Source organism: Rhizobium fabae, from assembly GCF_003985135.1.
GTDB classification, from domain to species: domain Bacteria; phylum Pseudomonadota; class Alphaproteobacteria; order Rhizobiales; family Rhizobiaceae; genus Rhizobium; species Rhizobium pisi.
The window spans coordinates 1-89,458 of sequence record NZ_ML133664.1; the positions used below are offsets into that span (position 1 = coordinate 1).

At 60.5% G+C, this 89,458-nt stretch carries 88 protein-coding genes, 3 tRNA genes and 1 pseudogene; 44 read left to right on the forward strand and 48 right to left on the reverse strand.

Annotated features, from left to right (window positions below; translation table 11 throughout):
- The 7 genes and pseudogenes from EFB14_RS30055 to EFB14_RS30085 form a co-directional block, all read left to right on the forward strand.
- Positions 1-225 (forward strand): annotated as a pseudogene (locus tag EFB14_RS30055) (sugar ABC transporter permease); the annotation flags it as partial.
- Positions 222-1,193 (forward strand): carbohydrate ABC transporter permease, encoded by a 972-nt coding sequence (locus EFB14_RS30060; protein WP_126830281.1) that lies wholly within the window; start codon positions 222-224, stop codon positions 1,191-1,193. The pseudogene EFB14_RS30055 and the gene EFB14_RS30060, both read left to right, overlap by 4 nt.
- A gap of 3 nt (positions 1,194-1,196) precedes the next feature.
- Positions 1,197-2,312, forward strand: coding sequence for an ABC transporter ATP-binding protein (locus EFB14_RS30065; RefSeq protein ID WP_126830283.1), 1,116 nt, complete (start codon positions 1,197-1,199; stop codon positions 2,310-2,312).
- 15 nt (positions 2,313-2,327) lie between these two features.
- Positions 2,328-3,878 carry a GMC oxidoreductase gene (locus EFB14_RS30070; protein WP_126830285.1) on the forward strand — a complete coding sequence of 517 codons (1,551 nt, stop codon included), beginning with the start codon at positions 2,328-2,330 and terminating at the stop codon, positions 3,876-3,878.
- Between the two features lies 1 nt (position 3,879).
- Positions 3,880-5,535 carry a GMC family oxidoreductase gene (locus EFB14_RS30075; RefSeq protein WP_125845088.1) on the forward strand — a complete coding sequence of 552 codons (1,656 nt, stop codon included), beginning with the start codon at positions 3,880-3,882 and terminating at the stop codon, positions 5,533-5,535.
- Between the two features lie 24 nt (positions 5,536-5,559).
- Complete coding sequence (locus EFB14_RS30080) at positions 5,560-6,729, forward strand: Gfo/Idh/MocA family protein (protein WP_126830287.1); 1,170 nt, start codon at positions 5,560-5,562, stop codon at positions 6,727-6,729.
- A gap of 13 nt (positions 6,730-6,742) precedes the next feature.
- Positions 6,743-8,827, forward strand: coding sequence for an FAD-dependent oxidoreductase (locus tag EFB14_RS30085; protein ID WP_126830289.1), 2,085 nt, complete (start codon positions 6,743-6,745; stop codon positions 8,825-8,827).
- Between the two features lie 38 nt (positions 8,828-8,865).
- Here EFB14_RS30085 and xth read toward each other — a convergent pair whose 3' ends face one another.
- Together xth and EFB14_RS30095 are read right to left on the reverse strand one after the other, a co-directional pair.
- Entirely contained in the window at positions 8,866-9,693 is an 828-nt protein-coding gene (gene xth / locus EFB14_RS30090) for an exodeoxyribonuclease III (RefSeq protein ID WP_126830291.1), read from the reverse strand.
- An 86-nt stretch (positions 9,694-9,779) separates the two neighbouring features.
- Entirely contained in the window at positions 9,780-10,277 is a 498-nt protein-coding gene (locus EFB14_RS30095; protein WP_126830293.1) for a hypothetical protein, read from the reverse strand.
- 314 nt (positions 10,278-10,591) lie between these two features.
- Between EFB14_RS30095 and EFB14_RS30100 the strand changes: the two genes are divergently transcribed.
- Positions 10,592-11,155: a hypothetical protein gene (locus tag EFB14_RS30100; protein ID WP_126830295.1), complete on the forward strand. Its 564-nt coding sequence runs from the start codon at positions 10,592-10,594 to the stop codon at positions 11,153-11,155.
- A 39-nt stretch (positions 11,156-11,194) separates the two neighbouring features.
- On the opposite strand, the gene EFB14_RS30105 is transcribed toward EFB14_RS30100, so the two are convergent.
- The 3 genes from EFB14_RS30105 to EFB14_RS33120 form a co-directional block, all read right to left on the reverse strand.
- Positions 11,195-11,818, reverse strand: a complete 624-nt coding sequence (locus EFB14_RS30105; RefSeq protein WP_125845083.1) for a LuxR C-terminal-related transcriptional regulator — start codon at positions 11,816-11,818, stop codon at positions 11,195-11,197.
- Positions 11,815-13,209 carry a sensor histidine kinase gene (locus EFB14_RS30110; protein ID WP_126830297.1) on the reverse strand — a complete coding sequence of 465 codons (1,395 nt, stop codon included), beginning with the start codon at positions 13,207-13,209 and terminating at the stop codon, positions 11,815-11,817. The genes EFB14_RS30105 and EFB14_RS30110 overlap by 4 nt, the downstream gene beginning before the upstream one ends.
- Positions 13,210-13,272: 63 nt before the next feature.
- Entirely contained in the window at positions 13,273-13,449 is a 177-nt protein-coding gene (locus EFB14_RS33120; RefSeq protein ID WP_164737613.1) for a hypothetical protein, read from the reverse strand.
- A 163-nt stretch (positions 13,450-13,612) separates the two neighbouring features.
- On the opposite strand from EFB14_RS33120, the gene EFB14_RS33840 reads away from it, so the two are divergent.
- From EFB14_RS33840 to EFB14_RS30120, 3 genes are read left to right on the forward strand one after another with little or no spacing between them, the layout of a single operon-like run.
- Positions 13,613-13,789, forward strand: a complete 177-nt coding sequence (locus tag EFB14_RS33840; protein WP_164737614.1) for a hypothetical protein — start codon at positions 13,613-13,615, stop codon at positions 13,787-13,789.
- Between the two features lie 45 nt (positions 13,790-13,834).
- Positions 13,835-14,875 (forward strand): FecR family protein, encoded by a 1,041-nt coding sequence (locus tag EFB14_RS30115; RefSeq protein ID WP_126830299.1) that lies wholly within the window; start codon positions 13,835-13,837, stop codon positions 14,873-14,875.
- Positions 14,872-17,646, forward strand: coding sequence for an EAL domain-containing protein (locus tag EFB14_RS30120; protein ID WP_126830301.1), 2,775 nt, complete (start codon positions 14,872-14,874; stop codon positions 17,644-17,646). Before EFB14_RS30115 ends, EFB14_RS30120 begins: the two co-directional genes overlap by 4 nt.
- Before the next feature lie 33 nt (positions 17,647-17,679).
- On the opposite strand, the gene EFB14_RS30125 is transcribed toward EFB14_RS30120, so the two are convergent.
- On the reverse strand, positions 17,680-17,946 hold the full coding sequence (locus tag EFB14_RS30125; RefSeq protein ID WP_126830303.1) for a hypothetical protein: 267 nt from the start codon (positions 17,944-17,946) through the stop codon (positions 17,680-17,682).
- A 322-nt stretch (positions 17,947-18,268) separates the two neighbouring features.
- On the opposite strand from EFB14_RS30125, the gene EFB14_RS30130 reads away from it, so the two are divergent.
- Positions 18,269-18,580, forward strand: a complete 312-nt coding sequence (locus EFB14_RS30130) for a hypothetical protein (RefSeq protein WP_125845075.1) — start codon at positions 18,269-18,271, stop codon at positions 18,578-18,580.
- Positions 18,581-18,652: 72 nt separating this feature from the next.
- On the opposite strand, the gene EFB14_RS30135 is transcribed toward EFB14_RS30130, so the two are convergent.
- Positions 18,653-19,444, reverse strand: a complete 792-nt coding sequence (locus EFB14_RS30135; protein WP_126830305.1) for a phenylalanine 4-monooxygenase — start codon at positions 19,442-19,444, stop codon at positions 18,653-18,655.
- 120 nt (positions 19,445-19,564) lie between these two features.
- On the opposite strand from EFB14_RS30135, the gene EFB14_RS30140 reads away from it, so the two are divergent.
- Positions 19,565-20,026 (forward strand): Lrp/AsnC family transcriptional regulator, encoded by a 462-nt coding sequence (locus tag EFB14_RS30140; RefSeq protein WP_125845073.1) that lies wholly within the window; start codon positions 19,565-19,567, stop codon positions 20,024-20,026.
- Between the two features lie 16 nt (positions 20,027-20,042).
- On the opposite strand, the gene EFB14_RS30145 is transcribed toward EFB14_RS30140, so the two are convergent.
- The gene (locus EFB14_RS30145) at positions 20,043-20,543 is read right to left on the reverse strand and encodes an Lrp/AsnC family transcriptional regulator (RefSeq protein ID WP_125845072.1); all 501 of its coding nucleotides are present in this window, start codon (positions 20,541-20,543) and stop codon (positions 20,043-20,045) included.
- A gap of 128 nt (positions 20,544-20,671) precedes the next feature.
- Between EFB14_RS30145 and hppD the strand changes: the two genes are divergently transcribed.
- From hppD to maiA, 4 genes are all read left to right on the forward strand, one after another.
- On the forward strand, positions 20,672-21,781 hold the full coding sequence (hppD, locus tag EFB14_RS30150) for a 4-hydroxyphenylpyruvate dioxygenase (RefSeq protein ID WP_126830307.1): 1,110 nt from the start codon (positions 20,672-20,674) through the stop codon (positions 21,779-21,781).
- A 69-nt stretch (positions 21,782-21,850) separates the two neighbouring features.
- Positions 21,851-23,212: a homogentisate 1,2-dioxygenase gene (gene hmgA, locus EFB14_RS30155; RefSeq protein WP_126830309.1), complete on the forward strand. Its 1,362-nt coding sequence runs from the start codon at positions 21,851-21,853 to the stop codon at positions 23,210-23,212.
- 43 nt (positions 23,213-23,255) lie between these two features.
- Positions 23,256-24,281 (forward strand): fumarylacetoacetate hydrolase family protein, encoded by a 1,026-nt coding sequence (locus EFB14_RS30160; protein ID WP_126830312.1) that lies wholly within the window; start codon positions 23,256-23,258, stop codon positions 24,279-24,281.
- Positions 24,278-24,934: a maleylacetoacetate isomerase gene (maiA, locus tag EFB14_RS30165; protein ID WP_126830314.1), complete on the forward strand. Its 657-nt coding sequence runs from the start codon at positions 24,278-24,280 to the stop codon at positions 24,932-24,934. Before EFB14_RS30160 ends, maiA begins: the two co-directional genes overlap by 4 nt.
- 28 nt (positions 24,935-24,962) lie before the next feature.
- On the opposite strand, the gene EFB14_RS30170 is transcribed toward maiA, so the two are convergent.
- From EFB14_RS30170 to EFB14_RS30195, 6 genes are all read right to left on the reverse strand, one after another.
- Complete coding sequence (locus EFB14_RS30170) at positions 24,963-25,433, reverse strand: MEKHLA domain-containing protein (RefSeq protein ID WP_126830317.1); 471 nt, start codon at positions 25,431-25,433, stop codon at positions 24,963-24,965.
- 248 nt (positions 25,434-25,681) lie between these two features.
- A complete protein-coding gene (locus tag EFB14_RS30175; protein WP_126830319.1) occupies positions 25,682-26,233 on the reverse strand; it encodes a Mov34/MPN/PAD-1 family protein in 552 nt (183 codons plus the stop codon).
- A complete protein-coding gene (locus EFB14_RS30180; protein WP_126830321.1) occupies positions 26,226-28,001 on the reverse strand; it encodes a HesA/MoeB/ThiF family protein in 1,776 nt (591 codons plus the stop codon). The genes EFB14_RS30175 and EFB14_RS30180 overlap by 8 nt, the downstream gene beginning before the upstream one ends.
- 11 nt (positions 28,002-28,012) lie before the next feature.
- Positions 28,013-29,152 carry an SMODS domain-containing nucleotidyltransferase gene (locus EFB14_RS30185; RefSeq protein ID WP_126830323.1) on the reverse strand — a complete coding sequence of 380 codons (1,140 nt, stop codon included), beginning with the start codon at positions 29,150-29,152 and terminating at the stop codon, positions 28,013-28,015.
- A 2-nt stretch (positions 29,153-29,154) separates the two neighbouring features.
- Positions 29,155-30,657, reverse strand: a complete 1,503-nt coding sequence (locus tag EFB14_RS30190) for an SAVED domain-containing protein (protein WP_126830325.1) — start codon at positions 30,655-30,657, stop codon at positions 29,155-29,157.
- Between the two features lie 173 nt (positions 30,658-30,830).
- Positions 30,831-34,646, reverse strand: coding sequence for a vitamin B12-dependent ribonucleotide reductase (locus tag EFB14_RS30195; RefSeq protein WP_126830326.1), 3,816 nt, complete (start codon positions 34,644-34,646; stop codon positions 30,831-30,833).
- A gap of 121 nt (positions 34,647-34,767) precedes the next feature.
- Between EFB14_RS30195 and EFB14_RS33130 the strand changes: the two genes are divergently transcribed.
- The gene (locus EFB14_RS33130; protein WP_164737615.1) at positions 34,768-35,049 is read left to right on the forward strand and encodes a hypothetical protein; all 282 of its coding nucleotides are present in this window, start codon (positions 34,768-34,770) and stop codon (positions 35,047-35,049) included.
- Positions 35,050-35,233: 184 nt separating this feature from the next.
- On the opposite strand, the gene EFB14_RS30200 is transcribed toward EFB14_RS33130, so the two are convergent.
- From EFB14_RS30200 to EFB14_RS30215, 4 genes are all read right to left on the reverse strand, one after another.
- The gene (locus EFB14_RS30200; protein WP_126830328.1) at positions 35,234-35,824 is read right to left on the reverse strand and encodes a hypothetical protein; all 591 of its coding nucleotides are present in this window, start codon (positions 35,822-35,824) and stop codon (positions 35,234-35,236) included.
- Positions 35,825-36,013: 189 nt separating this feature from the next.
- Complete coding sequence (gpt, locus tag EFB14_RS30205) at positions 36,014-36,508, reverse strand: xanthine phosphoribosyltransferase (protein WP_125845061.1); 495 nt, start codon at positions 36,506-36,508, stop codon at positions 36,014-36,016.
- Between the two features lie 206 nt (positions 36,509-36,714).
- The gene (locus tag EFB14_RS30210) at positions 36,715-37,557 is read right to left on the reverse strand and encodes a universal stress protein (protein WP_126830330.1); all 843 of its coding nucleotides are present in this window, start codon (positions 37,555-37,557) and stop codon (positions 36,715-36,717) included.
- Positions 37,558-37,663: 106 nt separating this feature from the next.
- Positions 37,664-38,440 (reverse strand): competence/damage-inducible protein A, encoded by a 777-nt coding sequence (locus EFB14_RS30215; RefSeq protein WP_126830332.1) that lies wholly within the window; start codon positions 38,438-38,440, stop codon positions 37,664-37,666.
- 290 nt (positions 38,441-38,730) lie between these two features.
- Here EFB14_RS30215 and wrbA point away from each other — a divergent pair, with 290 nt between their 5' ends.
- Entirely contained in the window at positions 38,731-39,327 is a 597-nt protein-coding gene (wrbA, locus tag EFB14_RS30220) for an NAD(P)H:quinone oxidoreductase type IV (RefSeq protein WP_125845058.1), read from the forward strand.
- Between the two features lie 172 nt (positions 39,328-39,499).
- Positions 39,500-39,584 (forward strand) — tRNA-Leu (locus EFB14_RS30225).
- Between the two features lie 372 nt (positions 39,585-39,956).
- On the opposite strand, the gene EFB14_RS30230 is transcribed toward EFB14_RS30225, so the two are convergent.
- Complete coding sequence (locus EFB14_RS30230) at positions 39,957-40,331, reverse strand: VanZ family protein (RefSeq protein ID WP_125845046.1); 375 nt, start codon at positions 40,329-40,331, stop codon at positions 39,957-39,959.
- A 213-nt stretch (positions 40,332-40,544) separates the two neighbouring features.
- Here EFB14_RS30230 and ilvA point away from each other — a divergent pair, with 213 nt between their 5' ends.
- The 4 genes from ilvA to EFB14_RS30250 all read left to right on the forward strand — a co-directional run bounded on the left by ilvA (position 40,545) and on the right by EFB14_RS30250 (position 45,131).
- Positions 40,545-41,795 (forward strand): threonine ammonia-lyase, encoded by a 1,251-nt coding sequence (ilvA, locus tag EFB14_RS30235; RefSeq protein WP_126830333.1) that lies wholly within the window; start codon positions 40,545-40,547, stop codon positions 41,793-41,795.
- A 37-nt stretch (positions 41,796-41,832) separates the two neighbouring features.
- Positions 41,833-42,159, forward strand: coding sequence for an HlyU family transcriptional regulator (locus EFB14_RS30240; RefSeq protein WP_126830335.1), 327 nt, complete (start codon positions 41,833-41,835; stop codon positions 42,157-42,159).
- Positions 42,160-42,414: 255 nt separating this feature from the next.
- Positions 42,415-43,683, forward strand: coding sequence for a GGDEF domain-containing protein (locus EFB14_RS30245; RefSeq protein WP_126830337.1), 1,269 nt, complete (start codon positions 42,415-42,417; stop codon positions 43,681-43,683).
- Between the two features lie 254 nt (positions 43,684-43,937).
- Entirely contained in the window at positions 43,938-45,131 is a 1,194-nt protein-coding gene (locus EFB14_RS30250) for an MFS transporter (RefSeq protein ID WP_126830339.1), read from the forward strand.
- 49 nt (positions 45,132-45,180) lie between these two features.
- Here the strand turns inward: EFB14_RS30250 and EFB14_RS30255 are convergent, their stop codons facing one another.
- Positions 45,181-45,957 (reverse strand): glucose 1-dehydrogenase, encoded by a 777-nt coding sequence (locus tag EFB14_RS30255; RefSeq protein WP_126830341.1) that lies wholly within the window; start codon positions 45,955-45,957, stop codon positions 45,181-45,183.
- Positions 45,958-46,064: 107 nt separating this feature from the next.
- Here EFB14_RS30255 and EFB14_RS30260 point away from each other — a divergent pair, with 107 nt between their 5' ends.
- The gene (locus EFB14_RS30260; RefSeq protein WP_126830343.1) at positions 46,065-46,640 is read left to right on the forward strand and encodes a TetR/AcrR family transcriptional regulator; all 576 of its coding nucleotides are present in this window, start codon (positions 46,065-46,067) and stop codon (positions 46,638-46,640) included.
- A 48-nt stretch (positions 46,641-46,688) separates the two neighbouring features.
- Here EFB14_RS30260 and EFB14_RS30265 read toward each other — a convergent pair whose 3' ends face one another.
- Positions 46,689-47,303 (reverse strand): FMN-dependent NADH-azoreductase, encoded by a 615-nt coding sequence (locus EFB14_RS30265; protein ID WP_125845040.1) that lies wholly within the window; start codon positions 47,301-47,303, stop codon positions 46,689-46,691.
- A gap of 139 nt (positions 47,304-47,442) precedes the next feature.
- Between EFB14_RS30265 and EFB14_RS30270 the strand changes: the two genes are divergently transcribed.
- Entirely contained in the window at positions 47,443-48,411 is a 969-nt protein-coding gene (locus tag EFB14_RS30270) for a LysR family transcriptional regulator (protein ID WP_126830345.1), read from the forward strand.
- A 39-nt stretch (positions 48,412-48,450) separates the two neighbouring features.
- Here the strand turns inward: EFB14_RS30270 and EFB14_RS30275 are convergent, their stop codons facing one another.
- Positions 48,451-50,439 carry a bifunctional 2',3'-cyclic-nucleotide 2'-phosphodiesterase/3'-nucleotidase gene (locus EFB14_RS30275; RefSeq protein WP_126830347.1) on the reverse strand — a complete coding sequence of 663 codons (1,989 nt, stop codon included), beginning with the start codon at positions 50,437-50,439 and terminating at the stop codon, positions 48,451-48,453.
- Between the two features lie 174 nt (positions 50,440-50,613).
- On the opposite strand from EFB14_RS30275, the gene EFB14_RS30280 reads away from it, so the two are divergent.
- Positions 50,614-51,336 carry a hypothetical protein gene (locus tag EFB14_RS30280; protein ID WP_126830349.1) on the forward strand — a complete coding sequence of 241 codons (723 nt, stop codon included), beginning with the start codon at positions 50,614-50,616 and terminating at the stop codon, positions 51,334-51,336.
- Here EFB14_RS30280 and EFB14_RS30285 read toward each other — a convergent pair.
- The 3 genes from EFB14_RS30285 to EFB14_RS30295 all read right to left on the reverse strand — a co-directional run bounded on the left by EFB14_RS30285 (position 51,306) and on the right by EFB14_RS30295 (position 53,215).
- Positions 51,306-51,710 (reverse strand): PilZ domain-containing protein, encoded by a 405-nt coding sequence (locus EFB14_RS30285; protein ID WP_126830351.1) that lies wholly within the window; start codon positions 51,708-51,710, stop codon positions 51,306-51,308. The two genes, EFB14_RS30280 and EFB14_RS30285, sit on opposite strands and share 31 nt — an antisense overlap.
- An 86-nt stretch (positions 51,711-51,796) precedes the next feature.
- Positions 51,797-52,681 carry a DMT family transporter gene (locus EFB14_RS30290; protein WP_126830353.1) on the reverse strand — a complete coding sequence of 295 codons (885 nt, stop codon included), beginning with the start codon at positions 52,679-52,681 and terminating at the stop codon, positions 51,797-51,799.
- 72 nt (positions 52,682-52,753) lie between these two features.
- On the reverse strand, positions 52,754-53,215 hold the full coding sequence (locus EFB14_RS30295; protein ID WP_003587050.1) for an Lrp/AsnC family transcriptional regulator: 462 nt from the start codon (positions 53,213-53,215) through the stop codon (positions 52,754-52,756).
- Between the two features lie 156 nt (positions 53,216-53,371).
- Here EFB14_RS30295 and ald point away from each other — a divergent pair, with 156 nt between their 5' ends.
- Positions 53,372-54,490 carry an alanine dehydrogenase gene (gene ald, locus EFB14_RS30300; RefSeq protein ID WP_126830409.1) on the forward strand — a complete coding sequence of 373 codons (1,119 nt, stop codon included), beginning with the start codon at positions 53,372-53,374 and terminating at the stop codon, positions 54,488-54,490.
- A 16-nt stretch (positions 54,491-54,506) separates the two neighbouring features.
- On the opposite strand, the gene EFB14_RS30305 is transcribed toward ald, so the two are convergent.
- Positions 54,507-55,010, reverse strand: coding sequence for a DUF1203 domain-containing protein (locus tag EFB14_RS30305; protein WP_126830355.1), 504 nt, complete (start codon positions 55,008-55,010; stop codon positions 54,507-54,509).
- A 93-nt stretch (positions 55,011-55,103) separates the two neighbouring features.
- Here EFB14_RS30305 and EFB14_RS33135 point away from each other — a divergent pair, with 93 nt between their 5' ends.
- Positions 55,104-55,271 (forward strand): hypothetical protein, encoded by a 168-nt coding sequence (locus EFB14_RS33135; protein ID WP_164735956.1) that lies wholly within the window; start codon positions 55,104-55,106, stop codon positions 55,269-55,271.
- Positions 55,272-55,300: 29 nt separating this feature from the next.
- Here EFB14_RS33135 and EFB14_RS30310 read toward each other — a convergent pair whose 3' ends face one another.
- From EFB14_RS30310 to EFB14_RS30325, 4 genes are read right to left on the reverse strand one after another with little or no spacing between them, the layout of a single operon-like run.
- On the reverse strand, positions 55,301-55,861 hold the full coding sequence (locus EFB14_RS30310; protein WP_125845032.1) for a GNAT family N-acetyltransferase: 561 nt from the start codon (positions 55,859-55,861) through the stop codon (positions 55,301-55,303).
- A 5-nt stretch (positions 55,862-55,866) separates the two neighbouring features.
- The gene (gene sseA / locus EFB14_RS30315) at positions 55,867-56,736 is read right to left on the reverse strand and encodes a 3-mercaptopyruvate sulfurtransferase (protein WP_126830357.1); all 870 of its coding nucleotides are present in this window, start codon (positions 56,734-56,736) and stop codon (positions 55,867-55,869) included.
- Between the two features lie 18 nt (positions 56,737-56,754).
- Complete coding sequence (locus tag EFB14_RS30320; protein WP_126830359.1) at positions 56,755-57,492, reverse strand: alanyl-tRNA editing protein; 738 nt, start codon at positions 57,490-57,492, stop codon at positions 56,755-56,757.
- A 6-nt stretch (positions 57,493-57,498) separates the two neighbouring features.
- Positions 57,499-58,536: a cysteine synthase A gene (locus tag EFB14_RS30325; protein ID WP_126830361.1), complete on the reverse strand. Its 1,038-nt coding sequence runs from the start codon at positions 58,534-58,536 to the stop codon at positions 57,499-57,501.
- A gap of 215 nt (positions 58,537-58,751) precedes the next feature.
- On the opposite strand from EFB14_RS30325, the gene EFB14_RS30330 reads away from it, so the two are divergent.
- Both EFB14_RS30330 and EFB14_RS30335 read left to right on the forward strand, forming a co-directional pair.
- The gene (locus EFB14_RS30330) at positions 58,752-59,408 is read left to right on the forward strand and encodes a ChrR family anti-sigma-E factor (protein ID WP_183605227.1); all 657 of its coding nucleotides are present in this window, start codon (positions 58,752-58,754) and stop codon (positions 59,406-59,408) included.
- A gap of 98 nt (positions 59,409-59,506) precedes the next feature.
- Entirely contained in the window at positions 59,507-60,340 is an 834-nt protein-coding gene (locus EFB14_RS30335; RefSeq protein WP_126830363.1) for an SDR family NAD(P)-dependent oxidoreductase, read from the forward strand.
- Here the strand turns inward: EFB14_RS30335 and EFB14_RS30340 are convergent, their stop codons facing one another.
- From EFB14_RS30340 to EFB14_RS30355, 4 genes are all read right to left on the reverse strand, one after another.
- The gene (locus EFB14_RS30340) at positions 60,341-61,600 is read right to left on the reverse strand and encodes an SAM-dependent methyltransferase (RefSeq protein ID WP_126830365.1); all 1,260 of its coding nucleotides are present in this window, start codon (positions 61,598-61,600) and stop codon (positions 60,341-60,343) included.
- A 96-nt stretch (positions 61,601-61,696) separates the two neighbouring features.
- Positions 61,697-62,548 carry a DUF1365 domain-containing protein gene (locus EFB14_RS30345; protein WP_126830367.1) on the reverse strand — a complete coding sequence of 284 codons (852 nt, stop codon included), beginning with the start codon at positions 62,546-62,548 and terminating at the stop codon, positions 61,697-61,699.
- Positions 62,545-63,879, reverse strand: coding sequence for an NAD(P)/FAD-dependent oxidoreductase (locus EFB14_RS30350; RefSeq protein WP_126830369.1), 1,335 nt, complete (start codon positions 63,877-63,879; stop codon positions 62,545-62,547). Before EFB14_RS30350 ends, EFB14_RS30345 begins: the two co-directional genes overlap by 4 nt.
- On the reverse strand, positions 63,876-65,327 hold the full coding sequence (locus tag EFB14_RS30355) for a cryptochrome/photolyase family protein (RefSeq protein WP_126830371.1): 1,452 nt from the start codon (positions 65,325-65,327) through the stop codon (positions 63,876-63,878). The genes EFB14_RS30350 and EFB14_RS30355 overlap by 4 nt, the downstream gene beginning before the upstream one ends.
- 259 nt (positions 65,328-65,586) lie before the next feature.
- On the opposite strand from EFB14_RS30355, the gene EFB14_RS30360 reads away from it, so the two are divergent.
- Both EFB14_RS30360 and EFB14_RS30365 read left to right on the forward strand, forming a co-directional pair.
- Positions 65,587-65,898, forward strand: coding sequence for a hypothetical protein (locus tag EFB14_RS30360; protein ID WP_126830373.1), 312 nt, complete (start codon positions 65,587-65,589; stop codon positions 65,896-65,898).
- A gap of 192 nt (positions 65,899-66,090) precedes the next feature.
- Positions 66,091-66,768, forward strand: coding sequence for an HAD family hydrolase (locus EFB14_RS30365; RefSeq protein WP_126830376.1), 678 nt, complete (start codon positions 66,091-66,093; stop codon positions 66,766-66,768).
- Positions 66,769-66,795: 27 nt separating this feature from the next.
- On the opposite strand, the gene EFB14_RS30370 is transcribed toward EFB14_RS30365, so the two are convergent.
- The 8 genes from EFB14_RS30370 to EFB14_RS30405 form a co-directional block, all read right to left on the reverse strand.
- A complete protein-coding gene (locus EFB14_RS30370) occupies positions 66,796-69,453 on the reverse strand; it encodes a nitrate reductase (protein WP_126830378.1) in 2,658 nt (885 codons plus the stop codon).
- Positions 69,454-69,789: a nitrite reductase small subunit NirD gene (nirD, locus tag EFB14_RS30375; RefSeq protein WP_126830380.1), complete on the reverse strand. Its 336-nt coding sequence runs from the start codon at positions 69,787-69,789 to the stop codon at positions 69,454-69,456.
- Positions 69,790-69,792: 3 nt separating this feature from the next.
- On the reverse strand, positions 69,793-72,243 hold the full coding sequence (nirB, locus tag EFB14_RS30380; protein WP_126830382.1) for a nitrite reductase large subunit NirB: 2,451 nt from the start codon (positions 72,241-72,243) through the stop codon (positions 69,793-69,795).
- A gap of 3 nt (positions 72,244-72,246) precedes the next feature.
- A complete protein-coding gene (locus tag EFB14_RS30385) occupies positions 72,247-73,032 on the reverse strand; it encodes an ABC transporter ATP-binding protein (protein ID WP_126830384.1) in 786 nt (261 codons plus the stop codon).
- Positions 73,033-73,043: 11 nt separating this feature from the next.
- On the reverse strand, positions 73,044-73,925 hold the full coding sequence (gene ntrB / locus EFB14_RS30390; RefSeq protein ID WP_312894138.1) for a nitrate ABC transporter permease: 882 nt from the start codon (positions 73,923-73,925) through the stop codon (positions 73,044-73,046).
- Positions 73,926-74,026: 101 nt separating this feature from the next.
- Positions 74,027-75,325, reverse strand: a complete 1,299-nt coding sequence (locus EFB14_RS30395) for a CmpA/NrtA family ABC transporter substrate-binding protein (protein WP_126830387.1) — start codon at positions 75,323-75,325, stop codon at positions 74,027-74,029.
- A 362-nt stretch (positions 75,326-75,687) separates the two neighbouring features.
- The gene (locus tag EFB14_RS30400) at positions 75,688-76,971 is read right to left on the reverse strand and encodes a CmpA/NrtA family ABC transporter substrate-binding protein (RefSeq protein WP_183605228.1); all 1,284 of its coding nucleotides are present in this window, start codon (positions 76,969-76,971) and stop codon (positions 75,688-75,690) included.
- 34 nt (positions 76,972-77,005) lie between these two features.
- Positions 77,006-77,593 (reverse strand): ANTAR domain-containing response regulator, encoded by a 588-nt coding sequence (locus tag EFB14_RS30405; protein ID WP_125845016.1) that lies wholly within the window; start codon positions 77,591-77,593, stop codon positions 77,006-77,008.
- 429 nt (positions 77,594-78,022) lie between these two features.
- On the opposite strand from EFB14_RS30405, the gene EFB14_RS30410 reads away from it, so the two are divergent.
- From EFB14_RS30410 to EFB14_RS30420, 3 genes are all read left to right on the forward strand, one after another.
- The gene (locus EFB14_RS30410) at positions 78,023-78,682 is read left to right on the forward strand and encodes a peroxiredoxin (protein WP_125845015.1); all 660 of its coding nucleotides are present in this window, start codon (positions 78,023-78,025) and stop codon (positions 78,680-78,682) included.
- Between the two features lie 173 nt (positions 78,683-78,855).
- The gene (locus tag EFB14_RS30415) at positions 78,856-79,812 is read left to right on the forward strand and encodes a lytic transglycosylase domain-containing protein (protein ID WP_126830389.1); all 957 of its coding nucleotides are present in this window, start codon (positions 78,856-78,858) and stop codon (positions 79,810-79,812) included.
- Positions 79,813-79,888: 76 nt separating this feature from the next.
- Complete coding sequence (locus EFB14_RS30420; RefSeq protein WP_126830391.1) at positions 79,889-80,842, forward strand: NAD-dependent epimerase/dehydratase family protein; 954 nt, start codon at positions 79,889-79,891, stop codon at positions 80,840-80,842.
- An 11-nt stretch (positions 80,843-80,853) separates the two neighbouring features.
- On the opposite strand, the gene EFB14_RS30425 is transcribed toward EFB14_RS30420, so the two are convergent.
- Positions 80,854-82,119 (reverse strand): glycerate kinase type-2 family protein, encoded by a 1,266-nt coding sequence (locus tag EFB14_RS30425; protein ID WP_126830393.1) that lies wholly within the window; start codon positions 82,117-82,119, stop codon positions 80,854-80,856.
- 186 nt (positions 82,120-82,305) lie between these two features.
- Here EFB14_RS30425 and EFB14_RS30430 point away from each other — a divergent pair, with 186 nt between their 5' ends.
- A complete protein-coding gene (locus EFB14_RS30430; RefSeq protein ID WP_126830395.1) occupies positions 82,306-82,602 on the forward strand; it encodes a DUF6074 family protein in 297 nt (98 codons plus the stop codon).
- A 92-nt stretch (positions 82,603-82,694) separates the two neighbouring features.
- Here EFB14_RS30430 and EFB14_RS30435 read toward each other — a convergent pair whose 3' ends face one another.
- Positions 82,695-83,786, reverse strand: coding sequence for an extracellular catalytic domain type 1 short-chain-length polyhydroxyalkanoate depolymerase (locus tag EFB14_RS30435; protein ID WP_126830396.1), 1,092 nt, complete (start codon positions 83,784-83,786; stop codon positions 82,695-82,697).
- 254 nt (positions 83,787-84,040) lie between these two features.
- On the opposite strand from EFB14_RS30435, the gene EFB14_RS33650 reads away from it, so the two are divergent.
- Positions 84,041-84,220 carry a hypothetical protein gene (locus tag EFB14_RS33650; RefSeq protein WP_126830398.1) on the forward strand — a complete coding sequence of 60 codons (180 nt, stop codon included), beginning with the start codon at positions 84,041-84,043 and terminating at the stop codon, positions 84,218-84,220.
- Between the two features lie 670 nt (positions 84,221-84,890).
- Here the strand turns inward: EFB14_RS33650 and EFB14_RS30450 are convergent.
- Positions 84,891-85,142, reverse strand: a complete 252-nt coding sequence (locus tag EFB14_RS30450) for a hypothetical protein (protein ID WP_125845100.1) — start codon at positions 85,140-85,142, stop codon at positions 84,891-84,893.
- 164 nt (positions 85,143-85,306) lie between these two features.
- Between EFB14_RS30450 and EFB14_RS30455 the strand changes: the two genes are divergently transcribed.
- A complete protein-coding gene (locus EFB14_RS30455) occupies positions 85,307-85,621 on the forward strand; it encodes a hypothetical protein (protein ID WP_126830402.1) in 315 nt (104 codons plus the stop codon).
- A gap of 312 nt (positions 85,622-85,933) precedes the next feature.
- Here the strand turns inward: EFB14_RS30455 and EFB14_RS30460 are convergent.
- Positions 85,934-86,008: transfer RNA gene (locus EFB14_RS30460), tRNA-Asn, on the reverse strand.
- A 117-nt stretch (positions 86,009-86,125) separates the two neighbouring features.
- Between EFB14_RS30460 and EFB14_RS30465 the strand changes: the two genes are divergently transcribed.
- Both EFB14_RS30465 and EFB14_RS30470 read left to right on the forward strand, forming a co-directional pair.
- Entirely contained in the window at positions 86,126-86,443 is a 318-nt protein-coding gene (locus EFB14_RS30465) for a hypothetical protein (protein WP_125844999.1), read from the forward strand.
- Between the two features lie 94 nt (positions 86,444-86,537).
- A complete protein-coding gene (locus tag EFB14_RS30470) occupies positions 86,538-86,876 on the forward strand; it encodes a hypothetical protein (protein WP_126830404.1) in 339 nt (112 codons plus the stop codon).
- Positions 86,877-86,976: 100 nt separating this feature from the next.
- Here EFB14_RS30470 and EFB14_RS30475 read toward each other — a convergent pair whose 3' ends face one another.
- Positions 86,977-87,315, reverse strand: a complete 339-nt coding sequence (locus EFB14_RS30475; protein ID WP_126830406.1) for a KTSC domain-containing protein — start codon at positions 87,313-87,315, stop codon at positions 86,977-86,979.
- 271 nt (positions 87,316-87,586) lie between these two features.
- On the opposite strand from EFB14_RS30475, the gene EFB14_RS30480 reads away from it, so the two are divergent.
- A tRNA-Cys gene (locus tag EFB14_RS30480) sits at positions 87,587-87,660 on the forward strand.
- A gap of 75 nt (positions 87,661-87,735) precedes the next feature.
- Here the strand turns inward: EFB14_RS30480 and EFB14_RS30485 are convergent.
- The gene (locus EFB14_RS30485; protein ID WP_126830407.1) at positions 87,736-88,026 is read right to left on the reverse strand and encodes a hypothetical protein; all 291 of its coding nucleotides are present in this window, start codon (positions 88,024-88,026) and stop codon (positions 87,736-87,738) included.
- A gap of 489 nt (positions 88,027-88,515) precedes the next feature.
- Here EFB14_RS30485 and EFB14_RS30490 point away from each other — a divergent pair, with 489 nt between their 5' ends.
- Positions 88,516-89,181, forward strand: a complete 666-nt coding sequence (locus EFB14_RS30490; RefSeq protein WP_183605230.1) for a protein-L-isoaspartate O-methyltransferase family protein — start codon at positions 88,516-88,518, stop codon at positions 89,179-89,181.
- 99 nt (positions 89,182-89,280) lie between these two features.
- Positions 89,281-89,458, forward strand: a 178-nt coding sequence (locus EFB14_RS30495; protein WP_483475590.1) for a transposase, incomplete at its 3' end; no start/stop codon positions are given.

Genomic DNA, 89,458 nt, shown 5'->3' on the forward strand with positions numbered 1-89,458 from the left:
ATCGTGCTCGCCCATATGGCGATCAAGTCCTACGACCTCGTGGTGGCGCTGACCTCGGGCGGGCCGGGCGGCTCGGCCTGGCTGCCCTCCAACTTCATGTACGAATACACCTTCAAGCGCAACGAGATGGCCGTCGGCTCGGCCAGCGCCATCATCATGCTGATGACCATCTCGGCGATCATCGTGCCCTATCTCTATTCCGAACTGAAGGAGAAGGCCCGATGAGCAGCGTGACCTCTTCAACAGGAACCTCGGCAGCAACGCTTTCGCAGGCCAGCGACAGCAGGAACAACAATGCCCGCTGGATCGGCCGCATCGTCATCTACGGCCTGCTGGTGATCTTCGCGGTCCTCTACCTGATGCCGCTCTTCGTCATGCTGACCACTTCGTTCAAGACGATGGACGAGATCCAGAACGGCAACATGCTGGCGCTGCCGCAGTCGCCGACCTTCGATCCCTGGGTGAAGGCCTGGGGCGAGGCCTGCGTCGGGCTGACCTGCGCCGGCATCAAGGGCTACTTCTGGAACTCGATCAAGATGGTGGTGCCGGCGGTGGCGATCTCCACCATCATGGGGGCGCTCAACGGCTATATCCTGACCAAATGGCGCTTCCCCGGCCATACGCTGGTGTTCGGGCTGATGCTGTTTGCCTGCTTCATCCCGTTCCAGTCGGTGCTGTTGCCGATGGCGACGATCCTCGGCTCGCTCGGCCGCTTCGGGGTGACGCTGCAGAACGCCACGGGCCTCAGCTTCGGCTTCGGCAATTCGACGGTCAATCTGGTCTTCGTCCATGTCGTCTACGGCCTCGGCTTCACCACGCTGTTCTTCCGCAATTTCTACGAGGCCTTTCCGACCGAGCTGGTCCGGGCCGCCCAGGTCGATGGCGCGAGCTTCTTCCAGATCTTCCGCCGCATCATGCTGCCGAACTCGCTGCCGATCATCGTCGTCACCGTCATCTATCAGTTCACCAATATCTGGAACGACTTCCTGTTTGCCTCGGCCTATGCCGGCACCGGTGACTCCATGCCGATGACGGTGGCGCTCAACAACGTCGTCAACACCTCGACCGGGGTGGTCGAATACAATGTCAACATGGCGGCGGCGATGATCGCCGCCGTGCCGACGCTCATCGTCTATATCCTCGCCGGCCGCTACTTCGTGCGTGGCCTGATGGCGGGCGCTGTCAAAGGGTAACCCATGGCCTTCCTGGAAATCTCCGGTCTCAGAAAGCGCTTCGGCGCCGTCGACATCCTCAAGGGGATCGATCTCGAACTCGAAAAGGGCGGCTTCCTGGTGCTGGTCGGCCCGTCCGGCTGCGGCAAGTCGACCCTGCTCAACACCATTGCCGGGCTGGAGACGATCACCTCGGGCGATATCAGGATCGACGGGCGCTCGATCGCCGGCCTGCATCCCTCCAAGCGCGACATCGCCATGGTGTTCCAGTCCTATGCGCTCTATCCGAACATGACGGTGGCGGGCAACATCGCCTTCGGCATGGAGATCCGCGGTGTTGCCAGGGACGAGCGCGAAAAGGCGATCAGGCAGGTCTCCGACATGCTGCAGATCGGCCATCTGCTCGACCGCAAGCCTTCCCAGCTGTCGGGCGGCCAGCGCCAGCGCGTCGCCATGGGCCGGGCGCTTGTGCGCAATCCGCAGGTCTTCCTGTTCGACGAACCGCTCTCCAATCTCGATGCCAAGCTGCGCGTCGACATGCGCACCGAGATCAAGCGGCTGCACCAGCGCATGGGCACGACGATCGTCTACGTCACCCACGACCAGATCGAGGCGATGACGCTGGCGACCAAGATCGCGGTGCTGAAGGATGGCGTGCTGCAGCAGTTCGGCACGCCGGCCGAGATCTACAACAATCCCGCCAATATCTTCGTCGCCGACTTCATGGGATCGCCGGCGATGAACCTGCTCAACGCCACCGTCGAGAATGGCGGGGGTGGGCTGGAGGTCTCGCTCGAACGCCCGCACGGCGGACCGCTGAGACTGCCCGTCATATCAGCCGGCAACGGCCTGTCCTCCTATGCCGGCAAACAGGTGATCTTCGGCATCCGCCCCGAAGCGCTGACCGATCCCGATGGCGCCGACCGCAAGGCGCGCTCGCTGACCGAAGGCGACTGCCTGATCGAGGTCGTCGAACCGGCCGGCTCCGACACCTTCGCCGTCACCAAACTCGGCGGCAAGTCCGTCATCGCCCGCCTGCGCGCCGATGCCGGCATCGCGCCAGGACAAAACACACGCCTCGCCTTCAATCTCGACAAGGCCGTCTTCTTCGATCCCCAAACCCAGGCACGAATAACGTGAGGGCAAGGTGCTGATATGAGCGGTTCACCGGATATCATCATCATCGGTTCAGGCGTCGGCGGCTCCACGGTCGCCGCCGGCCTCGCCGCGACCGGCGCACGGATATTGATCCTCGAGGCCGGCGATCATATCGCCGATCTTCCAGTCAATCGCGACCAGCGCGCCATCTTCCAGCGTGGCCACTTCCGGCCGAAAGAGACGTGGTACGAAGCGAACGGCAACGGGTTCAATCCCGGCAACTACTACAATGTCGGCGGAAATTCGAAGTTCTACGGCGCCGTCTTGTCGCGCTACCGCAGGCAAGACTTCGACATCATCGAGCATCGGGAAGGCGTATCGCCGCCTTGGCCGTTTCCGTATGAAGAGCTGGAGCCGTGGTACTCAAAAGCGGAACATCTGTACCAGGTTCGCGGCAGTCTGGGTGATGATCCGACGGAGCCATACCATTCGGCTGCCTACGATTATCCGCCCGTTCCGGATGAGGCGCCGATCGCCGATGTCAGGGCGCGCCTCAAGGAGAAAGGCCTGCATCCGTTTTCCCTGCCGCTTGGCTTGGATCTCGACGCCTGGCTCACCAAGGCACACACACCATGGGATGCGCATCCGAACGCGCGGGACGGCAAGATGGATGCGGAGACCGCAGCGCTGGCAGTGGCGCTGAAGCACGAGAACGTGCGGCTCGAAACCAATGCGCGCGTGACCAGGCTCGACACGGGAGCCGGCAGCCGGATCGACCGGGTGACTTATGTCAAGAACGGTCAGACGGTGACCATTTCGCCAAAGATCGTGATCCTCTGCGCCGGCGCAGTCCAGTCATCAGTGCTTTTGCTGCGCTCGAAAAACGACCGCTTCCCAAGGGGGTTGGCGAACTCTTCCGACCAAGTGGGGCGTAACTTCATGAACCACAATGCGTCCGCCGTCATCGGCGTCTCGCCGAAGTTCAGGAACACTTCCGTCTACCAGAAGACGTTTGCCTTCAACGACTTCTATCTCTCGGACGGGGAGGGAGGACCGCCTCTCGGCAACGTCCAGCTTCTGGGTCGAATCTCCGAAAAGGTGCTCAAGGGCTCGCTGCCGCAGGCGCCGGAATGGCTGCTGCGCTTCATCACCGGCCATGCCATCGACTTCTATGCAATGAGCGAGGACGTGCCCAATCCCGAAAGCCGGGTCATGGTGGATGGAGATCGGATCATTCTCCAGTGGCAGCGAACCAACTGGGATGCGCATCTGGCCCTTGTCGCCAAGCTGAAGGTGATCCTGAAGTCGATCGGATTTCCGATCGTGCTGTCGAGGCCCTTCGACAAGCGCACGCCTTCCCATCAATGCGGAACGATCCGCATCGGAAACGACCCGGCAACGGCGCCGCTGAACACCTACTGCCGTTCCTACGATCACGAAAACCTCTTCGTCGTCGACGCCGGTTTCCTGCCCACGTCGGCTGCGGTCAATCCTGCGCTCACCATCGCCGCCCAGGCACTGAGAGTGGCAGATCACATTGCGTCGAAGGATTTTGCAGGCATGACACAGGCGCTGGCGGTCGCCAGGCCGGATGCAACAGGACAGTAAAATGGGATTCGATTACATCATCACGGGCGCCGGTCCTGCAGGATGCGTGCTTGCAAGCCGGCTGAGCGAAGATCCCGATGTCAAGGTACTCCTTCTCGAAGCGGGCGGAGGCGACTGGAATCCTCTTTTCCACATGCCGGCCGGCTTTGCCAAGATGACCAAAGGTGTGGCGAGCTGGGGGTGGGAAACCGTTCCCCAGAAGCACATGAAGGGCAGGGTGCTTCGCTATACGCAGGCAAAGGTGATCGGTGGCGGTTCGTCGATCAACGCTCAGCTCTATACACGCGGAAACGCGGCGGATTATGATCTCTGGGCCCGTGAAGACGGCTGCGAGGGCTGGGACTACCGTTCGATCCTTCCCTATTTCAAACGTGCGGAGGACAATCAGCGCTTCGCCGACGACTACCACGCCTATGGCGGTCCGGTGGGTGTCTCGATGCCGGCTGCGCCGCTGCCGATCTGCGACGCCTACATCCGCGCCGGGCAGGAACTCGGCATTCCCTACAATCACGATTTCAACGGTCGCCAGCAGGCGGGAGTCGGGTTTTACCAGCTGACCCAGCGCAATCGCCGCCGGTCGTCGGCTTCGCTTGCCTATCTCTCGCCGATCAAGGACCGGAAGAACCTGACAGTGCGCACCGGCGCCCGCGTCACGCGCATCCTCGTGGAAGGAACGCGCGCCGTCGGCGTCGAGATCGCGACGTCAACCGGCCTGGAGATCGTACGCGCCGAACGCGAAGTACTGGTTTCCTCCGGCGCGATCGGATCGCCGAAGCTCCTTCTGCAATCCGGCATAGGGCCGGCCGATCATCTGAAGTCGGTGGGCGTCAAGGTGCTCCACGACCTGCCTGGTGTCGGCGGCAACCTTCAGGATCACCTGGATCTTTTCGTCATCGCCGAATGCACGGGCGATCACACCTATGATGGCATCGCAAAACTTCACCGCACGCTTTGGGCCGGGATCCAATATGTCCTGTTCCGCACTGGCCCGGTCGCATCGTCGCTCTTCGAGACCGGCGGCTTCTGGTACGCCGATCCGGATGCGCGCTCTCCAGATATCCAGTTCCACCTCGGCCTCGGGTCCGGCATCGAAGCGGGCGTCGAGCGGCTCAAGAACGCTGGCGTGACCCTGAACTCTGCCTATCTGCATCCGCGCTCGCGGGGGACGGTCCGCCTGTCATCGTCCGACCCGGCTGCCGCTCCATTGATCGACCCCAACTACTGGTCCGACCCCCATGACAGGAAGATGTCCCTGGAGGGGCTCAAGATCGCGCGCGAGATCATGCAGCAGGCGGCGCTGAAGCCCTTCGTCCTGGCCGAAAGGCTTCCCGGCCCGAAGGTCATGACCGATGAGCAGCTTTTCGACTACGGCTGCGCCAACGCAAAGACCGACCATCATCCCGTCGGCACCTGCAAGATGGGAACGGGTCCGGGCGCGGTTGTCGGGCTCGATCTCAGGGTTCACGGCCTGGACGGCCTCAGGGTCTGCGATTCCTCGGTCATGCCGCGTGTGCCGTCATGCAATACCAACGCTCCGACGATCATGGTCGGCGAAAAGGGATCGGATCTCATTCGGGGCCTGCCTCCGCTTGCTCCCACCATCTTCGCCTACGAACGCAACGATAAGAGGCCTCGGGCCCGTGCCGAAATCCGGTAAGCCCTGTGGAGAGGAGTGACGACGATGTCTGAAGTCAGAGTTGCGGTGCTTGGCGCCTCGGGCTGGATGGGAAAGGTCCACACGATGGCCTACCAGACCTTTCCGCATTTCTTCGGCGTATCGGACGGAACAGCCCGGATCGTCGCTCTCGTCGAAGGCCACTCGAAGGCAGCCGAGGATATTTCCCACAGGGCGCCGGGCGCAAGGATTCTTCAGGATTGGAAACTGGCGGTCGCTGATCCCGATGTCGATCTGATCGATATCTGCCTGCCGGATCATCTTCATTACGAGGTGGCAAAGGCGGCCTTGCTGGCGGGCAAGCATGTCTATTGCGAGAAGCCGTTGGCAAACACCGCCGCTGAAGCGCGGGAACTGGCCGACATTGCTAGGGAGAAGGGCGTCATAACCCGCGTCGGACATGCTTTTCCCCGAAATCCCGTTCATGATCTGGCGAAGGACATCATTCAATCCGGCGAAATCGGCGAGATCAAACTGTTCCGCGGCTGTCAGCACGTTGACATGTATGGCGATCCGAACGCGCCCTTCATGTGGCGCGCCGATGGAAAGCTTGCGCCGACGGGGATCGTCGGTGATACCGGTTCGCACATCTTCAGCTTCATGGATTTCCTGGTTGGCCGCGTCAGTTCCCTGATCGCCGACAATCTGATCGTGACGTCGCGCAGGCCCGTCGTCGAGGGCCTTGCCTATGGTGAGCAGGTGAAACTGTCCGGCAACGAGTCCTGGGCCGAAATCACCAACCCTGATGCAACCAACCTGCTGTGCCGGTTTGCGAACGGCGCCGGCGGGATCGTCGATTTCAGCCGCGTCGCAACCGGCCGCAAATTCATGCAGACCTACGAGGTCTACGGAACGAAGGGTAGCATTGCCTATAGCTATGACGAGATAAACCGGCTGCGCTTCTACTCCAACGACGACCGGACGGGGCGACGAGGTTTCCGGGAAATCGACGTGGGTCCTGAGAATCCGACGTTTCGAGCTTTCCTGCCTCTGCCGAATTTCGGCATAGGTTACAACGAAAGCAAGATCATCGAGGTGGCCGAGGTCATCCGCTCGATCGTTGCGAACAAACCGATGTGGCCGACATTCGATACGGGACACCACATCTGCCAGATCGTCGATGCTTGCATGGAATCCTCCCGGCAGAAACGCTGGGTCGACATCCCGCTCAATTGATTGTGACGAGGCGATGACCATAGACGTTCCGCAGGAAATTCTTGATGCGCTGACCGATATCGACATGCCCAGGCTTCCGCCGGAGGCCGCGCCGTCGGGAACGGTCCGGCTTGCCGGCATCGAGGTGCCGGTTTATCGGGCCGGTTGCGTCGTCGTCGGATCCGGTGCGGCGGGCCTGCGTGCGGCGGTGGAAATGAAGCGGCGCGGCGATGACGTCGTCATCGTCAGCCAGAGCGCATGGGGCGGAACCTCGGCTTGTTCGGGATCGGACAAACAGACCCTTCACACGGCAAACACGGCCGATCAGGGCGACAATTACAAGGCAATGGCCCGCGCTATCCGCAGTGGCGGTGCCATGGACGAGGACACGGCTTACGTCGAGGCGGTGGGCTCGTCCCGCATGATGGCGTCGCTCCAGTTCTTAGGCCTGCCGCTGCCTCAGAATCCCTTTGGCGGAACGCTGCGATATCAGACCGACCATGACGAGGTCGGTCGCGCCACCAGCTGTGGCCCGCGCACCTCGCGCTTGATGGTCAAAGTGTTGGCCGAGGAGGCGATCCGGCTCAAGGTGCCGTTCTACAATCAGACCACAGCGGTCAAGATACTTACCGAGGGCGACGGAGCGGACCGCCACGTCGTTGGACTACTGGTCATGCGCGCCGGCGATCGCACGGAGGAAAACCCGCTGGGCATCGCGCTGTTTGTCAGTGCAGTGATCATGCTCGCGGCCGGTGGACCGGGCGAGCTTTATCGCGACAGCGTCTATCCCAACGGCTGCTTCGGTTCCCTCGGATTGGCGCTCGAGGCTGGTGTCGAGCTCGTGAATCTGACCGAAAGCCAGTTCGGCATCGGAACGCGCCGGGAAGGATTCCCCTGGAATCTGTCGGGCACCTATGTTCAGGCGATCCCGCATATCTATTCGCTCGACGCCGAAGGCGCGGAATATCACTTCCTGGCGGAATATTACCGCACCACGCAGGAACTGGCGTCGAATGTCTTCCGCAAGGGCTATCAGTGGCCGTTTCACGCTACGCGCATGCTCGATTTCGGCTCAAGCCTGGTGGATCTCGCCATCTATCGCGAAACCGCCGCAGGACGGCGTGTCTTCATGGACTTCAATCGCAATCCGCTGCGTGTTCCCGGTGACCTGCCGTTCAGCTTGGAGAGACTGGACGATGACGTCCGCCTTTATCTCGGTAATGCCGACGCCGGCCAGCAGATGCCGATCGATCGGTTGAAGCACATGAACCCGCTCGCGATCGAACTCTACCGCCGCTACAAGATCGATATTGCCGAGCAGCCGCTGGAATTCGCAGTCAACAACCAGCACATGAACGGCGGCATCATGGTCGACACCTGGGGCCGCAGCAATCTCAGGGGCTGTTACGCGGTCGGCGAGGCGGCAGGTACACACGGCGTGACCAGACCGGGCGGAGCGGCACTGAACGCCGGCCAGGTCTTCGGCACACGGGCGGCCGAACATATCAGCGCGAGCGGCAAGGCGAAGCAGGCCGCTGGAGAGGATATAACCGCGACCGCCAGCGCAGGAATCATCGCCCTTCTCGGCGCTCTCCACACCGAAAGCCCTCTCGCCGTCAAATCGATCCGCTCGGAAATACAGGCGCGTATGAGCGATAGGGCCGGGATCATTTGCGATGAGGAGGGTGTCAGTAGGGCTTTGATCGAAGCGCGCAAGCTGACTGCTGAAATTCGCAACAAGGGCGTCGCCTACGGTCGCGCAGCGGAGGCAGTTCGCGGCGTGCAATGGCGGCACATGGCGCTTGCGTCGGAAGCCGTGCTCGCCGCGCTCGACTTCTTCATCCGCAATGGGGGCGGCAGCCGCGGAGCGCGGGCGATATGCGATACGCAAGGCGAATCCCTTCCGCTGGCGCATTCAGGTCCGTTGCAGGAATATCGCTTCCGAAAGGAACGCCAGGCGCATCGGGAGGAGCAGATCGTCGTTCGGCTCGATGGGGATGAGATCAGGCTTTCCACGCGTCGGAACCGCATGTTCGATGAAGGCGCCAAGTCCTTCTTCGAGCGGGACTGGCCGGCGTGGCTGACAGGCGGCATCTACGATCTGGAGGCCGATGAATGAGGCGAGGCCGGTGATCGCAATGGCTTCGAGAAGTATTGTCATCGCCCCGCCTGGGCGGATCCCGTCTTTCCACCGGCGTCGTCGATAGCTGGCCGCATATCGAGTTCGATCATTACGGGCGCATGGTCGCTCGTATGCTCCCAGCCGCGCGGTTTTCTTCGGACGCTCGCCGATCGAAGCCACGGTGCAACGGCCGGGCTGAGCAGGAGGTGGTCTATCCGAAGCCCGGCGTCACGTTCGAAACTGTTCCGCCAGTACTTCCAGAAGGTGTAAATGCGCTCTCCCGGATGCAGATGCCTGATGGCGTCTGTCCAGCCTTGGGCGACGAGATCGGCATAGGCTTTGCGGACTTCCGGCCTGAAGAGTGCGTCGTCCAGCCAGCGCTCCGGCTTGTACACGTCGATCTCGGTCGGCATGACGTTGAAATCGCCGGCCAGGATCGACGGCACGTCTAGCTCGAGCAGGTCGGCGGCATAGTCGTGCAGACGACGAAACCAGCGAAGCTTGTACTCGAACTTGCCGCTCGGGAAGGGATTGCCGTTCGGAAGATAGAGGCATCCGATCAGGATGCCGTCGACGACGGCTTCGATATATCGGCTGTGGCTGTCGTCGGGATCGCCTGGAAGACCGCGCCGCGTCAGGATCGGCGTTTTGCCCTTCGCGAGGATGGCAACCCCGTTCCAGGATCTCTGTCCATGCCAGACGGCGCCGTAGCCGGCTCGTTCGATCTCCTTTCGCGGAAACCTGGCGTCGTCGGCCTTGAGTTCCTGGAGGCAGGCCACATCAGGTGCATCGTCCCTCAACCAGCGCAGCAGGATATCCAGCCGTCCGTTGATCCCGTTGACGTTGTAGGTCGCGATTTTCATGAGCCCCCCGAAATCGAGGCAATGCCGAATATGCTCCAGAAACGTTCCCGGGTTTCCTCATATATCGCGTTGCCGTGGCTGGCTCCTCAACGCGTTGCGCCGAAGACGAAGGCGATGCCCGCGACGATCGCTGCGGCTGTCAGCGGCTGCCGGCGGATTCGATCCTCAAGATCGCGGACGAAGCTGCGTGCTTCTGCTTTTGCCAGGCGGGCCGTTCCGGAAGCCAGCTCCGAAGCGGATTCGGCTATCTGACTGGCTTCTTTCTGAAGCGCCCGCATTTCTTCGCGATCGACATTGAACCCCTTGGAGGAGCGGGCGGTTTGGCCGGTCGAGCGCAGGGCTTGATCCACCAGAGGAGGCTCTTCGTCGAGCTTGGTGGGGTCGGGTTCCCGTTTTACACGCGCTGCCGCCTCGGTATCGGTGCGGCCGGCAGGAATCGAGGTGTGCGTGGCCGACACCGGGTCGGATGCCGGGAAGGTGTCCTCGATGCCTTTGTCGAGGTCGCCTTTTCGGGCTTGCTTCTGCTGCTCTGCCTGCTCCTTGCGCATGGATTGGACTGCGGGGGATTCGTTAGGGTTTGCCATCGGGGTTTCCTCCATTGCATTTCGACAATCAACAAAGCGACGACGGGGGAAGAAGTTCCGAAAGAATGCGTTCCCGTCTTTTTGCGGCACAATGGTCGATGGGGAGAGCAAACGGCTCCCTGCGCAACGCCGGCAAATCACAACGCACAGACTTTTCCCGGTTTTAGGCCTGGAAATCATTCAGGCCGGACCAAAGTCCTGCTTGTTTTGGTACCTAGTCCCGTTGCATTCGTTCTTCCGAACAGCGACAAATACTCAAGTATTATTCTGTAAATGCGCGGGGGCGCCGAAGAATGGACGAACAAGGCTAGGCGATGAGCATCTCGAAACGCGATTTTCTGAGATTGGGTGGCGGCGCAGCCTTTGCCCTCATAACTGTCGCCTCTCCAGTGACCTTGAATCTCGGCGGCTCCCTTCCTCTTCCGGCGATGAAACGCGCCTGGGCAAAAGACGGCAATAATGGAAATGGCAATGGCGGCGGGAACGGCAACGGGAATAGTGGCAACGGTGGCGGGAACGGCAATAGCGGCGGGAACGGTAGCGGCAGCGGAGGAGGAAACGGCAACGGGGGAGGAAATGGCAATAGCGGCGGCAATGGGGGAGGGAGCGGAAACGGCGGCGGGAATTCCGGAAATAGCGCCGGCGGGAACTCCACCAACGGTTCGGGATCCTCTTCCTCGGCGACAGGCTCGTCACAAGGCTCGGGAACCAAAGCGACCGAAGCTTCCGACGGCTCGATCGATATCCGTCACGCGAACGGCATCACTGAAACCCTGCGAGGCGGCCGCTATATCATGAAGGACGGGAAAGGCCGGACGATTATAAGCCGGCAAGGGACCGCCAGCGATGCCCGCCGGCTGAGCCGCTTCTTTCGTTAGAACAACTCCAGCAAATGCGCGGCGTGCTTGCCTCCGATGCTAGCGCCGTTCGCGCCATTGCAGAGCCGCCTCGGTTCTGTTCGAGGCGCCGAGCTTGCTCAGAATCTGTGTCATGTGGTGCTTGACGGTCTTTTCCTGCAGGCCGAGACGCAAGCCGATATGCTTGTTCGACAAGCCTTGGGCGACAAGATCCATCACCTCGCGTTCCCGCGGCGTCAGGCCGTTTTTCTCGGAGGTTCCGCCCTGCAGCGAATTCTCCATGACCTTTGCCGACATCGTCGGCGAGATATATCGCGATCCGTTCAGAATGGTCCGGATCGCTTCGGCAAGGCCGCGCGAACCCACACCTTTGAGAACATAGCCCATCGCTCCCCGCTGCAAGGCCCCAAGCAACGTGTCCACCTCCTCCGATACGGTCAACATGAGGACCTTTGTCGACGGGCTGACGGTCAGGACCTGACCGATTGCGATTAGTCCGCCGCCGGGCATGGAGACATCAAGGAGCATGACATCAGGGCGGCTGTTGGAAGCGATCATGGCTGCGTCATCGCTGCTGGCACCTTCGCCGACGACGACGAAGTTGCTGATCTCCGACAAGCTGCGTGTTACGCCTTCCCGAAAAAGCGGGTGGTCGTCCACGACGCCGATGGTGATTGCTGTCATCTCTCGTCTCCCACTTCCATAGGCTCGAAGATCATGGTCACGGTCGTTCCTCCTTCGCCTGTCTTGATCTCAAAGGATCCTCCAAGGCTGTCGATGCGTTCCCGAAGTCCGACCAGGCCAAGGCTCGACGGTCTCACTTCCCTCGGATCGAAGCCGTCGCCGCGGTCGCTGACCTCGACGCGGACATGACCGTTGTGCGAGACGGCCCTGACGGCTTGCTGGACGCCGCCGCCGTGGCGATAGGCGTTGTTCAAGGCCTCCTGAACGAAGCGATAAATGCAGATCTTCACGGCAGGAGCAAGCTCTGGTCCGTCCTCGTCGACAACAGTTTCGACGCGTGTTTCGGTCTTGTGCTGATGTGCTTCGACGACACGCGTCACGATCTCGGTGATTGAGGACTTCTCGATCTGCGGCAGCACCAGCCCGCCGCAGATGTTGCGGATCTCCGTCATGGCCTCGGCAAGGCTGGAGCGTATCCAGGAAAGCTCCTTTTCGCGCGCTTCGGGCTCTGTGGCAGCGTTGACCAGCAGGTCGCTGTCCAGCCGCAACGATGCATATGCGATGTGTTGGGCCGGGCCGTCGTGCAGATCGGCGCCGATGCCGCGCAGATATGTCTCGTTCAGCGCTGCCGCCCGCTGGGAGGCAAGCTGCAGCCGCCGCTGGAGCCTGCGGTTTTCTGCCAGCAGCGTGGATAGTTCGTTGACCCGTTCCCTGAGGTCTTTGCGCTGCGCCTCGATCGTGCGGCTGCCCCGGAACACCAGGGCGGAGAGAACAAGGAAAAAGATTGCGGTGAGAGCGGCGACGGCGCCCCAGCTCCGGAGCCTGGCATGCGCCAGGCTGTCGCTGAGCCCTTGTGCCGTCTCGTAGAATTCGAGTACGGCGACCGCCTGTCCTGACCACGGCTGGAGGACGGGGTTGTAGATTTCCATGAGCGGCTTGCCGAGCGCACGCTCCTGACTGCTTTCCGGATCGCTGGCGACCTCGTAACGCGCGACGAGCGACCCGGCGAATGCCTTTTGGAGCTTGTCGGTCACCGGAAACTTCTTGCCCACCAGCGCCTTCTCGTTCGAATAGAGGATGGTGCCATCGTTCCGCCAAAGCTTGAACGAAACAAGGCGCTGGCCGAGCGCGCCCTGACCGAGCGTCTCGTCAAGAGCTTGGGCGCTGCCCTCGTCCAGCAGGGATTCCGTTTGCATATCAGGAAGTAGCGGCGCAACCACGCTGTCCACGTACAGCGCCGTCGCCGCGCCGGAATTGTGGATGACGGCGTCCTGTATGAGGTGGGTTACGAGAAGCCCCACCAGGAACATTGCGGCGATCGATATGAGCCCACCTGCGATGAAGAACTGGGAGGCGAGCGAGCGGGCATTCCAGCGGCGAAGCCAAATCATTTTGATACCGGCAAGAAATTTCCCGATTAACCTATCGCGTCTTCTGAGTTTTTCCAAACCGCGTCAAGGCAGATCCCTGGTATCGAAGATTTCGGCGCCCTTTATGCTCTCGGTCAACGGGAGGCCATCGCCGGACATGGCTGCGCCGAACATGTAGAGAAGGCCGGCGAGAACGATCACGAGGGCGACGACGGACGCGTTCCAGGCGTCATCGGCTTTGGATCTATTGCTCTGGGTCATCTTCGGATCTCCTTGGGTCGCTTTCGAAACGGAGCCGATCGATGACCTGTTCCACTTCATGGACTTCGGTCGGAAGCCGCCGGGACCAAGGTCCGATCCCCGTGGACATCGGCAGATTCAGTCATGCTTCAGGATCGACGGACCAGGGTTTGGAGAATTGCGAGTGACGGTTTCTGCGGATATCGAAAACGGCGCCGGCGCCGCATCGGATGATTCTCCGGCGCCGTTCGAGGAGGATATTGCCGATTTTTACGAGACCCTTCTCGTGCCCGCCACCGTGCGCTCGCCTGCCAATCGCACGATTCCGACAATCGTCATACTTTTTTATAATCATTCTTAATTCGAACGTGGTTGACTTGCCTGAAAGTTCGAGGGCCAGCATTCCATGCCGACAATATTCCGCATTCTGACAGCAGTATTGATCCTGCTGTCGTCCGCCACGCTTGCGGCTGCCGACGACTGGCGCGTCGTCAAAGCGACAGATCAAACGAAATATACCGTCGACAGAACAAACTGGCTGGATCTGCACGCAGGAGACGTGGTCCCTAATCGGGCATGGGTTTCGACTGGTCCGCGTGGGCGAGCTCAGCTTGCCAGAGGCGGCGAGAGCATCACCTTTCAGCCGAACACGCTCGCCTCCATCACCGGCTACGGAGGATTCCTCGCGCCGCAGACGCAGATCGTTGAACAGGTCGGCTCGTTGGATCTTGAAATCGAGAAGCGAAGCCGGCCTCATACGACAGTGCAGACCCCCTATCTCGCGGCCGTCGTGAAAGGAACGATCTTCCACGTGACGGTCGGGAAGGCAAAGGCATCCGTTTCCGTCGATCGCGGTCTGGTGCAGGTCACTTCTTTCGCAAGCGGCCAGCTGTCTAACGTTGGGCCGAGCCAGAGCGCGACGGTCGACAGCAAGGCCGGCATGACCGTGAAAGGCGAAATATCCAAGCCCGAGATCACGTCGGTAGCACCGTCGGTCGCCAGGGTTCCGGCCGTCGGCACCACGAAACTCGCGGGCGCAGTCGAAGCGTCAGAGGCTAAGAACCAGTCTTCGGCTGCGGGCAAGGACACCAGCTCCAGCGCGAGCGACGACGGCAATAGCGGGAACGGCAAGGGCAGCGGAAGCAGCAGCCACAGCAGTGACAGCAACAGCGGAAACGGCAATGGCAACGGCAATTCCGGCGGCAACAGCGGGAATGACGGCAATCATAGCGGCGGCAACGGTAACGGCAACTCCGGCGGCAACGGCAACGGCAACAGCGGGAATGACAACAATCATAGCGGCGGCAATGGTAACGGCAACTCCGGTGGAAACGGCAACGGCAATTCCGGAGGAAATGGCAACGGCGACCACGGGAATGACCACGATCATAGCGGCGGCAACGGTAACGGCAATTCCGGCGGAAACGGCAAAGGCAAGGACAAGTGAAAGGCATGGCTAAGGCGGCCGGAGACTATCTCTCCGGTGGCATCAGCACCATCACGGTTCGTATTTTGCTTATTGCCGCGATGCTGGCGCTGCCCTTGGCCTGCGCCGGCTTCATCCAGGGATTGAACAACAGCCTTTTCGCCAAGCGGTTCGAATGGGCGCCTTGCAAGGCCACCGGCAACATCGTCTTCGTCGCAATCGACAAGCGTTCCCTTGATTCCGTCGGAACATGGCCCTGGCCGCGGAGCATTTATGCGGCCTTGCTGGACAAGTTGATCGCGTCGGGCGCCAGGGACATCTTCCTCGACGTCGATTTCAGCGCATCCTCCAGCAAGCAGGAGGACGATCGTCTTGCCGCGGCGTTGGAGAGAGCCGGGGGAGGCGTTCTTCTGCCGGTATTTCGGCAGCAGCAGAGGGCGTCATCGTCTGAGACGGCCGTGACAAGACCGATCCCGCAGTTCCTTCAGAATGCCTGGCCGGCCTTTGCCAACGTCGCGATGGATGCGGACGGGATCGTCCGTCGTTTCGATCTGGGAAGCCAGTTTGACGGAAACCCGACCCAATCCGCGGCAGCCGCCCTCGGCAGGACCGGTCGCACTACGGGTTCCTTGCTGGTCGATTACTCGATAAGGCCGGACACGGTGCCGACGCTCTCTCTATCCGACGTGCTTGATGGCACCGTGCCGGCCGATGCAATCAGAGACCGCTCGGTGGTGGTCGGAGCATCGGCGGCCGAGCTCAAGGACATTTTCGCCGTTCCTGTATACGGAGCGATTGCAGGTCCGCTCATCCACGTCCTCGCCGCGGAGACGCTGCTCCAGAACCGCTTCCTCGGAACGTTCGATCAGGCGCCGCTCGAACTCTTGTTTGCAGTGATACTGATCATCGGAGTGGTCCGCGGCCGTTCGGCCGGACTGGTCACGATATTGGCGATCGGACTGACCATCGTCCTCGTCGGTGAGATTGGCGCATTTCTGCTGCAGTGGCAGTACGGCCTGCTTGTCGGGACCGCAGTACCATGGTCGATGCTGATGCTCGCCTGGATGCTGGCCCTCAACGAGCGCATCGACCTCGGTCGGATGCTTGTGGCTGTAGCCAATACGGAGGCTCGAAACACCAGGCGTCTCATGCGGCGGATCATTGCCGACAGCTCGGACGGTGTCGTCGCATTCGACAGCGATCTCAAGATCGTCGAGGCGAGCGAATCCGCGAGGTCCGTATTGCGAGCCGGCATCGGCGCTTCCCTGCTCGGTGGCGCCCACACCGCCGTCATCGATATCGTGCGCAGGCTGGTTTCAGAACACGATGCCGAACCGGGCAAGATACATACGGGCCTCGTCGATTTCCCCGATAATAGCGGTTCGCAGGCCGCACATTACGAGGCGTCCGTTACGATTTCTCCAGTCGAGCAGACCAGTGCACACCCGGCTGCGGCACGCTCGCGGTTTGCCGGCTGCCTGATCATACGCGATGTCACCGCGCGACATGAGTATGAAGAGCGGTTGAAGAGACTGTCCGAGCTGGACGAACTCACCGGATTGCTCAACCGTCGGGAGTTTGCATCTCGGCTGGCCGCCCTCCACGGCGAGGTCCTCGTTTGCGTGCTGGATGTCGAACGCTTTTCATCGCTTTGCGCCACTCTCGGGCGCGACGTGGGGGACGAGCTTCTAAAGGCCGTGGCGGCCAGGCTGCGCAACGCATTCGCCGGCGATCTCCTGGCGAGGCTGGACGGCGGCCATTTCGGTGTCGCGACCTCCGCGATCGATGAACGCCCGATCGAGGATTTTGCAGATAGTCTCCTGGGGCTGTTCAAGGAACCCGTGCCGATCCGCGGCGCGGCTGTTCCGATCTCGGTCCGCCTCGGGATAGCCCGCTCGGGCGAAGCGGATCTCGGCGCTCTCGCGAACGCTGCGGAATCGGCGCTGGATGCTGCGAGGGCCACGCCGGGCCTGAGGTGGTCCTCTTTCGATCCTTCTACGGCCGTTCGCCAGGCTCGGTCGCGCCGGCTGGAGCAGGACATGCACGACGCCCTCCAGAACCGGCAGTTCTTCCTGTTGTACCAGCCGCAGATCGAACTTGCGGATGGACGGCTTGTCGGCGCGGAGGCTTTGATCCGATGGAACCATCCCGAGTTCGGATTGATATCTCCGGCCGAGTTTATCCCGATCGCCGAATCTTCCGGCCTGATTTGCGATATCGGCCGCTGGACGCTGTTTGAAGCTTGCACCGAGGCGGCCGCCTGGCCTGCGGAACTCAGCGTCGCCGTCAACGTCTCGGCGCTTCAGTTCGAGCGGTCCGACATTGAAGCGGACGTCAGGGAGGCGTTATCCTCGAGTGGGCTTCCTTCCTCGCGATTATGCCTTGAGCTGACGGAATCAACGTTCCTCGATCAAGGCGGACCGTCTATCGCAAAGATAGGCGCGCTTCGCGAAACAGGAGTGATCATCGCCTTGGACGACTTCGGCACCGGCTACTCATCGATGAGCTATCTCGCCGATCTTCCTCTCGACAAGCTCAAGATCGACCAGTCCTTCGTCAGGCGAATGAATGGCAATGCCAACGCATTCGAGATCGTGCGGGCGATTATTTCCCTGGCGCATGGCTTGAATCTGCAGGTTGTCGCCGAAGGTATCGAAAACGAACCGGAAGCCGAAGCGCTGCATCGGCTCGGATGCGAGATGGGGCAGGGCTATCTCTTTGGGAGACCGGATGATCCTGTTCGCATGCTTTCCAAGTGGAGCGCCCAAAAGCCTTTATCCGCCGAGGCATGAATGCAGATCGCCAGGTGCATGCCAAGCAGGCTGTCACTTTGAAATTTGCACATAGGAAGGTTGGTCCATCGCGCGAATGACGTGCTGTTCGATCTCGAAACAGGTCTCGTCATATTCCCGCACCAGCTTCGCATTGACGGGTTGGCCTCGAACAAGGTCGCGGGCCTCGACAGCCATCTGGTAGGCCTCGAAGAGCTCGAGCAGCCAAGGGTCACGGGATTCCATGATCAACGTTCGCATCTGCGGCAGACGCATCGCAAGGCGCCTGCGTCCGGCCTCCCGGCGGTTGGATCGTACCATTTCCATCAGTCTCCTGCCTTGCCCGTGACGAGAGGGCTTCTCGCCTTCAATTAGCGCCGGCAATCGACATTGAAATGGGATTTAGGACCAAGGGCCGGGCCTCATCGGACTGAGGTCCGGGTCGGGGAACGACCTAGCATTCAGGTCGTTGGGTTTGCGGCGGTCACGAAGGCCGCGTCAAACCTCGTAACGAGGAACTGATCATCGCCGGTGATCGCGAGATGCGGAGAAAAACGCACACTTTCGACGGTCAGACCAAAGTCCATGTTGCAAACGCTGCGGTTGTGATACTCGGTTGTATTAGAAGGTTGGAGATAAGGAGATGGCGACGCTGCTAAGGGAAATCCAGCAGGCGCAGACAAGGCTTCGGCTCTTGAGCAGAGCGGAGCGGGGAGCCCTTATCATTCGCATCCTTCATGAGCTGAAGACGCATCGGCAGGAAGTTCTCGGAAATGTACCGGCCGACCGCTGCGTCTGGATCGACAGGCTGATCGCCGCCGTTTCCTCGACCATATCCGAAATCGCCGATATGCAGGACGCCGAGTTCAATCGTGTCCTGAACGAATTCGAGAAGCTCATGGCGACGCTCAACGGCATCTCGCCCACGCAAAAATCTCCGAAGACAATTCATTGACGCGGCATCGCCCGGAGTCTCCCGGAAAGCCGGGCAAAATTCGTTTTCTGCAGCCACGCTGTTATCAGCGGTTCACGAGGCTTTGGCTTCAAAAGTCGGCGCGAAATCGCCAAGTGACTTCGCCTTGAGGATTGTGCCCTCGATATCCTGTTCCACGATCGCTTCGAGATCCGCGAAACTGTCGATGACGTAGTAGATCGGCTGGAGGATATCGATCCTGTAGGGCGTTCTCAGAACGTTCAGCAGATCGAACGGCCGAAATTCGCATGCCTTGCCTTCGGTTGCCGCCGTCGCTTCGCTTGGTGACGAGACGATGCCCGCGCCGAAGCAGCGGCGGCCTTGCGGCGTATTGATCAGGCCGAATTCGACGGTGAACCAGAAAATGCGGAACAGATGCCAGGAATAGCCCTTGCCGAGACGCACGGCGGTTTCCCCGAAATGCCGGACGAAATTGGCATAGCTCTGATTGGTGAGCATCGGGCAGTGGCCGAAAACCTCGTGGAACAGGTCCGGTTCCTCGATGTAGTCGATATGCTCGCGGCGGCGCAGGAAGGTTGCGAGCGGGAATTTGCCCTGCGACAGAAGTTCATAGAAGCGCGAGGGCGGGATGAGCGCCGGCACGCCTTCCACACCGAAGCCGGTGGTCTCGTTCAGGCGCCTGTTCACATCGAGTAGCTGAGGCACCTTGTCCGGCGTGAGCCCCAGCATTTTGACGCCATCCAGATACTCACGGCAGGCCTTGTCAGCCAGTTGCATCATCTGACGCCGATAGAGTTCGCCCCATATGGCATCTTCCTCGGGAGTGTAGTCGTATAGACCGTCCGGGCCGGGCAGTTTGGCGGTATAGCTGCTTTCTTTGGTCATATCCGATCCTCCAAGACGGCGATATTCCTGCCATTATGATCCGGGTTTGGAGGATTTTCTTTTCTTTCATGTTGGTTTTTGCGATGCTGGTGGCAGATATTCCCGAAGGTGGCGCTGAAAATGAAAGAATCTGGGAATTTTCACCGTAAGCTTTTGCAGCTCGTCCAGGCCGACGGCACCCTGTCGCTGGCAGACCTCGCGGAAAAGGCCGGCATGTCGCAGAGCTCGGCCTGGCGGAAGATCCAGGAGCTTGAAGCCGACGGCGTCATCCGCAAGCGGGTGACGTTGCTCGATCCCGGGAAACTCGATCTCAAGCTCTGCGTGATCGCGCATGTGACGCTGGAAGATCACCACGAAGAGGCGGTCGCCTCTTTCGCTTCCGTTGTGCTGGAGCGGCCGGAGATCATGGAATGCTACGCCCTGTCAGGCGCCTTCGACTACATGCTGAAGATCCGCGCGAGGGACGTGGAAAGCTACGAAGCTTTCATGACCCGCTACCTCATGCGCAACCCGCATGTGCGCACCGTCGTCTCGAGCTTTGTGCTGCGCGAGCTGAAATTCTCGACTGAACTGCCGATCTGACGCTTGAGGTGCCGGATCACCGCGCGCTCTCGCCATGCCAGCTGCCCGGCATGTGCACTGGAAAGCCTTCGAACGTCTTGAGCGTGTCGAGCACGATCGAGGTCTTCACATGCTGCACCGACTCATGGGGCAACAGAACGTCGTTGACGAATTTCGAGAGGTCGGCGAGCCCACGGGTCGCCACCTTCAGGTGATAGTCCATTTCACCGGTCAGTGCATAGGCTTCGAGAACTTCCGGCAGTCCGTTGATCAACTGTGAAAACCGGCGGGCATTGTCCCTGTTGTGGGTCGCAAGTGTCACGGAGATGACCACCAGCATATCCAGGCCCAGTTTCTGCTGATCGAGGTAAGCCCGATAGCTGCGGATATATCCCTCTGCCTCCAACCTCGTGCGCCGGCGCGAACATTGCGACGGCGAAAGCGCGATCCGCTCGCCCAGCTCGTTGTTCGTCAACCTTCCGTCCTTTTGAAGTTCCTGGAGCAGGCGCAAATCCAATTTGTCGAGCTGTTCATCCATTGCATGAAATCTCCAAAACGCTCACGAACCGTGCATAATATCTTCCCCGAGGATAAAGAACGCAAGAACTTTGCACGCGTTTTGGGCCACACTTTGCACAGAAATGTAATCTTTCTGGAGGAAAGAAAATGGGCCCTTTTCCGCATGATGCGCCGCCTTCGGAAATCACCGCCGACAATCCGGCGGGCACCGACGGCTTCGAATTCGTTGAATTCGCTCATCCCGAACCCGAGAAGCTGCGCGAGCTATTCACGCGCATGGGTTACGCCCCCGTCGCCAGGCACAAGACGAAAGACATCACCGTCTGGCGCCAGGGTGACATCAACTATGTCCTGAATGCCGAACCCGGCAGCCATGCCGCGCGGTTCGTCGCAAATCATGGTCCCTGCGCCCCGTCCATGGCATGGCGCGTTGTCGACGCCAGACACGCCTTCGACCATGCCGTGTCGAACGGTGCTGTTCCCTATGAAGGGGACGACAAGGTGCTCGACGTCCCGGCCATCACAGGCATTGGCGGCTCGCTGCTCTATTTCGTCGAGACCTATGGTGCAAAGGGATCGGCCTATGATGCCGAGTTCGATTGGCTCGGCGAGCCCAACCCGCATCCCCAGGGGATTGGTTTCTATTATCTCGATCACCTGACGCACAACGTCTTCCGCGGCAACATGGACAAGTGGTGGGATTTTTACCGCAACCTGTTCAATTTCAAGCAGATCCACTTCTTCGATATCGATGGGCGCATCACCGGCCTGGTGAGCCGCGCCATCACGTCGCCCTGCGGCAAGATCCGCATTCCGCTGAATGAATCGAAGGACGACACGAGCCAGATCGAGGAATATCTGAAGAAATACCGGGGCGAGGGCATCCAGCACATCGCCGTTGGGACGGAGGATATCTACAATGCCACAGATAGGCTCGCCGATAACGGCCTGCGCTTCATGCCGGGTCCGCCCGAGACCTATTACGACATGTCCTATGAACGTGTGAACGGCCATAGCGAACCTGTCGATCGTATGAAGAAGCATGGCATCCTCATCGACGGCGAAGGCGTGGTGAACGGCGGCATGACGAAAATCCTGCTCCAGATCTTCTCCAAAACCGTCATCGGTCCGATCTTCTTCGAATTCATCCAGCGCAAGGGCGACGAGGGCTTCGGCGAGGGCAACTTCCGTGCTCTTTTCGAGTCGATCGAAGCCGATCAGATCAAACGTGGTGTCATCGGTACTGCAGCGGAGTAAACTCTACGGCGCGGCCCGCGCGTCTGAAAAGACGCGCGTGGCTGCAAGGTTTTCGGGGAGGAGTTGAGCATGGACCAGACATCGATCCAGACGTCGGACGGTGAAGCCGCGACGGCAAACAAGCTGAAATATATGCCGGGTTTCGGCAATGACTTCGAGACCGAGTCGCTGCCCGGCGCCTTGCCGCAGGGCCAGAACAGCCCCCAGAAATGCAATTACGGTCTCTATGCCGAGCAGCTTTCCGGCTCGCCGTTCACCGCCCCGCGCGGGACGAATGAAAGGTCCTGGCTTTATCGCATTCGCCCGAGCGTGCGTCACACGAGCCGCTTTTCGAACGCGTCCTATCCGCTCTGGAAAACCGCGCCCTGTCTGGACGAGCATTCGCTTCCCCTGGGCCAGCTTCGCTGGAATCCCGTCCCCACGCCTATGGAGAAGCTGACCTTTCTTCAGGGCGTGCGGACAATGACGACGGCAGGTGACGTCACGACCCAGGTGGGCATGTCAGCCCATGCTTACGTCTTCAACGAAGACATGGTCGACGATTACTTCTTCAACGCCGACGGCGAATTGCTGATCGTGCCGCAGCTCGGCGCTATCAGAGTGTTCACCGAAATGGGCATCATGGACGTCGAGCCCTTGGAAATATGCCTCATCCCCCGCGGCATGATGTTCAAGGTCCTGCGCAACGGCGAACAAACGGTTTGGCGCGGCTATATATGCGAGAATTACGGCGCGAAATTCACGCTGCCGGATCGCGGCCCCATCGGCGCGAACTGCCTCGCGAACCCGCGCGACTTCAAGACGCCGGTTGCCGCTTTCGAGGACAAGGAAAAGCCCTGCCGGATGCATGTGAAATGGTGCGGAAAGTTCTATGTCACCAATATCGGCCACTCGCCCCTCGATGTCGTGGCATGGCACGGCAACTATGCGCCTTACAAATACGACCTGCGGACGTTTTCTCCGGTCGGCGCGATCCGCTTCGATCATCCCGATCCGTCGATTTTTTCGGTACTGACCGCGCCTACCGAAGATGCAGGCACCGCGAATGTCGATTTCGTGATCTTTCCGCCGCGCTGGCTGGTTGCCGAGCACACCTTCCGTCCGCCCTGGTACCACCGCAACATCATGAGCGAATTCATGGGCCTGATCCACGGCCAGTACGATGCCAAGGAGGAAGGCTTCGTACCGGGCGGCATGAGCCTGCACAACATGATGCTCGCCCACGGGCCGGACGCGCTTGCCTTCGAAAAGGCATCCAATGCCGAGCTCAAACCTGTGAAGCTGGATGACACCATGGCCTTCATGTTCGAGACGCGATATCCGCAGCAGCTGACGAAGTACGCCGCCGAGCTCGAAACGCTGCAGGATAATTACCTGGAATGCTGGGAAGGCCTGGAACGCAGGTTCGACGGAACCCCCGGTATCAAGTGACGATGACGATCGGCCAAGCATTTTCCGGCATTGGGGTTGGGACATGAAACTTGCGACATTGAAGGACTCCACGAGGGACGGCCGGCTCGTCGTCGTTTCCCGCGACCTGACCCGCTGCTCCGAGGTCGGTCACATCGCCCGCACCCTGCAGGCGGCGCTCGATGACTGGGAGCATGTGGCCCCGAGACTTGCTTTGGTTGCCGAAGGCATCGAGACGGGCGCCCAGCCGACGATCCGGTTTCACGAGCATGACGCCGCATCGCCTTTGCCACGGGCCTACCAATGGGCCGACGGCTCGGCCTACGTCAACCATGTCGAACTGGTGCGCAAGGCACGCGGCGCCGAGATGCCGGCGAGCTTCTGGACTGATCCGCTGATGTATCAAGGCGGTTCGGATGGCTTCCTCGCGCCGCGCGACCCGATCGTGGCGGCTGACGAGGCTTACGGGATTGATATGGAGGGCGAGGTTGCCGTTATTACCGACGATCTTGCCATGGGGGCCGGTCCGGAGGCCGCCCGCGAGGCCATCCGCCTGGTGATGCTCGTCAACGACGTATCGCTGCGCGGTCTCATCCCGGACGAACTGGCGAAGGGGTTCGGTTTCTTCCAGTCGAAGCCCGCATCGGCATTTTCTCCGGTCGCAGTGACGCTGGACGAGCTCGGGGCGGCATGGGATGGCGGCAAGCTGCATCTCCCGCTGCTCGTAAGCTTGAACGGCAAGGCATTCGGCAAGGCGAACGCCGGCATCGACATGACCTTCGATTTTGGCCAGCTAATCGCCCATGCCGCCAAAACGCGCAAGCTTGTGGCCGGAACGATCATCGGCTCGGGAACGGTGTCCAACAAGCTCGACGGCGGCCCGGGTAAGCCGGTGGAAGAGGGCGGCAACGGCTATTCCTGCATTGCCGAACTCAGGATGATCGAGGCGATCGAGACCGGTTCGCCGAAGACGCCGTTTCTGCGGTTCGGGGATATGGTCCGCATCGAGATGAAGGATCAGGCGGGCCATTCGATCTTCGGGGCGATCGAGCAGACGGTCGAAAAATACGCGGGAGCCGGGCCGCAATGAAGGAAGTCGTTCTCTACGACTACTGGAGATCATCGGCGAGCTATCGCGTCCGCATCGCGCTCAATCTCCTGGGCATCGACTATAAGACGGTGCCCATCAACTTGCTCGACGGCGCACACAGGAAGCCGGACTATCTCGCGCTCAACCCGCAGGGCTTCGTCCCGACATTGGTGATCGACGGGAAAACACTGACGCAGTCGCTGGCAATCATCGAATATCTCACCGAGATTCGACCGGAATGCGGATTGCTGCCACCCGATATCACCGATCGCCAGAAAGTCCGCGCCCTCGCATATGCCGTCGCCATGGACATCCATCCGATCTGCAACACGCATGTCGTTGCGCATGTCACGGCCATAACTGGGAAGGCTGACGCCCGAGAGGAATGGATGAAGCATTTCATCGCGGACGGACTGCGCAAATTGGAAGCCATGATCGGCGAACTCGATGGCGCGTTCAGTTTTGGCGACACGCCGACCATGGCCGACCTCTGCCTTGTTCCCCAAGTCTACAACGCCCGCCGCTGGGGAGTCGATATGACCGCTTTCAAGCGCATCGTCGATATCGACGGCAGATGCGCCGAACTGCCCGCCTTCCAAGCGGCGCATCCGGATCGCGTAGCCGAAACGTCATTGCCGGCAGCAACTCGTTAGGCCGAGATCCGGCGGCTGGACGGCGCTTCTACGCGTCCCGCCACGAAGGAAATATCGCAGCCTGGCCCAACCGCTTTCCGCTTTCATCGATGAGCTGCCAAACGGTCACGTTCTCAATCCAGAAACGCCGCCCCGATTTTGCGATCCTGACGCCGCGTCCATTGTCGACAAAACCATCACGCGTGACGCTGTCCAGCAGCCGGTGACGCTCGGCCCGATCGGGCTGCTCCGCCGAAAGCCGCGAAGGCAGCGCGATGAATTCATCCCAGCTATATTCGAAGCAGTTCTGCGCGGTCCGGTTTGCGTAGATGAAGCGCGGATCGGGCTCGGTATTGTGAGCGAGGACCACGAAAGGAGCGTCATTGTAAAGCCAGTCCGGCCCTTGCCCGTCCTGGACAAGACGACGGCCGACGATGCGCGCGTAGCTTCCGGTGAGGAGCGAGAAGAAATCAGGGTCGGTCGTCAGATCGAGAGCGTGATTACTGTAGTTGAAACTCACGAAGTACCTCTTTGATCAAATGTCTGATGCGGGCGACATAGTCGGCGTTCATCGCCAGCGCCAGTTCGACGTTGATGAGCAGCGCATCCTCAGCGGCGAGGGCGGTTAGCCTCAGCCAGTTGGAGAGAATGTTAGTGATGCATACTCGGTCAGGGTTACACCGCTGTCCGCCATTTGCCTTCTCGAGCGCATCCGCGCTGGCGAATTTCTCGGTTATCGCAGGGGCGAGTCCTTGGCGAACGACGAAATCAAAGATCGCCCTCTAGCTTGGTGCCGGTGACGATCGGACTTTCGGTTCCGCTGCTTCTAGGCGATTCGACTGGCTTAAGTCTGATCAGACGACCGTTCTCCAAAACGCTTACCAATATGCGAATGGACTCTCTGGACGTCCCTGCGATGACCATGATCGGCTTCGGACACCTGTAGCTGGTGTCGATCGAGATCGAACGCATTTCCCGTATGTCGTTGTTGCTTGGATCCGGGGCGCCGCCAGGGTGTGAGTGCCACTCGCCGAGATAGTATTCGCCATGGACCCATCGGGCGCGAAGTTTGGCCGTCAGTCCGCTGATGCCCCTTTGAAACCATGCCCTTCCGGAACTAGAGTCAGTGGGGCGTTCCGACGCTGCGGTGACGACCGCCACGTTCCCATCATTCTCATACCGACCAATGAGGATGCCACCCGTCTCCCTATTGGCCGACGCGAGTGCCTCCTTCTCGATCAATCGCAGGGCGGCGTCCGTCAGACGAACTTCGACAGTCGCGCTCACAGCTTGAAATGCCACCACAATCTTCTCATCCATTGAGCTTCTCCACCGTGCCGTCAAACCCCTGCCGGAAATATTGGCAGCGGCGTTTCGGCAATCTGATTGCCTCCAGGATGGTTGTCGTTGCCACAGCGCTCCACATGCGGACATCTGCGGCCGTTGCCGGAAACACTGGATGCCAGCAGCCAATCCCTTCCATGCGGGCGTCGCCGAAATCGGTCGGCGGCACATTCATCTCGTGGAAGCTCTCCTTCGCATCGTTTGCCGGGAAGGTGGCCTCTGACGCAGTGAACACGAGAAGCCCCTCGGCCCGCCAGGTAATCGCCAGGCTGACGAAGATTTTCTCGCCGCCCCAGTCGAACTCGGCCATGGCATCAAGAACCGCATCCGATCCGGTGCAGTCGATGATGACATCGAACGAACGCAGTTCCTCCGCGAGTTCATCGCCACCCGGCGGGAAGCTGTCGACGATACCTCTGACATCGGCGTCCGGCATGATCAACGACAGAGCATGCGCAAGTGCGGCAGCCTTGTCGTGGCCGACTGCATCGATGCCAAGCACATGCCGCGTAAGGTTGCCGACATCCAAAACATCAGGGTCGAGTATACCCATCCTTGTCACACCCATTCGGACAAGGTTCTCGGCAATGGCGCCGCCGAGTGAACCCGCGCCGATGATCAATACCCGCTCGGAAACCATCCCGGTACCGGAGCCGGAACGCGTCCGAATCTGGTCGGGTTCCCAATTGACCGTCCGCAGCCACGTCAATGAAGAATTTGCCGTCGGTCGGTTGCGATCGATGAGCCGATGCGTCCGCTCGTTCGCCCGGAAGCCATTCTTCTTCGTCGTCCGACCCGACAGTTCGATCGAACCGACAGCGATCCAATGGTATTTCGATGGAATCCCCCCGACCAACTCCGCGATCGGGAATCCGATTAACAGCGTCACCGTTCCACGATCGTCTTTCCGACGCCGGCGATCGGCGCCAGCTAGCTCGAACACGTCAGCGAGCTGAACGCCCTGAGTGTCGAGCTGAGCGGAAAGATCCGCCCACGTTCGCGGCAGTTCCCAAGGTGCCCGCACTGGCAGGTTGTCGACCGCAATCCAGAGGCCCGTTTTTGCCGGGGCTGCTTCAGCTATTGCCCGCCCCCATACCGACTTTCTTATCGGCGCCAATTGGCGGTCACGAAAGGTCGTCATTGCATAGCTAGTCTTCGCTCCCGGCAGCTTGGCGAGGTCGACCCATCCCCAGTCATTGGTCCGACCCTGCCAGAATACCAGATCGTCGCCAGCACCAACGAAGCCGACCACCGGGAAGTTTGTCTGCCCGGGCCCGGGCGGTAGCTCCAGCGGCTCGCCTTCGATCGCGAGTTCGCCTATGGCGGCTGCGTCGATCCAGATTAGAAGGCGTTCCAGATGCCAGACTATCTTCTCGTCGATCGCATCAGGCTGGCCATTCCAGGAGGCGCGCCCGAATGCTGCGGCGGGACGATCAAGGCACGGATTTCCCAGCCTCCACGGCAGCGATCCACCTCCTTCGCGGTTGAAGGACTGGTGCTGGAAGGTTGCCGAAATTCCACCGATCATCGCTGGATAAACAGTGACCGATTTCGTCCGTGGGACGAGCACGACATACCAAGCCGTCTCGGTCGAAATGAACTCCGTCGAGGCGCCGCTCAGGAGGGCGACGAAGGGTAGGGACCAGTGGCCTTCCGAATCCGATGACCACGTAGCGGTGCATCGGATTCGAGGATGATCCGCAAAACGGTCGGAAACGCTCTGAAGGACTTCAGGAATGAACAACTAGAAGCACCTCACGCGAACCGATCGGTCCTCCGCGGCTCGGCTGGCTGTGACGGAGGAGCGAAGAAACCGGGCTTGCGGTCTCCGCCATTCGGCCCGGGAAGCGGAAACTTGCTTCCGAATAGCTTCTGCCACAGCTCGCCGCTCTTCTGCGCATCATCTGAATCCAGCGCCTCGCGTGCCTGTCCGGCAGCCGTCGAAATCGCCGCGTGGAAAGACTTGAAATCCTCTGCAGAGAGCCGCTTCAGCACGTTGTGCTCCGGTACGCCGTGATCCGGGAGGTCCGGAACCTGATCGAACGTCGCCGGGATGCGCCAGATGTCCCGCATTGTTTCCAGCACTTGGACGAAGCCGGAGGCCATAGACGTGGTGCCATTGCTCAGAACATGCCCGATCATGTGTTCAAGCGGATAGCCCTTCGGGTATTTCGGCAAGATCAGTGCATTTTGTTGCCGCCACCACTTGGTCGCTCGCACGAGATTGACATAATGACCATTGCAGGCGCGGTTCTTGGCTGCAGTCCATTGGATCTGAGCGAGCGGATGTGTGCGCCCCCAATTTCCGACATCGCGATCTGGTAGGAGCAAAGGGTTCGGACGCCAGTTGCCTGTCGGCGCGTCGTCCATCGCCAGAGGCTGGCTACCAAAAGGCGTCGGTTGCCAGCGCTCGTTAAGACGCCAGCTCGTGTCCTCTTCCAGGGAGTCGTTCGTCAAGACCGACTTGGACCGATACAAACGTTCCATAGTCTGCCTTGAGGCAGGATCGGTGGGCAGGGCGGTGATGACCAGATCGATATCGACATAGGACAGCTCGATACCGAAGGACCGCCCTTGCGGACGCCATTTCCCCGGATAGTGGCGCTCGAGGAACGGAACGAATTTGTCCATCGCCTGCTGCGGGGTCGTCTGGTGATAGTCGATGTCGGTCACCACAACGATATCGACGTCGGGCCGCTTGTCTCCGGTCGGGCGGATGGCAGTCGAACGCCGAATGCTTCCCTGCAGGAAGGTGGCGACCACGATTGCATTCAAGTCTTTGTCGGCAGAAAGTCGTGACCGGAGCGTGTTCGCCCCTGCCTTCCAATCTTCCTTCTGCCGTTCCGTAGGCCGGATCTCGCGGAGAAATTCACCGAATTGCGCTTTAAGTTCCATGCTCAACCAATCCTGAAGGAGGGGTGGTAGCTACCGTCTACGGCACCCTTGAAATCGAACTCGTACAAAGTGACTGGCCCCATCGCATCGCGATGCTGACCCATGGAGAAGGCGAATGCGTTCGGCCCGGATATGAAGAAATGCCGCTGTGCTCCGAAAGCGGGGCGCAGGGACTTGAGCGCATCCGCGATCTGGTCTGCGATGTCGGCGGCGTGCTCGCCGCCAGCCAGCGATTTCTGACCCGGGCCGCCTACCGGAGTGACATGAAGAATCCGACCGATGCTGGGAACCTTCGTCTTCACGTATTCTTGGACATCGGCCAGGGCATTGCGGGAGAAGCTCACGACGACCGCTACGTCCAATCCATTGCCGATATCGATCACCGATGTTGAGGCGGGAGGCCCGGCTTTCCCGTCATCAGAGCGCCAGACAGTGGTCGGCCCCCGGCCTTTCTGATTGATTTCGACATGCGTGTTTGTCTTGAAGCCGAGCATGGCTCCGGCGAGGAAGGCGACCGAAGAGTGGCTGTCGAGGAAGAGCCGGATACTCTTGTCGGTCTCGCGAACGCGGGTGAGGAAATCTTCGACCGCGGGCCGGACATCCGTATTCCAGTCGGCACCCGCCTGCAGATGCCGGACGTCGAACATATGGAGGAGGGACAACGTGTTCTCGGGCGTGGCATCGAGATAGTCCGTCGGACCGTCGCTGAACGACTTGATGGAAATGTTCTTCCGATCCTCCGGCTGTGTGGATTTGATCCAACCTTGTTCGATGCAAAGCTCTTCGAACGCTTCCCTGGTCAGCTTATTGCGTTGGGTGACTTTCAGGGCACGGGCGGCACCGTCAAACTTGAACTCGAGACTGTTTCCTCCACTGGACAGGCCGACGACCTGAAAGTGAAGATCCACGTGCTCCCTCATGTCCTGCAGGGAGTGGTAGCCCTCCATGATGTGGAAGGTGTCAAGGATGGCGTAGAGTTCCTCGTCGGTATCGAGCTTGAGATGCTCGCGCCAGAGAGCGCGGACTTTCCCCATCTCGCTTTGCTCTGTCTTGCCAACAGCGAGCTTGCCCACGTCCAGGGACTTGTCGGCTGTCTTGAGCAGCTTGGACAAGGGATCATCGTCGCGTACCCGGTCGGTAGTAACCAGTGTGAACGTCGAGTTGGGCGGTGACTTCTCCACAGCCTCCTTCAGGCGTTCCAAGATCGAAACTGCTGTCGCACCGATGAATTCGGGCTCGATCAGATCTTTGAAGCCGAAGCGGCCAGCCTGGTTGACGTGAAACTTCACTTGGTGATGAGCAGTCTCGACTCTAAACGAACGACGTCCGACGTGGCCGGGGCTGTAGCGCACGACGACATCATCGAAGCCTTTGGGGCCGTCAGTCTCGTACGAGACCTCGACGACATGCGGGGTCTCCGGATTGCGAAGGCCTGAAGCATGTATCCAGAAGAATCGGGCCTGGTAGTCGTGCCCGTCCCAGTTTGCAATCACTGCGTCTGCCATACTCGAATACCGTGCCTGTATAGTTGATTCCTGTTTTGTTCCTTGAGGCATTTTCCGGGCACCGAAGTGCCCGGAATGTTGTTTCGCTAGTCCGCCAAAAGGTCACTTTAGTGACATCAGGATGGCGCAATGACAAACTCAGTGGCGCCCTATATGAAGAGTAGGAAGAATAATCAGCTGCACCCGCTCGTCGCACCGCACGTGTCGCACTTCTCGCAGGTGCCATTTCGCACCATCGTGAAGTTCTGGCACTCCGAGCACATGTTGCCGGTATAGCCTTGCATGATCGAGCGCTGGCGGCGTTCGGCTTCCATCTTCTTGGCTTCCGTCTTGGCCGTTGCCGCGTCCGCGGCGGCCTTGTCGGAGAAGAGGGCGGTCGCGTCGCTGGTGATTTCCTCGATCACCTCTTCGGCGATCTCTTCCGCCAATTCCTTGGCGCGTTCCTCGTAATCGCGCTTGAAGGCGACGATTTCGGAGGTGGAGATGGCGGTGGTCGGCTCCAGCTTGCGGGCCGCACTGCCGGCAAAGGCAGTCACGGTGCTGGTGGAAGCGGCGCGGGCAGGGGCAGCGGTGGCCGCACCCTTGGGTTCACCAGCCTGGCGTTCGCCGCCGGTGCCGGGCACCAGCGTCGGCTTGTAGCCGCGGGTCCAGCCGGTGGAGAGCAAGTTGGTCTTGCCTTCCTGGATGCCCTTGCCGAGTGCGGTGTTGGAGAAATCCGACGTGTCGACATGCGCGAGATCATGGCGGCCGAGATAGGAAACGGCAAGCTCGCGGAAGACATAGTCGAGGATCGACGTGGCGTTCTTGATTGCGTCATTGCCGATGACCATGCCGGCCGGCTCGAACTTGGTGAAGGTGAAGGCCTCGACATATTCCTCGAGCGGCACGCCATATTGCAGGCCGAGCGAGATGGCGATAGCGAAATTGTTCATCATCGCGCGGAAGGCGGCGCCTTCCTTGTGCATGTCGATGAAGATCTCGCCGAGGCGGCCGTCGCCGAATTCGCCGGTTCTGAGATAGACCTTGTGTCCGCCGACGGCGGCCTTCTGGGTATAGCCCTGGCGGCGGTTCGGCAGCTTCTCGCGTTCGCGGGAAACGCGCTCGATTACCCGCTCGATGATCTTCTCGGTGATGGTGACGGCCTGGGCTGCGACAGGCGCCTGCAGCAGTTCCTCCAGCGCATCCTCGTCGTCCTCGTCTTCGATCAGCGAGGCGTTGAGCGGCTGCGACAGCTTCGAACCGTCGCGATAGAGCGCATTGGCCTTGAGGCCAAGCTTCCAGGACAGCATGTAGGCGTTTTTGCAATCCTCGACGGTCGCCTCGTTCGGCATGTTGATCGTCTTGGAAATCGCGCCCGAGATGAACGGCTGGGCGGCCGCCATCATGCGGATATGGCTTTCGACCGAGAGGTAGCGCTTGCCGATCTTGCCACAGGGATTGGCGCAATCGAAGACCGGCAGGTGTTCCTTCTTGAGGAAGGGTGCGCCTTCCAGCGTCATCGCGCCGCAGACATGGATGTTGGCGGCTTCGATGTCCTTCTTCGAGAAGCCCATATGGTCGAGCAGGCTGAAGCTCATGTCGGCGAGCTGTTCGTCGGAAACCTTCAGCGTGTCCTTCAGGAAGTCGGCGCCGAGCGTCCACTGGTTGAAGACGAACTTGATGTCGAAGGCGCTCTTCAGCGCAGCGTTGACGGCTTCGACCTTCTCGTCGGTGAAGCCCTTGGTCTTCAGCGTCGAAGGATTGATCGCCGGCGCTTGGTTCAGGTTGCCGTGGCCGACGGCATAGGCCTCGATCTCGGCGATCTGGCTTTCGGAATAGCCGAGCGTGCGCAGCGCTTCAGGCACCGCGCGGTTGATAATCTTGAAGTAGCCGCCGCCGGCGAGCTTCTTGAACTTGACCAGCGCGAAGTCGGGCTCGATGCCGGTTGTGTCGCAATCCATAACGAGGCCGATCGTGCCTGTCGGCGCAATGACCGAGACCTGCGCGTTGCGGTAGCCATGCTGTTCGCCAAGCTCGAGCGCCTTGTCCCAGGCCGACTTGGCGTGGGCGACGAGATCCTGGTCCGGGTTTTCCGAATGGATCAGCGCGACCGGATCGATCGAGAGCGCCTCATAGCCGGAGGTTTCGCCATAAGCGGCGCGGCGATGGTTGCGGATGACCCGCAGCATGCTCTCGCGGTTCGGCGCGAAGTTCGGGAAGGGCCCGAGCTCGGCGGCCATTTCGGCCGAGGTCGCATAGCAGATGCCGGTCATGATCGCGGTCAGCGAGCCTGCAATGGCGCGGGCCTCGGTAGAGTCATAGGGAATGCCCGAGGACATCAGCAGGCCGCCGATATTGGCGTAGCCGAGACCGAGCGTGCGGTATTCGTAGGAAAGTTCGGCAATCCGCTTCGACGGGAACTGCGCCATCATCACCGAGACTTCGAGCACGACGGTCCACAGGCGAACCGCATGTTCGTAGTCGGCAATATTGATGCGCTTGGTGGCCTTGTCCTTGAACTGCAGCAGGTTCAGCGAGGCAAGGTTGCAGGCCGTGTCGTCGAGGAACATGTATTCCGAGCACGGGTTCGAGCCGCGGATCGGGCCGCCGGCCGGCGACGTGTGCCAGTCGTTCATCGTCGTGTTGAAGTGGATGCCGGGATCTGCCGAGGCCCAGGCGGCATAAGAAATCGTTTCCCAGAGGTCGCGCGCCTTCAGCGTCTTCATCACCCTGCCGTCCTTGCGGGCGGTCAGCTTCCATTCGCCGTCATTCTCGACCGCGCGCAGGAAGTCGTCCTTGATCGAGACGGAGTTGTTGGAATTCTGGCCCGATACCGTGAGATAGGCTTCCGAATCCCAATCGGTGTCGTAGGTCTTGAATTCGAGATCCTTGTAGCCCTGGCGCGCGAACTGGATGACGCGCTGGACGTAGTTTTCCGGAACCTGGTCCTTCTTGGCGGCACGGATCTCGCGCTTCAGGGCAGGGTTCTTGCTCGGGTCGAAGCAATCGCCGTTGTCGCCGCCATCGCAATTGAAGCAGGCCTTCATGATCGCCTTCAGATGCTTGGCGACGACCTTAGAGCCGGTGACGAGAGCCGCGACCTTCTGCTCTTCCTTGACCTTCCAGTTGATGTATTCCTCGATATCGGGATGGTCGATGTCGACGACCACCATCTTGGCGGCGCGGCGTGTCGTGCCGCCCGATTTGATGGCGCCGGCAGCGCGGTCGCCGATCTTCAGGAAGCTCATCAGGCCGGAAGAGCGGCCGCCGCCGGAAAGCTTTTCGCCTTCGCCGCGCAGCATCGAGAAATTGGAGCCGGTGCCGGAGCCATATTTGAAGAGGCGGGCTTCGCGCACCCAGAGGTCCATGATGCCGCCTTCGTTGACGAGGTCGTCTTCAACGGACTGGATGAAGCAGGCATGCGGCTGCGGGTGTTCGTAGGCCGACTTGGACTTGGTCAGCTTGCCGGTGAAGGGATCGACGTAGAAATGGCCCTGGCCGGGACCGTCGATGCCGTAGGCCCAGTGCAGGCCGGTGTTGAACCACTGCGGGGAGTTCGGCGCGACGCGCTGCGTGGCGAGCATATAGGCAAGCTCGTCCTTGAAGGCTGCAGCATCTTCTTCGGAGGAGAAATAGCCGCCCTTCCAGCCCCAATAGGTCCAGGTGCCGGCGAGACGATCAAAGACCTGGCGCGCATCGATTTCGGAGCCGGTCTGCTCATCCTTGGGCAGGTTCTTCAGCGCGGCATCGTCGGGAACGGAGCGCCACAGGAAGGAAGGAACGTCGTTTTCCTCGACCTTCTTCAGCCGGGTGGGAACGCCGGCCTTGCGGAAATACTTCTGCGCCAGAACGTCGGTCGCGACCTGGGAGAACTGCGCGGGAACATCGATATTCTCGAGGCGGAACACGATCGAACCGTCAGGGTTCTTGATCTCGCTCGTCGCCTTGCGGAATTCGACATCCGCATAGGCGCCTTGGCCGGCCTTCGTGAAACGACGTTCGATGCGCATAGTCTTGACCTCGCGTTGGCGCCCGGTCCCCGCGACCTGGGCGCAAATTTCCTATCCGGCGGCACTTTGTCGTCGTGCAGCCAGCCTCGTTTCCGTATTGTGACAGGGGTGTCATCCGGAGATGTCCTTCCTGTATCTTGTGGTGATGGTGGCTGCAAACGCTAAATATAGTATTAACAGCTTATTATCGCCAGTCCCAATGTCGCTTTTTTTGGAGGCTGAAAACCGCGCAAGAACCCTGCCGGGCCTGAACCGTTTCCGGTGCAATGCCCTGGTCCTGCGTCCTGTTTTTCAAAAGGGAACCGGGCTCGTTACCTCCGGTCCTGTCGCCGCCGCAACATCAGGAATAGTAAAGTTTGAAACAGCTGATTCCGTCAAGGGCTGGCTTTTAATTGATTGCTAACCACAACATCTTGTGGATGCGCCTGTGAAGATTGGGGAAAGCCCGGGAGCGCTGAAAATACAATGGCTTGCAGGCATTGCCGGCTAAGGAAAATGGCGCAAGGGTAGAAAATCGCCCTGCGGCAAATCTTATGATGGCATTTTTCCGGCAAATGCGCATGCCGATTCGTTCGACGCAAGCACCCTCAGAGCGCATCGACGGCGATGGTGACGGTGGCCACGCCGATCGGCCTGTCCTGCCTGTCCATGACAACGAAGCTCGCCTGCGTTTCGAGCATCTGCGTGGATTCGTTGCGTTCCGCCCGGTCGATGAAGATCTCGCGGGAGCCGTTGGCGAAGGTTTTGAGATATTTTTCCTCGTCGCCCTGCCAGTAATCGGTGGTGATGGCGCTCTGCCCGACGTTCAGCCCATGGCTGTCGGTGACGAAGAATTCGACGATTGCCCCTTGCGAGGCGTCCTGCATGGCCTTCAGATAGTGCGAGACTGATTTGTCGAGCAGCAGCTTGACCATCTGCAGGTGGTGCTGAATGACCTCCGACCGGTAAGTCTCGTCGAGAACCCGCATATCCATTTCGCTGACATTGCCGAATTCCACATTCTGCTCGGCAATGGCATTCAGCACCAGCGGCGTTTCGACCATCTGCCTGACCCGGTGTTCGACATAGTCACGCACGAGGGGCACGTAGGCAGGTTCGGCGCGGGCAGGGAGCAGCGGAAAGAGGCAGGCCGCCAGTCCGGCGGCCACACCCGCTCCCACACATCCCCATCGCGCCATATTGCTTCCCTCTCTCGGATCGTCAGGCGCACGTTTTAAGCGCAACCTGACGCGATTCGCACGCCGCCCATGCATGAGAAGAAAATAAAATAGATGCGGAAAACCCGATAGCGGATTCAGCAGGCCTCGCCGACAAAATCTGGAACAATTTCAAGTAGCAAATACTAAGTCTGCTGCTGCCGGTAGCGGTCAGTGCGCGCCCTTGGCGATCGGTTCCTGATAGGTGAAGCCCATGTCCCAGGGGAAGTAGATCCAGGTATCCTGGCTGACCTCGGTGACGAAGGTATCGACGGTCGGAACGCCTTTCGGTTTGGCGTAGACGCAGGCGAAATGCGCCTTCGGCAGCATGGTGCGCACCTGTGCTGCGGTCTTGCCGGTATCCGTCAGGTCGTCGATGACGAGCACGCCTTCGCCTTCATTTTCGGCAAGCTCGGGCGCGATGCCCTTGAGCAGCACCATGTCGCCCTGGTTCACATAGTCATGATAGGAGGCGATGCAGACCGTTTCGATCAGCCGGATGTTTAATTCGCGCGAGATGATTGCGGCCGGAACGAGGCCGCCGCGGGTGATGCAGACGATCGCCTTGAAGGTCTGCCCGAGGCCGGCAAGCCGCCAGGCAAGCGCTCGCGCATCGCGGTGGAATTGATCCCAGGAAACGGGAAAGGCTTTATCGGGAAGGGACATCGGGGCTGCTCCGCGGCATGATGAAAATGACACGCCGTTTGCCGGCGACCGAGCGGTTTGAAGCGACGATCGGCAAAACGAGAAATCGCGCAGCCGACACTGCGCGAGATCGCGAGCTGCTACTGCGCGAGACGTGGCCGAGGCTCGAAGCCGTCATCGGTCGCTGCAATTAGCGGGATTTGCCGGTAAAACGCAAGAGCAACCCGTTACCGCGACAACAGGGTCAGCGCCGTCATCGATTGCAGCAATGTCCTCGTCGTGCCGCCGAAGATCATCTGCCAGAGCCAGGAATGCGTATAGGCGCCCATGACGAGAAGATCGATACTGCTGTCCGAAAGCCGGTTCTCGATCACATGAGACGTGTTCTTGTCGATACTTTCCGCCGTCGAAAGCGTCGTCTTCACGCCGTGACGGGCAAGTGTGGCGGCGATCTCGGCACCTGATGTCAGCGGCGAATGCAGCGCCGTATCGGCGGGATCGACCGAAAAGATCTCCACCTCGTCGGCCGCTTTGAGGATCGGCAGCGCGTCGAAGGTCGCGCGCGCGACCTCCTTCGAGCCGTTCCAGGCGATCAGCACGCGTTTGATCGGCTTCGGCCGGCGGATGATATAGGGGATCATCAGCACCGGCCGGCCGGTGTCGAAGAGGAAGCTGTCGACATCGACATGGCTGTCGGAGGGGTTGGCGGGGTCTGCCTGCGAGGCGATCAGCAGATCGGCACTGCGCGCGCTTTCAATCAGCGGCGCGGAGCCGTAACCGGTTGATGTGGCAAAGCTGCGCCACTCGGAGGAAGCGCTGGCCGCCGCCGCTTTCTCTCGAAAGATGCGCTCCACCGCAATCGTTTCGCCATGCGCCATGTCCTGCAGCGCCTGCACCGCGACGGGATCGGGAATTTCCATCGGCGCCACCAGCGGTACGACGGAGATGGTTTCGGCATGCAGGCCGATCACATGGGCGCCGCTTTCGGCGGCCATGGCAAAGGCGAAATCGGCAACGGCGGCGCTATTGTCTCTTGTATCGAGAATGGCGAGAATGGTTTTGTAACACATATCAATTCTCCTTCGCTGAAATGGCTTGTGCGCGAGGGAAGGAATGCACCGGACCCTTCTCCTGTTCCTTGATGGGGATCAAGCAGATCCCAATCCGGCGTTGTCCTCAAGCCTCGGCGGAGTGGTTTTCGGCAATGTCCTTCCTTTGGCGGATGGCATCGATCATCGCATGCACCTCGGCGCCGGCCGCATCGATCGCCGCCTGCGAGCGGCCGCGCACGACGATCTCGGTCGAGAACTTCTGGCCGACATAGCGCGGATAGGAACCGATGCTGGTTTCCGGATGCGCTTTCTGGATCGCGGTCAGTGGTGTGCCGATTTCGCCTTCGCCGTAAGGGCAGGCGATGGCAAGCGAAAGCACGGGCATGCCGGTTCGAAGCGTCGGCAGCACATTGTCGACCATCGCCTGGAAGACCTGCGGCACGCCGGCCATGACATGCACATTGCCGATGATGAAGCCCGGCGCCGTCGAAACGGGATTGGCGATATGGACAGCGCCCCGCGGCATGCGCGCCATGCGCTGACGTGCCTCGGTGAATTCCATCTCGCGGCGTTTGTACATCTCGGCAAGCAGCATCATTGCCGCTTCGTCGTATTCGCAAGGCACGCCGAAAGCCTTTGAGATGGCATCGGCAGTGATATCGTCATGCGTCGGCCCGATGCCGCCTGATGTGAAGACATAGTCATATTTACCGCGAAGCGCGTTCAGTGCCTCGACGATCGCCTCATCGTCGTCGGCAACGATGCGCACCTCCTTCAGGTCGATACCGGAAAGGGTGAGCATATCGGCGAGATGGCCGATATTTTTGTCCTTGGTGCGTCCGGAAAGAAGCTCGTCGCCGATGGCGAGCATGGCGGCGGTGACGACGATGTCATGGCTCATGGGATGTTCCGTGATGTGAGGCTGGTGAATAGGTAGCGCCCTTCGGCCGCTTTGCAAACAGGGAGCATGATGCCGAAAAGTGTAAGCGGTTTTCGGATGACATCATGCCCTAACTCTCTGAATGCTGTTCAGCCGATGCGTTCATTTTTGCTGAAATGAAAACGCAAGTGAATTTTCGTCTACATCAGTTGAACACTGAGTTCTTCGGGGCAGGGCTGTGTTAAGTCACATGCGCTGATAGAAATCCCTCAGTTTCAAAGTTCACCCCAATGTTCCAAGGAAGATAGAAGATGGCGAAGGTTCTCGTCCTTTATTATTCGGCTTACGGCCACATCGAAACCATGGCTTATGCCGTTGCCGAAGGCGCGAAGTCGGCTGGTGCCGACGTCACCGTCAAGCGCGTTCCCGAACTCGTGCCGGAAGAAGTTGCCAAGGCGTCCTATTATAAGGTCGACCAGGCTGCTCCGATCGCCACCGTCGACGAACTGGCGGACTATGATGCGATCATCGTCGGCGCCGGCACGCGCTTCGGCACGGTCGCTTCTCAGATGCGCAATTTCTGGGATCAGACGGGCGGCCTCTGGTTCGCTGGTAAGCTCGTCGGCAAGATCGGCTCGGTCTTCACCTCCTCGGCAACCCAGCACGGCGGCCAGGAATCGACCATCCTCGGCTTCCTCCCGACCTTCCTGCATCAGGGCATGGTCGTTGCCGGCCTTCCCTATGCCTTCCAGGGCCAGATGGGCACCGAAGAAGTCAAGGGCGGCTCGCCTTACGGCGCCTCCACGATCACCAACGGCGACGGCTCGCGCCAGCCTTCCGAGATCGAACTGGAAGGCGCGAAATACCAGGGCGCCCATGTCGCCAAGCTTGCCGCCAAGCTCGCCTGATCTTTGATACTGGAATGATGAAGGCGCAGCAGGCGTAAGCCGGCTGCGCCTTTTATTTTTTACCCCGACGGACCGGCGGCCATCGATCGCCGCCGCCGGCAAATGAGGTATGATTTTTACGCCTCACGGCTCTTCCCATCGCCAATGACGCAAGTTATTGAAAACGCGGCAAGCGGGCGTGGCGAAACTGGTAGACGCAAGGGACTTAAAATCCCTCGGCCTTGGCTGTACGGGTTCGATCCCCGTCGCCCGCACCACCTTTATAATCCTGTATGAATATGCTCGTATTTTGTGCATAAAAGCGGGTGTCGCTTGACAAAGCCATTTTTGGTGCAAGGATTGCGCCGCGACGGTTGAGTAAGTGTTGTCTTGTGGGAGTAAGGCGATGGTTTACGATTGGAGTGGGACTAAGGTTCGGCGCATCCGTATCTTCAAGGCCAGTGTCGCACTTGTTCTGGGAACTGCGATGGCCGCGATACCGCTGTTTTTCTGGGCAATGCAATTGCGCGGTTTCTAGAGTGTTCTTAGCGCGTCCAGGAAGACGCACTAAGAACACTCTATCGATTTCGATCTGCACAAATCCCGAATTCGATCTTCGGGGTCATGTGCTGGTTTGTTGCTAACAACAATCAGCGTTCTGTGAGCGGAAGGGTGTCTGGTGCTTTCGCATCGCGCCATTTGTTGATCACCCAGCCGGCCAGAAGCCCCAAGGCTGCGCCCATTGCCTTGATGCCGGCGTCATGCAGGCGCGCGTGACGCGTCGGTACGAAGTATTGCAGATATTCGATGGCGACCGCGCCGACGACCAGCAGCGCCGCCACCGTTTTCCACTGCTTCGGATAGGCGAGCGCAAAGGCGAGCCCAAGGACCACGTAGGCGCTCGCACGGTCGGTATCGACCGTCGTGACCGTTTCCGGCCTCAGCCCGATCGGCGACACGGTGACGAAGATGATGAAGGCAAGCAGCAGCCAGGCCAGGGGTCTTGCGAATTTGAAGATCATCATAGCTTCATAAGTGGCCGGCCGGTTCATTGACAATTAAAATTAGTTCATGTGCCGTCAATTTTGCGGTTGGCTTAAGAAAAACTTTCCCGGAGAACAACGGTTCGTCGAGCAAGCCGATCCGGCGGCGAACCGGAAATGGCCGAAGCGGGCTTTCTTTTGCCGGTCCGCCTATGCCATAGCGGCGGTGGCTAATCGTGAGAATGGACGACACCCGTGACGAGACTTGATGTCGAAAGCGCCGAAGAGGCAATGCGCAGCCTGTTTCCGGCAACGCCGCTGCAGCTCAACGATCATCTCTCGGCCCGTTACGGGGCCGATATCTGGTTGAAGCGCGAGGACCTGTCGCCGGTGCGGTCCTACAAGATCCGCGGCGCCTTCAATTTCTTCCGCAAGGCAATCGGGCAGGGGGCTTCCGGCAAAACCTTCGTCTGCGCCTCGGCCGGCAATCACGCCCAGGGATTTGCCTATGTCTGCCGCCATTTCGGCGTGCCTGGGGTTGTCTTCATGCCGGTGACGACGCCGCAGCAGAAGATCGACAAGACCCGCATGTTCGGCGCCGAGTTCATCACCATCCGGCTGTTCGGCGACTTCTTCGACCAGTGCTACCAGGCCGCCCGCGAGCATGTGGAAGCGGTCGGCGGTGTCATGGTGCCGCCCTTCGACCATGCCGATATCATCGAAGGGCAGGCGACGGTCGCAGCCGAAATCATGCAGCAGCTGCCGGAAGGAACGGTGCCCGACATGGTCGTCCTGCCGGTCGGCGGCGGCGGACTTGCCGCCGGCATCACCGGCTATCTCGACGGCACGGTTGCGAAATCGGCCTTCGTTTTTGCTGAGCCCGCTGGCGCGCCGAGCCTGAGGCGCAGCATCGAGGCGGGTGAGGTGACGACGCTTGCCAAGGTCGACAATTTCGTAGACGGCGCCGCCGTGGCGCGCATCGGCGACCTGAATTTCGCCGCCCTTCGCGATTTCCCGGCAAGCCAAGTGCAACTGATGCCGGAGAACGCCATCTGCGTCACCATTCAGGAGATGTTGAACGTCGAAGGCGTTGTTCTGGAACCGGCCGGCGCCTTGTCGTTGACGGCGATCGCCGCGATGGATCGGGAGACGATCCGCGGCAAGACCATCGTCGCCGTCGTCTCCGGCGGCAATTTCGATTTCGAGCGCCTGCCTGACGTAAAGGAAAGAGCCATGCGTTACGCGGGGCTGAAGAAATACTTCATCCTGCGGCTCGCCCAGCGCCCTGGCGCACTCAGGGATTTCCTCAACCTGCTCGGTCCCGACGATGATATCGCCCGCTTCGAATATCTGAAGAAATCGGCGCGCAACTTCGGCTCGATCCTGATCGGCATCGAAACCAAGGCGCCTGAGAATTTTGCCCGCCTGATCGGAAATTTCGAAGCTGCCGGCATGGGTTACGAAGATATCACCGAAAATGAGATCCTCGCCAATTTGATCATTTGACTTGGCGGAAACGATGCCCTCGTGCTAAAGGCGGGTCATGGCTTCGTTCATTTCAAATCTTTTTTCGATGTTCTCCGGCGGTGGCAAACCGGCCGCGGAAGCGGCAGGCCCTTCCGGCGAGCCGCAGCTTTACGGCGATTGCACGATCTATGCCGAACCACGCAAGGAAGGCGGCCAATATCGCCTCGTCGGCCGCATCGAGAAGAAGGTCGGCGACGACGTGCTGGTGCGCAATTTCATTCGCGCCGATATGTTTTCCTCTTCCGATGACGCGATCGAATGCACCGTGCGCAAGGCGCAGCAGATCATCGATCAGCACGGCCCGTCGCTCTTTGGTGACGGCGAGAAGGTCCGTCAGGTCTGAAATCGGGATCCCGGCTTGGATCGGGATCGGATCTCGGCAGGATACTCCTTGCTTTTCAATCGCATGACCTGCGTGCCGCGCGGCGTCTGATTTTGCACACGCAATCTTAAAGGATTGCGGTGAAAGCTATCCCCGCAGGATTTGCAGGGTTGCCCTCGTGTTTCATTTTTTTGGACGATCGACCAAAGGGTCCGCTGTCGCGATCGCCGCGCCTGCGGAGTTCGGGGGTCGTTGGCTGGGAGCCGCGGTGTCGTAATGGAGGCACTCAACCTCGCTCTCTTCGTCGTCGAAGCCGTCGCCTATTTCACGCTGATGGTGATGCTTCTGCATTTCCGCCATCGGCTCGGCCTCGGGGTCTTTCTGACGGCGCTCGGCGTCATGCATTTCATGGAAACCTATCTGGCGGCGGTCTTCTATGTCTCGCTTCCGTTCGGAGACGTATCGCCCGGCTCATCGGTCTTCTTCTCCGGCAAGCTGATGATGATCCTGATGCTCTATCTGCAGGAGGATGCGGCGACGGTGCGCCAGCCGATCTACGGCCTGTTCTTCGGCAACCTTTTGACCGTCGGCATCGCCTGGGTGCTGCAGCTGCACCACCCGCTCGAGATATCGCCGGATCACACGCCCGACGTCGATTTCTTGAAGGAGATGGGCTGGCTGATGGTCTGGGGCACGGCGCTGCTCTATGTCGATTCGCTCGGCATCATCCTGCTTTACGAAAAACTCGGGGATTTCTTCCGCCGCCGTGTCGTCCTGCGTTTCATGATCTGCGGCTTTGCGTTGCTGACCTTCGACCAGATCGGCTTCTTCGCCGCGCTGCATTATTTCCTGGACGTGCCGGTCGCCGCATTCTGGGGCGGCTGGAAGGCGAAGATGTTTGCCGTCTGCCTCTACGCGGTGATGTTTGCGATCTATGAATATCGCATTCGTCGCGTCGGCTCTGCCGCATCCGCACGCTCCATCAGCGACGTGTTCGGCGACCTGACGTTCCGCGAGCGCTACAACGACCTTCTCGAGCGGACCGGCCGCGACATGCTCACCGGCGTCTATGACCGTACCCGGATGGAGCTGGAAGCGCCGCTGATGCTGAATGAGGCATCGAGACAGGGGCTGTTCGCCACGGTCCTCATTATCGACGCCGATCACTTCAAGGACGTCAATGACGGCTACGGCCATCTCCAGGGCGACGAGGTGTTGAAGGCGATCGCCGCCCGGCTCGGGACGACGCTGCGTTCCAGCGACCGCATCTTCCGTTTCGGCGGCGAAGAGTTCGTCGCCGTCTGCCCCGGCACAAATCATGAGGAAGGCCTGCTGCTTGCCGAACGCCTGCGCTGGACGATCGCGACCAGCGTCCAGACACCGGATGACAAGCCGGTGACGGTCAGCATCGGCATTGCGACCGCCGATGAAGACGGCACCAGCTTCACCACCGTGCTCTCGGTCGCCGACGGCAGGCTCTATGAAGCCAAGAAGAGCGGCCGCAACTGCATCGTCGGCCGCTCCGGTGTCGTGAAACTCAGTTAGCCCAATAACGATCCTTCCAAGTATCGAGCGCTGCCTCAGGAGCGGCATGAACGAGTCGGCTCGCCGGGTCGTCGGTCAGATGCAATGCCTCGCTTGGGGTGTTGGTGATGTTGAGTAAACAGAAACATCCTTCTAAACACTGTCGTGTTTTCAATATGTTATCGACACAATGAAAACGTCTTGTTCGGAAAATACAAACGTGATCTCCATTGCCGCAATATTCCAGTGAACTGTCTTGCGAGGGGCATGGAGACATGAGTGATGCGGTTGCACAGCAGAGGGTCGATAGCGGCGAGTTTACCGTTTTGTGTATCGGAGGGTTTCTTCTTTCGATTGCCTATGGGGTAACGTTCCTGATCCCAGTGTTGGTGGGTAAGGGTGGCGGGGACGAGGCGCTGGCCGGCCTGATCATCTCGGCGGCGACTGTCAGCACGGTCATTCTCGTCATCCTGTCCGGCCACATCGCGGATGCCATCGGCTCTGCGCGGGCGGTCGCGGTTTCGGGGCTGTTTCTTGCTGCATCGGGGTTGGGTTTTGCCATGGTCCCGTCGGCCGGGGTGGGGCTGATGACTGTCGGTTTCATTCTCGGCATAGGCTGGGGCACGTTCTATGCCCTCGGCCCTCTGCTGGTCGCCGCGATCATCGAGCCCGAGCATCGTATCCGGTTTTTTGCCCTGCTTTCCGGATCGATGATGTCAGGCATCGGCGTCGGGCCGATCATCGGCCGCGTAGCGACCGGCTGGTCCATGCCGATCGAGACGGCTTTTCTTTTTGCTTCCCTTTCCAGTCTCGCCGGCGGCGCACTTTACTTCCTGCTCCACATCAGGCTGACCAACGCCGGCAAGATATTGCCTCATGTCAACAAGATCTCGTTTGGCGCGGCACGACGGGTGATCGCGTCACCGGCAATATATTCCATCGTGATGGTTGGCGTCGGCGGTGCGATTTTCGGCGGATTGTCCAGCTTTCAAACCAGCTACGCCAAGGCGCATGGGTTCGACTACTCCCTTTTCTTCATCGGTTTCATGTCCTCCGCGATTCTGAGCCGGCTATTCGCAGCGGGATATGTGGTCAAGAAAGATCCGTTCTATTCGCTCCTGGTCCTGACAAGCCTGACGCTGGCATCGATCCTGCTGTTCCTGATGGTAACATCGAGTGCACTGGGCTATCTCTGCGCGGCGGCGATGCTGGGGCTGGGATACGGGCTGACCTATTCCGTCATCAACGGCCTTGCCGCAAATGAGGCTCCGGCCGGCCTTATGCCGCAGTCGCTGCTTCTCTTCTCGCTGGCCTATTTCATTGGCGTCTTCGGCTTTCCGCTGATCGCCGGTAAGCTCATCGTTTCGTCCGGTATCCAGACCATGCTGTATGCAGTGCTCCTGCTTGCCGTAGTGAATTTGGCAATCGTTCTGTTTCGTCTTGCCTATCGCGCCATGCGGGCGAGCTAAGGCAAGCATCTGTCAGGCCGGGCAGGTTGATTTGCCCGGCCCAGCTTTCTCAGGCGGTGCGGAAAATCTTGGCGCCGGAGGGCGCGCTCGTCATGCCGCCGTCGACGGTGATCTCGATGCCGGTGACATTGGTCGAATCATCCGAGGCCAGATAGAGCGCCGCCTTGGCGATTTCGTCGGCTTCACTCATGCGGCCGAGCGGGCTCATGCCGCCGAGACGGGCCTCGAGCGCCGACATTGCGTCTTCCGTTTGTGCCATAGGCGACCAGATCGGCGTTTTCGTGCCGCCGGGTGTGACCTGGTTGACGCGGATGCCGCGCGGCGCGAGTTCGGACGCCATATTGCGCGTCATCGCCCGGACCGCCGCCTTGGTCGCTGCATAGGCCGTCCAGCCGGGAGCGCCGAGCACGGCATGCACCGAACCGTTGAGGATCACCGACGCGCCGTCATTGAGATGCGGCAGGGCCGATTGCACGGTGAAGAAAACCGACGTCAGATTGGTGCTGATGATCCGGTTGAACTGCTCCGGCGACGTGTCACCGAGCGGTGTCGCGCCGCCGATGCCGGCATTGGCGAAGACGATGTCGAGCTTGCCGACCTTTTCGGCGGCTTCCGCAAGGGCCTTCTCGGTGGCTGCGGTATCGGTGACATCGACCTTCAGGGCCAGCACGCCGGCCCCCAGAGCCTTTTCGGCGGCAGCAAGTGTTTCCGGATTGCGGCCGGTGATCACGACCTTGGCGCCCTCGTCGATGAAGACCTTGGCGGTCGCAAGACCGATGCCGCTGTTTCCGCCAGTAATCAGGGCGACCTTGTTTCTTAGACGCATGGTTCATGCTCCTCTTGGAATTGGCAACGATATGGATTACGATCGTTATCCATAAGGATTATGATTGCAATCCACATAAGTCAAGAGGCAGTGCCGGGAGAATTCCGATGGGTCGTTCGCAGTTGGAAAAACAGAAGACGCACGAGAAGATCGTCGAGACCGCGTCGAAGCGACTGCGCGAGGAGGGGCTCGAGGGCATCGGCGTCGCCGACCTGATGAAGGAAGCCGGACTGACTGTCGGCGGCTTCTACAAGCACTTCGCCTCCCGTGACGATCTCGTTGCCGAGGCGATCCAGTCCGCGTTCGATTCATGGGGACGCAGGCTGGAGGCCGAGGGAGTGGACCCGGCGAAGATGACCGCTGCCGATATCGCTGATCGCTATGTCAGCGCCTATCATCGCGACAATCCCGGCGAGGGCTGCCCCTTTGCCGCGCTGACCTCCGATCTGTCACGCAGCGGCGAGAAGGCACGGGGGATCGCGACGGAGCGGCTCAAGCGCAATTTCGCAGCACTGGCGAGCAAGGCCGCGGGAGTGGATGATGGGGAAAGACGGCGCAAGGCGATCATGGCTTTCGCGATGATGGCGGGCGGCGTCGGCCTTGCCAGGATTTCCTCGGATGAAAATCTCTCGGCTGAAATCCTGGCGACGGTCCGAGATTTTGTCGCCGATATCGACAAATGACAAAACGGCCGGCGAAGGCCGGCCGTTTCAGAAAAATTCGCGAGCTGATCAGGCAGCCAGTGCGATTTCCTGGACGCGCGACTTGGCGGCGTCGATGGCCTTCTCGGCGGCTTCCGGACCGAAGGCGAGGCCTTCGACATAGATGGTCTCGATATCGGTGATGCCGAGGAAGCCAAGAACCGACTTCAGGTACGGAACGGCATGGTTCAGGGGAGCAGCCGGGCCCTGCGAGTAGACGCCGCCGGAGGTGAGCACCACATAAACCTTCTTGCCGGTTACGAGGCCGACCGGGCCGCTTTCCGTGTACTTGAAGGTCACGCCTGCGCGGGCAACGTTGTCGATCCAGGTCTTCAGCGACGAGTAGATATTGAAGTTGATCAGGCCGGTGCTGATGACGATCGTGTCGGCGGCAAACAGTTCAGCGACGAGTTCGTCGGAGGTCTTGATGGCTGCAATTTCTTCGGCGGTGCGGGCGTCGGCCGGCTTGCGGATCGCGCCGGTGAAGAGGTCGTCAATATGCGGCAGCGGGTTGGAGGCGAGGTCGCGGCGGACGACGACGCTGCCCGGCTTCTGGTTCTTCAGCTTTTCGGCGAGATCGACGGCGATCGGCGTCGACAGCGAGTCGGCACGCGGGCTGGACGTCAGGAGGAGGATGGACGACATGGTGCATTTCCTTTCGAATTGAATTTGACGGCCCGTTTCTGGGAGGTGAGCCGCAGTGTCGATGAGGAAAATAGGTCTGGCCTGCTATCGAAAAAACGGTGATAATGTCGATCGAAATTATCGATGGAATGGATGATAGATGCTTCCGAACCCGACTCTGGACCAATTGCAAGTGTTTCTGACTGTTGCCGAGACCGGCAGTTTCTCGGCCGCTTCGCGGGTGCTGAACCGTGCGCAATCGGTTGTCAGCTACACGATCGCCAATCTGGAGGCACAGCTCGAAGTGCCGCTTTTCGAGCGCTCCGGTGCGCGCCAGCCGAAGCTGACGGAAGCGGGCAGGGCGATGCTGGAGGATGCGCGCCGCATTTTGGGCGACCTGCAGGTCATGCGGGCACGCGTCAAGAGCCTGAAGGAAGGGCTCGAAGCGGAGGTTTCCGTCGCCATCAGCGTCATGGTCCCTTCGCAGGCGGTGGTGGACGTTCTGCGGGAGTTCCGCGATATGTTCCCGTCCGTTTCGTTGAACCTCTACGTCGGCGAACTCGGAATGGTCATGGATCTTGTGCTGAGTGGTAAGGCGACGATCGGGATCGGCGGCGCGGTCCTGAGACAGGACGATTCGGTCGTCACCGAGCGGATCGGCCATTCCTTCATGTTACCCGTTGCCGCGCGCAACCATCCGCTTGCCGCGCTCGAGCGGCCGCTCATGCTCGGCGACGTGCGCGAGGAAGTGCAACTCGTCGTGACCGATGCCTCGGGCCTGACGAAGGGGCGCGATTTCAACGTTCTGTCCTACAAGACATGGCGCGTCAGCGATATTGCGACGAAGCATCAGCTCATCAAAGCCGGCCTTGGCTGGGGCGGCCTTCCCGCTTCGCTCATCCGTGACGATCTCGTGAGCGGCGCTCTCGTTCATCTCGATTTGGAGGCCTACGAACAGGGAGAGTATGGCATCTATTCGATGCGCCGGCTTGCCAACCCACCCGGGCCTGCCGCCGCCTGGATGATCGACGCGTTCCGCACCAGGCTTTCCGCCTGTCCGAACCAGGCCGATTTCCATGCGCGGATCGCGGAGCTGCACGAACCCGGTATGCCGCTTGCGGCGGAATAAGGCAGGCGCGGATACCGCGCCCGCCTGAATTTCCTCGGTTTACAGAACCAGCCTGAATTTTGAGAAGCCGTCGGCCCCTTCGCCGGCTTCCTCGATCTTGACGCTCTTGACCGCAGCAAGGAACTGCTTTGCCTTCGGGCCGCTTTCGAAAGTCGCCGTCGTGCCCGGCAGCGGCTTGAAGGTCCAGTTTGCGTCGGCCGACGGATTGATCGTGCCCTGATCGTGGACATAGCGCACGATCACGTCGCGGTTGGTGTCCGGCGCCTGGAAGATCACCTTGTCCGCGGCAATTTCCGGGAAATTGCCGCCGCCGCCGGCGCGGTAATTGTTGGTGACGACAACGAATTTCTGGGTGGGATCGATTGGTTTGCCGCCGAAAGCCAGATTCTGGATGCGGTTCGACGTCGGATTGATCGGCTTGCCGTCATTGTCATATTTGCGCGGCTGCGACAGGTCGATCTGGTAGGTGACGCCGTCGATGACGTCGAAATTGTAGGACGGAAAATCGTTGTTGAGCAGCGCGGCGTCCTTGGCGCCAGCCTCCACCTGGTTGAACATGCCGGCCGACATTTCCAACCAGTTCTTCACCTGCTCGCCGGTAATGACGACGGCCTGCACGGTGTTCGGATAGAGGTAGAGATCGGCGACGTTCTTGATGGCGATATCGCCGGCCGGAACGTCGGTATAATATTCCGCACCACCGCGCCCACCGGCCTTGAAGGGAGCTGCGGCCGAAAGCACTGGCAGATCCTTGTACTTGGTGTCGGCGAGCATCTGCTTGATGTACCAGGTCTGGGCTTGGCTGACGATCTGCACGGAAGGATCGTCGGCGACGAGTGCGAAGTAGGAGTAGAGCGGCGCGGACGTCTTGCCGACGGGCGTGCGGACATAGGCAAGCGTCGCCTCGTGCTCGGCCTTGGCGGCTTCAACCACCTCTTTCTTGTCGGCGTAGTCGGCAACCACCTTCTTCTTGTCGTCGCGATGATAGATCGGCCGCGCTTCCGAGGTAAAGTCGACGATCTTCCAGCTGCTGCCGTCCTTTTCCAGGAGCAGGTCGATAAGGCCGAGATGCGAGCCCCAGAAGCCGGCCATCACGGCCGGTTTGCCGTGCAGCGTGCCCTTGACCGGATCGGCATTGGCAATGCCGTCCCAGCTCTTCGGTCCGGGGAAGACGAGATGCTGGTGGCCGGTGAAGATCGCATCGATCCCGTCGACCGCGGCAAGGTGCAGCGAGGCGTTTTCCATCTTTTCGGAGGGTGCTGCGCCGTCGATGCCGGAATGGGAGAGAGCGATGACGATATCGGCGCCGGCTTCCTTCATGGCGGGAACCCAGGCCTTGGCGGCCTCGACGATGTCGCGCGTCTGCGCCTTGCCTTCGAGATTCTTGATATCCCAGAGCATGATCTGCGGCGGCACGAAGCCGATGAAACCGATCTTGACGGGGCTCTCATTGCCGGCGCCGTCCTTGATCTGTTTTTCCAAGATGACGTAGGGCTTGAAGAAGAGGTCGTCCTGCTTGGGGTTCGAGGCGAGCTGGCCCTTGGTCAGATTGGCGCAAACAAAGGGGAAGTTGGCGCCGGACAGCACCTTGAACATGAAGTCGAGGCCGTAATTGAACTCGTGATTGCCGAGCGTGCCGACCGAATAGCCGAGCGTGTTCATCGCCTTGATGACGGGATGGACGTCGCCGTCCTTCATACCGTGCTGGTAGGCCATGTAGTCGCCCATCGGATTGCCCTGCAGCACGTCACCATTGTCGATCAGCAGCGAGTTGACGGCTTCCGCGCGGATATTGTCGATGATCGTCCCGGTGCGCGCGAGGCCCATCGTATCGTTCGGCTTGTCGGCATAATAGTCATAAGGGAAGACGTTGACATGAATGTCCGTCGTTTCCATCAGCCGGAGATGCGCCTGGTTGGCGCTGGCGCGCGCGCTGAATGGGTGCAGCAGCACCAGGGCGGAGGTGGCGGCGAGGCCGCCAAGAAGCGAACGGCGGCTCATGACACCAACGTCGAAAATGGAAGACATGGAAACTTCTCCTTCAAAGATCTGCATCGTCCGGCACGTCAGAATTAGGACGATTTGGCGAGGAGTACACTGCGAAAATGACAGAACGGCAAAACAATCGACCGGCGAGGCGATGTGGTCTTGAAATGCAATTTATGGTACAGTCCTCCCGCTGAAATCCAGGGGGACGGGATCATGAACAGGGTCGTTATCGCTGCGGTTGGAGGTTTCGGGGGCACCGCGCCCAGTCTGGTTGATAAGGCGCAGGCGCTTTACAGCGGCGATGTCGAGAAATGGCTGACGACGACGGCAAATCCTTGGATTTCTGTTGCCTGCGCGCTCGGCGCCATTTCGGTCTTTTTTGTTATCGGCGCCGCGATCGCGCTGATCTACCGCGAGCAGCAGCTGCAGAAGGCGCTTCTTCTCGGCATCGGCGCTCCGGCTCTCATCATGGCTGCGGCGCAAGGCAGTTCAGTTAACCCGAAGCCGATCGAGATCACTCCATCCGCCAGCCTGTTTTCCATCGTCGGCGCGGCTTACGCACAGGATGGCGATCGCTCGCTGCCGCCCCGTGTCGAACTGAAGGTCAACCCCGGCTGGACGCAGGGCGAATGCCAGACCTGCGATATCAAATTCCTGAGCGGTGACGGCCAGATCATATCAAGCGAGCCCCTTTCAGCGAACGCGGCGCCTGGCGCCGTCAACGTGCCCCTGGGGACGGAGACGATCGTGCTGTCCGGCGCCAACGCCAACAGCGCCGCCATCGACGTCAGGAGCCTCGGCGCCAAGCTGCCGCAGACCCAAGGCCCGGTCACTCTCGATGTCAACGTCAACCGCAGCTACTGGAACGATCTCAGCCGCTCCTTCGGCGCAAAGGCGGTGCAGCCTTACGATTTCAGCGTCGACGTCGCCAGGTGAGGCGTGCGCTCGACGCTGGCCGTTGGTCGCACCAAATGGCGGACCGCCAGGACCGGCCGTATTTCCTTATGGAAAAAGCGGAAATAGGAGGAGACCTGCGCTCGCGCATTCGAATTGATGTCGAACTGGATGCCGACGCGGCCGTTATGTTTCCAGCGGATGATGCCTTCGAGCATTCCGAGGTTCTCCGCTTCGATCCGCACCTTGCTGCCGGAGGCGGCGTGGACCGGTCCCTTGGTTTCCAGGGCGGCGCCTGTTGCCGACAGGTTGAGAATGCGGACAGCCACCTCGCTGTTCAGATATTTCATATTGCCGAAGACACGGCAGTTTTGCCGGTCGGCCTTTCGGGCCGTAATTTTCAGGTTGCGGGTCATACTGTCTCCCTTGGACATCGCCGGGACAGCATAACGGCTGAAAATTGAAATGGTTTTAGGGGCTTGGCTAAAATTGCAGTGAAACGTCAGTTGGTGGCGGCGGCGATTCTGCGTCCCACCACATGCTCGCGCCAGACTGTGAAGATGCCGGCGGCGACCACGATCGCCGAGCCGATGATCATGTTGAGACTGAGCGTTTCACCATAGATCGTCACGCCGATGATCGAGGCATAGACGAGCGACAGATAGGTCAGCGGCTGGACGGCGGCGGCATCGAGAAGATCATAGGCGCGGATCAGGAAATAATGGCTGGAAATGCTAGTCATGCAGACGACCGCCATCCATCCCCAGTCGCCCGCCGACATCCAGCTCCAGTAGAAAGGCCCGATGGTAGTCATGATGATGGCGCCGACGACGCCGGTATAGAAGAAGCTGGTCATCGACGAATCGTCGCGGCTGACAAGACGGGTGGCGATAACATAGAAGGCGAAGTTGAAGCAGGAAATGATGGCGAGAAGCAGCTTCACGTCGAAAAACTCGCCTTCTGGCTTCAGGATCAGCAGTACTCCGAAAAGTCCGGCGCCGATTGCTGCCCATCGCCGCCACCCGACCCGCTCGCCGAGGATCGGCATCGCTAGCAGCGCGATGAGGATCGGCGTCGCGGAAAAGATCGCCTGTGAACGGGCAAGCCCGATTATCGCAAAACAGGTGATGGCCAGAACCACCTGGATCGCAAGCAGGACGCCGCGCGTCACCTGGAGGAAGGGGCGTTTGGTGCGAGCCGTCGCCTTGAGGCCGCCGCGCATCTTCGAAGCGAGAAGGACTGTGAAAATCGCGAAGGCCCAGTAGCGGATCATCGTTACGAAGATCGGCGGATAGGTCGATGCCAGATGTTTCGAGATCGCGTCCTGCAAAGAGAAAATGGTGATCGCCAGCAGAGCGAAAATATAGCCTTGGGTCTTCGATGTCATGACGTGCCAGTAAGCGGGAAACGCCCGCGCGCGCCGAAAGTCTGGGCAGGCTTTCCTAGAATATGCAAGGTCTCAAAGCCCGACATTCGGCCTGTCGATGATTTCCCTGAGCGCGAAGCTGGAATTGATCTTGACCACATGGGGAAGGGCCGACAGCCAGTCGCGGTGAATGCGCTCATAATCCTCGAGGTCGCGGGCGGCGACCCGCAGAATGTAGTCGTATTCGCCTGACATCAGATAGCAGACGAGCACGTTCGGGCAGAGCTTCACCGCCGCCTCGAATTCTGCCAGCGTCTTGGCAAACTGGCCGGAGAGCGAAATATGCACGATGGCGATCATCTTGTAGTCGAGCGCCTTGTGCGAAAGCCGTGCATGATAACCGCCGATGACGCCGCTTCGCTCCAGGATGTCGAGCCGGCGCGAACAGGCCGACGGCGAAAGCCCGATCTTTTCGGCGAGCTCGGCGTTGGTGATGCGGGCATTGGCCTGCAGCACCTTCAGAATCGCAAGATCGATGGTATCGAGATCGGCCATTCGAAGAACTTTCGAAAAATAGTAGAGATGGCGCAATAATCGCCGAAAAAACGCATCCGCGCAAATCGTCTTTGCAAGGACATTTCGCAGCCTTGGTGGTTGGATTCATCGTCTGAGGAGATCCGCGACCGCGGAGACAAAATGAGAGGAACGCGAATGCGTGTCGGTTGCCCGAAGGAAATCAAGAACCATGAATATCGTGTCGGCCTGACGCCGGCTTCGGTTCGTGAATATGTCGCCCATGGTCATGAGATCTGGGTGGAAACCAAGGCGGGCGCCGGCATCGGCGCCGATGATGCCGCCTATGCCGCGGCTGGCGCAAAGATCGCCGCTTCCGCCAAGGATATCTTCGAAAAGTGCGACATGATCGTCAAGGTCAAGGAGCCGCAGCCATCCGAATGGGTGCAGCTCCGCGACGGCCAGCTTCTCTATACCTATCTGCATCTGGCCCCCGATCCCGAGCAGACCAAGGGTCTCATCGCCTCCGGCGTCACCGCGATCGCATATGAGACGGTGACCGACGATCGCGGCGGCCTGCCGCTGCTGGCGCCGATGTCGGAAGTCGCAGGACGCCTGTCGATCCAGGCGGGAGCGACCGCGCTGCAGAAGGCCAATGGCGGCCTCGGCGTCCTGCTCGGCGGCGTGCCCGGCGTATTGCCGGCCAAGGTGGCCGTCATCGGCGGCGGCGTCGTCGGCCTGCATGCGGCCAGGATGGCTGCCGGCCTCGGCGCCGATGTCAGCATCCTCGACAGGTCGCTGCCGCGCCTGCGCCAGCTCGACGATATCTTCGCAGGCCGCGTCCATACCCGCTATTCCAGCATCCAGGCGCTGGAGGAGGAGGTCTTTTCGGCCGATCTCATCATCGGCGCCGTGCTGATCCCCGGCGCTGCCGCTCCGAAGCTTGTTACCCGCGAGATGCTTTCCGGCATGAAGAAGGGTGCCGTCATCGTTGACGTTGCCATCGACCAGGGCGGCTGCTTCGAGACCTCCCATGCGACGACTCATTCCGATCCGACCTATGAGGTCGACGGCGTCGTGCATTATTGCGTCGCCAACATGCCGGGCGCAGTCCCGGTCACCTCGGCGCACGCGCTGAACAATGCCACGCTGGTCCATGGTCTCGCGCTTGCCGATCGCGGCCTGCGTGCCATCGCCGAAGACAAACATCTGAGAAACGGTCTCAACGTGCATAAGGGCCGCATCACCAGCAAGCCGGTCGCCGAGGCGCTCGGCTACGAGGCCTTCGCGCCCGAGAGCGTACTCAACGTAGCGTAAGCTTCCTGACTCTAGGTCAGGCGTCGGTCTCCGCAAGGGCCGGCGCCTTTACCTTGTCGATCCGGCACTGGAAGCAGTTGTTGCGCGCCGAACGCACATGCACATAGGCGATATCGGGCCGCGCCAGCAGCTTCTCGCTATAGGACGCAATCTCGCCGATAAGGGTCACTGCGCCGGTGCCATAGACGATCCGGTTGTCCTCATTGTAGCCGCGGAGAATGAAGTCCGGACTGGTTGTCAGCACCGGCGGCAGGATCTCTTCGGCGGCATAGCGCCGGCAAGGCTGCTTGTGCAGGAAGATCGGTCCGGTTTCGGCATAGGGCTGCAATTCCGGGAAGGGCCGATAAGCGAAGACCAGCAGTTCTTCGCCCTCATCGATATTATCGAGGCAATGGCGGCAGGGATGACCCGGGCCATCGGACACCATAATCTCGGGAAGCCGGTCATAGGCGTCGCGTCCACCGTTCCAGAGGTGTCCGGCATCGGTGGTCGGCATGGCGACAAAACGTAAGGTGGTCATGGCAAATCTCCTTTGTGATTGCCATGAAATGTACCCGGATCATCGTGTAAGCCACCCGTTTCTTGCGAAGCTGCAAAGCAAAAGGAGAAGCCCTTGGCCGACGTCGATCTCGCGCTGCTGGCGCAACAGAACGCAGAGATACTGGAAGAACTCAGGGCGCTACGCCGGGAAGTGGCCGAACTGAAGGAGCAGTCGGGCCGCACGCTCGATTTCGAGCGCCGCAACGATCCGCGCCGCCCGAACAGCCTGACGCAGCGTTAGTTACCTCCAACTACGTCGGACGGCAGTCGTCAGCTTTTCCGCGCCATCTCCAGAAGCTCCTTGTCGCTGAGCGGACGGACGATGCCAGTGCCTGTGGACACCGGGGAGAAGCCGAACATCTGGTAGAGCTGCAGCGCGCGCGGATGGTCGAGATTGTTGGTGGTGGTGGTAACGCGCTTCGGGTTGAGGGACCAGATGGCGTAAAGCGCCTGCAGCATGAACCATTTGCCGATGCCGAGGCCAAGCGCATGTTCGATCAAGCCGAAATGGCTAAGCTCGATCGTATCCTCGTCCCCGCAGAAATATTCGTAGAAGCCGGCCGGAGCGCCGTTCACATAGAGGACGCTGATATTGTTGCGCTTGTCGTTCAGCATTTCGGCAAGCTGCTCGTCGCCCATGCGCAGGCGGTCCACCCATTGCCAGCGCGCACCCACCTGCCGGTAGAGGTAGCGGTAGAAGGGCAGCGGTATGCCGGGAGCGCGCATAATCGCCGTCTGAATATTGACAGGCACCGGCAGGCTCGCCTTCGGCGGCGCCGTCATTTCGAGCCGGGTGATGTGGGCCTTGAGCGAAGCGGGCGTTTTCCCCATGGCGATCAGGCTTTATCAGGCGTCGGCGGGCCGGTAACGACGGGCGTATCCTCGCGGCTGCCCCATTCGCTCCACGAGCCGTCGTAAAGCTTGTTGTCGTGATGACCGAGCGATTCCAGCGCCAGCGTGATGATCGCGGCGGTAATTCCGGAACCGCAGGAGGTCACGACGGGCTTCGAAAGATCGATACCGGCATCCTCGATCGTCTGCTTGAGTTCAGGCAGCGACTTCAAGCGGCCCTGGTTGGCGAAGACGCCGGAGGGCAGGCTGCGGGCACCGGGCATATGGCCGGAGCGCATGCCGGGGCGCGGCTCGGGCTCGGCGGCGGCGAAGCGGCCGGCGCTGCGGGCATCGGCGATCTGCATTGCGCCGCTCGAAACGATGTCGCGCATCGCAGGAAGCGTCACCACGCGGCTTTCGTCGAAATTCGGCGTGAAGGTTGCCGGCGCATGGCTGGGTGCTGTGGTTTCGAGCGGACGGCCCTCGGCCTTCCAGCCGTCGAGACCGCCGTCGAGGACGAAGACGTTCTTCGCGCCCATGACCCGGAACAGCCACCAGACGCGCGGTGAGGCGAAGACGCCGATGCCGTCATAGACGACGATGCGATCATTTTCGCTGATGCCAAGCTTGCCGGCTTCAGTGGCGAAATAATCGGGCGAGGGGATGGTATGCGGCAGCGACGTCGAATGGTCGGCGATCTTGTCCTGGTCGAAGCGGATGGCGCCGGGAATATGGCCGGCCGCATATTCGGCGTCGGCGTCGCGTTTCTGCGCCGGCAGATAGAAAGAGGCATCCAGAACCCGCAGGTCCGGTTTCCCGAGTTCGGCCTGCAGCCAGTCGGCCGAAACGACGAAACGGCTCTTGGTCTCACTCATGATGGTCTCCCTTGATGGTCAGGCTTCGTCGCCGGGCGTGCCGAAGCGGATGCGGAAACGCCGGTTCTCCTTGCCCTTCTTCTCAATCTTGGCGATATGGATTCGGCCGACTTCCTGCGTCTCGGAAACATGTGTGCCGCCGCAGGGCTGGCTGTCAATCGAGGAGTTCTCGCCGATGCAGACGAGGCTGACGCGCCCGAGCCCCATCGGCGGGCGCACGTTCTTCGATTTGACGATATCCGGGTTGGCGACAAGCTCCTCGTCAGTGATCCATTGCAGATAGACCCGATGATTTTGATCCACCAGTTCCATCAGCTTTGATGTCACCTCGTCCTTGTCGATCGTCTCGCTCATGTCGAAATCGACGCGGCTTTCCTCTTCGCCGACGGCTGCCCCGGTGATTGGATAGGAGCAGACGACGGAAAGAAGGTGGCAGGCCGTGTGCATGCGCATCAGCCTGTAGCGGCGCGGCCAGTCGACATGCAGCACCAGCGTCTCGCCGATTTGCGGCCGTGGTGCGCCGTCGAGCGGCACATGGATGATAATGTCCTTGCTCGCGCCGTGCTTGGTCTGACCCAGTGCAATCTTGGTGCCGTCGGCGCGTTCAAGCTCGCCGGTATCGCCCGGCTGGCCGCCTGACGTTGCGTAAAAGCAGGTCTGGTCCAGTTCGATGCCCCCGTCCTCGTGAACGGCTGTGACAACCGCCTCGCAGGTCGAGAGGTAGAAGTCGTCACGGTAGAGGGCATTGACGGGCATGGGGGCTCACGCGGGTTCGTAGGGAACGTCTATCTCGGGCGATTTGCCCATCCAGCCGGGAACGGGCAGCCCTTTCGACGCCAGGAAATCCGGGTTGAAGAGCTTCGACTGATAGCGATTGCCATAGTCGCAGAGGATCGTCACCACCGTATGGCCGGGTCCGAGATCCCTGGCGAGCTTGACCGCGCCGGCAATATTGATGGCCGTCGAGCCGCCGAGGCACAGGCCCTCATTCTCGACGAGGTCGAAGAGATAGGGAAGCGCTTCGGCATCGGAAACCCGATAGGAGAAGTCTGGCGTGAAACCTTCGAGATTGGCGGTGATGCGGCCCTGGCCAATACCCTCGGTGATCGAGGATCCCTCGGATTTCAGCGTGCCGTTCTGGTAGAACTCGTAGAGAGCGGCGCCGTCGGGATCGGCGATGCCGATCTTGACGTCCGGCTTGAGGGCCTTGAGGCCGGCAGCCACACCCGCCAGCGTGCCGCCGGAGCCGACGGAGCAGATGAAGCCGTCAACCTTGCCGTCTGTGTCTTTCCAGATTTCCGGCGCGGTCGTTTCAATATGCGCCTGGCGGTTGGCGACGTTATCGAACTGGTTTGCCCAGATCGCGCCGTTCGGGTCGGTTTTCGCCAGCTGCTCGGCGAGCCGCCCGGATACCTTCACGTAGTTGTTCGGGTTCTTGTAGGGAACGGCGGGCACTTCGACGAGTTCGGCGCCGAGCAGTTTCAGCGCGTCCTTCTTTTCCTGACTCTGCGTTTCCGGGATGACGATGACGGTGCGGTAGCCGAGCGCCTTGGCGACCAGCGTCAGCCCGATGCCCGTATTGCCGGCCGTGCCTTCGACGATGACGCCGCCCGGGCGAAGCAGTCCCTTCCGCTCGGCGTCGCGGATGATGTAGAGCGCGGCGCGATCCTTCACCGACTGGCCGGGGTTCAGGAACTCCGCCTTGCCGAGAATGGTGCAACCGGTCGCCGCGGAGGCGCCCTTGAGTTTGATCAGTGGCGTATTGCCGATGGCTTCGAGGACGGAGGGATGGAAGGTCATAGAATCTGCCTCTTTCGAACTCTTACTTTAGGAACGGTCTTTTCCCTTCACAAGGCTGTGTTGGCAAGAAATGCTATTCCATGCCCGTGGCGGACGCGATAAAATTTGGCTTTCCATCCCCGAAATGGCGTATGGCCCTCCCTGCCGGGGTGATCCGAAGATTGACTTTCCCCGTACGGATGACGACAAAGCGAAACGGAGCGCGATAACAGGGCGTGACCGAAAGACGGATGGTTCACGAGCATATCGACACAATCGATGCATTGATGGCGCATTACGTCGCCGGCTCCTTGCCCGAGCCGGCGCGCGTACTCGTTCAGTCCCATCTCGAGATGAAACCGGACAATCGCAGCTTTGTGAACGGCCTCGAACTGCTGGCCGGAGAGGCCTTGGAAAACGCGCCCGGCGTTGCCATTGCGGACCGGGAGCAGCGGCTAGAGGCAATTTTCGCCTCCGCGTCTTCTGTCCCGCCGCCGCCCGTCGCGCGCCCGAAACTCACGTTGTTTCCACGGGCATTGCGAGATTTCGTCGGCTTCGAGGTCGAGGATGTGCCCTGGCGCAAGCGGTTGCCGGGCTTCAAGGAATATTCACTCGACATGGACGGTTGCGAGGTCAACCTGATGTGGATCCGTCCGGGCCGCGCCCTGCCGGCCCACACGCACAAAGGCATGGAGCTGATCCTGATCCTTGACGGTGCCTTCAACGATGAACGCGGCCGTTTCGGCCCCGGCGACATCTCCATTGCCGACGAGACGGTCGACCACCGACCGGTTGCCGAAAAGGACAGGCCCTGCATCGCTTTTGCCGTTTCGGATGGGCCGGTCAGGCTCACGGGATCCCTTCGCCAGATGATCGGCGACCTGATCGGCTGAAAGCAGCCACAATGGTGTGATAGAGCCATACATCCGGAGGGATAGAGGGACTTCCGGACCTGTTTTCGTATTGATAGGCAGTTCTGGAGGAACATGTCATGCGTGATTTCATCGCCCGTCCCGAACATGGAATCGTCTGGATCTCGGGCGCGAGTTCCGGCATCGGCCGGGCGCTCGCGTTGAAGCTCGCCGGCGAAGGATACAAGGTCGCCGTCACCGCCAGGAGCCACGAAAAGCTGGTCGAGTTGCAGGCCGAGGCCAGCGGCCTTTCCGGCAGTATTATCGTTCTCGACGGCGACGTCACCGATGCCGAGGACATGGAGCATGTCATGGCCTCCATCGAATATGAGCACGGGACGCTCGCCATGGCGATCCTCAATGCCGGCGTCTATCTGCCGGTCCATGCCGAGGATCTGAACCGCGCCGATTTCGAAAAGAGCTTTGCCGTCAATCTGTCCGGCGTCGTCAACTGCCTGTTGCCGGCGATCAGCCATATGAAGGCCAAAGGTCAGGGGCAGATCGCCATCGTCTCCTCCGTCACCGGCTATGGTGGCCTGCCGACGGGCGCCGCCTACGGCGCCACCAAGGCGGCACTGATCAATATGGCCGAAAGCCTGAAATTCGATCTCGACAAGATGGGTATCCGCATCCAGCTCGTCAGCCCCGGCTTTATCGATACGCCGGCGACGAGGAGGAATGCTTTTCCGATGCCGGCCCTGGTCTCGGCCGAGGACGCAGCCAGGCAGATTGCCGCCGGATTAAAATCGCAGGCCTTCGAGATCAGCTTCCCGAAGCGCTTCACCCTCATGCTGAAGCTGGCGCGGCTGCTTCCCTACGGCGCTTATTTCGCGCTGGTGAACCGCTTGACCGGCTGGCGGGAGCGGCCGTCGACGGCTGGTCACCATCCGGCGACACCGCATCCGGCGGAATGATCAGCTGCGCGAGAACACGACCTGGCGCACATCGATGTTGCGGGCGCGGAAGCCGGCCTCGCAATAGAACAGATAGAATTCCCAGAGCCGCTTGAAGCGCTCGTCGAAGCCCATCGGGCGGATGCGTTCCCAGACCGACCAGAAGCGCTCGCGCCATTCGGCAAGCGTGCGGGCGTAATCGAGCCCGAAGCCGAAATCCCTGACCAGCGACAGATCGACCTTGCCGGCGAGTTCGGCGAGATGATTGCGCGTCGGCAGCATGCCGCCGGGAAAGACATATTTCTGAATGAAGTCGGGATTGCTGCGATACTGGTCGAAGGACTCGTCCTTGATCGTGATGATCTGCAGGCCGGCCTTGCCGCCCGGTTTCAGACATTGCCTGAGCTTGGAGAAATAGGACGGCCAGTATTTCTCGCCGACCGCTTCGAACATCTCGATCGAGACGATCCGGTCGTAGAGCCCTGCTTCGTCGCGATAGTCCTGGAAGCGGAATTCGACGCGGTCGTCGAGGCCTGCCTTGCGGATGCGCTCTTCGGCGAAGGCGAGTTGCTCGCGGCTGATCGTCAGCCCCGTTACCTTGCAGTTCAGCTCGCTTGCGGCGAATTCGGCAAACCCGCCCCAGCCGCAGCCGATCTCCAGCACGTGATCCCCGGGCCGGATGCCGGTCGCCTCGGCGAGCGCGCGGTATTTGGCATTCTGCGCCGATTGCAGGTCGTTGGCCCCGGTCGAATAGAGCGCCGAGGAATAGGTCATGCTCGGATCGAGCCATTGCCTGTAGAAATCATTGCCGAGATCGTAATGGGCGGAGATGTTACGCTTCGAGCCCGTCTTGGTATTGGCGTTCATCCAGTGGCGGATGCGCTCGAAGAGGCGGCCGAGGCCGCCCTTGCCATGCGCATAGCTGAACGCGGCTTCGCCGTTGACGAGGAAAAGTTCGAGGAAGGCGGTGATATCAGGGCTGTCCCAGTCGCCGTCCATATAGGTTTCGGCGACCCCGATCGTGCCGCTCGTCAGCGCCCGGTAGGCGAGGTTCCAGTTGTTGAGGCTGAGCGCCGCTTTCGGCCCGGCTTTCTTGCCCTCGATCAGCAGCCTGCCGCCGTCGGGCAGGGTTACTGCAAGCGAGCCGTGCTGCATGCGCAGAAGCCCGCGCAGCGCCAGTTTCGCCTTGAACGGCAGCCCTTTCACCAGACGGGATATGTTTTCGGCCGTCAGCGTCACCGCGTCGCGGGCCAGCAGATTCCAGTCCTGCGCCTTGCTCATCTTTCCTCCTCCAGCATTTTCTTGCCGGTTAAGGACGACGACACATCCGTGACGATGTGCTCGGGCCGCCTCCGGCTATTACGTCAAAAGCTAATGTTATTCCGCCGCGTCCGCAAGCGTGCGGGGCCGGTGGATGCTGACGTCAGGGGGAGGTGAAGGGCGTCGGATATAGCGCGCGCCCTTCAGCCACAATTTCAGCGCTTCCCAATGGATGCCGGCGACGATCTTGAAAGTGAGGAAGGGTAAACGCGCCATCAGCATCAGCAGCGAGGCGCCGGTCAACGGCACCTGCCGTCCGGAAAATGTCGCCGAAAGAAGCGGGCCTTCGCAGTCGGTTTCGAGGATGCGCCAGCGGATTTCCGCGCCCGGCGGCAACATGCGGAAGTGATAGCGCACCGCCATGCCGATGAAAGGCGAGACATGGAAGAGCTTGTCGCAGCTCTGGCGAAGTCCGCCTTCTGCCATTTCGCCATCGCCGACAGGACAGACGTAGCTGTGTCGCTCGCCGAATGTGTTGCGCACCTCGTAGATCATCGCGATGAGCCCGCCATCGGCATCATAGGCGTGGTAGACGGAGAGCGGATTGAAGACATAGCCGAGAATACGGGGATAACAGACGAGCAGTATCCTCTCGGCGCGCTCGACCCCTGCCGCGGCGAGCAGCCGATCTGCATGGGCGCGCAGCGTCTTATCCTCGTTATCGGCATGGTCCTTTTCATAAAAAGAGACGAGATTGCGCCGGTTGACGGAAAACAGAGCCGACAGCCTGTTGGCCTCATCAAGCCTGTCGAGATCGACGAGCAGTGAGAACACGCGGTAGCGGAAGCGATGGCCGAACGGTTTTATCCGTTGATGCATGATTTCTCCGACATAGAGCACTGTCGGGGCATCCGGTGGAGGGCCATTGTCGGCGGTGCTGACGCCGAGTCTTTTTCGTTGCCGCCTCATGCCACTATGTCCTGTTGCGTTTCCCAGGGGGCTCGGGCGGTTCGCCAGGGAATGATCCCGCCGAGAGCCTCGGCGGCGGCCAAGCCGGAAACCAGGCCGTCCTCATGGAATCCATATCCCGTCCAGGCGCCGGCGAAATGGCAATTGTTCTGTCCCTGAATGGCGGCGAGCGCCCGCTGCGCCGCCATGGCCTCGGCCGAGAATTGCGGATGCTCGTAGGTGAATTCCGCAAACACCTTGCGGGGATCCGGCTCTCGGTCCGGATTGAGCGTCACGAACAGCGGGAACTTGTGATCGATGCCCTGCAGCCGGTTCATCCAATAGGTGACCGCCACGCTTGCCTTTCCGTCCTCGCGGCTGGAGCGCAGATAGTTCCACGAGGCCCAGACCTTCCGCCGCTGCGGCATCAGCGCCTCGTCGCGATGCAGGACGACGCGGTTCGGCTGGTAGGGGATAGCGGCAAGCAGCTTTTGTTCCCGATCGGTCGCGTCTGTGAGCAAGCGCGCGGTCTGGTCGCTATGGCAGGCGAAGATCACCTTGTCGAACGGGCGTTCGCTGCCCCTTTCGTCGAAGATCGTGACACCCTGTTCGCCGCGGACCACTCCGCGCACCCCGCAGGAAAGCTTCACCCGCTCGCCGAGCGGCTGCAGCAGCCGATCGAGATAGGTGCGGCTGCCGCCGGTCACCGTGCGCCACTGGTGCTGGCGGCGGTAGATCAAGCGATGATTGTCGAAGAAATTGACGAAATGCTCGGCCGGAAACTGCAGCATGCGGGCGGACGGCGTCGACCAGATGGCCGCCGCCATCGGCACGAGATAATTGTTGGTGAAGCCGGGCGAGAAGCCGCGCCAATCGAGATAGTCACCGATCGAGCGCGAGGCGAGATGGCCGGCGGCCCGGTCTTCGAGGCACATACGGTTGAAGCGGAGGATCTCGCGGATCATCCATAGGAACGACGGTCGCAACAGGTTGAGCTTCTGCGCGAAGATGGAGGACAGCCCGCCGCCGCTCCATTCCAGCCTGCCGTGGTCGAGCGAGAGCGAAAAACTCATGTCGCTCGCATGCGTGGCGATGCCGAGCTCGGCAAAGAGCGCAGTCAGGTTCGGGTAGTTCAGTTCGTTATAGACGATGAAGCCGGTATCGACGGCAATCCGAACACCGTCGTAGTCCACGTCGACGGTCGCCGTATGGCCGCCGGCGCGGGCTTGGCTTTCGTAGAGCGTAACGTCGTGCACGGGATTTAGCGCCCAGGCTGCGGAGGCACCCGAGATGCCGGAGCCGACGACTGCGATCTTCAACCGGCGAGGAGGGACACGGAAATGCGCGTTCATGCGGCATCCTTCATGGCTTTATAGGCCGCGAGCGCACGGTTGCGGGCGCTGGCATGGTCGACGATCGGTTTTGGATAGGTCTTACCGAGGATGACGCCGGCCTCGTCGAGGACGCTCTTCGGCGCCTCGAACGGCCGATGGATGTATTTTGCGTCTAGTCCCCGAAGCTCCGGCACGTGGGTTTTGACATAGTCACCGTCGGGATCGAAGGTTTCGCCCTGCAGCACCGGGTTGAAGATGCGGAAGAACGGCGAGGCGTCGGCTCCCGAGCCGGCGACCCATTGCCAGCTTGCCGCATTGTTGGCCGGATCGGCATCGACGAGCGTATCCCGGAACCAGTCCTCGCCCCGGCGCCAGTCGACCATCAGGTCCTTGATCAGGAAAGAGGCGACAATCATGCGAACGCGATTGTGCATCCAGCCGTGGCGCCAGAGTTGGCGCATGCCGGCGTCGACGATCGGATAGCCGGTCATGCCACGACGCCACGCTTCGAAATCCTCGCTGTCGTTGCGCCATTCGAAATCGTCGAAACGATCGTTCCAGTTGGCCGAGGCGAGGCGCGGGAAATGGAAGAGCAGATGATAGGAGAATTCGCGCCAGGCGATCTCCTTGCGGAAATGCACGATATCGGCCGCCGGCACCCGTTTCGACAGGCCGCGCGTCGCATCCCATATGCGCGCGGGGGAGATCTCGCCGAGCGCCAGATGCGGCGACAGCATCGACGTAGCCGGCTTTGCCGGATAGTCGCGGTTTTCCTTGTAGCCCTCGAGACTGTCCTCGACAAAGGCCCGGAGCTTCTCCCGCGCACCTTGCTCGCCCGGCGTCCAGACATCGGCGAAATCCCGTGCCCAATCCGGCTTCTTCGGCAGCAGGTTCCAACGATCAAGCGTTTCCGATTCCGGAAGTTTCTGAGCCAGTTGCAGCTTCGACGGTGCCTCCAGTGGCTGCTCCGGTTCGCCGGTGCTCTCCAGCGCCCGCCAGAACGGTGTATAGACGCGATAGGGCGTGCCGCCGCCGGTCGTCAGCCTCGAGGGTTCGTGCAGCAACTGGCCGCCAAAGCTTTGTGCCTCGATCGCCTGCTTTTCCAGCTCACGCTTGATCCGGATGTCGATGGAGATTCCGGCTGGATCGTAGCGCCGGTTCCAGAAGACAGCTTCGGCGCCGCTTTTCTCGATGATGGCGCGGAGCACTGCAAGCGTCTCGCCGCTTGCAAGCAACAGCCGACCCCGCCGCTCGTTCAGCGATCGGTCGAGCGCTTTCAGAGAATGATGCAGCCACCAGGCCTGGGCGGCGCCCAGCGGACCGGTGCCGGCGGCTTCCGGCTCGTCTATATAAAGGGGAATGATCTGCCGCCCGGAGAGATGGGCTGCGTTGAGCGCCTTGTTGTCGTCAAGGCGCAAGTCCTTGCGAAACCAAAGGATAACAGGTTTTGCCGCGTCCTTTGCCAATGAAGCCGTTCCCCGTCCGTGTGCTTTCAAACTGCTACGGATGTACGGAACGCCCGGATCAAAAGTTTCATCGGAAGGGAAAAGCTTTTAGGGCCGTTACGACATGAAAAAGGCCGGCGTGTTGTAGAAAACTTGCGGTGGGAACCCGTGTCCGTGCCGATGTGGTTACGGATAAACCTTAACAGCCGAAGTCGCTGGATCGGTGTGGCTGCCTGCCTTAGTGGCATGGCGAAACGCTAATCCGCAGCATGAGGCCGCTATGTTCGTTTCCCCGCGTGAGGTCGGAGATCTCTGCCTCCAGATCGCGATTGCACTCGCCTTGACGGCAACTGGAATGGCGATCGCGTCCTCTGCTGCGGGCGGCGAGAAAGTTGCTATCTCAGCGCTCGACGTGAGCCGTCCCTCGCTCTGGACGGCCGTTCCGATGCGCATCGACCCGGCAACACAGGCCTATCTGCGCGCCGATGCTCCCGCCAGGCTGGAACTTGCCGACGGCGCCGATGAACTGTGTCACGACCAGATCGGCCTCCGCCTCTCTTGCGACTTGATGACAACCAGCACGGCCTTTTAGGCGCTTCGGCGGGATCGTCGATGTTTACACGAACATCGTATGCATCTCCGCTGCTGCGTTGATGGATGTCGCCAGTGTGTGTGGCGACATGGAGATCGGTACGTGCTCGCGAAAGCTTGCAAAAGGCCGTGATTTGCCGTTTGATCAGGTGGTAGCGACAACCATCCACTGCTCTCCTTAAAGGATTTGCCTTTGTCCCCGCCGATGCCCCGCGGCTTCGAGAAGCCTTATGCCGCCTTCCTGTTCGACATGGACGGCACGATCCTCAATTCCATCCGTGCCGCCGAGCGTGTGTGGGGCGAGTGGGCAAGACGTCATGGGCTCGATGTCGCAACCTTCTTGCCGAAGATGCATGGATCGCGCGGCATCGACACGATCACCCGGCTGAACTTGCCTGGTGTTGACCCAGAACATGAAGCAAAACTGGTGACAGAGGCTGAGATCGCCGATGTCGACGATGTGGTTGCCATTTCGGGTGCTGCGGCATTCCTGAGTTCTCTGCCGCCGGATTGCTGGGCGATCGTCACCTCCTCGCCCTTGCGTCTTGCCCGCCGGCGGTTGGAGGCTGCGGGGCTGCCGCTGCCGAGGTTCATGGTGACGGCGGAGGACGTGAGCATCGGAAAACCCAATCCGCAATGTTATATCCTTGGCGCCGAACGCCTCGGCGTCAGCACGCAGGATTGCTTGGTGTTCGAGGATGTCGCGGCCGGCATCACCTCCGGCGAGGCGGCGGGCGCCGATGTCATGGTCGTGACGGCAACCCATCACGACAAGATGGAGACGCCGCATCCGACCCTCTCATCCTACGACGAGATCTCGGTCCGCATCTCCGCCGATCGTAAAATGCTCATCGTTCCGAACGCGGCCTGACGCCGCGTCGGGTTTCGCGCTTGCGCTTCATTCCGCTGCTGCGGCAAGACAGCGATCGATGATCTTGCCGATTTCGCCGCGGCAGGAGCCGCAATTGGTTCCAGCGCTCAGTTCCTTGCCGACGGCCTCGACGCTGTGGCATCCGCCGCGCACGGCGGCGGCGATCTGGTTGACCCCGACGCTGAAGCAGGAGCAGACGGTCGCTCCCGGATCCGGCCTGCCGGCGCCGGGACGGCCTGCGACGAGCGCAAAGCGTTTCCTGAGATCGCCATGCGAGGCGGTAAGCTGCGAGATCGCCCAGTTGCGCGCCACTGCGACCGGTTCGCGGGCGAGGAAGAGGGCGGCAAGCAGGACCTCGCCATCAAAGAAGGCGAGTCTGAGGTCGCCGGACTGCCGGTCGGCATAACCGAGCGGTTCGATTTCATCAGGAATGGCGAAAACCGCTCGGCACCAGGCCGTCCAGTCTTCGACGGCCTCAGCAAAGGCAAGCTCCAGCCGCCAGCCGCCAGCGGCTTTCGCCTGCGCCCAATAGGCAGCGTCTGGGGCTACGGGCTTTGCGGCCGAGACGGCGAAACCATAATGCGTGGCGCGGAAGGGGCGGACGGCGACGGCAACGTTCTTCGATGCCGGCTGACCGGAAATGGCGTCGGTTATCGGCGCGACCACCGCGTCGATGCGCGCTCTTGCGGCGAACTGGTCGTTCCAGTGCATTGGCGCGAAGATGCCTCCACGCGCCTGACGATCGGTCACTAGCGCCCGGACGACAGCCTTGCCATGGGGGCTTTCGATCTCGACGAGACCGGCGCTTGATATACCGGTTTCGATCGCATCGCGCGGATGGATTTCGGCGAAAGGTTCGGCGATATGGGCGGAAAGGCGCGCGCTCTTTCCGGTCCGCGTCATGGTGTGCCACTGGTCGCGAATGCGCCCGGTGTTCAGCGTGAAGGGGAAGTCGGCATTGGTGCGATCCGTTGCGGGCGGCTCTATTGCGACGAAGCGCGCCTTGCCGTCAGGATGGAAGAAACCGCCCTCGGCGAAGAAGCGGGTGACGCCGGATGCGGTCCCTGCCGCCTGCGGCCATTGGAAGGGTGACAGCTCTTCATAGGCGCCGCCGGACATGCCTGCGCGCGCGCCGATGTTGAAATCGCGGCTGCCGTTGTTTTCGAAGCCGGAAAGGGCAGCGTGTTCCGCAAAGATTGCGGCCGGCGCATTGAAGTCGAAGGCGGAATCAAATCCCATGCGGCGCGCGACTTCCGCAAACTGCCACCAGTCGGCTTTTGCCTCGCCGGGGATGTCGAGAAAGGGTCGCTGCCTGGAAATCCGCCGTTCGGAATTGGTGACCGTGCCGTTCTTTTCGCCCCAGCCGAGCGAGGGCAAAAGCACATGCGCGTGCCGAGTCGTATCGGTCTCCTTGAGGATGTCGGACACGACGACGAAGGGACAGGCGGCGATCGCGCTTTCGACGCTGTCGGCATCCGGCATCGAGACGACGGGATTGGTCGCCATGATCCAGAGCGCCTTGATGCGCCCATCGGCCACGGCGCGGAACATGTCGACCGCCTTCAGACCGGGCTTGGCTGCGATGACGGGCGAGTTCCAAAAGCGCTGAACGCGGTCGCGATCGTCGGGATTCTCGATCGCCATATGGGCGGCGAGCATATTGGCGAGGCCGCCGACCTCACGCCCGCCCATGGCATTCGGCTGGCCGGTCAGCGAGAACGGCCCCATGCCGGCGCGGCCGATGCGGCCGGTCGCCAGATGGCAGTTGAGGATCGCGTTGACCTTGTCGGTGCCGGAGGAGGATTGGTTGACGCCCTGGCTGTAGCAGGTCACGACCTTCGGCGTCGTCTCGAAGAGGCGGAAGAACTCCCGGATCTGCATGGCCGGCAGACCAGTCCGCTCCAGGAGGTCGTTCATATCAAGTGCCGCGGCGGCTGCAAAAGCTTCGCCGAAACCTTCGGTATGGGCGGCGATATAGTTCTGGTCGATGGCCGGGCTTGTCGCGAGATGGGCAAGCAGGCCCATGAACAGAGCGACGTCGCCGTCCGGGCGGATTGCCAGATGCAGGTCGGCGATATCGCATGTCATCGTGCTGCGCGGATCGATGACGACGATCCGCATGCTCGGCCGCGCCGCTTTTGCCGCGGCAAGCCGCTGGTAGATGACGGGATGGCACCAGGCAAGATTGGAGCCGGTCAGAATCACCAGATCCGCGAGTTCGATATCCTCATAGGTCCCGGGCACGGTGTCGGCGCCGAAGGCGCGGCGATGTCCCGCCACCGAGGAGGACATGCAAAGCCTTGAATTGGTGTCGATATTGGCCGAGCCGATGAAGCCCTTCATCAGCTTGTTCGCGATATAATAGTCTTCGGTCAGGAGCTGGCCCGAGACGTAGAAGGCAACAGAATCAGGTCCGTGTTCGGCGATCGTCTCGGAAAAACGCCGGGCAACGAGATCAAGCGCCTCGTCCCAGCCGCTCCGTTCGCCCGCGATTTCGGGATAAAGAAGCCGGCCGTCGAGATCGATGGTCTCGGCAAGGGCCGAACCCTTCGAGCAGAGCCGTCCGAAATTCGACGGATGCTCGGGATCGCCCTTGACACTGACGGTGCCTGTCTCGTCAACCGTGGCGAGAACGCCGCAGCCGACGCCGCAATAGGGACAGGTGGTCTTGACCTCGGCCGCCATCTATTCCGCCGCCATCATCAGGCTTTCCAGGGCAACGAACAGCCTGCCGTCTTCGTTCAGCACGGGGATCGTCCGGACCTCGCCGTTATCGGCGCCGAGAGCCTTGCCCGTCTCCAGCGAAATCACCCAGTTGTGCAGCGGGCAGGTCACGGCCTTGCCGTGAACAATGCCCTGGGAGAGCGGGCCGCCCTTGTGCGGGCAGTGGTCCTCGATGGCGAAGACTTCGTTTTCCGCCGTGCGGAAGACGGCGATCTTGCCCTGCGGCGTCTTCACGCAACGCGCCCCGCGCAACGGAATATCGGAGATGTCACCGATTGCGATCCAGTTCATGTCCATCTCCTATTCTGCAGCCTGCGGGTAGCCGATCGTCGCCATCGGCTTGAACTCGTGCTTGTCCTTGCCGGAAACACGCTCCGACCAGGGATCGACCTGGGCAAATTTCTGGGAGAAGACGAAGCGGTCGTAATAGGCTTTGCGCTTTTCGGCATCACCCATGATCTGGCGGCGGATTTCCTCCAGGCCGACACGCTTGGCCCATTTGTAAATGCGCTCGAGATAGCGGGCCTGCTCGCGATACATCTGCGTCAGCGCCACGATATGCTCCAGCGCCTCGTCTTCGGTCCGCACAAGCCCAAGAACCTCGGTGCCCTTGATGTCGAGGCCAGCCGCACCGGCGAAATGGATCTCGAAACCGGAATCCACGCAGATCACGCCGATGTCCTTGCAGGTTGCCTCGGCGCAGTTTCGCGGGCAGCCGGAAACGGCCATCTTCAGCTTGGCCGGCGTCCAGGAGCCCCACATGAACTTTTCGATGCGGATGCCGAGACCGGTGGAATCCTGCGTGCCGAAGCGACACCAGTCGGAGCCGACACAGGTCTTCACGGTGCGCAGGCCCTTGGCATAAGCCTGGCCGGAGATGAAGCCAGCCTTGCCGAGGTCGGCCCAGACGGCCGGCAGGTTCTCCTTCTCGATGCCGAGAAGGTCGATGCGCTGGCCGCCCGTCACCTTCACCATCGGGATTTCGAACTTGTCGACGACATCGGCGATGGCGCGCAATTCCTTGGAATTCGTCACGCCGCCCCACATGCGCGGCACGACGGAGTAGGTGCCGTCCTTCTGGATGTTGGCGTGCACACGCTCATTGATGAAGCGCGACTGGTAGTCGTCGGCATATTCGTCCGGCCAGTCGCAGACGAGGTAATAGTTGAGTGCCGGCCGACATTTGGCGCAGCCGCAGGAGGTTTTCCATTCCAGCTCCTGCATGACGGCAGGAATGCTCTTCAGACCCTTGGCCTTGATCAGCCGGCGAACGTCGTCATGGCCGAGTTCAGTGCAGGTGCACATCGGCTGCACGGCCTTCGGATTGTAGCTGTCGCCGAGCGTCAGCGCCATCAGCTGTTCGACGAGGCCGGTGCAGGAGCCGCACGAGGCGGATGCCTTTGTATGGGCGCGCACGTCGTCGAGTGACGTCAGTCCTTTGCCCGAAATCGTCGAGGTGATCTTGCCCTTGCAGACGCCGTTGCAGCCACAGATTTCCGCGTCATCCGGCAAGGCTGCAACGGCCGCCATAGGGTCCAGCGGCGACCCTCCCTGATAGGCCTGACCGAAGATCAGCGTTTCGCGCATCTCGGAAATATCGGTCGCCTTCTTCTTCAGATCGTTGAACCAGGCGCCATCGGCAGTTTCTCCGTAAAGCACGGTGCCGATGATCTTGTTGTCCTTCAGCACCAGGCGCTTGTAGACGCCGGCGCTGGCATCGCGAAGCACGATCTCCTCGCGGTCGTCGCCGTCGGCGAAATCGCCGAGCGAATAAAGGTCGATGCCGGTGACCTTCAGCTTGGTCGGCGTGTCCGCATGAACGAAGGCGGGCGAGCGATCGCCGGAGAGATGTGAAGCGGCGATGCGGGCCATTTCATAGAGCGGCGCGACGAGGCCATAGACCATGCCGCCCACTTCGGCGCATTCGCCGAGCGAGAGAATATCGCCGTCCGAGGTCTGCATGCCGGCATCGACGACGATGCCGCGATTGACGGCGAGCCCGGCGTCCTTGGCGAGATTGACGTTCGGGCGAATGCCGACCGCCATGACGACGAGGGTCGCCGGAATGATCGTGCCGTTGTCGAGTTCGATGCCCTCGACCTTGCCGTCACCGACGATCGCCTTGGTATTGGCCTTGCAGATGACCTTGATGCCGCGTTCCTCGACCGCCTTCTGCAAGAGATAACCGGCGGCCGGATCGAGCTGGCGCTCCATCAGCGTCGGCATGACGTGCAGGACGGTGACGTCCATGCCGCGCTGGGCAAGGCCGGCCGCCGCCTCGAGGCCAAGCAGGCCGCCGCCGATGACGACAGCCTTTTCACGCGACTGGGCGGCGAGCAGCATCGCCTGCACGTCGTCGAGATCGCGATAGGTGATGACGCCCGGCAGATCCTTACCGGGAACGGGGATGATGAAGGGCACGGAACCGGTGGCGATCACCAGCTTGTCGTAGTTTTCGGTGACGCCATGGTCCGAGGTGACGGTCTTGGCGGCGCGATCGATCGCGACGATCCTGTGGCCCTTGTAGAGCGTGATGCCGTGATCGATGTACCAGCCGTCGCCATGGATGACGATCTGCTCATAGGTCTTTTCGCCAGAAAGCACCGGCGAGAGCATGATGCGGTCGTAATTGACGCGCGGCTCGGCGTTGAAGATCGTAACCTGATAGCGGCCGGGCGCCTGTTCGAAGAGATGTTCCAGCATACGCCCGGGCGCCATGCCATTGCCGATGATGACGAGTTTTTCGGTCATGGATTACTCCGCGGCTTCGACGAAACGGTGGCGTTCGTAGAGGAACTTCAACACGGCTTCGCGGCATTTGAGGTAGGTTCGGTCGGAGGCGAGCTCGATGCGGTTGCGGGGACGCTCGATCGGCACGTCGAGGACTTCGCCGATTCTTGCGGCCGGCCCGTTGGTCATCATCACGATCCGGTCGGAAAGCAGCACAGCCTCGTCGACGTCGTGGGTGATCATCACCATCGTATTGCCGAGCCGGAGATGGATCTCCATCACCGCATCTTGCAGATGCGCCCGCGTCAGGGCGTCGAGTGCGCCGAAGGGCTCGTCGAGCAGCAGGATCTTCGGCTCCATCGACAGCGCCCGGGCGATGCCGACACGCTGCTTCATGCCGCCGGAGATTTCCGAGGGACGCTTGTCCTTCGCATGCGCCATCTGCACGAGGTCGAGATTGGCCATCACCCATTCGTGGCGCTCGGCCTTGCTCTTCGTGTCGCTGAAGACCTTGGAGACGGCGAGTTTGACGTTTTCGTAGACCGTCAGCCAGGGCAGCAGGCTGTGGTTCTGGAAGACGACGGCGCGTTCCGGCCCCGGCGCATTGACCTCGCGGTTTTCGAGCAGCACTGCGCCCGAGGAAACCGGCGTCAATCCGGCGATCAGGTTGAGCAGCGTGGACTTGCCGCAGCCGGAATGGCCGATGATCGAGACGAATTCGCCCTTGTCGATGACGAGGTTGATATCTTTCAGCACCTCGGATCGGTCGAAACGCTTGTCGATATGGTCGAGCTTGAGATAGGCGGTCATGGCGATCTCCCTCAGCCGCGTGTGATGATCTTGCCGAGGGCCGACACCAGCTTGTCGAGGGCAAAGCCGACGACACCGATATAGGCGAGCGCAACGATGATGTCGGGCAGGCGGGACGAGTTCCACGCATCCCAGATGAAGAAGCCGATGCCGACGCCGCCAGTCAGCATCTCGGCCGCGACGATCGCCAGCCATGAGAGCCCGACGCCGATGCGAAGACCCGTGAAGATATAGGGGGCGGCCGAAGGCAGCATGATCTTGAAGAAGAATTCGAACTGGTTGAGCCGCAGCACTTTCGCGACATTGCGGTAATCCTGGGGGATATTTCGTACGCCGACGGCGGTGTTGATGATGACAGGCCAGATCGAGGTGATGAAGATCACGAAGATCGCCGACGGATTGGAATCCTGGAAGGCGGCGAGCGACAGCGGCAGCCAGGCAAGCGGCGGCACGGTGCGCAGCACCTGGAAGATTGGATCGAGCCCGCGCATCGCCCAGACCGACTGGCCGATGATGGCGCCAATCACCACGCCGGAAACCGCAGCGAGCCCGAAGCCGTAGGCGACGCGTTGCAGCGAGATCAACACGCGCCAGCCGAGCCCGATATCCTGCGAGCCGTAGTTGAAGAAGGGATAGGCGATGAGGTCGAAGCTTTCCAGCCAGACTCGGTGCGGCGAGGGCAGGGAGGCATCCGGCGAGGAACAGAGCACCTGCCAGACGGTGAGGATGATCACGAGCACGACGAGCGGCGGCACGATATTGCTGGCTGCGGCAGCAATGATCTGGCGAAGGCGCAGGCGCGGCGCGGCCTTGATCGCCAGCGTCACCACTTTGCCCCCAGGCGCCGGTCTGCCTGCCTGGGAGGCCGTATGGTTGCGAGCCGGTGCTGGCATGAATTGTTCCTTCTTATTCAATGGCGTGCTGTGAGATATGTCCTTCTCTCCGTCAAAACGGGGAGAAGGCTCGGGCTGGCGGTTGAGGGACAGGCCACGCATCAGGACGCCGCCTTGATCGCCAGGCTTTCGAGATAGGCGGACGGATTGTCCGGATCGAAGACCTTGCCGTCGAAGAAGGTTTCCTTGCCCCGCGAACTCGTGGCCGGGATATCAGCCGCCGCGACGCCGAGGTCCTTGGCGGCATCGCGCCAGATATCCTCGCGGTTCACCTGATCGACCAGCGCCTTGATATCCGTATCCGGCGCGAAGTTGCCCCAGCGGATGTTCTCGGCCATGAACCAGGTGTCGTGGCTCTTGAAGGGATAGGAAACCCCGCCGGCCCAGAACTTCATGTAGAGGTCGGTGCCATGGGCGACGCGGCCGTTGCCGTAGTTGATGTCGCCCTTCAGGCGTCCGAGCACGTCCTTCGGGGGCACGTTGAACCATTGGCGGCGCCCGAGGATCTCGGCCATCTCGGCCTTGTTGTCCATGCTGTCGCACCATTGCTGGGCTTCCATGACAGCCATGACAAGAGCCTTGGCCGCATTCGGGTTCTTCTCGATCCAGTCGGCCCGCAGGCCGAGCGCTTTTTCCGGATGCCCCTTCCAGAGCTCGCCTGTCGTCGCCGCGGTGAAGCCGATGCCCTGGTTGACGAGCTGCTCATTCCAGGGTTCTCCGACGCAGAAGACGTCCATGTTGCCGACCTTCATGTTCGCCACCATCTGCGGCGGCGGCACGACGATGGTCGAGACGTCCTTGTTCGGATCGATGCCGCCGGCGGCCAGCCAGTAGCGGATCCAGAGGTCGTGCGTGCCGCCGGGGAAGGTCATTGCGGCCTTTACCTCCTTGCCCTCGGCCTTCTTCTTTTCGAAGGCGGCCTTGAGCTTGGAGGAATCGAGCTGCACGCCGGTCTCGGCATATTCCTTGGCGACCGAAATGCCCTGGCTGTCGTAGTTCAGCCGTGCAACGAGGGCCATCGGCACCGGCTTGTTGTTCTGTGTCACCTTGCCTGTATGCATGAGGTAGGGAAGCGGCGAGAGGATATGCGCGCCGTCGATGCCGTTCGCTGCCCCGCCGAGCACGAGATTGTCGCGGGTTGCGCCCCAGGAGGCCTGCTTGGCAACGTCGACGTCGGGCAGTCCGTGTTTTGCGAAAAGCCCCTTCTCCTTGGCAACGATCAGCGGCGCCGCGTCGGTCAGCGCGATGAAGCCGAGCTTGATGCCGGTAACCTCAGGTGTCGCGGCTGCGGCAAAGGCGCCTGATGGGAAAGCGGAGCGCACGGCGCCGATCAGTGCGGCAGCGGCGGTGGTCTTCAACATGCTGCGACGGCTGATTGCAGTCGTGAAAATCTTGGTCATGCGCAGGTTTCCTCTGATGGCGGGTGGCTGCCGGAATTTGGGAACAAAAAAACGCCGCTCGATGATTGCGTCCGCGGGAGGGAGAAAGCCCGGACTGCAAAAATCTTGCGACGTCGATGTCATCTGTGAGCGCCTATCGTGCGCTCATCCTGCACCGATCGCCGTTGACCGGTGCGCAAAGTACCAAGCAAGCCGTGTGCCAGTTTGAATTTAATTCTTCAAGATAATGAATTTAAACGGTATTTTGGAAAGATTGGCCACTGCGCGTTTTTTGGGCTGCTGTAAATCATGCAAATCTTTTGTGCGCTTGTGGCCGGCCGGTGCAAATCCCTGCTGGCGTTTTGTGCAGGGCAACAGGAAAATCAGGCCTCGTCGCTGCCGCAAGCGAAGGGCAGGACGCTTCTGACGGCAAAGCCCGCGACATAATCCGGCAGTGCCGTGGGATCGAAGACGTGGCCATCCATGAAGCGGTCGCCCTCATCGCCACCCTCGATGCGGATGTCGGCATCCTCGGGTGCATTCTCGTCGCCGAGAGCGGCGCGATAGAGATCCGGGCGATAGGCGGAGGCGGCAGCCCGCGCATGGTTGAGGCTGGTCTCGGCCTGTCCCCAACGGATCATCTGGCTGTAGATCCACAGCGCATGGCTCGGTCTCGGATAATTGGCGAAGCCGGAATGGAACTTGAAATAATCGGCGATGACCCGCCGGTTGCCCCTGGCGTCAAGGCTGAATTCGCCAGCAAGCACACGACGGATGATGTCGACGGGAGCGGCGATATAGCGGGGATCGGCGAGGGCGGCTGCCAGCGCGTCGTGGTTTTCAGCCAGATCGCACCAACGGGCTGCAGCGTCGAGCGCCACGATCAGCCGGGAAACGGTTTCGGGATGGGTTTCCGCCCAATCCGGCCGCATCCCGATCACCTTTTCCGGGGCCGAGGGCCAAATATCCTGCTTGGCCGCGACGATGCGGCCGACGTCCCGTTCCGAGGCGATCATGTTCCACGGTGCGCCGACGCAGAAGCCGTCGATGGCGCCGGCCTCCAGCGCGTCCGAAGTCAGCGGCGGCGGCACGACGACGAGCTTGACATCCCTGTCGGGATCGATGCCGCCGGCCGCCAGCCAGTAGCGGAATTCGTAATTGTGGGAGGAGAAGGGATAGGTGACGCCCAAGGTCGGCAGCGGCTCGCCGCGCGCCTTCATAGCCGCAATTGTTTTTGCCAAGGCATGGGCATTGTCGAGCGCGCTTGCCGTTTCCGACAGGCCGGTACCATCCCGCATCCTCTCGAAAAGCCGTGTCGACAGCGTGATCGCATTGCCGCCGCGCCCCAGAGAAAACGGCGTGATCGTCGGCGAGGGGTTGGAGCCGAGGCCGAGCATGGAGGCGATGGGCATCGGCGACAGCATATGGGCGATATCGTACTGGCCGAAGGCCAGGCGGTCGCGGACATTCGCCCAGGAAACGTCCTTGACCAGATCGAGCGTCAGCCCTTCCTTCCTGGTAAATCCGAATTCCGTCGCGGCGATCAGCACCGATGCGTCGACGAGCGGAATGAAGCCCGCCCGCAGCACTTTTGCTCCCTCGCTGTTTAGGCGCGCGGGCAGGGGGAGCCCACCGCTCACATCGGCGATCTTCGTCATCATATCCACTCCGGTTTCCTCCGGAAATTCGCCAAGTCGGCCATCACATCAAAAGTCCCGCGGCGGTGACAACGCTCTGGGCGATTTCCGACATCTTCTTCTTTTCGTTCATCGCCGTCTGTCGCAGCAGCGCGAAGGCCTCTTCCTCCGGCAATCCTCTCATCTTCATCAATATGCCCTTGGCGCGCTCGATCAGCTTGCGCTCCTCCAGCGCCGACCGGGCATCGGCAAGCTCCCGCCGCAGCCGGTTGAAGGCGTTGAAGCGGCTGACGGCCATGTCGAGGATCGGCTTGACGCGTTCCTTCTTCAAGCCGTCGACGATATAGGCCGAGACGCCTGCATCGACCGCAGCCTCGATCGAGGCCGTGTCGGAGCGGTCGACGAACATGGCGATCGGGCGGGAAACCGTGCGCGTCAGCTGGAAAAGATGCTCCATCATGTCGCGGTTGGGATTCTCGATATCGATGATGATCACATCGGGCATGAGGGTTTCGATGGTGCGCGCAATGCCGTGGACCTCATGCACCACGGTGACGCGCGCATGCCCTGCCTCGCGCAGTCCTTCTTCGATGATGGAGGCGCGAATGGCATTTTCGTCGATCACCAGAATTGTCAGATCGCGATGCGTCATGCCTATATTCATGACGCACTGCAGCAATTTTTGCAAGGTGTTCGCCTGAAAAGTGTGCGAAATTCAGTACTGCATAAAATATAATCAGTTTGCCGTACTTTCGCGCGGAATCAACGCGTAGCCAAGGTCGATCTGTTCTATTTCTGAAGCGACGGAGCGCTGCCCGCTTGCTCAGGACCGATGGGGACCATCGATCTTTATAACGTGCATCCACCGGAAAAATAATGCTGCAGCGGGCCGGAAATCGAAAGAGCATGCCTTCGGTTATCGTGGTATATAACTTACTGAAAATCCTGGAATGGGACGTTATTGTTGTCGGCAGGCTGCGAATACTGGTGACTGTAGTCTTGCGATCGCTTTCTGCCGACGGATCCCATGGCCTCGATTTTAGACGAACAACTTTAAACACAAGGCTTTGGAGGGCCGACCATGAGCTTACGCATCAACGATATTGCACCCGATTTTACCGCCGACACGACCCAGGGACCGATCAGCTTCCATGACTGGATCGGCAACGGCTGGGCGGTTCTGTTTTCGCATCCGAAGAATTTCACGCCCGTCTGCACCACCGAGCTCGGCGCCATGGCCGGCCTCGAGAAGGAATTTTCCAAGCGCGGCGTCAAGATCATCGGCATCTCGGTCGATCCGGTCGAAAGCCACGGCAAGTGGAAGAACGACATTAAGACAGCCACCGGCTTCGATGTCGAATACCCCTTGATCGGCGATAAGGACCTCAAGGTCGCCAAGCTCTACGACATGCTGCCGGCCGGCGCCGGCGAGAGCTCCGAAGGCCGCACACCCGCAGACAATGCGACGGTGCGTTCGGTTTTCATCATCGGTCCCGACAAGAAGATCAAGCTGAGCCTGACCTATCCGATGACGACGGGCAGGAATTTCAACGAGATCCTGCGCGCCATCGATTCCATCCAACTGACGGCCAAACATCAGGTGGCGACGCCGGCGAATTGGAACCAGGGCGAGGACGTCATCATCACCGCCGCGGTTTCGAACGAAGACGCGATCACCCGTTTCGGCTCTTTCGACACGGTTCTGCCCTATCTCAGGAAGACTAGGCAGCCGACCGCTTGATTGCTGATTTCAATCTGTTCCTCGAGCCGCCGGCCATATGGTCGGCGGCTTTTTCGTGAATGCCTCTCAGCGCACCAATTCGAGCGCAGATGTGAATGGGGGAAGCCTTGGGCCTCCATCGATGCTATCTAAGGCATGTCGCGCAAAACCGTGTTCGAACCTGCTGAGATCCGATGATAGGGCGAAAGCGTCAGTCCGGCATTGGAAGGAGACCGGCGAAGGCCATGCTTTCGCTCTGCCTTCTATTTTCTGAAGAGGGCACGGCAAGGGCTCAGCCGGAGGGGAGTGTTGCGCCGCCCGCCTGTCTGTATTCGGGGCCATCCGCATCGGTGTCGGGCGAGACGCTTTGTATCCGCAAGGAGAGTTTCAATCGCGATCTCTGCATTGCGATCGAGCATTTCGCCAAGGCCAATCAATTGCCGCCGGATTTTTTCGCCCGTCTCATCTGGCGGGAGAGCACCTTTCGCCCCGATGCGGTCAGCAACAAGGGAGCGCAGGGCATTGCGCAATTCATGCCGGGAACAGCGAAACTCCGCGGCCTTGAAGACAGTTACCAGGTGCTGGAAGCCCTGCGGAAATCGGCGCAATATCTCGATGAACTACGCCATCGTTTCGGCAATCTCGGCCTGGCCGCCGCCGCCTACAATGCCGGCGAAAATGGCCTTGCTGCTTACCTCACAGCAGGCAGTTTACCTTACGAGACACGCGGCTACGTGATGGCGATCACCGCACATACGGTCGAGGAATGGAAGGATAATCCGCCGGAAGATGCAGCAGCCCCGCTCGACAAGGACAAGCCCTTTCTCGATGGCTGCGTGGCGCTTGCCGAAAGCCGGATGTTGAAAGACGCGCCCTGGCGTCAGGAGGGCAATTGGGCTCCCTGGGGTGTCCAGCTTGCGGCAAATGCCGATGTCGGGGTTGCCCGGCGTCTGTTTCTCGATGCCGTCCAGGACCTGCCCGCGCCGCTGAACGCGGAGCAGCCGTTGATCCTGCGCCAGCGCGATCGCAGCTTCGGCTTTCGACCGCGTTATGCGGCCCGCATCGCCCGCCAGACGCGCGTGGAAGCCAATAATGTCTGCACCCAGATCAGAAAGCATGGCGGCAGCTGTCTAGTTTTCAAAAATCGATAGTGGGCGAAAAGTCTGCTTGCAGGATCGCGGGGCGGCGCAGCATATTCGGCGCGAAAATGGAAAGGGAGGAACGATCATGCGGGTTCTGGTTATCGGGGCAACGGGCCATGTCGGAACCTATCTGGTTCCCCGTTTGGTGGAGGCGGGTCATGACGTCGTGACGATCAGCCGCGGGGTGGCAAAACCCTATACGGCAAATCGCACCTGGGCGTCCGTCGATCAGCGACAGATGGATCGGGCGGAAATGGAGCGGAGCGGTGAATTCGGCCCAGCCGTCCGCGCACTGAAAGCCGATATCGTCATCGACATGATCTGCTTCACGCTGGAAAGTGCGGAGCATCTGGTGACCGCCCTGTCAGGGCATGTCGGCCATTTCCTGCATACCGGCACGATCTGGACGCACGGCTATCCAACGACCGTGCCGACAACGGAGGAGGCGCCAAAGTCTCCTTTCGGTGACTACGGCATGCAGAAGGCCGCGATCGAAACCTATCTCTTGCAGCAGGCAAGGCTTCGAGGATTTCCGGCAACCATCATCCATCCCGGCCACATTGTCGGTCCCGGATGGGCGCCGCTCAATCCGGCAGGCAATTTCAACCTGCAGGTCTTTTCGACGCTTGCCCGCGGAGAGGTTCTGGCCCTGCCCAATTTCGGCCTGGAGACCGTGCACCACGTCCATGCCGATGATGTCGCGGCGATGTTCATGGGCGCGATCGCCAACTGGAATGCATCGATCGGCGAAAGTTTCCATGCGGTTTCGGAACAGGCGCTGACACTTCGCGGCTACGCGGAAGTCATGTCGCGATGGTTCGGCCATGAGCCGAAGCTCAGCTTCGCGCCATTCGATAGCTGGGCCGAGAGCCAGACGGCAGAAGATGCGAAGGCGACATGGGAGCACATTGCCCGCAGCCCGAATTGCTCGATCGCCAAAGCCCGGCGCCTGCTTGGTTACACCCCAAGATATACGTCCCTGCAGGCGGTGCAGGAATCGATCGGCTGGCTGATCGGGCAGGGGAAGATCAGGACCTGACCCGCCAGTTCCTAACGGATCAGGATCGCCCTGAAATCATTGACGTTGGTTCCGGTCGGTCCGGTCTCGAAGAGATCGCCGATAGCCTTGAAGGCGGAATAGCTGTCATTGCCGTCGAGCAGCCGGCGCGGATCGAGCCCTGTGGCTCTGAGGCGTCTCACCGTACCGCCGTCGGCAAAGGCGCCGGCATTGTCTTCCGATCCGTCGATCCCGTCCGTGTCGGCCGCCAGCACATGAATGCCCTCCTGGCCGTCTATCGCCAGCGCGATGGCGAGTGTGAATTCGCCGTTGCGTCCGCCTTTGCCGCCCTTGGCCCGCAGCGTCACGGTCGTCTCGCCGCCGGAGAGGATGACGACGGGTTTCGAAAACGGCCGGTTACGGCACAGCACTTCGCGGGCAATCGCCGCATGCACCAGCGCCACGTCGCGCGATTCCCCCTCGATCGCATCCGAAAGGATAACAGGCGTGATGCCGTGCGACGTCGCCACCGTTGCCGCCGCCTCGAGCGACACACCAGCGGAGGCGATGATATGATGCTCATGCCTCGAAAAGATTGGATCGTCCGGCCGCGGTGCATCTGCCTTCGGTGAGTTCAGATGATTGAGCGCCGCCTGCGGTAGCTTCAGCCCGTATTGGCGGACGATCTCCAGCGCCTCGTGCCGCGTCGAACCGTCGGGCACCGTCGGTCCCGAGGCAACATGTGCCGGGTTGTCGCCGGGAATGTCGGAGACGATTAGGCTGACGACCCTCGCTCCGGTCGTTGCCGCAAGTCTGCCGCCCTTGATGGTGGAAAGATGCTTGCGCACCACGTTCATCGCAGAGATCGGCGCGCCGGAGGCAAGCAGCATTTCGTTGAGCGCGATTTCGTCTTCAAGCGTCAGCCCCTCCGGCGGGGCGGGCAGCAGCGCCGAGCCGCCGCCGCAGATCAGCGCGATGACGAGATCGTCTTCCGTCAGTTCGCCAACCGTCTCCATCAGACGTCTTGCAGCGACAAGCCCTGCAGCATCGGGCACAGGATGCGCGGCCTCGACGATCTCGATGGCGCGCGTCTCGCAGCCATAGCCGTAACGGGTGACGACCAGACCTTCGAGCTTTCCGTCCCAGATGCTTTCGAGCGCTCGTGCCATCTGTGCCGCGCCCTTGCCGGCGCCGATCACGACAGTTCTTCCCTTCGGCTTATCGGGCAAATGCGCCTTGATGCCGGTCAGTGGATCGGCGGCGCGAACCGCTGCATCGAACAGGCCTTTCAGGAAATCGCGGGGGGCGGTTATCGTCATCGGTGATCTGCCTCGGGTATCGGTCTTGATGCGGACTGTCGGCGCATCGGTGTGCCCGCGTCAAGGTCGAAGGCGCGGCAGTTTGACGGCAATAGGCGTCCTTGAACGAGAGCGGATACGAAACGAATAGAAAGCGTTAACCATAGTCCCGTAGACAACGAATAGGATCAAAGGAACCTCTGTTCGATGGCTACTGAAATGACCCGCCGCCCCGTCTCCAATCAAGGCAGGATTATCGCTTTCCCCTCCGGTACCGGAACCGCCAATATCGAGCGCTGCGCCCGTGAACTCGGCCGGCGGCATGGCGCGGATGCAATAGAATTCTGGAAGGCCGAATGCCGCAGGCTCGCCGATCAGCTTCTGGCCGCCGGAATGCCGGAGAGCGATGTCCGAGAGCGGGTGCTGCGGTTCCAGGAAGATGTCCAGATCGAACTCGTCCTGAGCCACGAAAAGCGGGCCGTCGCCAAATCTCAAAAACGATAGCGGCAATCTCGCGGGATCAAGCTATCCGCGATGTCACGTTTGCCCTCGGGTGGCCATTGCTGAAGGCATGCAGACCAGCTTGCTGAGAATATTTACCGCAGCAGCCCCGCGGACCGGAGGGCGTCTTCAATGACCTTCTGAATGCCGCCACGGTCGTTGCCCGTGCCGAATGGACCTGCGGCGTTTTCCGGTTGTGTAGCGGAGGGTTTCTCGGCGCGCCGTTTTTCAAACGACGGAATAAGACCCCAGGACCTGGCAGTTTCGACGGTCGAGGAAATTCCGACATCAAGCATGAAGGGGCCACTTTCCCCGTAGCCGGTGCCGACATTGAGCGGCGTGCCGTGAGCCATCCCGGCAATCGTATAGAGCTCGATCACCTCGGCCCCATGAGCGTCGGTCCAGACCCGTCGCTGATGTCGTCCGATATCTTCGGCGCGTGACGGCGATGCATCAACGCCATGGATATGTCTCCATTGCTCCACGATCGCATTCGCATTGGATGGCACGACGGTTCTGTCGGCGGTTCCCTGCCAGATCGATAATGTCGGCCATGGGCCCTTGTGGGCTGAAGCGTTTCTCACCCGCAGTTCCAGCTCTTTGCCGGTTGGGCCGCCGTGACCGCGCATTCGGTCGAAGGCTTCGGGAATGGTTGCGGCACTTGCATATGGCAGGCCCGCAATGATCGCGCCGCCGGCAAAAACCTCGGGATAGGTGGCAAGCATGGCGGCGGCCATGGCGCCGCCGGCCGAGAGCCCGGTCACGAACACGCGCCTGCCGTCGACACCGTAAGCCGCAACGACCTTTGCGATCATCTGGCGAATGGAAAAGACCTCGCCGTGATCCCGGCGGATGTCCTGCGGGTTGAACCAATTGAAGCAGAGATTCGGATTGTTTGCCCTCCGTTGCTCGGGAAACAACAGCGCGAAACCATAGTCCTCTGCCAATCGCGACCATCCAGATCCGATATCATAGCCGGCGGCAGTCTGGGTGCAGCCGTGCAGAACGATGACCAGGGCCATGTTTTTTGCGCGCTTTGACGGCAGGTAGGTATAGCCGCCCAAGGCACCCGGGTTCGTGCCAAATGCGTCCAGGGCGACGAGATGGGGGTTGTCCAGCGTGGGTTCGGGGCGAAGCGTTCCTCGCAGCGCAGCAAGGCGTGCGAGGGTGTCTGACATAGATCTCATGAAAGTCTCCGCCAATCAGCAGCCGGGATGGCGGTGATGCCTGACTAACGCCCCAGCCTACGAAAGGTTGCTGCACTGCACAATGTTTATTTTTGGGGCGGCCGCGTTTCAGAACTCGTGGAGATCGACGAGAATCTTGAATCTTCGGAGCTAACGTAAACTGGGGAGCGCCCCTATATCTTGAGGCGAAAGGTGATCTGGAAGGGGAGAGCGGCTTTCCTCGTCCGGTGACAGCCTAAATGGGAGAAGCATCGATGAACAAATTTCGGGCATTAGTAGCAGCCGGAGCAATCACGATTGCCGCCATCGCCTCGGCCTGCTCGACCCCGCCGAATTCATACGGCTCGGCATCCGGATATGTGCCGGGAGATTCCATGAATCCGGCCTGCGCGGATGGATTCAGACCCCGCGAGGGCCGTTCGTGCAGCTATTAGAGGCGGTCGGCTCCTGTCCGCACGAAATGGCAGCTTGTCGAATCCGTCAGGCAGACGCTTCAAGACAGAACGGCCACGTGATCTCGTGGCAGCGACGTGACGTCAATCTGTCGCCCGACCCCATTCTTAAGTTAATGGCAGTCGCGTCCTGCCGCGGTCTGTATATCATTCGATCGTCAACGCAAAGGTGGTCGGTTGCGCAGCGCTTTGCATGGTGGTGCTCTGAGTGTGGCCGGCTCAGGTCACCCTGCCTTGATGTTTCAGTAGCGCCATCCTCGTCTTCCCGTACGGTCTTTCTTGACGGAAAGAAGACAAAAGGTCGGCGCGAGAGTTCGCGCCGACCTTTCTCAAACATCATCAGCAAAGCGCCAGTTCATCCGTGGTCGCCGGCCATCTGATTTCATGTCGCAAGTGTAGGCAGCTTGTGAATTATGGCAAGGATTACGGGGCTACCGATTTCTGGCTAGAGCCGGCATGCAACGTTCCCCAGCCAGCGTTGAAATAGGAAACGGTTGTTTCAATCCACTCGGCCCCGGACCCATGCGGAGCTTTTCTGGCTTCATTCGTGCCCGCAGTTGTCCACAGGAGCCAAGGGCAAAAATTGGTTTAAAAGCGGGGCGGGAAAGAGGGAAGAAAGCCGAAACAGGCGCTTGCAGCGCGCCGGCTGGTTCTATTTTTTGCCGAGTTCACCTGGCAAAGCGTCAATGAGTTGATGCACTTTTCCGGTGGCGAACGCGATGTCCTCGCGCGGCAGATGGACTGTTATCTCAATTTCTTCCCACCTGCCGCCATGGTCTTTTGCGAACCTGACGGCGGCTTCCAAGGAGGTGAATTGCACGGCCGGTGCGTTGGCGGTCCAGAACTGCACGCTGCAGTCCGCCGTACTGTAATCTAAAAATGCTTTTTCAGGATCTAGCGCCATGGCGTTTGCTTTACACCGCCGGCGGTTGGTTGGCCAGCGAATGCCTATCCGTCGTAAAAAAGCGCTGTTGTCCGCCCAGCGGCGCGCCGGCCTAAGAAGCGCGCGGCCATTCATCGGAGGTTAATCGTCATTAACCCAGAATCGTAGCCTGAAAGGATGCGCCGATGAAAATGCTTTGTTCCTCACTTGCAGCCATTGTCTTGTCTGCATCTTTCGCCCTGCCGCTAAACGCAACGCCGGTCGTCGTGCCGAATGCAGTACAGATGCACACCCCCGACGTCGAGCAGGTCAAACACCGTCGCCACGGTAATGGATATGCATATGGCCACTGGAAGAAACAACGGTACGCTTACCGCGACTGCCGGTACTACGGCTCGTGCTATCGTCCGCGGTATTACGGCTACCGCGACTATTACGGCTATCGCGACGACTACCCTTATCGTCGTCGGTCAGGTGTGACAGTGTATTTTGATTTTTAGTCGGCAGCGCCAGGGACACCAACCTTGGCACCCAACAAGCGCGCGTCATCCATCTCCGAAAGAAACGCGTGCACCATAGGGGCGCACTGACCTCGTTCGGAGATGGACATGAATCACAAAAGAAAGCGGCCGGGCAAAGCTGCGTGCGGCCTCTGTAAGCCCCACAAAACGAACGACAATTGCCCTCGCCATAAAAACGCGAAACGAAGCAAGTTATCCGCGGAACACGCGTTTCAAAAGTGGGGAGGGAAAGAGGGAAGAAAGCGTCTGTCTCGGAATTGTCCAACGAAAACAGGCGCTTATCTTGAAAAATGGCTCCCCGGGCCGGATTCGAACCGGCGACCTGTCGATTAACAGTCGAATGCTCTACCGCTGAGCTACCAGGGATCACTGCTTGGCGCGGTGTGAGTGGGCTAATACAAATGCTTTCCCGATTTGCCAAGCAGTTTTTTCAAAAAAATGAAATGAACTTGTATTTCGGTTGTCTGCGCCCATCTCTGACGCATGACGAATGGGAATGATCGTGAAGAGACGAAGGGCAACGCTGAGCGCAAGGTGAAGGCACGGCGCTTCGGCATCGATCACGCAAGCGGCAGGCTTATGCTCGGCTCTTTCAGCATCGGTATGCCGCGTTCGCGGATTGCGCGGATGGCAATCGGCATTGCCCTCATTTTCTGCGGATTGCTGGGCTTCCTGCCCATCCTCGGCTTCTGGATGCTGCCGCTTGGCTTCCTCGTGCTCTCGCACGATCTGCCGGTTGCGCGCCGGCTTCGGCGGCGGCTGGCGGTATGGTGGCACAGGCGGCGCACGCCGGCCGGCTGACGGTCGCCCGGGGACGGTCGGGTGGAACAGTGGATCGCTTTTCGCATTCGTGGTGTATGGAGTGTAAACGCGCCACAATGGGCCAGGTGAGGAAATGAAGGCAGTTTTCGTGGTCGTCCTGTCAGCGGCGACCGTTCTCTTAGGAGCTCCCGCCGAGGCTCAAGGTGTCGATAGCGGCGGTTTCGACGCGCGCGGCATCTGCCGCCGCCCGGAAGGCTGCGTCGTCGATCACGGCCAAAGCGGATTTAGCGGACCTCGAAACTATCGCAATTTCAACGGCCGCAACGACCGCGACGGGGAAAATCGCGACCGGAACGATCGCCGCTATCGCGATCAGAAAAGAAGCGACAATTCTGGCGCAGCAACCAACCGCCTTGCGGTCTCGATGAACGGCACCTTTGCATGGCAGGCCGGCGGCGACCGTGCCGGCTGACGTTGGGACCGAACAGATTCGACCGGAATCCAACAGCTGATTTTCGGTCGGTACATTGCTCCCGGTAATCGAGGCTGCGCAGTGCTTGGACGGTTTCGGTTTAGTTCGAGCTGAGTTCGCTTGCCTCGAAAGTCCCGCCGCGGACCGGATCGAGATCGTTTGCCGTCAACAGGCTGCAGGCGATGAGGAGGAACACGAGCTTCAATCCGTAGGACACGAGAGAGAACGGTCGTCGATGGCCCGGTGTCACGCGAGAGGGAGCGACATAATATTTGTAGTAGAAGTGCGGGTCATCCGTTTCCAGCAGGTTCTGGTAGACATGCTGCGGGATATCCGCGTGTTTCACCGGCTGGGAGCCGGGAAATTTTACGTGCAGTTCCCGAGTTTCGGCATCGTATGCCGCCCGCACGCGCTTCGATTTGAGGGCAGCCCAGTCCATAGCGGCTCCATACAGCTCTTATGCCCTCCCGATGCAGTAAGATGTCCGGTCGACGATCGAAGTCAAGCGTAGGATTTGTTTCAAATATGATCGTTGACAGGAAACGGGACATCGCTGCCGGTAGGGAAATTTTAGTCTGCGCTCGGCCGTTTCAGAATGGGGAAGGGGCCATTTTCGGCAGCGGCGGAAAGGCGTTTTTCCGAAATGCCCTCTTGCGATTTCCTTACGATCATTCTAAACGCTCGCCACGGCTCAGATAACGAGCACGTGAGGCCTCGTGGCGGAGTGGTGACGCAGAGGACTGCAAATCCTTGTACCCCGGTTCAATTCCGGGCGAGGCCTCCAAAATTTTCCCACATGACATAGTCGGTTAGAAAATGCGGCTCGCTGGCGGTGCGGCGTCAGTGCTTGCGACGGGTCCTACCAGACCTGCGGACCTGGCGAAAAATCGAACTGCGCCGGATTGATTCCCGTGAGGCGGGAGAGCGCTTTCAGACCGCCCTTGCGGATTTCCGCGTGATATTCGGGATCGCTCAATTCGGATCCCCCATCGATTTCGGCGCTGGCGCCGAGCAGCCGTCGCAGGCCTTGCGGCGAAACACGGGTAATGCTGCGAATGTCGCCGCTGCTGTATTTGATCAGCAGCAGTTGGACATTGGCGTTATAGTGAAGCGCTTCTATGCCGCCCGATTGGATGAAAAAGGTTTGCATGCGGCACCCATAGCGAAAGGTGAGGGCGCCGCAACAAAATGGTTGACATAACCTTAATGCGCATAAGGCGGTCGAGGGGAAGGAGCCACTGTTTCAAGGCAACCGAGCGCATAGCGTGAGATTGCCGCAGATGCCGTGCGGGAGATATTTTCGAGCGCTTCTCGGCGCTCTATCGCCTCAGGTCGTTTCGCCGTCGAGCAGCCCGCAGCAGAAGATGCCGATGAGCGCTGCGAGGATGAAGAAATCGAACAGCGTGAAATATTCGAAAATCGCAGACATGGCCTGCTCCTCCTATTTCCTCCGGTAGGGATGATAACATCAAGGGGCCGAAAATTCCATGTTTGAGGTGCCGCATCCCTCATGGGGGCTGTGGCGAGAAAGAAGCGCTCGCCGGATTCTTTTCGCCGACGGTTGCCAAGCCTTGAAAGCATTCGTGGCGGAGATTAAGAGACGCAGGGACAGGAACCGCTTTTCAAAGAGCGAGAGGACATGATGGATTTCGAAGCAGCGCGCGTAAAGATGGTCGACAACCAGGTTCGCACGACGGACGTTACCTCGCATTCCGTGCTGACGGCGTTTCTTACGGTGCCGCGTGAGGCGTTCGTGCCGGAGAAGGCGAAGCTGCTGGCCTATATCGACAACGATGTCGAGATTTCCGCAGCCGCCCCTGCAAAGCCTGCCCGCTTCCTGATGGAGGCCTCGCCGCTTGCCAAGCTGCTGCAGCTCGCGGCGATCACCAAGGATGATTTCGTCCTCGAAGTCGGTTGCGGCACGGGTTACACCTCGGCGCTGCTGTCGATCATTGCCGGTTCGGTTATCGCGCTCGAATGCGACGAGCAGCTTGCGGCCGAGGCCAAGGCGCAGCTTGCCGGCTACGGCAAAATAGAGGTCGTGACCGGCCCGCTCGAAAAGGGTTACGCTGCCGGCGCTCCCTATGATCTGATCTTCATCAACGGCGCGGTCGAGGAAGTTCCGGCAGCTCTTCTCGGTCAATTGCGCGATGGCGGCCGTCTGGTGACGGTCGAGGGTTACGGCAATGCCGCCCGCGCCAAGGTCTTCGTCGCCGAGCGCGGCGCCGTTTCGGAAAACGTCTTCTTCAATGCCTCCGTCAAGGCGCTGCCGGGTTTTGCCAAGGCACGCGAATTCGTTTTCTGAGGTCGTTTCTACCGATGAAATCAGCAATGGGCGCCATCGGCGCCCTCAGACTGCTGACAAACCCCTGGCACCGTCCAGGGGTTTATGATTCATTGGGACATGTTGAAGAAACCTGCCCCCACCCAGACGGCTCTTGAGATGGTGACGCTTGATAGCCTGGTGCCGAAGGATCACCTGCTTCGCAAGATCGACGCGGTGATCGACTTTTCCTTCATCCACGATCGCGTTGCGGGGCTTTATTGCGCCGACAACGGCCGCCCACCGCTCGATCCGACCT

What these genes read in the sequence shown, in the direction of transcription:
- EFB14_RS30060 (WP_126830281.1), top strand. Translation starts at nt 222, where the DNA reads ATGAGCAGCGTGACCTCTTCAACAGGAACCTCGGCAGCAACGCTTTCG.
- EFB14_RS30065 (WP_126830283.1), top strand. Translation starts at nt 1,197, where the DNA reads ATGGCCTTCCTGGAAATCTCCGGTCTCAGAAAGCGCTTCGGCGCCGTC.
- EFB14_RS30070 (WP_126830285.1), top strand. Translation starts at nt 2,328, where the DNA reads ATGAGCGGTTCACCGGATATCATCATCATCGGTTCAGGCGTCGGCGGC.
- EFB14_RS30075 (WP_125845088.1), top strand. Translation starts at nt 3,880, where the DNA reads ATGGGATTCGATTACATCATCACGGGCGCCGGTCCTGCAGGATGCGTG.
- EFB14_RS30080 (WP_126830287.1), top strand. Translation starts at nt 5,560, where the DNA reads ATGTCTGAAGTCAGAGTTGCGGTGCTTGGCGCCTCGGGCTGGATGGGA.
- EFB14_RS30085 (WP_126830289.1), top strand. Translation starts at nt 6,743, where the DNA reads ATGACCATAGACGTTCCGCAGGAAATTCTTGATGCGCTGACCGATATC.
- xth (WP_126830291.1), bottom strand. Translation starts at nt 9,693, where the DNA reads ATGAAAATCGCGACCTACAACGTCAACGGGATCAACGGACGGCTGGAT.
- EFB14_RS30095 (WP_126830293.1), bottom strand. Translation starts at nt 10,277, where the DNA reads ATGGCAAACCCTAACGAATCCCCCGCAGTCCAATCCATGCGCAAGGAG.
- EFB14_RS30100 (WP_126830295.1), top strand. Translation starts at nt 10,592, where the DNA reads ATGAGCATCTCGAAACGCGATTTTCTGAGATTGGGTGGCGGCGCAGCC.
- EFB14_RS30105 (WP_125845083.1), bottom strand. Translation starts at nt 11,818, where the DNA reads ATGACAGCAATCACCATCGGCGTCGTGGACGACCACCCGCTTTTTCGG.
- EFB14_RS30110 (WP_126830297.1), bottom strand. Translation starts at nt 13,209, where the DNA reads ATGATTTGGCTTCGCCGCTGGAATGCCCGCTCGCTCGCCTCCCAGTTC.
- EFB14_RS33120 (WP_164737613.1), bottom strand. Translation starts at nt 13,449, where the DNA reads ATGACCCAGAGCAATAGATCCAAAGCCGATGACGCCTGGAACGCGTCC.
- EFB14_RS30115 (WP_126830299.1), top strand. Translation starts at nt 13,835, where the DNA reads ATGCCGACAATATTCCGCATTCTGACAGCAGTATTGATCCTGCTGTCG.
- EFB14_RS30125 (WP_126830303.1), bottom strand. Translation starts at nt 17,946, where the DNA reads ATGGTACGATCCAACCGCCGGGAGGCCGGACGCAGGCGCCTTGCGATG.
- EFB14_RS30130 (WP_125845075.1), top strand. Translation starts at nt 18,269, where the DNA reads ATGGCGACGCTGCTAAGGGAAATCCAGCAGGCGCAGACAAGGCTTCGG.
- EFB14_RS30135 (WP_126830305.1), bottom strand. Translation starts at nt 19,444, where the DNA reads ATGACCAAAGAAAGCAGCTATACCGCCAAACTGCCCGGCCCGGACGGT.
- EFB14_RS30140 (WP_125845073.1), top strand. Translation starts at nt 19,565, where the DNA reads ATGAAAGAATCTGGGAATTTTCACCGTAAGCTTTTGCAGCTCGTCCAG.
- EFB14_RS30145 (WP_125845072.1), bottom strand. Translation starts at nt 20,543, where the DNA reads ATGGATGAACAGCTCGACAAATTGGATTTGCGCCTGCTCCAGGAACTT.
- hppD (WP_126830307.1), top strand. Translation starts at nt 20,672, where the DNA reads ATGGGCCCTTTTCCGCATGATGCGCCGCCTTCGGAAATCACCGCCGAC.
- hmgA (WP_126830309.1), top strand. Translation starts at nt 21,851, where the DNA reads ATGGACCAGACATCGATCCAGACGTCGGACGGTGAAGCCGCGACGGCA.
- EFB14_RS30160 (WP_126830312.1), top strand. Translation starts at nt 23,256, where the DNA reads ATGAAACTTGCGACATTGAAGGACTCCACGAGGGACGGCCGGCTCGTC.
- maiA (WP_126830314.1), top strand. Translation starts at nt 24,278, where the DNA reads ATGAAGGAAGTCGTTCTCTACGACTACTGGAGATCATCGGCGAGCTAT.
- EFB14_RS30175 (WP_126830319.1), bottom strand. Translation starts at nt 26,233, where the DNA reads ATGGATGAGAAGATTGTGGTGGCATTTCAAGCTGTGAGCGCGACTGTC.
- EFB14_RS30185 (WP_126830323.1), bottom strand. Translation starts at nt 29,152, where the DNA reads ATGGAACTTAAAGCGCAATTCGGTGAATTTCTCCGCGAGATCCGGCCT.
- EFB14_RS30190 (WP_126830325.1), bottom strand. Translation starts at nt 30,657, where the DNA reads ATGGCAGACGCAGTGATTGCAAACTGGGACGGGCACGACTACCAGGCC.
- EFB14_RS30195 (WP_126830326.1), bottom strand. Translation starts at nt 34,646, where the DNA reads ATGCGCATCGAACGTCGTTTCACGAAGGCCGGCCAAGGCGCCTATGCG.
- EFB14_RS33130 (WP_164737615.1), top strand. Translation starts at nt 34,768, where the DNA reads ATGTCCTTCCTGTATCTTGTGGTGATGGTGGCTGCAAACGCTAAATAT.
- EFB14_RS30200 (WP_126830328.1), bottom strand. Translation starts at nt 35,824, where the DNA reads ATGGCGCGATGGGGATGTGTGGGAGCGGGTGTGGCCGCCGGACTGGCG.
- gpt (WP_125845061.1), bottom strand. Translation starts at nt 36,508, where the DNA reads ATGTCCCTTCCCGATAAAGCCTTTCCCGTTTCCTGGGATCAATTCCAC.
- EFB14_RS30210 (WP_126830330.1), bottom strand. Translation starts at nt 37,557, where the DNA reads ATGTGTTACAAAACCATTCTCGCCATTCTCGATACAAGAGACAATAGC.
- EFB14_RS30215 (WP_126830332.1), bottom strand. Translation starts at nt 38,440, where the DNA reads ATGAGCCATGACATCGTCGTCACCGCCGCCATGCTCGCCATCGGCGAC.
- wrbA (WP_125845058.1), top strand. Translation starts at nt 38,731, where the DNA reads ATGGCGAAGGTTCTCGTCCTTTATTATTCGGCTTACGGCCACATCGAA.
- EFB14_RS30230 (WP_125845046.1), bottom strand. Translation starts at nt 40,331, where the DNA reads ATGATGATCTTCAAATTCGCAAGACCCCTGGCCTGGCTGCTGCTTGCC.
- EFB14_RS30240 (WP_126830335.1), top strand. Translation starts at nt 41,833, where the DNA reads ATGGCTTCGTTCATTTCAAATCTTTTTTCGATGTTCTCCGGCGGTGGC.
- EFB14_RS30245 (WP_126830337.1), top strand. Translation starts at nt 42,415, where the DNA reads ATGGAGGCACTCAACCTCGCTCTCTTCGTCGTCGAAGCCGTCGCCTAT.
- EFB14_RS30250 (WP_126830339.1), top strand. Translation starts at nt 43,938, where the DNA reads ATGAGTGATGCGGTTGCACAGCAGAGGGTCGATAGCGGCGAGTTTACC.
- EFB14_RS30255 (WP_126830341.1), bottom strand. Translation starts at nt 45,957, where the DNA reads ATGCGTCTAAGAAACAAGGTCGCCCTGATTACTGGCGGAAACAGCGGC.
- EFB14_RS30260 (WP_126830343.1), top strand. Translation starts at nt 46,065, where the DNA reads ATGGGTCGTTCGCAGTTGGAAAAACAGAAGACGCACGAGAAGATCGTC.
- EFB14_RS30265 (WP_125845040.1), bottom strand. Translation starts at nt 47,303, where the DNA reads ATGTCGTCCATCCTCCTCCTGACGTCCAGCCCGCGTGCCGACTCGCTG.
- EFB14_RS30270 (WP_126830345.1), top strand. Translation starts at nt 47,443, where the DNA reads ATGCTTCCGAACCCGACTCTGGACCAATTGCAAGTGTTTCTGACTGTT.
- EFB14_RS30275 (WP_126830347.1), bottom strand. Translation starts at nt 50,439, where the DNA reads ATGTCTTCCATTTTCGACGTTGGTGTCATGAGCCGCCGTTCGCTTCTT.
- EFB14_RS30280 (WP_126830349.1), top strand. Translation starts at nt 50,614, where the DNA reads ATGAACAGGGTCGTTATCGCTGCGGTTGGAGGTTTCGGGGGCACCGCG.
- EFB14_RS30285 (WP_126830351.1), bottom strand. Translation starts at nt 51,710, where the DNA reads ATGACCCGCAACCTGAAAATTACGGCCCGAAAGGCCGACCGGCAAAAC.
- EFB14_RS30290 (WP_126830353.1), bottom strand. Translation starts at nt 52,681, where the DNA reads ATGACATCGAAGACCCAAGGCTATATTTTCGCTCTGCTGGCGATCACC.
- EFB14_RS30295 (WP_003587050.1), bottom strand. Translation starts at nt 53,215, where the DNA reads ATGGCCGATCTCGATACCATCGATCTTGCGATTCTGAAGGTGCTGCAG.
- ald (WP_126830409.1), top strand. Translation starts at nt 53,372, where the DNA reads ATGCGTGTCGGTTGCCCGAAGGAAATCAAGAACCATGAATATCGTGTC.
- EFB14_RS30305 (WP_126830355.1), bottom strand. Translation starts at nt 55,010, where the DNA reads ATGACCACCTTACGTTTTGTCGCCATGCCGACCACCGATGCCGGACAC.
- EFB14_RS30310 (WP_125845032.1), bottom strand. Translation starts at nt 55,861, where the DNA reads ATGGGGAAAACGCCCGCTTCGCTCAAGGCCCACATCACCCGGCTCGAA.
- sseA (WP_126830357.1), bottom strand. Translation starts at nt 56,736, where the DNA reads ATGAGTGAGACCAAGAGCCGTTTCGTCGTTTCGGCCGACTGGCTGCAG.
- EFB14_RS30320 (WP_126830359.1), bottom strand. Translation starts at nt 57,492, where the DNA reads ATGCCCGTCAATGCCCTCTACCGTGACGACTTCTACCTCTCGACCTGC.
- EFB14_RS30325 (WP_126830361.1), bottom strand. Translation starts at nt 58,536, where the DNA reads ATGACCTTCCATCCCTCCGTCCTCGAAGCCATCGGCAATACGCCACTG.
- EFB14_RS30335 (WP_126830363.1), top strand. Translation starts at nt 59,507, where the DNA reads ATGCGTGATTTCATCGCCCGTCCCGAACATGGAATCGTCTGGATCTCG.
- EFB14_RS30340 (WP_126830365.1), bottom strand. Translation starts at nt 61,600, where the DNA reads ATGAGCAAGGCGCAGGACTGGAATCTGCTGGCCCGCGACGCGGTGACG.
- EFB14_RS30345 (WP_126830367.1), bottom strand. Translation starts at nt 62,548, where the DNA reads ATGAGGCGGCAACGAAAAAGACTCGGCGTCAGCACCGCCGACAATGGC.
- EFB14_RS30350 (WP_126830369.1), bottom strand. Translation starts at nt 63,879, where the DNA reads ATGAACGCGCATTTCCGTGTCCCTCCTCGCCGGTTGAAGATCGCAGTC.
- EFB14_RS30360 (WP_126830373.1), top strand. Translation starts at nt 65,587, where the DNA reads ATGTTCGTTTCCCCGCGTGAGGTCGGAGATCTCTGCCTCCAGATCGCG.
- EFB14_RS30370 (WP_126830378.1), bottom strand. Translation starts at nt 69,453, where the DNA reads ATGGCGGCCGAGGTCAAGACCACCTGTCCCTATTGCGGCGTCGGCTGC.
- nirD (WP_126830380.1), bottom strand. Translation starts at nt 69,789, where the DNA reads ATGGACATGAACTGGATCGCAATCGGTGACATCTCCGATATTCCGTTG.
- nirB (WP_126830382.1), bottom strand. Translation starts at nt 72,243, where the DNA reads ATGACCGAAAAACTCGTCATCATCGGCAATGGCATGGCGCCCGGGCGT.
- EFB14_RS30385 (WP_126830384.1), bottom strand. Translation starts at nt 73,032, where the DNA reads ATGACCGCCTATCTCAAGCTCGACCATATCGACAAGCGTTTCGACCGA.
- ntrB (WP_312894138.1), bottom strand. Translation starts at nt 73,925, where the DNA reads ATGCCAGCACCGGCTCGCAACCATACGGCCTCCCAGGCAGGCAGACCG.
- EFB14_RS30395 (WP_126830387.1), bottom strand. Translation starts at nt 75,325, where the DNA reads ATGACCAAGATTTTCACGACTGCAATCAGCCGTCGCAGCATGTTGAAG.
- EFB14_RS30405 (WP_125845016.1), bottom strand. Translation starts at nt 77,593, where the DNA reads ATGACGCATCGCGATCTGACAATTCTGGTGATCGACGAAAATGCCATT.
- EFB14_RS30410 (WP_125845015.1), top strand. Translation starts at nt 78,023, where the DNA reads ATGAGCTTACGCATCAACGATATTGCACCCGATTTTACCGCCGACACG.
- EFB14_RS30415 (WP_126830389.1), top strand. Translation starts at nt 78,856, where the DNA reads ATGATAGGGCGAAAGCGTCAGTCCGGCATTGGAAGGAGACCGGCGAAG.
- EFB14_RS30420 (WP_126830391.1), top strand. Translation starts at nt 79,889, where the DNA reads ATGCGGGTTCTGGTTATCGGGGCAACGGGCCATGTCGGAACCTATCTG.
- EFB14_RS30425 (WP_126830393.1), bottom strand. Translation starts at nt 82,119, where the DNA reads ATGACGATAACCGCCCCCCGCGATTTCCTGAAAGGCCTGTTCGATGCA.
- EFB14_RS30430 (WP_126830395.1), top strand. Translation starts at nt 82,306, where the DNA reads ATGGCTACTGAAATGACCCGCCGCCCCGTCTCCAATCAAGGCAGGATT.
- EFB14_RS30435 (WP_126830396.1), bottom strand. Translation starts at nt 83,786, where the DNA reads ATGAGATCTATGTCAGACACCCTCGCACGCCTTGCTGCGCTGCGAGGA.
- EFB14_RS33650 (WP_126830398.1), top strand. Translation starts at nt 84,041, where the DNA reads ATGAACAAATTTCGGGCATTAGTAGCAGCCGGAGCAATCACGATTGCC.
- EFB14_RS30450 (WP_125845100.1), bottom strand. Translation starts at nt 85,142, where the DNA reads ATGGCGCTAGATCCTGAAAAAGCATTTTTAGATTACAGTACGGCGGAC.
- EFB14_RS30455 (WP_126830402.1), top strand. Translation starts at nt 85,307, where the DNA reads ATGAAAATGCTTTGTTCCTCACTTGCAGCCATTGTCTTGTCTGCATCT.
- EFB14_RS30465 (WP_125844999.1), top strand. Translation starts at nt 86,126, where the DNA reads ATGACGAATGGGAATGATCGTGAAGAGACGAAGGGCAACGCTGAGCGC.
- EFB14_RS30470 (WP_126830404.1), top strand. Translation starts at nt 86,538, where the DNA reads ATGAAGGCAGTTTTCGTGGTCGTCCTGTCAGCGGCGACCGTTCTCTTA.
- EFB14_RS30475 (WP_126830406.1), bottom strand. Translation starts at nt 87,315, where the DNA reads ATGGACTGGGCTGCCCTCAAATCGAAGCGCGTGCGGGCGGCATACGAT.
- EFB14_RS30485 (WP_126830407.1), bottom strand. Translation starts at nt 88,026, where the DNA reads ATGCAAACCTTTTTCATCCAATCGGGCGGCATAGAAGCGCTTCACTAT.
- EFB14_RS30490 (WP_183605230.1), top strand. Translation starts at nt 88,516, where the DNA reads ATGATGGATTTCGAAGCAGCGCGCGTAAAGATGGTCGACAACCAGGTT.